The sequence below is a fragment of the Alteraurantiacibacter aestuarii genome, from assembly GCF_009827405.1.
GTDB classification, from domain to species: domain Bacteria; phylum Pseudomonadota; class Alphaproteobacteria; order Sphingomonadales; family Sphingomonadaceae; genus Alteraurantiacibacter; species Alteraurantiacibacter aestuarii.
The window spans coordinates 510901-626243 of record NZ_WTYY01000002.1 but is presented as its reverse complement, the minus strand read 5'-3'; the positions used below and the strand labels follow the sequence as shown (position 1 = coordinate 626243).

Here is a 115343-nt window from a genome sequence, read left to right as displayed (position 1 = left end):
TGCGATGCCTTCCGATCTGGGTGCAGCATTTGTGATCATCCAACATCTCGACCCCCAGCATTCCAGCATGATTGCAGAGATCATGACTCGGCACACCAAGATGCCGGTCGTCCAAATCCAGCACGGAATGCAGGTGGAGCGCGATCATGTTTATGTCATTCCGCCGAATCGCTATGCCACGCTGAACGATCAGAAGTTCGAACTGGGCGAAGCGGTGCTTCAGCACGGTGTGCGGATGCCGATCGACAAGTTCTTCCGTTCTCTGGCGGCACAACCGCATCAGCAGGCCGTCGGCATTATCCTGTCAGGTACCGGCAGTGACGGAAGTCTGGGGTTGCGCGAACTCAAGGCGGCGGGCGGAGTCGTGTTTGTCCAGTCTCCCGAGACTGCGCAGTTCGATGGGATGCCGCGATCGGCAATCGCGACCGGACAGGTCGATGTGATTTGCTCTATTGCGGAAATGGTCCCGAAAATTCGCAATTACCTTAGTCACGATTTTGTTCGGACTTTGGGCAGTGAGGAAAATGAAACCAATCTTTTCGCGGATGAAAGAAAGCTCAATTCGATCATTGCGGTTCTGCAGGCACAGCTTGGAATCGACTTTCACGGCTACAAGACGGGAACATTGGGCCGCCGGATTGCGAGGCGAATGGGTCTTCGAAATATCGACCAAGTGTCCGACTATCTGACTTACCTGCGAGAGGATCCGGACGAATCCAGGAAACTGTATCAAGACCTGCTAATCAGCGTGACCTCCTTCTTTCGTGATCCGGATGTCTTCGAGACGCTTCGCAACGAAGCGATTGTTGATATCGTGCGCGGCAAGGCTGAACATGAGGATATCCGCATCTGGGTACCTGGCTGCGCAAGCGGTGAGGAAGCCTACTCGATCGCGATGCTGATGATCGAAGAGCGGGAACGAACGAAAAAGAGCTGCCCAGTCCAGATTTTCGCCACCGATCTGGACGAGGCCGCTCTCGCAGTAGGGCGGCAGGGTGTCTATTCGGCGAGTCTGGTGGCCGACATTTCACCTGATCGTCTGCAACGGTTCTTTGTGCAGCACGGGAAGGATTACCAGATAGTCAAAGAGCTGCGCGAGACAGTTACGTTCGCGGTGCAAAATGTCATTTCCGACCCACCGTTTTCACGGCTCGATTTGATCAGCTGCCGAAATCTTCTGATCTATCTGAGCGGCAAGCTGCAGGATCGGATCATCGGTTACTTTCATTTCGCTCTGCGCAAAAACGGTTATCTGTTTCTCGGTAGGTCAGAAAGCATAAGCCAGCTCAGTGGGCTGTTCGAACCGGTCGACAAGAATGCGCGGCTTTATCGCAGGCTGGAAAACACCCCAAACCAGGTGGCAAGTTTCCCGATGAGCGGCGTCCTTTCGCGCGCGACCTTGGCCGGTCCGGCACCAAATCTGCGGATGAAGGAGACCGTTCGTTTGCGCGAACTGATGCAGCAACATCTGCTCCGCAACTATGCCCCGGCTTCGGTGCTGACCAATGCCAAGCATCAGGTGCTCTATTTCATGGGGCCAACCGGACGCTATCTCGAGCAGCCATCGGGCTTGCCGACGCAAGACCTCCTCACATTGGCCCAGCCCGAACTCCGCAAGAGCCTGCGCAACGGTATCGAGAAAGCGCTGGATTCATCTGAAACGGTGATAATCGACAATGTCTCGAACAAGCAGGGGCTGTCGCGCAAGAGCATCAGGATTTCGATCCGGCCGCTGGTTGCCCCTGGCCAGTCCGACAGGCTTCTGATTGTAACCTTTGAAGATATTGAACAACCGCAAACCGCTGCACCCGAGAGTGTGTTTGAGGCAGTGACCGAACATTCCACAATCGGCGAACTGGAAAACAAGCTTCGCGATGCGCAGGAAGACCTCCAGATCAATCTGGAGGAACTCGAATCTACGAACGAAGAGCTTCAGGCATCCAATGAAGAGATGATGTCGGTCAATGAAGAGCTTCAATCTGCGAATGAAGAACTGGAAACTTCCAAGGAAGAGCTCCAGGCGATGAACGAAGAGCTGTCGACGGTAAACAATCAGCTCAAGGACAAGGTTGAGCAACTTGCGGAACTGAACGACGACCTAGCCAATTTTGTTTCGAGCACGGGTATTGCAACGCTGATGCTGGATTCACAGCACAAAATCGGCCGCTTCACTCCAGCAGCGAAGCAGTTGTTCAATCTGATCGAGACCGATTTGGGCCGACCAATCGGCGATATCAGGCAAAAGTTTGCCGATGACAAATTCCTTGCGGAAGTTGATGCCGTTTTCCAGACCTTCAAACCCATCGAACGGGAAGTATTGGCCGAAGACGGCGCAACTTACATAATGCGGATAGTGCCGTACCGGGCAGATAAACAGCGATCCGGCGGTGTTGTGGTGACGTTCGTCGATATCACTCAGCGACTGCAAAGCGAACGGGATCTGCGCGAAAGCGAGTTACGGTTCCGCACGCTGGTCGAGAACGCTCCCGACCCGCTAATCATGGTGAATGGCGATGGAGAGATTGTCCTGACCAATTCGGAGGCGCTGCAATTCTTCGGATACAACCGGAACGAATTTGTCGGGATGAATATTGAAAAGCTGCTTCCTCCCGCGCTTCGAAAGCGACACCAGGCTCATCGCAAGAAATTTCTCGTAGACGCCAAGGTCCGGCCTATGGGTTCGGGCCTGCAATTGCGGGCATTGCTGAAAAACGGTGATGAAGTGCCGATAGAAGTCAGCCTTAGTCCGGTGTCGACGGGCGACGATCGAATGATCTGCGCCTCGATCCGGGATATTCGAGCGCATCAGCACGCCATGCACGCCGTTGAGGAAGCGCAGGAGAAGGCGGAATCCGCCCTGGCGGCAAAATCGAGGTTTCTGGCAACCGCGAGCCACGATCTGCGGCAGCCTTTGCAATCACTGACCATGCTGACCGAAGCATTGCAGCTTAAAACCGAAGATCCCGAGCTGGTCGATCTGATTTCCAAACAAGCTGCCTCTCTCGAAAATATGAGAAGCCTGCTTAATTCCCTGCTGGATATTTCCAAACTTGATGCCGATGTCGTGAAGCCGGAAATCGGTGATGTCGACCTACTCAAGATGGTCGAGAAGGTTGTGGCGGATTGTCAGCCGCAAGCGGCGAAGAAGGACCTGAAGTTAATAATCGAGGTGCATGATCGCGTCGTCAGGTCAGACCCTAACCTGCTTCGGCAGATTCTCCAGAATCTGGTCAGCAACGCGGTCAGCTATACGAAGGAGGGCAGCATCACGGTCGCCACCTCGCTGGTCGGTTCCGACATTGCGATTGAGATACGCGACACCGGTATCGGCATCCCCAAGAACCAGCTCAGCAAGATTTTCGATGAATTTTATCAGATTGGCCGTGATCCGCAGCAAGCTAATGCCGGGCTGGGGCTTGGTCTCGCCATTTCCCAACGCATTGCTGAAAAGCTGGGCTTCCAGATAGAAGTGAGATCCAGAGACGGGAAAGGCAGCGTATTCTCATTCAGACTTCCGTTGAGCAACGTTTTGCTGGCGCAGCCCCGAACTGAAAAAGATCACAATGCGGTCAAACTGGACGGCGAAGGTATTATCCTTCTGGTGGATGATGATCCAGCGGTCCTCAGGTCAACCTGCTTTCGGCTGGCGCTTCAGAAGGGTATCGAAGTCCACACAGCTTCATCGCCAAAGGAAGCTTCAAGAGTACTGGATGAAATGTCGCCAAAGGAACCAGATGTCATTGTCACCGACTATCATCTCGGGGACAAGAAAAATGGTCTGGATGTCATCGCCGATACCAGAAACCGCCTGGGGACGGAGATACCTGCCATTCTGATATCTGGTGACACCGGGCTTGATTCTGCAAAGTTGAAGAGCAAAGGTGTCGCACTGATTTTCAAGCCGACCGGTGGCAATGAACTGCGGGACGAGATCCTCAGCTTGCTGTCCCCGAACTAGCAGGGTCGCCAAAGGGCGGTCGCCTGGATGGCATTCCATACTGGAGTGGATCCGTTCGTGACCTTGACGACTTACGGGATCAACACGCAGCTGCGTCAATCAGAGACAGGTTGCGGTTAGACCGACAGCACCGCCACCCACCCCCAGCACCATTCTCTGTTTATAGGGTCTCCGCGCAAGGCCGCGGTGTGCGCGGGTTTGCCCAGGCCAATCCGTCCTTCAGCAGTTGTGGCAGCGTCGTCTCCGCGCCTTTCAGGCCGGGTTTGGAGCCTGCGTCTCTGCGCCAATCGCCATCGGTTGAGTGTCCCTGTTTTATGGGAATTTACAGGGAAAAATGGTCCTGTCAGAGCAAATGCACCGGCTAGCGAAATGCGCGTGATCGGGTAGGGCTGGGTGATGCCCAGACCCAAGAAAGCAGCCAGTCCGTTTCGCTATTTCAACTCTTCACCTGAGGTGATCCGCCTGGTCGTGATGATGTACGTGCGCTTTCCGCTGAGCTTGCGGAACGTGGAAGACCTGCTGTTCGAGCGGGGTATCGACATCTGCCATGAGGCCGTGCGTCACTGGTGGAACCGGTTCGGTCCGCTGTTCGCAGCCGATGTGCAGCGCCAGCGGGCAAGCCGGTGCTGTCAAAGCAAATGCACCCAACCCGATTTGAGCCTCATTGACCTGCTGACACCAGGTTCAGAATCGCAGTCTTGCGCCAATTTCAAAAGTTGGTACCTAGCCGAACGACACCCATTTGCCTTCAAGTGCATTTGCTTTGACAGCACCTTCTGATGCGATACGGATACACTTTCGCGCTTGGCCTCTCCGCTATGCTCTTAGCCTGTTCGGGATCGGGGAATTCTTATTCCTATCGCTCGTATGGCGAGCCGAGCAAATGCTGGATTAGCGAAGAGCAATTCGCTGCTTATGTAGCTGTCTACGATCTAGGTAATGGGGAATACACTTTCGATTTAATTTCCAAGAGGTGCAAACCAAAGGACTTCGAAATCGGCCAACCGCCGACCTTCGTGGTTTCTTTTTCGCCCAGCAAGGATGGTGAGGAGCTAGAAAGCTTGGGAATCACCGGCAAGCTTCTGCCCAACCAAATCTCTCCGCTACCATCGATTGAGCAAATCATCGGTGTCTATTCTGTCGAAGGTTCGGCTAACCTCGATCATTCTCAAAACTGTCAGCTCAGAATTTCTTATTTAACGATCAGAAATTCGACAAGGTTAAATACTTCTCCTATTGAATTTCTACGCGAGCATGTCCTTTAGTTGATCGGAATTAAAGGCGCATACCGTCCGGCCTCCTGCCTTCCCCAACGCCGGTCCTGTCAGAGCAAATGCACCGGCTAGCGAAATGCGCGTGATCGGGTAGGGCAGGGTGATGCCCAGACCTCGCAAACCGGCCGGCCGGTGCTGTCAAAGCAAATGCACCCAACCCGATTTGAGCCTCATTGACCTGCTGACACCAGGTTCAGAATCGCAGTCTTGCGCCAATTTCAAAAGTTGGCACATGGCCAAACGACACCCATTTGCCTTCAAGTGCATTTGCTTTGACAGCACCCGATTGGTGCTATCGTGCCGAGCCCGATCCTGTTGTGGGCCGCCACGCGTCCGCAAAACCAGCCGTTCGTCTGTCCGCTCTGCCGTAATCAGGCCAAAGTCGTGCGCAAAAACTGCCTGCCGATCCAGATCGGCGACGGCGAATTTCAGATGATGGATGGCGTCGATTTGCATTGGCCCTTGTCCCTCTCCGTTGGTCCGCCGAGGTATCTTGCCTCCGGACCCGAAGAATATTTCGCGCTAACAAATTCGAAAAATGAATTGATTAAATATTTAATATAATATTTTGTAATAGACTGATGAAGGAGCGGAGGAGGAATGACGAATGCGCTTTGAGGGGCTTGATCTGAATTTGCTTGCCGCGCTGGAGGTCCTGCTCGAATGCCGCAGCACTACAGAAACGGCGCGGCGGTTGAACCTGAGCCAGCCCACAATCAGCGCTGCGCTTGGCCGGCTGCGCGATTATTTCGAAGATGATCTGCTGATGAATGTCGGGCGCGAGATGGTGCCCACGGCTCTTGGCGAAGAGCTTGCGCCAGCAGTGACGGAACTTCTCAACGTTGCAAGATTTCGGATCATTCAGGGCGAAGGGTTCGATCCGGCCTCGTCGCACCGATGCTTCAAGATATTGGCATCGGATTACGTTTTCGATGTCCTCCTGGCTTCTGCTCTTGCGAAGGCGGCAAGGATCGCACCTGATCTTCGCTTCGAAATTTCGCTGACCGGCCCAACTGGTGGCCGTTTGTTTCAGAAAGGCGAGATTGACCTGATGATTACCGTTCCACAATATTTGGCCCCGGATCACCCTTCCGAGATACTTTTTGAAGACGTGGATTCCGTAGTTTGTTGGTCGGAGGGGCGTTTCAGGGACACTATCGACGAGAAGGGTTTCCTCGAGGCGGATTTTGCAAAGGCTGTTTTTGGAGAGGAGCGCCGGCCGGCCACTGTCGATCTGTACTTTCGCGAACGAAATTTTGATCTCAAGACTGCGATTGAGGTGCCAAGCTTCTCTGCATTGCCTGGTGCGGTGATCGGCACGGACAGGATCGCCCTGATGCACAGGCGGCACGCGAAGTTTTGTCAGCGTCGCTATCCCCTATCGTGCCATCCATTGCCTGTTCCGGGGCCGGGGATCAGCGAATTCGCGCAATGGCATCAATTGCGCCGCAACGATGGGGGGATCGCCTGGTTGCTTGGCCTTCTGCGCGAAGAAGCGGCTGAGATGAGTGAGGCGGATAGGTAGGAAAAGGCCAGTCGATTCCAGGGCGAGAAACCATGCTCCACCTTATCGAATTTGTATTTCAAATAGGATCAATTCAATCAATTCATTATTCAGATACTCCCGATTGTGCTCATAAGTGGGCAATCAAAAAATGGGAGAGGATTAATGAAAACCCAACTTCTGGTCGGATCAGCGGTCGCCCTGGTCATGTTTGCCCAGCCTGCGCTGGCGCAGGACAGCGCAAGCGATACCGAAGCCGAGAACTCCGAACAGCCAAAGTCTGGCGGTCTGGACACCATCACCGTGACGGCGCAGCGGCGTGAAGAATCGCTGCAGGATGCTGCCATCGCCATCAATGCAGCCACGGGAACCGAGCTTGAAAGGCTGGGCGTTGCAGATGCCACAGCGCTGGGCAAGGTTGCTCCTGCACTTTACGTTACATCGGGTGGCGGCGCCAATGCCGGCTATTTCGTGCGCGGCGTGGGTAACTTCACTAACAATGGCTACACCAATCCCGCTGTCGCCTTCAATATTGACGGCGTATATATCGGTCGCCCGTCGTCGACGATTGCATCGTTCCTCGATGTGGGTGTCGTGGAAATCCTGAAAGGCCCTCAGGGCACGCTTTATGGGCGCAACGCGACCGGCGGTGCAATCAACGTCATTCCAAACAAGCCCCGGCTTGGTGAAAACAGCGGTTCCATCTCGGCTGGATATGGCAATTATAATGCGTTCGAACTCACCGGCATATTGAACGCTTCGCTCACTGATAATGTGGCCGTTCGTATGGCTGGCACGATCAGCGACCGTGATGGCTATTATTCGGACGGGACCAATGATGCGCAGGATGTGGCCATGCGAGGTCAGATCTTTGCGGAACTGAGTGACAGTGTCGATGTACGCCTGGCGGTGGACTATTCCACCCAGAAGGGCATTGGTCCTGGTACGACGGTTCTTGGCAATTACGGGTTCGCATCGCCATTCCAGCCGGGAAGGAATGACCTTCCTGTTCCGGGCTGGAATTTCATTGCTGCCCCGGCGGATGTGTCCGCCCCTTTTACCGGCCTGCATGCGCCGCAAACTCTGGCCTTCGCCAGCAGTGTCGCTGGCGCGCCGCTCCATTCACCGTTCGTTGGCTATGCCTATCCCTCACGCGATGACAGCTATTTCGGCGTCAATGCCGAGATGAATTTTGATCTTGGCGCAGTGGATCTGGTGGTCATACCTGCCTATCGCCGATCGGAACTTGATAACCAGTTCAACGGACCGCCTTTCAAGGCTGCGATCAACAAGGACAAGGCCGAGCAATATAGCATCGAAGCGCGGCTGTCTGGTTCAGCTGGTCCGGTCGACTGGATCGCCGGTATGTTCTACTTCGATGAACAGGTGGTGGGTGTAAACTCGTTCAACCAGTTCGCCACGGTCTCGCACAACTCGTTTGATTCCCAGACTGAATCGCTCGCGCTGTTCGGGCGCACGACCTTTCACCTGACCGACAGCCTGCGACTTGTGGGCGGCATCCGCTATACGGATGAAAGCCGCTCACTCGATGCATCGGCGACCGCCACAGCAGGTATTTGCCTGGAAGAGCCGGTGGGCAGGGCACCTTTCTGCCCACAGGTTCCGACCCTGCCTGTTGGCCTGACGCTGCAAGATACCCTGAGCCAGCTCGATCCGTCACTATTCCCGCTCAAGCCGATTGCCGCATTCAATCCCGATGGCCCTGACGGCGTGGGCCAGGTCTTCCCTTACGGTCCGCTGGTCGCACCCTTTACACCGGGCGCACTGCTGATCATCACCCCCAACACGATCAATGCATCGGACGGCGACAGTCAGGTTACCTTTAGGGCGGCCGTTGAGTATGACATCACGCCAGACAGTCTTCTGTATGCCAGCTTTGAGAACGGTTTCCGCGCCGGTGGCTTCAACATTGCTCGTGGTCAGGAAACCTATGACCCCGAGTTTATCGACGCCTTCACGATTGGTTCGAAGAACCGCTTCTTCGATGACCGGCTCGAACTCAATGTCGAGCTGTTCTACTGGAAATATGATGGTCAGCAGCTTGCTGCGCTGGGTCTGGACAGCGATGGCAACAACGCGTTTTACACCCGCAATGTCGGCAAATCGACAATCAAGGGCGTGGATATTGATTTCCAGTTCCTGGCAACGGAGACCACGCTTTTCCATGGCGGTGTCCAGTACCTGGACGCAACCTATGACAGCTTCCTGTATAATCAGGTCGACCTTTCAGACCCTGAAGAAGATCCGCTCAACTTCCTGCGTCCGGTAACGGGCTGTACTTCAACCCAGATTGCCACCGGACCAACAGACCCGAACCGTTCTTTCGATATTGATTGTTCGGGCAAGCAGGCGCTTAATTCGCCCAAATGGTCAGCGAATTTCGGTATCAACCAGACCGTTGAGATCGGCGATTTCCTGCTGATCGGCACCGTTGACGGGCGCTATCGTGGCAGCAGGGAAGTCGGCTTCAACTATATTCCTGCAAGCAGGGTTGGCGGTGATTTCTCGATGGATGCGGCACTGACATTCTCTGACATTGACGAGACGTGGTCGCTAACCGCCTACATTCGCAATTTGACTGATGAAGTGATTACGTCACTCGTGCAGACCGGTGCGGGTAATGTTGTGGCCAGTGTCTATCAACCGCCCAGAACATATGGTCTGCGGGCCCGCGTAACTTTCTGATCGGAATGAATTATGCATATTCGTAATCTCGCACTGGCCAGCGCACTCGCGCTGGCCAGTATGCCCCTCCACGCTGAACATCATGGCGAAGCGGCTGCAGACGAGGCAGTGGTTGCCGATGCCGGCCGCTGGATCACTTTGGGTACAAGAGCCGGCCCGGTGCCCAGTTCCACCCGCTCTCAGCCTGCCAATCTGCTGATTGCCGGCGGCAAGAACATCCTTGTTGATGTGGGTGATGGCAGTGCCGGCCAACTGATCAAAGTGGGCCTTCCAACGAACAGGCTGGATGCCGTTTTCATCACTCACCTGCATTTTGACCATACCGCCGGTCTGGCTGGTATTCTTGGTCTTCGCCTCCAGACGAATGCGCCGGACGGGCTGCTTGTTTACGGCCCCCCTGGGACCGCTGATCTGGTTGACGGGCTGCTTGCCTCCATGGTCCCCGGCAATACCGCTGGCTATGGCGTAGCGGGAGCAGCTACGCGGGACCTTGCGGGCATGGTCGAGGTCGTCGAACTGCGCGATCACGCAAGTCTTCAATATGCCGGCATGACCATAAGCGCCCGCAACAATACCCATTACAGCTTTGCGCCCGATAGCGGACTGGCCGAGCGTTTTGAGTCGCTTTCCTACCGCTTTGACCTGCCTGGGCGTTCCATTGTCTACACTGGGGATACCGGCCCCAGCACAGCGGTGGAAGAATTGGCCCAGGGCGCTGATTTGCTCGTCGCCGAAATGATGGATGTCGACGAGACGATCAGGCTTCTACGGCGTGATGCGCCCAATATGCCGGAACCGGTCTTGATGGGAATGGAGAGTCATCTGCGCGACCATCACCTGCTGCCACGTGATGTCGGGGAAATGGCCGGCAGAGCGGGTGTCGGGGCAGTTGTTGTGACCCATTTTTCCGGCCGCGAACGCGGTGATCCGGTGCACTTCGAATATCTGCGTCAGATTGCCGAGAATTTTGACGGTCCGGTGGTTATCGCCAACGATCTGGACACGTTCTGAGCCATGAAGAAGCTGAAAATCCTCATCATCGGCGGAGGCATCGGGGGCCTGACATCGGCCATCGCGCTGCGGCGTGACGGGCACGATGTGACGGTCATCGAAAAGGACCCCGACTGGGCCGTCTACGGCGTCGGTATCATCCAGCAGGCCAATGTGATCCGAGCGATGAAGCAGCTCGATCTGCTGGAGGACTATGTCGCGTCCGGCGTGCCTTTCGACAAGGTGGCCGTGCATATGCCGGATGGTACGCAGGTGGCGGTTATTCCGATACCGCCGCTGGTCGAGGGATACCCTGCCAGCATGGGCATCGGCCGTCCGGCTCTGCACAAGATCCTGGGCGAACGCACCGTTGCTGATGGTGCCGAGGTCCGGCTGGGGATCACTGCGAAAGAGATCGACGATCGCGACGATCAGGTGCGGGTCCGCTTCTCCGACGATAGCGAAGACAGCTACGACCTCGTGATCGGCGCTGACGGCGTCTATTCCGACACGAGAGGGCAGATCATGCCCGATGCGCCGCGCCCTGAATTTACCGGACAGGCCGTATGGCGTTACAACTTCCCGCGGCCTGCCGATCTCGACGCGCTGCATGCCTATAATGGTCCGATAGGTGCCGGTCTGGTGCCGATCAATGAAGACCTGATGTATATGTACGTGACCACGCCGGAGCCGGATAAACCGCGCTATGACAACGATAAGCTTGCGCAGAGCATGCGCGAGAAGGTTATCGGTCATACGGCACCGCAAATCCGCGAACTGGCGGCACAGATCACCGACAATGACGGCGTGGTCTACCGCCCGCTTGAGGCGATGATGCTCTACGGCGCCTGGCATTCGGGCCGCGTGGTCCTGCTGGGCGATGCTGTCCACGCAACCACGCCTCATCTGGGGCAAGGCGCTGGCATGGCGATCGAGGACAGCATCGTGCTGGCCGAGGAAATTGCCGCGCACGACACGCCCGAAGATGCTTTCATGGCCTATCGTGATCGCCGTTTCGAACGCTGCAAGTACATCGTCGAAAGCTCGCTTGCCATCTGCCACGGGCAGCTGGGCAAGGGGCCGCCGGTCGACAATGCCAAGGCCACTGCGGAAATGTTCGCAGTCACCGCCGAACCCATCTGAAGATACAAGGAATAAGCTATGAGCCGCGTCAGCGAAATTCGTTATGTCGGGTACGGTGTCGAGGACTTCGATGCCGAGCGTAAGTTCTATGCTGATGACTGGGGACTTGTCGAAGTCGCCAGCGAAGATGATATGGCCTGGTTCAAGACCCATGGCCACGACGAGCACCACGTTGTTCGCCTGCACAAGTCATCCACCGACTGCGTAGAAGTGATCGCGCTGGCAGCGGCTAGCCGCGCTGATGTGGAGGATCTGCATCGCAAGGTGGCAAATGCAGGCTGCAAGATCATTCACGCCCCGCGCGACCTGGACGCTCCCGGCGGCGGCTATGGCTTCCGCTTCTTTTCGCCTGACGGCTTGCCGTTCGAAATTTCGGCCGATGTGAAGAAGCTGGAAAAGCGTGCCATGGAGCGCTGGGAAGGCATGCCGGTGAAGATCAGCCATATCGTGCTGCATTCGCCCGATCATCAGGCGATGGTAAAGTTTTTCACCGATGTGTTGGGCTTCAAGGTCAGCGACTGGCTGGGTGATTTCATGTGCTTCCTGCGCTGTAATGAGGCGCATCACCGGCTGGCAATCCTGCCCGGTCCTCCATGCCTCAACCATGTCGCCTATGACATGCTGAGCTTGGATGACATGATGCGCGGTGCTAGCCGCCTCAAAAAGCGCGGCACTGATCTGCGCTGGGGACCCGGGCGCCACACGGCGGGCAACAACACTTTCACATACTTCACTACGCCCGCCGGATTTGCAGTGGAGTACACTTCCGAACTGGAAAACGTCGATTTCGAAAGCCATCAGGGCATCGTGCATGAGCCTGCACCGATGGTCATGGATCAGTGGGGCATTGGCCAGGGCGGTCCGCAGACCATGCCCAAACCCGCGCCCGATCCATGCCTGTTCAAGCCGGCAGAGGTTTGAACGCATGGCCCTGTTTGAATACTTCCCCAACTACATCTGGAACCTCTCGGTCGCCATCGCGCTGGAGAGCGGCGGGCAGATCGGTGAAATCGTCGATATGTGCCAGCCGATCAAGGATGCTGCTGACAGCGGCGCCGATGCAGGCACGCCGCAGTTCATGAAGCAATGGGTCGCCATGGCCGAAAAGCTGATCGAACTAGCAAATGAGGATGAGGCGAAGGGCCGCAATTTTTCCGCTTCAAACAAGCTTGAGCGTGCATCGCTCTACATGTTCGTGGGCGAGCGCATGCAGGGCCATGGCCATCCCGGCCGCGCGGAAACCTTCGCTCGCGCACGGGGTGCATTCGATCGCTCAACCGAACTGGGCAAGCTCAATCGCGAGCGGGTCGAAATCCCCCTTGTGAACGGCACGATGCCAGCCTTGTGGACGCGGGCACCGGGCGGAGGCGCAAAGCCTGCCGTGGTGTTCTGCAATGGCCTCGATAGCAACAAGGAGATGCTCTACTGGACGCGGCTTCCCGAAGAGCTGGCGCGGCGCGGGATTTCCACGCTATGTGTAGACCAGCCGGGCACTGGCGAAGCTTTGCGGCTTCAGGGCCTGCCGGTTGATCCGCATTCAGAGAGCTGGGCTTCCAAGGCGGTCGATTGGCTGGAAACCAGACCAGAAGTAGACAGCGCCAGGATCGGGATGACCGGTATCTCCCTTGGCGGCCATTTCGCTCCTCGCGCTGTCGCCTATGAACCGCGTTTTGCCAGCGGGGCTGTGTGGGGCGCGAACCACAATTGGCGCGAAGTTCAGGACAAGCGCCGGGATCGCGAGGGAGAGAATCCCGTGCCGCATTACTGGGCGCATGTGTTCTGGGCGTTCGGGGCCGAGGATATGGACGACTTCCTCGAAAAGTCTTCGGGCATGAACCTGAACGGCCACATGGACCGCATTACCGTGCCGTTTCTGGTCACGCACGGCGCAAATGATCGGCAGATCAGCCCGTCCTATGCAGATGATCTCTATGACCAGCTGACCAATTCGCCGCGCCGGGAGAAGGTGATTTTCACCGCGCGCGAAGGCGGGGTGGAGCATGTCGGTGCGGATAATATGAGTTATGGGCGCGACCTGATCTCTGACTGGTTTGCCGAGACTTTGGACACTCACACCTCGTGACGGCCGTGGGTTCACCAAGCCTCTATATCGCGCGTGAAACGGTCATCAGCGCAGCCATTAATGCAGCCATCAGTGCCGCCTTCTTCCTTGGCGTGTTCGGCTTTGGGGCTGCCGTGCCAGTCTGGGGTATCGGTAATTATGCCTTCGACTTCCTGCCGCAGAGCTTCGCTGTTGCTCTCTTTGCCAGCCTGGTGCCTGCACTTCTGACGAAAAAGGCGATCCTTGCAGGAAAGGTCACTTCTGCATTGGGACATGTTGCCAGCACCGGCAGCCTGCTTACCCGCGCCATCCTGCTAGGCTTGATCATAATGGTCCTCGGTGCGGGCATATGGGCCGCGATATTGTGGCTGAGTGGTATACAAATCCTTGCCCCCGTTCCTGCATTTGTCCTCAAGGTGCTGTATGGCGGCGTGCTTGGCGCATTGGTGACCCGCAGCCGCATCCAAGCGATGTTGGGTTAAGCAATGGGATTGTTCGAAGCCTCCGTTCCGCACCTCACAGTCGACCCCTTCGACGAAGAGTTTCTGGCAGATCCCTTCGCTCATCACGGCAGGTTGCGTGATGCCGGCCCCGTGGTGTGGCTCGAGAAATACCAGGTCTATGCCATGGCGCGCTTTGAAGAGGTGCAGGCGGCGCTGCGCGACCATGAGACATTCTGCTCAGCGCGCGGAGTGGGTCTTGCCGACTTTGCCAAGGAAGAGCCTTTCCGCGCGCCCTCGCTACTGCTGGAAACCGATCCGCCGCTGCATAGCCAGACACGCAAGCTGATGAGCAGGATCGTTTCGCTCAAAGCGCTCAAGGAGTTGCGGCCGCTATGGCAGGAAAAGGCGCAGGCGCTGGTGGCAAGCCTGGTGGAAAGGGGCCGCTTCGATGCGGCAACCGACCTGGGCGAAGTATTCCCCATGCAGGTGTTTCCCGACACGATCGGATTGATGGATGAAGGCCGCGAAAAACTGATCGAATATGCCACCATCGTGTTCAACGGGTTCGGACCGCGCAACCGTGTTTTCGAGCAGAGCCTGATCGGCAAGGAAGATTCCATCGCCTGGGTGGAAGAGGCCTGCAAGCGCGAGAATCTGAAGCCGGGTGGTTGGGGCATGGCGGTGTATGACGCCGTTACCGAGGCTGGCTTGCCGCCGGATTATGCGCCTCGTCTGGTCCGCTCCTTCCTCAGCGCAGGCGTCGATACGACGGTGAACGGTATTAGCCACCTCATGCTGGCGCTGGGCAAGTATCCGCAAGAATTTTCCAAGCTGTGCGCCGATCCGAAGCTGGCGACGCGCGCCTTTGAGGAAAGCCTGCGCTGGGATTCGACCGTGCAGACTTTCTTCCGCACCGCAACCCGCGATGTGGACGTTGCTGGCACGACTATTCCCGAAGGTGCCAAGGTCTTGCTTTTCCTCGCCTCCGCCAATCGCGATCCCCGCAAATGGGACGGTCCCGATGAATTCCGGATCGAGCGACCCGCAGGCGGGCATGTCGGCTTTGGTTTCGGCATCCACCAGTGCCTGGGCCAGATGGTCGCCCGGCTGGAGGGTGAGCTGATAGCGGCCGAATTTGCCCGGCAAGCCAGTTCCATTCGGATTGCAGGAGAGCCGGTCAGGCGGCTAAACAACACGCTGTGGGCGATTTCCAGCCTGCCGGTAGAAGTGGCTGGGAAATGACTGTGAGCGCTTCGCCCATCCTCCACTTCGCGCCGCAAACCTGCGCCCGCGTGACATTGACCGCGCTGGAGGAGATCGGCTTGCCGTTCGAAACCCGCCTCATCGCTTTCATGGCGGGCGAACACCGCAAGCCGGAATTTCTGGCAGTGAACCCTTCGGGCAAGGTTCCTGCGCTGGAAACCCAGCATGGCGTGATCGTGCAAAATGGCGCGATCCTCAGCTATCTGGCGCAGACTTATCCCGATGCTGGTCTGTTGCCCCAGCCAGATGATGCCGCCGGACGAGCAGGCATACTTACCGAACTTTTCCGTTGCTCCAGCGATCTGCACCCGCTGGTCACCCGCTTCGTGATGTCGCCGATGATATCGACTGACCCTGCAGATGCTCCGCGCATCCGGGCGAAAGCGGAAGAGGGTCTGACAATGCAGCTTGCTCCGCTGGAGCAGCGATTGGCTGGCCAGCCATGGATGCTGGGGGAGGAATGGTCGATCCTTGACGCATATCTTGGGTGGATATGGTTCCGTATAACCGGTGCAGGTTTCGAAGCAGATGATTATCCGGCGCTGCAGCAACATTATGTATGCGCCTCGCAAAGGCCCTGCGCCCAGGCCGCCTTGGCGCGCGAGGAAGAGGCGCAGGCAGAACTCAAAGCGCGCGGTCTCCTCTTCACGCCGCCGCCCGCACCCAAGACATGAAGCCGCTTGCGCGGTAAAAGCACATCGAGAGGATGAAACCATGATGACAGGACCAACCCGGCGCATTGTCACCGGCCATGACGCCAGCGGGCAAGCGATCATCCAGGAGGATGGCCCGGTTCCGCGTTACAAACAGGTTGGCGGTGCAACCGGGCCGGTGTTCCATGAGGTATGGAACACACGCGCCACGCCTGCTCCGATAGACGCTTCATCGGGAGAGCCAGACGAAGACGGCATCCTGCTCGCCGCGCCAAAAAACGGCACGCGCATTCGTGTGCTGGATATTCCGCCGGACGATGACAGCTTCAAGGATATGACGCCCGAGGAAGCCAAGGCGCATTTTGCGGAGATTGGTGCGGCCGATGCATCATCCTTCACCGGCAAGGAATCTCGCCATGCCCATATGCATCGTACGGAGACGATCGATTACGGCATCGTTCTGGAAGGCGAAGTCGTGTTGATCATGGACGAGGGCGAAACCACCGTTCGTCCGGGTGACATCGTGATCCAGCGCGGCACCAACCATGGCTGGGCCAATCGCTCTGACAAGAATTGCCGCATCGCCTTCATCCTGATCGATGGTGAATTCGATCCCGCGCTGAAAGGCTGACGATGATCCTTGCTACATTGCACGACGGGACGCGGGACGGGCGCCTTGTTCTGGTGTCTCCCGCATATGATCGCTTTGCTGCCGCACCTCTGCCAACCCTGCAGCAAGCTATTGAGGACTGGCCGGCTTTCGTAGAGGCCGCCGCCGGAGTCAGTGACTTTCCTCAGCTGCTCGATCCGGCATCGCTTACCGCACCGTTGCCGCGGGCATGGCAATGGCTCGATGGTTCCGTTTTCCCGACCCATGCCGACCTGATGCAGATCGCTCTTGGCCACGATCCGATCGAATCCGATCGGCCCCTGATGTATCAGGGCATGTCCGATCGCTTCTATGGCCCGACCGACGACGTGCCCCTCCCAAGCGAGGATGATGGCATCGATTTCGAAGGCGAGTTCGGCGTGATTGTGGACCATGTCCCGATGGGAACCAGTGCAGACGATGCGCTGAAGCACATCAAGCTGATCGTTCAGATCAACGACTGGTCCTTGCGCGCGATCGCCCCGGTCGAGATGAAGACAGGTTTTGGCTGGGTACAGGCCAAGCCCGCGTGTTCGATGGCGCCCTTTGCGGTCACGCCTGAAGTGCTGGGTTCAGCCTGGCAAGACGGGCGGGTGGGGCTGGATTTGCACATAGAATGGAATGGCAAGGCATTCGGTCACGCCAACGGCAGGGCGATGCAATTCGGCTTTCACGAGCTTGTTGCCCATGCTGCCCTGACCCGCGATCTGGTGGCAGGCACGATCATCGGATCTGGAACAGTGTCCAACGTCAACTATGCCGAAGTCGGGTCAAGCTGCATTTCCGAAGTTCGCGCAATCGAGATGATCGCAGATGGAAAGGCCAAGACCGGCTTCATGCGCTTTGGTGACAAGGTGCGGATGGAAGCGCGCGCAACCTCTGGTGCAGCGCCATTTGGCGCAATCGATCAGCAGGTGGTCGCAATATCGAGCAAGAAGTCTTGAGGCCAAACAGGGTTGAGCACTGATGCCGAAACAGGATGAAGGCCTTGACCCGAAATATCGCATGCCGCGATGCTTCGGGTATGCTCCCGGCCCTCGCAACCTTCCTGTTCACCAGCGCCACCGCCGCTACGAAAAGGAGATTGCGGCCTGCACCATGTCCGCTCGGACCGATCCGGATCAACTGGCGCAATTCCTGCCTGAAGGTCTGGTGCTCGGCGAAGAAGCCCGCCTCGAAGTTTGCGTCATGAGCTTCCACAACATCGGATGGCTTGCGGGGCGTGGATATGACATCCTGATGGTGCGGATACCAGCACGCTGGATGCAGCGTCAGAAACAGCAGTCAGGTTACTTCGTCCCCGTGGTGTGGGAGAACATGGCTGACCCGATCATCACGGGGCGCGAAGAGCTGGGTTGGTCAAAGATATTTGCCGATATTTCGGTATCTGCCGAACGCGATGAGCAATGGCGATGCACGGCATCCTGGGATGGCCACCGCTTCTTCGATTTCCAGGCTGCCGCCTTCGAAGAGGCAGCCTCGGCACCATCGCCAATGCCAATGGTGTTTGAAAAATATGTTCCCACCACGGGTGATCCCCAGGCATCGGATGCACATTACCTCACGATTACAGCATCCGATGGCCCGGATACGGAAATCCGGTCGGTAGAGAGAGGTGAAGGGAAGTTTGAATTCCGCGGTGCAAGCTGGGAACAGATGCCTACCCAATATCCGATCGTAAACGCACTTGCCTCGCTGCCATTGGAGGACTTTGGACCGGTCACGAGGGTAATGTCATCCGGAGGAGGAGACGGCAGCGGGCAAGCAAGGCTGGTGCCGGCGCTGTCAGACCAAACGCACCTGATTGAAAAGTGAGCGGACGAGGGCAGGGCAGTTGTCATGCCCAGAACTCGCAAACCCACCAGCCCGCAACGCCACCTCGTCGACCGACGAACTTGCAAGACCTGCCACTCGCTCGCCCTGGCCGAGTGGCAGAACCTCATGGCCTGAGGTCTGACGCCCTAGCGATAGCTGCGCCGATCGGAGACGATTTGCGATTAGACTGACAGCTCCACCATTTAAGTTGCTGATAAGTAAATGTAATCGAATCTCGCGATCAGGCACACGAACTCCTGACGGGGCGACAGGGGGATTTCTTGCATGCCAATCCCGGCTGTGAAGGTCGCGTGGGCGGAATGCCTCGCGCCGCTCAATCCGCTTCCGCGATGCGCAACTTCAGTCCGTCAAGCTCACTGCTCAACGGGATCTGGCATGACAGGCGGGAGCTTTCCTGCCGATGATCCGATCCATCTAGCAGGCTGTCCTCGTCGGCGGCCATGGCGGGCAATGGAAGAACGGACGCGGGATCGATCACCACATGGCAGGTGGCGCAAGAGCAGCAGCCTCCGCACGCAGCCAGCAAGTCCTCAAAGCCGTTGTCGCGGATGGCCTCCATCAGCGATCCTTCCGGCGATACTGTGATGGCTCGCGTTTCGCCCTTGAGGTCTTCGATGTGCAGGGTGATCATTTGATAGTCTCCGTTCAGCTGGCACTGGCCGCGCTGCAATTGGGGCGGATCCGGGTCCGCGGTTTTCGTGATGGGTGGAAGGGGTGGATCAACTGGGGTGTTGCGCCCCGGTATGCTGGGTGTTCTTCGCATCGCTGAATTCGGGATTGCCGGACAATGCCTTGCTGAAATGCCGCCGCACAAGCCACGGCTCGAGAATGCGGCCTACCACGTAAAGTGCGGCAAAAAGCGCGGCGAAGACATAGGCAGGAGTGGGCGAATGGCCTTTGTCTTCGTCCTCTTCCTCCTCCTTCTTGTCTTCAGGTTTCTCGGGCGCGGGCGCGCCAAGGAACACATCGAGCGGGTGTAGTGGCTTTACTTCGTCCTCTTGCTCATCCTCTTCGGCGGCATCCGCCCTGGCTTCGGTTGCAGGCTTCTCCAGATCGTTGATCAGGATCATGGCCTGGGCAAAGCCGAGGAACAGCAACGGGGCCAGAAAGCACATCAGCAATGCCGGGCTGGACAGCTTGTAGAACAGCTTTGATCTGCCGGATTGCTCGACAAGCTGCAGCGTACCGCGGGTGAAGGTCGCCAGCTTGTCCTGCGCTGCGGGATTTTCCTTGGTGTATGTCAGCGTATCGCCGTCGATCTCAAAGGTCGTGCCGCTCGCCTCCAGCAGCGGGCTGAGCCTGTCGAACGCATCTGCCGCAGACCGGGGCGGATCAAGCTCCAGCGAGCCGTCCACATGCCAGATCCGTTCGATCAGGGGTAGTTTCACTTGGACATTCTCCAGCAGGTTACCGGGCATGCGTCAGCCTGCTTTCCGCGCTCAGGGAGCGGGAAAAGCGGCTGGCAAACGCGTTACAGGGGCTTGGTCGAGGTGCGGCCTGGGCCTATTCGGCAGGAACGGCAGTGGGCTGGGGCAAGCGCTTGCGCAGCCACTTGCGACCGGCCCGGTACCATTCCCTGGGGGTGTAAAGCATCGTCTCGTGGACTGGCATGCGCCGGCCACCTTCCATCCCCAGCAGCTCCGCCTCGCCATCGATGCAGGTGCCGAACATGCGATCGATTATGATCCAGGTGCCGGAATAATTGCTGCGCGTCGCTTCATAGTCCTGCGAGTGATGCACGCTGTGGTGCTCGGTCGTGTTGAACAGGAAGCGCCACCAGGCCGGTGTGTTGAACCGCACGTTGATGTGCTGGTAAATGCTGACAGTCATGCCAAATGCGCCTGCAAGCAGTACGGCCCGCGGCAGGAAATCGAAGAATCCGCCGATGCCCAAACCGATCAGGAACAGCTCTATCGGATTGCCGACTGCGCCTTTGTTGATGTTCAACTGGGTAATGTAGTGATGGGGGGCATGGGTCGCCCACAGCGGATACCAGTTGTGCATGCCGCGATGCATCCAGTACTGGCCGAAATCGAACATGAAAGAGATCAGGATCGCCTGCAGCAGCAGCGGCATGCTGGTGAACCAGTCCAGCTTGCTCCAGTCATAGGAGCTCAGGATTGCATCGATAATCACGCCATCGCCAATGTAGGCATCGACCATGCGCAGGACGGTGTAGCCGAGGCCGACATAGAAGAGGTCGGTAATCAGTTCCTTCCAGGTCAGGGTCCAGCTCTTGTGGCGGGGGTTGACCCATTCGAGCGCCAGCAACAGCACCCTGAAGGCGATGCCAATGCCGATCGCTGTTGATGCCACGGCGATGGAATTGGGCGCGTAATACCAGAACAGGATTGCCGCGAAGAACATGACCGGCTGGAAATAGGTGAAGATAAAGCGCTTCACCGGACCGCCTTCAACGCGCGGAATGTTTTCCCAGCCAATGGTTACCGGAGCCTGTGCCCCGATGATCCTTTTGCCTACCAGAACACCGTCCATCGTCCTTACCCCGCTTTCGAGAGTCTGGAGATCCGAACCGTCGCACGCAGGACGGGGGGCTGACAATTTGCGAGCCTCGTGTCGTCGTTCCGTGCGTAATTCATCGGCGGACTCCGTATGGCCAGACCGACAATCGGCCCGGTCTCCTAAAGAATCTCTCCCGGCAAACGTGTTCTTATGTTTCTGTTGCTGGTCAGGCTATCGATATTAACGAACGCGTCAAGAGTAATAACGAACTTAAAGTGCCAAAATTGCGCCCGGCAGCGTCAGGCACGGCCTCAGCCCCTGTCAATGTAGGCCCGCCACCCGCCAAGATCGGTGATATCCTCTGCACCAACCGTCGCGCGAGGCTCCGCGACGAAGCCTTTCACGCTGCTGCCATCGGCCAGCGTGACCGTTCCAATGGCCAGTGGCGCAGGAACCTCGGCAACGAAACTTCCGAAGGCGGCAACGTCGAGCTCATAGACTTCGACTGCGATACCGGACCCGTCCTCGCTGTGGACAAGCGCCGGTTTGGCCGGCACGCTGTCGGCCATGGCGTAAAGGCGGTAGGTGGGCGCGGTCTGGAACGCACCGATGAAGCGTGCATCGCGCGAAGTCAGCTGCCAGTGCAGCGGCATGTCCTTCAGGTGCGCGCCAACGACAGCAAGTTTCACGCTTTCCATTCTTCCCTCCAAATCGAGTGGGGGCGGAGCGGGCAGGTCCGCCGCCGCAAGGTAGGTTTCGGCTGCCGACATCAGGCCGATGTCGGTACTGGCCGGGCCGATCAGCGTTATGCCAAAGCCGGTGCCGTTGCTGCGGACGCCGGTCGGCACGGCAATTGCGGCCATGTCGAGCAGGTTGACGAAATTTGTATAGCGCCCAAGATTGCTGTTCAGCGCGATCGGGCTGGCCAGCAATTCCGCCACCCGGTACGTGGTACCGGTGGTGGGAAAGGCCAGCATGTCGACCTGCTGCCACATCTCATCCGCATGGCGCTGCAGTTCGGCGAGACGGTAGATGCCGTTGAACAATTCCACCGCCGTGATGTCTGCTCCGGGCGCAACCACGCGGCGGACAGTTTCATCGATGGCATCCGGGTCGCTGCCCAGCAGCTCTGCGATGGCTGCGGTTCGCTCGGCCACCCACGGGCCGCTGTACAGCAGGCTCGCCGCCTCATCCAGCGGCGCGATATCCAGCTCGACGATCTGCGCATCTTTGCCCAGCCGGGTGAGCGCCGCATCGTAGAGATATTCGGACTGGCTGTCGCCAAACCATGCGCGCTGATCGCGGCGCGGCACGCCGATGCGCCGGGGCTGGAGCGGGCGGTCGGATAGCGGCTTCGAGAAGGGATCCGCCGGATCGAAACCGGCGATTACATTGTCCACCAGGCGCGCGTCTGCCACGCTGTCGGCAAATACGGTGATGCAATCCAGCGTCCGGCAGGCGGGGACCAGGCCGCGCGTGCTCCACCGCCCCTTGCTCGGCTTCAGTCCGACCAGGTGGTTGAAGGCAGCAGGCACCCGGCCCGATCCCGCCGTATCGGTTCCCAGCGAGAATGCGACGAGGCCCGCCGCGACGGCGACCGCCGAACCCGAGCTTGATCCGCCGCTGACATAAGCGAGGTTATAGGCATTGCGCGGAATGCCATATGGGCTGCGCACGCCGACAAGTCCGGTGGCAAACTGGTCCAGATTGGTCTTGCCAATGCAGATCGCGCCAGCTTCCACCAGCTTGTGGACCACGCTGGCAGATGCGGCTGGCGTATAGGCGAAGGCCGGGCAGGCTGCAGTCGTCTCGAACCCTTCCGCGTCGATATTGTCCTTGATGGCAAAGGGCACGCCCGCAAGCGGGAGGTGTTCTTTCAGCGCAATACGCGCGTCCACGGCGCGCGCGGCGGCGAGAATGTCCTCTGGCGCGGCGCGGCTGATCCAGATCCGCGGCTGCACCGCATCATAGGCGCAAAGGCGGGCAAGAACTTCTTCCGCCACGGCGAGCGCAGTGGTCTTGCCGCCATTTACCTGTGCCGCGATCGCGCCTGCGCTTTGCCGGTCCAGTGCCGTCATGAGCGCGTCAGCGCCAGCAGCGGAGCGCCCGGTTCTATCGATTGGCGTTCACTGATGTAGAGCGCGGAAATTGTCCCGCTGCCGGGGCTTTCCAGTGGGCATTCCATCTTCATTGCCTCAATTACTGCGATGATCTGGCCCGCCTGGACCTCGTCACCTTCGGCAACCAGCAACTTCCAGACGCTTCCCCCGAAGGGCGCTTCGATCACGTCGGCACCTTCGGGCACCTCGATCGTGGGGGCGGCAAGAGTGCCTGCTGCCGGATCATCGGCGAGTTCCGAAATGCGATCAAATTCGCCGTTGCGCTGCCATTCCGCGCGTTCATCATCGAAAGCGGCCTGACGCTGTTTCTGGAAGGCCGAGATTGAATCGGCGTTTTCGGCCAGGAAGGCGCGATAGTCCGCCAGGCGGAATTCCGAGTGCTCGACCTCTATCGACCGGCGGCCATTGGGAAAGTCCCTGCGCCATTCGACCAGCTCTTCCGCGCTCACCTTGAAAAAACGGATCTGGTCGAAGAAGCGCAGCAGCCACGGCTTGCCCTCCACGAAGGCGTCGGTCTGGCGATAGGTGTTCCACACCTGGATGGTGCGACCGAACAGCTGGTAACCGCCGGGGCCTTCCATGCCGTAGATACACATGTATGCGCCGCCGATCCCCACGACATTGGGCGGGGTCCAGGTGCGGGCGGGATTGTACTTGGTGGTGACCAGCCGGTGACGTGGATCGACCGGAGTGGCCACCGGCGCGCCCAGATAAACGTCACCCAGGCCCATCACCAGATAGCTGGCATCGAAGATCACATCCTCCACCGCATCGGCGTCTGTCAGGCCGTTTATGCGGCGGATGAACTCGATATTATCCGGACACCACGGCGCGTCATCACGCACCGCCGCCATGTACTTCTCTATCGTCTCGATGGTGGCCGGATCGCGCCAGCTGAGTGGAAGATGGACGATCCGCGACGGGATGGTGAAATCCTCCAGATCGCCAAGCTCGTTCTCGGCCTCCATCAGCGCGGCAAGTGCGCCCCGCTGGTCGAGCGCGTCATCGTCGAAATGGAGTTGCAGCGAGCGTATGCCGGGCACGATGTCGATCACTCCCGGCAGGGCCTTGCTTTCCAGCACGGTCATCAGCGCATGCACGCGGATGCGCAGTTCGATGTCGAGCACGATGGGCCCGTATTCAACCAGGATATTGCGGTCGCCCTGCTGGCGATAGACGGTCCGCGGACGCAGTCCCTGCGCCGGTGTGTCGGCAAGGATCGGCGAAAGCGCGGCGATCGCGCGTTCCGGCGCAGCGGCGGCAGGCTCCTGCGTAATCTGCGTCAACGGTGCGCGGTCGGCCGCAATGGCATCATCATATGTGACGGGTACGAAACGCAGGCGGTTGCCGGGGGCGAGCTGCCCGATCTTCCAGCGGTCCGCCGCGATCACCACGAAGGGACAGACGAAACCGCCGAGCGACGGGCCGTCCGGGCCAAGGATGATCGGCATGTCGCCGGTGAAGTCGACCGCGCCGATGGCGTATGGATTGTCGTGGATGTTCGACGGATGCAGGCCAGCTTCGCCGCCGTCGGTGCGCGCCCATTGCGGCTTTGGCCCGACCAGCCGCACACCGGTGCGGTTGCTGTTGTAGTGCACCTGCCATTCTGCCTTGAGGATCGCGTCTATATCCTCCTCAGTGAAGAAGTCCGGCGCGCCGTGCGGGCCGTAGAGGACTCGCAGCGTCCAGCGATTGCCGAAGTCCGGCGCCGCTTCCACGGGTGCGGGCGTGCCAATGTCGTTTGCCGCCAGGTGAAGCGTGTCACCGGCGAGCAGTCGCCGCGCCGCATGGCCGCCGAACTGGCCGAGCTCGAAGGTGCTGCGGCTGCCGAGATAGGGCGGAACCTCAAGCCCGCCTGCAAACAGGATATAACCACGCATGCCGCCGCCAGAAACGCGCCCGAGCGAGAGTGTCTGACCCGCGCCGATGTCAACAGGGATGCCCCGTTCAACTGGCTCGCCGTCCAGTCGGGCACCGAAATCGGCGCCGGCAAGGCATATCCGTGCTGGCGCGTTGAAATACAGGGTCGGTCCGGTGAAGGTAACCTCCAGCCCGGCGGCATCCTCCGGATTGCCGAGCCGCTGATTGCCGATCCGGAAGGAGCGATCATCCATCGGACCGGAGGGGGGCACGCCGATCGCCCACAGGCCCTGCCGGCCGGGCCAGTCCTGCACGGTGGTGGCAGTGCCGCCGGAGACCACCCGGACGCTGCGGGGATTATATTCGATCGTCTCGAGCAGCTTGGTGGAAACCTGCCCTGACGCGAAATCCTCATTGCGCACAACGTCGCGCAGCCAGCGCAGGTTGGTCTCGATACCGTCCAGGTGACTTTCGTCGAGCGCCGCCTGCATCGCCAATTTGGCTGCGTCCCGCGTTTCGCCGTGAACGATCAGCTTGGCGATCATCGGATCGTACCATGCGCTGATCGCACTGCCGGCCTCGCACCAGGTCTCCGCACGGATGGATTCGGGGAAATGGAGTGCGACGAGCGTGCCGGTGGTCGGGCGATAGTCGAGTGCAGGATCTTCGGCATACAGGCGAACCTGCATAGAGTGCCCGCGCGGCTCCGGCGGTTCGCCATTCAGGAACGAATAGTCACCCGTCGCCCCGCGGACCATCCACTCGACCAGATCGATGCGCATCACTTCCTCAGTGACGCCGTGCTCGACCTGAAGCCGTGTGTTCATTTCGAGAAAGAAGAATTCCTGACGTTCGGCATCGAACAGGAACTCGACAGTGCCTGCAGAGCGATACCGGGCAGCCTCGCCAAGGCGGACAGCCGCAGCGATCAGCTCTTCGCGCACTGCCGGGGAGAGTTGCGGGGCGGGGGCTTCCTCGACCACCTTCTGATTGCGTCGCTGCAATGAGCAATCGCGTTCGCCAAGCGGCATTATGCGGCCATCCCCGTCGCCGAAAATCTGCACTTCGATATGGCGCGCGCGGGAAATATACCGTTCGAGGAACACGCCTGCATCGCCGAAATTTCCGGCGCCGAGACGCGCGACACCGGCGAAGCCTTCGCGCACGGCGGCTTCGTCCTCGCAGATCCGCATGCCGATGCCGCCGCCGCCAGCGGTGGCTTTCAGGATTACCGGATAGCCGATTTCATTGGCTGCCTGTGCGGCGTTGTCGGCATCGGTCAACAGTCCCGTGCCGGGTGCGAGTGCCACGCCGTGTTCAGCCGCCAGCGCGCGGGCGCTGTGCTTGAGGCCAAAGGTGCGCATGTTCTCGGGCGTGGGGCCAACGAACACGATGCCGGCGGCTTCGCAGGCCTCGGCAAATTCGGCATTCTCGGCCAGAAAGCCATAGCCGGGGTGGATGAAGCCGGCGCCGGTTTCCCTCGCCGCATTGATGATCGCAGCGACATCAAGATAGCTCTCTGTCGCCGGTGCGGGACCGATGCAAACGGCCACATCCGCCTGCGACACATGCAGCGAACCGGCATCGGCCTCGGAATAAACGGCCACCGAACGCAGGCCCATGCTGCGCAGAGTGCGGATAATCCGGGTGGCGATTGCCCCCCGGTTTGCGACCAGTACCGTCGTTATACTCATGCCGTGACGATCATCCGCACTTTGGTTGGATTGAAGGCGTTGCAGGGATTGTTGATCTGCGGGCAATTCGACACCACGACGATCACATCCATATCGGCGCGCAGATCGACCGTAAGCCCCGGGGCCGAAATGCCATCGACGATCCCCAGCGAACCGTCTTCCATGACCGGCACATTCATGAAGAAATTGATGTTGGAGACAATGTCCCGCTTGCTGCGCCCCTCAGTCAGGTTGGCTTCGAGGAAGTTCTCGACGCAGGCATGTTGCGACTTGGTGTGATGGCCGTAGCGCAGCATATTGGATTCGCAGGAGCAAGCCCCGCCAATTGTGTCGTGATACTCGACCGAAGTGGCGGTGATGGTCATCATCGCGCGCCCTTCGTTCGACCGCAGCACCGATCCCTTGCGCAGGAACAGATTGCCCTGCATCGCAACGGTGTCCTGCGCGCTGTAGCGTTCGGCATCGTCGGCGGCGCAATAGAGCAGGAAGTCGACCGCCTGATTGCCTTCCAGATCGACAATGCGGAGGGATTGACCGGCGGCGATATGATAAAGCCAAGGTGCCCGGGCGGGCACGACCTCGTCATGAATAACAGTGTCTGAAAGCCCTTGTAATCCCGGTGCGGCAGTCATTTCTGGGTCAGTCTTCCTACTTAGCGGCGGAAATAGTCTTCAACGTTCTGGAAGGCACGCAACCCCTCCGGCGTTGCGGTGCGAATGGGATCGTCTTCGCCTGTCACGGCGCCGCGCCAGGCAGAAAGGCGCAGGGGCGTGACGGTCCACGCCTCGCGCGGATCCAGGACGTGCGGGCAATTGGCGATCACGATAATCACGTCCATTTCGGCGCGCAGCAGCACGGTGCGCCCGGCAGCGAAGGGGCCGACAAGCGGAACGATGGTCCCGTCCGCTTCGATCCGCGTGCCTTTGAACAGGTTGACGCAAGGGTGGACATCGCGCCGTTGCAGCCCGTGCTTGGCGGACCCGAGCAGCAGGCGGTCGCGGCCGTTGGGGCAGGCGCCGCTGTTACTGCCTTCGCCATATTTGGCTGCGTTGGTCGCAGCGTTGGAGGTGCCGCAAAAAGTGTCGTGGGTTTGTGCGTCGTCTTCCACGATGCTCAGCAACACGCGGCCCATGTCGGACAGTAACAGCTTGCCCGCGCCGAGATAGGCATTCCACTGGACCTTGACCGTATCCGCGACATTCAGGCGCTCACTCGGCATTTCGGCGTTGAAGACCAGCAGCGAGGCGCATGCATCGCCTGCCAGGTCGATCATCCGCAGCCGGGTGCCGCGCGCCAGCCTGCGCGTGGCATAACCGCCTGCCGCGACAGTCTCTTCCCACAGCAGATCATCGCAATCGACATCGGCGGGAAGGTCGTCGGCCACGGGGGGCAGCGCGGGCATGGCTTCGACGACCGTGCCCCCCATCGCGCGGGCATGATCGCGTGCCGCTTTGGGATCGGCGAGTGCTGTCACGCAGCCATGCCCTTGCGGGATCGGTCCCTGCCCGGGGCCTCGTCATCCTTGCCGGTTGCCTGATCCTGCTCGTGCAGCGGCGGCAGCAGGGCGGTCGTGGTGACGAGTTGCAGCTGATGGACGCCGCGAATTCCGCGCAAGGCATCGCACAGAGCCTCCAGCCGGACAGCCGGACCCTGTACCAGCAGAACTTCGAGTGACTGGTCGTCCTCGAGAAACACGTGCTGCGAGGAGATGACTTCCTTCAGATAGTGAAGCTGGGTTGTGGCGAGTTGCTGCCGCACGCCTGCGCGGTCTCCGCGATAAACCAGCGTAATGGTCCCGGCCAGCGTGCCTTTGGGGCGGGTCAGTGCCTCATGGTCCGCCAGCGCATGACGGATCAGCTCGGCGATCAGCTGCGAACGGGACGGCAGGCCGCGCTCTTCAACCATCACGTCAAGCTGTCGGGAAAGCTCTGCCGGAAGACTCATGCTGAGCCTGGCGAGACTGGTGGGTTCGGTAGCCATATTGTTCCTCCTCTCAATTATTACGAGTTTCGTCAACTGTAATAATGCAGTTGACTTCCGGGCCGTTCTCAGCGCCATTGTCAACGCAAGTTCCGGCCTCGACGGTGGCCTGCTTCTTGAGCGGAAGGTCGTAAACGACGGTGGCACCGTAACGGTGCGGAGCGTGCGGATCATGGCGCGCCTTGTCCAGTGTCAAAACGCGCGTGCCGAGCGAGAATGCCTCGCCGATATCGTGGGTTACCATCACGACGGTCAGCGAATAATCGCTCCACAAGCGCGTTATCAGCGCGTGCATGTCGGCCCTGATGCCGGGATCAAGCGCGCCAAACGGCTCGTCCAGCAGCAGGAGTCTGGGCCGCTTGATCAGCGCTTGGGCAATTGCCAGACGCTGTTGCATACCGCCAGACATCTGGGCCGGGTAAAGATGCAGGTTGTCGCTCAGGCCAACAGCCGCCAGCATCTCTTCCGCCTCTGCTTCGGCAGCCCGGCGGCGCGCGCCGAACAATCGTGCAGTCAGCGGAGCCTGCGCGCATTCGAGACCGAACACGGTGTTGCCCAGAACCGTCAGGTGGGAAAACACCGAATACCGCTGGAACACCACGCCGCGGTCAGGCTCACATTGGGGTTTGAGCGGCTCATCGTTGAGCAGGATGGTCCCCTTGGTCGGCGCTTCCTGCCCCAGCAGCACGCGCAGCAGACTGCTCTTGCCTGCTCCTGACGGGCCAATGATCGAGACAAAGGAGCCCGCCTCGATATTGAGGTTGATCCGCTCCAGGACCACCTTGTCGCCATATTCGACCCAAACGTTCTGGAGGCTGAGCAGCGCGTTCAATGGTTTGCTCCATGAGCCCAGCGGAACAGGCGGCGACTGGACCAGTTCAGAAGAATGTCCGTCGTCGCGGCGAGCAGCGCTATCCACGCCACGTAAGGCAGGATCACGTCCATCGCCAGATAGCGGCGGACCAGGAAGATGCGATATCCAAGCCCGATATCGGAGGCGATCGCCTCTGCCGAGATCAGGAAGACCCACGCCGGACCAAGCGACAGGCGCACTGCCTGGATCAGCCGCGGCATGGCCTGGGGCAGGGCGACCCGCAGGATCAGTTGCCAGGTGCTTGCGCCCAGTGTCTGCGCCTTGACGATCTGCTCTCTGGGCAAGGCGGCCATATGGGCAGCAATGTCGCGGATCATGAAGGGCGCCACGCCGATGACGATCAGCGCCACCTTGGCGGTCTCCCCAAGTCCGAAGGCAATGAACAGTATCGGCAGCAATGCGATTGGCGGGATAACTGCGATGCCGGTCACCAGCGTGGAAAAGGTCGCGCGGACAGGTGGCAGTATGCCCAGCAATATCCCCACGATCAGAGCGGCCAGCGTGGAGATGGCTATCCCCAGGCCAAGACGCTGCAGACTGGCGAACGTGTCTGCCCAGAACAGGAGCCTGCCAGACAGGCGATCCGGTTCAAACACCAGCCCCCACATGGCCTGCACCATGGCGCCGGGAATGGGCAAAATCTTGTCGCTGGGATTGATCGCGTGGCGATCAGCAGAGACCACCAGATAAACCATCAACAGGACCAGGATCGGAATGGCGCCGAGGAGCAGGCTGTTGCGGCGCCCTATGTTACGGTTCACCCAGCGCATAACATTCCGATCAGGATCTTGCTGTCAGCCAGTTTCAGCAGGTCACAAGGCCCCATCTGCGGCCATTTGCATGTAGGTTTCGTCGAAACGCAGGGTGATGTGATCCGGATCGCCCAGGGTCTTGCCTCCCGGAAACGCCATGCCGATCGCATCGGCAGAACTTGCCCCCTGGCCGAACAGTCCCTGCGAGAAGCTGAAGTCGCGCACACGCGTCATCGTCTCGATCAGCGCCGCGTCCGAAGTGGCCGCGACTGCCGCCTGCGGCTCTGTGTAGAGATAAGTGGTTGCAAGCTGGCCCTCGAAATTCTCGAGCGTTGTACCGGCAAGCTCGGCCATCGCCGCACGTGCCGCTCTGCCCTGCTCGTCCTGCCTTTGCATCAATGCGGTCGTCTCGTACCAGATGCCAGCCAGGGCCTTGCCGAGGTTGGGATTGGCCTGGAGCGTCGCCGTGTCGACGACCAGAAGGTCAAGAATCTCGCCCGGGATATCAGCGGAACTGAACACTTCGTTCGCGCCGGGTGTCTGCCTCATCGTCGAGAGCTGCGGGTTCCAGGCGACTGCGGCGGTCACGTCGGGCGAGGTGAAGGCGCTGGCGATATCCGCGTCCGAGGTGTTGACGGTCCTGACATCAGTCATGGACATGCCGACCGATTCGAGCCCGCGGGCGAGCAGATAGTGGGATACCGAAAGCTCGACCAGATAGACCTGTCGCCCCATGATTGCGCTGAGGCTGTCGGAGCCCTTCAGGAGAATACCGTCATTGCCGTTGGAATAGTCGCCGACGATAATTGCGCTGGTGTCCTTCCCGCCCGCTGCGGGGATGGTGAGGGCGTCCATGTTCGCAACGGTCACGCCGTCAAGCTGACCGGCGGTATACTGGTTCACCGACTCGACGTAGTCATTGACCTGCACAATGTTGATCTCAATGCCGTATTTGTCGGCCCACTTCTTCACGATGCCGGCCTGATCGGCATAGGCCCAGGGCATCCAGCCGGCATAGATCGACCAGCCGATGCTGAACTCGGTTCGTGGTGCTGCTGTTTCCTCGGCTGTTGGTGAGCAAGACGCTATGACGAAGGCGCATGCCAGTATCGCTACTGCCCCCGCGCGACGGATCTTGTTGAGCATGGTTGGTTTCCTTTCGCACTTGCAGCATTGCCGCAAACCAACGCATTGTCCATCGGAAATGTATTACCATTGTTATTTTTCGTAATATCCATATGAAGGCAGTTGTTCGCGTGGGCGGCAGCAGTTGCGCCAGCACCACGAATCGCCTGGGAGGGCTTGCATAGAAGGCTTACGCGCGCCGCCGATCTGGTGGCCTTGCTCGGAGTATTCGATGCCTCAGTCGCCCACATCCAGCTACAATCCGGCCCTGTCCGGTAACTCGCAATCCGCGACATCGCGCAGCTATCCCAATGGCAATCCGGTTCTGGGATATAACCCGGTCGGCGCACGCAACACCGATTCCGCCGTGCCGCTGCATGGCGCCGGGCCTGTGGTGCATGACTATGCCTGCGAAGAGGCGGCGGCGGGCAGTCTCTCCTTTCGCTGGACATATGGCTCCAACGTCGCGGCCACAAATCGCGATCCGCGGGTGCAGGTGGTGCAATATAATGAGGACACTTTCGTCATGCGGCAGAACGTCTGCGTGCATTGGGAAGCGCCTTTCACCTATCTGCTGTTCGGCAACGATGGCGCCCTGCTGATCGATACCGGCGCGACCGCGAATGCCAGCCATTATCCGCTGCGTGAGACGGTGGATGCGATCGTCACCCGCTGGGGTCAGGCACGCGGACGCACAAGCGTGCCGTTGACTGTTGCGCTGACATCGGCCGAGGATATCGCGCAGAACCAGGGGCTGGTGCAGTTTGCCGGTCGGCCGGACACCATGATCGTTCCCAAGCCGCTGGAGCTTATGAAGCTGCATTATGGCGTCAGCGCCAGCTGGCCTTCGGGCAGTGGCCATATCGATCTGGGCGACCGCGTGATCGAAGTGATCCCCACACCCGGCTCGCACAAGGACGGGGTGAGCTTCTACGATCCCTATTGTGATTTCCTGTTCACCGGCGACCTGCTGTTTCCGGGCCGGATCAACATCAGCAATGATCGCGACTTTGTGGCGTCGCTGGAACGGCTGACTGCCTTTGCCGCGCGCAATCCGGTCAAATGGCTGCTCGGCGGTCATATCGACATGATGTTCTTGCCGGGCAAGTACTACCCGCGCTTCAGGAACTTCAAACCCTATGAGCGGGTGCTGGAAATGACGCCCGACCTGATTGGAGAGGCACTGCACCACGCGCGTGAGATCGCCGGGAAAGAGACGATGCTGATCCGGCCCGATTTCGTGCTCTTCAATGGTGTCAGCCCCGATCAGAGGTCGCAGGTTTGGCCCGAGGGTGTGCCCAATATTGAAGCGCCCCGACCCTTCTGACGACTGAAAGGACCATCATGGACCGTCGTGCCTTCATTTCATACAACGCGGCGATCGCCGTCACTCAGGTGGCAGGCGTAGCGCTGACGACCCGAAGCGAAGCAGCAATGGCCGCCACGCGCGCCCAGGACATCGATTTCAAGAGCAATCTGCCCGCACCCGGAAGCTTCCCCGACCGGTGGATATGCGGTTCGTCGTCCTGCATGGACAACACCGATCCGCCCGTTCACGTCCATTGGTACAATGCGCACACCGCCATTCTGAGGCAGAACAAGGCCTACAGCTACGAAGCGCCGTTCGCACCGCTCTATTTCGGCAATGACCGGGTACTCCTGCTCGACGAAGGCTTTACCCAGCTGCGCAACGACTGGGATCTGCGCGGCGTCGTCGACGAATGTATCGACGAGTGGTGCGCGCGAAATGGCCGCGACCCTGCCAGCATGGAACTGCTGGTCGCCTTCAGCCACCTTCACGCAGACCACTATGCCGCCACCAACCAGTTCGCGGACCGTCCCCGCACGCGCTATATGGGCCTGACCCATGAGGAGATGGTCGGCTTCTGGGGCATGACCAATTTTCCGGAGGAGCGTGTGACGCTCGACCTGGGCGGGCGCGAGATTCTTATCTGGGGTTCGCCCGGCCACGTGGTCTCGGAATTCGCCTATTACGACAGCTACACCCAGATCCTCTACACCGGCGACATGTTCTATCGCGGGCGCTGCTACATCAGCTTCTGGGAACCGTGGTTCGACAGCATGACGCGGCTGATCGAGTTTGTTGATACCCATCCCGTGACCCATGTCATGGGTTGCCATGTGGAGATCAGCAAAGACGGCGAGGACTACCCCTACGGGGTCACCTATCAGCCCGACGAGGCGCCGGTGCAAATGACCTTGCAGCAACTTCGCGAGGCATATGACTATGCCAAGACGATTACCGAGCCGGGCATCTATTTCACCGGCACCGTGTTCCTCTGCAATCAGACGCGCAGCATGACCACCATCGATGTCAATCCATACCGTTACAGTTGAGCCAAGGCAGGCTCGCCGCAGGAGAACCTTAATGAAACAGATCGTTGCTCTCGCCTTGCTGTGTACGGCAGCGTGCTCTTCGGAAACGCCGGAGGTGCCGGAAGCCACCCCGCTTCCCTTCACCGAAAACGCCATGGCGGTGCCCGGCTTTGCCGATTTCCTGCTGGTTGACGGGGATACGGTGTGGACCACCAACGATGGCCGCATTGAACAATGGTCCACCGACGGCAAGCTGGCCGCGGTGGAGATTGCCCGCCCCTGCGGCACGATGGCGATGGCCGAAGGCTCGCTGTGGGTCGGCAATTGTGAAGGTGGCGAAGTCTACCGGATCGATCCGGTCACGGCGCAGGTGGTCGCAACCATTCCCGCCGGCATCGGGCCGAGCGGGGAGCAGAACGTCGTCGCTGGCGCGGGATCCGTCTGGGCTCCGGATCAGGCGGCGGGCAAGATCTCGCGGATCGATCCCGCAACCAATACGGTGGTCGCCTCAATCGATGTCGCACCCGGTACAACCTATCTCGCATTTGGCTTCGATGTTGTGTGGGCCGTTAGCGGAGAGGGGCAGTCACTTCAGCGGATCGATCCGGCAACCAATACCGTGACAGATACGATATCGCTGGGCGAGATGCCCGGCTTCCTTGCCGCAGGCGAGGGCGCGGTCTGGGTGCAGGAGCAGGGTGCAGGCACGGTTGCCCGGATCGATCCGGCCACTCGCGCAGTGACCGATCGCGTGACCGTCGGCGAAAACCTTAAATGGGGCGATATCGATACTGGCGGCGGCAAGGTCTGGCTGCGCACGACCGATGACCAGACATTCGTGGAGATCGATGCGGAGACGATGGAAATCCTCGCGCGTGTCGGCGCCGCCGAGGGCAGCGGCGCGCTGCGCTACACGCCGGACGGCATCTGGACCAGCGCGCATGATGTTCAAACACTGACCTGGTGGACCAGGAAATGATGCACCCCCGGGGCCAGCTGACAGCGTCTCCTGGCCCCGGGCATGATTCGACAATCATCGCCTGCACTTGTTGCATCTGGATGACGCGGGAGCATGACGGGGATGTCGGAATGGCCGGAATGCAGCGCCAAAGAAGCGCCAAAGAGGACCAAAAATTCAATGATTCCCGCACTTGCGAAGCTTATTCGCAGTTGCAGCAAAAAGCCTGATTAATACTCTTGACGCATTCCGTAATATCTATACATTTTCCCTTGTCGCCACAGAGAACGACAGAAACAGGGGAAGAGGATCTGCAGGATTGGGCCGGCTTTCGGCCTAATATGGAGATTGTCTATGGATCGACCGTCGGCCAGCTATACGTCCCCTGAGGATGCCTGCGCTGCTGAGGTTGTGTCGGCTTCCATCGAGAATTCAGCCAGCGAACTCATGGCCGACAAGGCCAGGGAAAGTCCGTTAAAGCGGACCCTCATCAATCTGGTGCCACCTGCGACGCTTGTGTTTGTCGTCTTGAGCTGGATGCTTCTTCCCAGGTCGATAACCGAAAGCGAATGGTCGCTCGTCGTCGCCAGCGCAGCCATCACCTTCTTCGTGCTGGGCCTGGAGCAGGTTCTCGAACGCCACAAGAGCTGGCGCCTGAACCGCAAGGAATTCGCCACCGACCTTTTCTACGTCATTCTGATGGCCACCGCGATCTCGTGGGCGGCGCAGACCTTCGCCGATCAGCCGCTTGTCTCGCTCAAGGAATCGCTCGGCATTGCCACGCCCTGGGTTTTGGCCATGCCGTTCCTGTTGCAGGTCGCCCTGGTGGTCTTCCTGATTGAGTTCGGTCAGTACTGGATGCACCGGCTGATGCACGACTGGTATCCGGCCTGGCTGACCCACGCGCCGCACCACCACATTACCCAGCTCAATGCGATGAAGGGGGCGGTGGGCAATCCCATCGAACTCTTCCTGATCAGCCTGAGCGTTATTGCGCTGTTCGATTTCGATACGGTCGCCTTGTTCTGCGGCATCAACGTGCTCAGCGTGATTTCCGTCTTCGCGCACGCCAATGTCCGCTCGGACCCGCCAGTGTTTTACTCATACGTCTTCACCACGATCCGGCATCACAGCCTGCATCACACGGCGCTGAGCTATGAGGACACGCGTTGCAACTACGGTAACTCGCTGATCCTGCTCGACCGGATCTTCGGCACCTATCGTGAAGGTGAGTCCGAGATTGTGGGCCAGGATGAGCGCAGGCGGCTGACAATCTACGAGCAGTTCCTGTTCCCGTTTCAGCCGCTGATCCAGAAATACAATGCAAAAAGGAGCAAGTCGGCATCGGCCGATACTTGAGAAGTGCCAGCCATAGGAGTGCAAATTAAAATAATCAGACGGGATCGCGTCAACAGATACATAAACGAGAGCGTAATTCCCGAATAACGGTAAGCGGGCAGCTCAAAGCATCCACAAATAGAATTCGTCAGACTTCGGCATGCGTGCCGAGGTGCGGGGGAATTCAACCTAAATGAGGGACTAACGACAATGAGAAATTGCGCAAAACTAAGACTCGGGATGCTCTCGGCGACTATGTTCACCAGCGCCATCACCGCCATTCCCGCCTTTGCCCAGGAACTGGCGACGACCGAAGCCGTGACCGATGATGCCATCTTCGTCACGGCCACAAGGCGCACCACGACGCTGATGGACACGCCGATCAACATTTCCGCGCTCGGTTCAGAAGAGATGGATCGCCAGCGCATCGATGACCTGCGCGACATTGCCGACTTCACCCCCGGCCTGACGGTGTCGGACACCGGCGCGGGATCGACCGGCACAGTGGTGATGCGCGGCCTGAACGCATCCGACACAGGCGACGGCGGAGCGATTTACGATGACGCGCTGGGCATCTACCTTGGCGAAGTTCCGCTCTATTACGATTTCAAGCTGATCGACATCGCTCGCGTTGAGACACTGCTGGGGCCGCAGGGTACGCTCTATGGCCTGGGTACGCTGGCCGGCGCGATCCGCTATATCCCCAACCGTCCGAACACCGACTATATCGAAGGTGCTGCGCATGGCCGCACCTATTTCATGTCACATAGCGGTGACATCGGCTTTCAGGCTGACGGCATGCTCAACCTGCCGATCGTGCGCGATCACATCGCCTTTCGAACCGCCACCGGCTATTATTCCAATGCGGGGTTCATCGATTATCCGCTGCTGGTCAATGAACCGGGCGTATCGCTGCCCCAGCCGGACGGCCCCACCAGCATTTCGGATGCCGGTTACGCAGCGAACCTGCACCGCGAAGATGATGTGAACTTCGAACACACCTTCACCTCGCGCAACCAGATGCTGCTCCAGACCACCGAAGACCTGCAACTGCTGCTTACCTATGCCTATCAGCGGACTACCACCGATGGCGCGCAGTCGAACAGTGCGGGCGTTCTGGGAACCGGACGATATGAAAACGCCAGCCGCTTTATCGAGCCGGTGGAGCGCAGCGCGCATCTCTTCAGCGCCGAACTCAATGCCAATGTCGCCGACATCTTCGATGTGGTGGCCACCGTCGCCCATACCAAGGTCAAGTTCCACGACAGCGCCGACGTGACCGATCTGCTGCTTGATCTTGATTACGATTATGAGCTGTTCCCGGCTTTCGCCGGCTACACCGACTCCCAGAGAAACCGGGACCAGAACAATGCCGAAATGCGCCTCGTATCGGCGCATGGCGGGCCGGTCAGCTGGGTTCTCGGCGGCTTTTACAACGAGAACAAGTATCAGAGCGACTACGCCGAACGCATCCCGAACCATCCCTGGGTCGATCCCACGACCAACCCGGAAGCTCTGGAATATGTGAGCTACATCACTTCCAAGGTGACCGAGAAGGCGATCTTCGGTGAAAGCACGCTGGAGGTCACGCCGGAATGGCAGGTCACTGCCGGTGCGCGCTATTTCAAATACACCTCGACCATTGCCGGGGCGGCTGCGCTGCCGGTTCTGGGTGACCCGCTCAGCCCGTACGACCTGCCTGCCAACGGTGGCGATGCGGCGAAGGATGGCTGGGTGTGGAAGCTCAACACCTCATATGAATTCTCACCGGATCTGATGGTCTATGGCACGTACAGCAAGGGCTATCGCATCGGCGGCCCGAACCGCGTTGCTCCGTGTCCGGCCGACATCACGCCCGGCCAGCAGATCATTTGCGCTCTGCCGGATGAATTGCAGTATGGCCCGGACACGACCAAGAACATCGAACTGGGTATTCGCGGACAGTTGTTCGACCGGCTGCTGTCATTCAGCTTCAACGTGTTCCACATCGACTGGCAGGGCATCCAGGTCGACTCCTCCACGCTCTACGGTGCCACGGGCATCACGGTGAATGGCGGTTCGGCCAGGTCGAAGGGCTTCGAGACGTCTTTCCAGCTGCGCCCCACGCCCGAGCTGACGATCCAGGGCACCTATTCCTACACGGACGCCATCCTGACCGAGGACGTGCCGGGCATCATCACCATTCGCACGACGCCCAATAATTACGACAACCGCTTCAGCCAGCTTGATGCCTTGTCAGGTGACCGCCTGCCGGGCTCTGCCAAGAATTCCGGCAGTCTGGGCGTGACCTATATGACACCGCTTGCCGATGGCGACCTGATCGCAAACTGGACCACAACCTACCGCGGCAGTGTGGTTTCACGGATCGGCTGGGACCGTGCCTATGGCGACCTGCTGCCCAGCTATGTCACCCACCGCGCATCGCTCACCTATGACATGGATGACTACAGTATCAGCCTGTTCGCCAACAACATCTTCGACAAATATGCGGTCGTGTCGGTCGCCAATGACCGGTCGCGGATCGGCGTGAATGATGGGGTGGCGGTGCGCTACTATCGGCAGGCGGTGCTTACTCCGCGTACCGTTGGCATCGAAGGGCGCGTGAGGTTCTGACAGGCTGACTACCCATTGAGCAGGAACGGGGCGCTTGCCGGACATCGGCAGGCGCCCCATTTCATGTGCAAAATTGGTGCAAACAGCGGCGCAAACAGCGGCTAGTCCAGCGCGATGCCCTGCTCTGTAAACCAGTCCCGGATCGGCGCCAGCGCCTCCTCGTGGATACGCCACTTGCCCACGCCATCGGCATTCAGCGGGCGGCGGACCTGCGCGGCGCTGGGTGTCGCAACCGCAGCGGCGTTCTCATGAAATGCGAGGCAGGCCGCGTCCCATCCAAGGCCGCAATGTTCGATCAGGCGCCGGGTCTGCACTTCCTGATCGGCCACCAATTGTTCGTAGGACAGCTGCAGCACGCGGCCTGGAAACAGCCTCTCCCACATGCCCATCAGGCGGCTAAAGCGCGCATAATATCGGGCCGTATCCATGAGGTCATAGGAATAGGCGTAATAGGCGGACCGGCTGGCGAAGAGGTTCTTGTAGTTGCTCCACACCGTGTCCATCGGATTGCGGCGCAGGCATACGATGCGGGCATTGGGCAGCGCCCGCGCGATGTGTCCTGCGTACAGGAAATTGGCCGGCAACTTGTCGGTAAAGCGTGCGGTGCCCCGGGGCCGGTGATGGTGGGCCTGCGCGAGATAGGCGTCACCGATAGCGGCCGGGTCGATGGCCGCGCTTGCCATGATCGTCTCCCTGTCGATGACAGTGCGCGATGGCGTTCCCGCCAGCTTCTTCACGGCAATCGGCATGGCCTGCAACTCTCCCGCCGACACCACATCGCGGTGAGATGAGAGGATCCGGTCGACGAGCGTCGTGCCTGTTCGGGGCATGCCGATCACGAATATTGGCGCGTCATCGGGATTGCCCCCGCCTTGATGCAAAGCACTGTTGCGCTGCGCAAAAACGGTCTCGATCGCGTCGAAAATCGCGGCGTCCTGGGCAAAATCGTATCGGAGCGAGAGCTTGTGTGCGCTGTTGGCGGCAGACAGGTGCCCGAACGCCTCGGGGTCACCGATGTCCTCCAGTTCCTTTGCCAGCGCATAGCGGATGCGCAGTGCCTCGCCAGGTTCGCGGGCCTCGGCAAGGGCGGTCTTGAGCCTTGTTACGTGGTTCGCATCTGCTGTCTGGCGAGACAGAATGGCGACAGCATAATGCGCCCGCGCATTGCCGGGATCCGCGGCGAGAATGGCCTCATATTGCGCACCGGCTTCGGCCACCCGGCCGGTATAGCTGCTCGCTGCCGCCAGATTATATCGATAATCGAGGTTGTCCGGCTCTGCCGCCACCGCGCATTGAAAGGGCTTGATCGCACCCTCATGGTCACCAAGCCGGGTGAGAACGCAGCCGATCGTATCGAAAGTCCGCGCATCGCCGGGCGCCAGCGCCATTGCCTCGCGTGCAGCATCGGCGGCTTCGCCATCGCGCCGCAAAAGGATCAGCAGCCTGGCCAGCTGGGCCAGATATTCCGCCTTCGGCCCACGCACGGCCGCCGCCTGGACAAGCGGCACCGCTTTGCCAATCTGGCCGGTCTCGGCAGTCGCAATTCCCAACAGGAAATAGCCCTCTGGTTGATCCTTGTCCTGAAGAATCAAAGACTTGGCGGTATCCGCTGCCAGTGAAAAATCGCCTCGCCCAAGTGCAGCCCTCGCTCGCGCTTCAAGCGTCACGAGGCACTTGCCAGCAAGCTGCGCAGATGGTGAATTTTCAGGGTGTGATCTTGGTCCAGCGACCGCGTTCTGGCTGCGAATGGCTCCATTCGCCCAGCATATTTGCGCCTTGCCGGTTAGGCAACGCAATATCCCGCGCGGACCCGCTTATGATGGCGGGCGGCGAGCGGCAAAACCGTCCATAGTCCGGCGGGGTTGCGCCGGACCATGGAAGTTTGAAGAGCCAGTTTTCAACCTCGCTCAAACCTGCAATCGGGCATTTGCCCGGCCGAAGGTCTCAGCGGTTGGAGGCGAACTGTTCGTGCGCGGTGTTCGCTGCCATCCGGGTTTCGATCTGGTCGCGGATGTCTGCGAGAACCTCTGCACGGCACTGGCGCGCGCTCGCGGCCAGGGAAAGGTGCACATTCTCGAGCCGATCGCCGCAAACCGCACGGGCGGCTGCGTCCATACGGATGGCGAGGCTGCGTTGCCCCGCTTGTGTCGCGAGGTCGAGCCCGTCGAGCCGAAGCATCGCGCTTTCCTGAACAAAGGGATCTTGCGTAGTATTTGCCATGGCCGGCGCCGCAATCGCGAACGCAGCCAAGGCCAAAAGACCTGCTTTCATCGTCGTTTTCTCCTGCGTTTTACTTATTACCGCTCTGCGGCGGCTATGGATCACATATGCACGCGCCAGTCGGCTGACAAGGATCAACTACAGGAGAAAAGGGCTTACGGAGACCTGACTTCCAGGAAAGCGAGGCTGGAGATATCGCCCAGAAGGCCGATCGGAAGGCTGGTGCTGGCAGAGGTGACTTGCGCCGTCTCCGGGTCAAGCAGGGAGACTTCGATCGTTCGCGCATTGGGGGCGGACCATTGCCGCACTGTTTCGATCGGCAGGCGAACTTGCCAGTCCTGCCCGCCATCGGCGGTCACGACTTCGCCGTTGAGCCTTACGATCGATGCCGGATCATCGCGATAACCGGAAATCTGCAGGCAGCTCTCTTCACCGCAGCGCACCAGTTTCGTGCTGGGTTCACGTTCTGCCAATGCGGGTGATGCGGCACTGCAGATCGCGACCGCGCCAGCCAGCACTATCCCATGCTTGCGGAGAATAGGGCTTCGCGCCGCTTTGGGCATATGCTGAAGGGTTTGCGAGAGAAGGGATCGGTAGATTGCACTGCGCTGCATCGAGAGTCTCCTCACAACGCGCCTGAAACAGGCGCGCTATTTGCTGACACTCTCCCATTGATATGGTTCTCCAGAACCTGGAGACGAAGCTACAGATAACACTAAATTGGTCAAGCGTAATATTCGGCAGCGGGCATGGCACGCGGATTTCTGGGCGAATTTTCACAAACCGTCGCCCGGTGCTCCTGCCACCCTGTCACCCCATCCCCCCGGCTTGCGCAGGGGCTCTGGTTCCTTCAGCCGCCGAGGCCTTCCTTGCCGACATCGAGGCGGGCACCCACGGGAAGAGCCCGGGCGCCGAAGCCGGGGGGAGCATTGCCCCCGCTTGCAGCCGTCAGGCCGGCATCGTTGTCGACTACGAGCTTGGCCCACAGCGTGTCGCCATCCTTGAACCAGGAGGTTTCGCTGGCCTCCCGCAGCGCCGCCAGGCTGGGCTTTTCCACGCCCCCGGTGGCGGCGTTGAACCCGGGAAACTCGAAAATCACCGACGAGCCGTCATCCATTTCGGTCAGGGTCAGGGACAGCGCATCCCGCGACGTCTCGACCCGTACTTCGGCGTCAGAGCCGATCGTGGTTTCCCCGGTATATTCGAACCGCTTGCCCCTGCGCTGCAGGATGATCGGTTCGGTAATCGGGCCACTCTCGAACCCGCTGAAATTGCCGGCGATGCTGAACCGGCCGATGTCCGCATCGCAGATGGCGGCATTCCAGCTCGCCTTGATTTCGCAAGTTTCCTCATCCGACGCGATGCCGTTGTCGATAACGATGTAGGCACCGGGAATGCCGCCGATCGAGCCATCCAGATCACGGAACGCCGCGCTTCGGTAGGCCGCACTGCGGCCATAGTCGGACGCCCAGCGGCGCTGGATCGGGGGGAAGCTGACCGGCTGGGCGTTGACGAATGTCAGGCCCTCGACCGAGTTATCGGTGCTCATGCCGAAGCTGGTGAACAGCAGGTAGGAAAGCGCACCTGCATCGCGCAGGTCGTTGGATACGTAGTTCACGAAGGTTGTGTTCACCACTTCGTGGTGGAAATCGTAATATTCATAGCCGCGGATCGGGAAGTCCGCCGATGCGGCCGGCAGGCTGCGGCCATAGGCCACTTCCTCGGGCGTGCTTGGGTTTCCGATATTGGCGCTCTCTCCCACGAACAGCGAGTCGACTACCCGTGAGGTGAACGGGGCAATACCCGGAATACCGGACGCATGGGTGAAGCCGATGGCGTTGTCGGCCAGTTTCAGATTGGTGTACAAGTGGTACTCGCCGCGCCCCCAGATGGCGCCGTTGCGGTTCTTGTAGCCGGTGAAATTGTCGAACACCGAAACCACCAGCCCGCTGTTCGTATCGGTTGGATCGGCGTAGCTGGTAAGGTTGGGTCCGGCGATACCGAACCTGCCGTCTGGCCCGGGGCCGCGGTCGAGCAGGAATCCATCGAAATTGGAGTGGGCGACATTGCCGCTGAACTCGCGCACCTTTGTCCGTCCGGGCCAGGTGTTGGCGCTGATCTCCGTGCCTTCGAACTGGCCGGTCGGATGTGTGGGAAAGGCCATCCAGAAGCCGATCTGGTCCGACCCCGCGGCCACGTTGTCGCGGTAGATGTTGTCAGGATTGGTGATCCAGAAAGTGGACACGGTATTGTCCGAAGGGATCAGGATATGCTCGGCAGATTGCCCTTCGGTGGACTGATGCGCCAGGACAAGGTTTGTCGGCTGGCACGGCAGTGTCGGGTGACACTTGGTCTGGATGCCGAGGTTGCGGACGAACTGGTTGCCCGTTTCGATCCCGTCTTCCAGAAAGAAGCAGTGACCCACGGTGTTGAAGGTCACGTTGTTTTCAACCTGCACATTGTTGGTGCCGTGCACCGTCACGCAGCGGCTGAAGGTGTCGTGGATCGCCGCGTTGCGGACATATTGCCCCTGACCCTCTCCGATCAGATGCCAGTGGATCGGGTAGCGCGCCAGGTTCATGTGCTGGCCCATGCGCGTCAGCTCGACCCCATCGACGTACATCTCGGACCCGACCATCGCCATGATGTGCCCGCCGAAGTAATTGCTCTCGGAATCCTCCGATGCCTGAATGCGGATGTTGCGCGTCAGCAGGCCCACTTCGCCGCGCTCGTCCACGCCGAAGGTGATCTCACCGAAGTGCATGTATTCGAGAGGCTGATCCAGCGTCAGCCTGTTGCCGCTGATGGCTGCAATGTGGCGCCTCTCGGCCTGGCGGGGATTGAAGTCGGTTGAGGCAAGGACGATCTCGTCGCCTGCACGCCAGCCACTGGCGTCGAGCACCTCGATTTCGCTGCTGCCGGCCTCGGCAGTGCGGGCGAGCTTGCTCCAGCTGTTTTCACGGTTGCCGTGCAGGTTCAGCGTCCCGCGCATGAGCATGATCCCGCGATCGCCCATGGTGTTGATGTCTTCGCCGGGGACATTGTCGGTCAGCGTGATCGTGGCATTGCGCGTGTGCGGCCTGGCTTCGGTGCCAATCTCAAGTTCGCCGCCGGGTACGTAAATCCACTCGGTTTCAAGGCTGATGTCGAGATCGTCCGAGAAGCGGAGCTTGCCATTTACCGTCAGGCTGCGCAGCGCGGGCGGATTGACGTCGAGCAGAACGTCCATGTCGCGGGCAATCGTGACGGCATCGCCTGCGCCCGGCACCTTGCCGTCCGGCCAGGTGGCGGGATCGGACCAGCGCAAGGACCTGACTGCTGAAGGAGCCGCTGGCTCTTCCATGGCGGCGTGGGCGTGGTTCTCCTGGGCAGCAACTCCGGAGCCTGCGCCCAGCGCAAGTGACACAGGAAGAAGCGACGAAAAAAGGAGCAGGCGAGACTGCTTGGCCATGACGATTATCCCCTCGGTCGGGACTATGTGTCCCGCTCTTTTTATTCAGGCGATCCTGCAACAGATAGGTCTGTTTGCCAAGGTCCCTATCAGCTGTGTTTCGAGGGTTTTTGTAATTGATTGTAACAGGTCCTGTATCCGCCCGTCGGCATGCTCCCGGAAGAGGGGCGAGGCATGCAGGTATAGGGGCGGTCCGGATCACCGTGTTGGATGCGCATGGCAGGCTGATGAAATTCGCCTTCGGTACCGAGCAGATCCAGGCCGAATTCGACAATCTCGCCTAAAGAGCTTTGACCGGGCACTGAACGCAGGAGCGGGAGGCCACCTGCGCCGATGGCGAGACGGTGGTGCTGCTGAAAGTCGACGAAAACGCTGACACGGGCGCGCGATATATGGTCCTGAGCAGGCGACCCGCCACCGCAGATATGGACCAGCGAACATGCTGGAGGTGGCTGCATGCAAACGGGCCCGGTGCGCTCTATGCCTTTACGTTGCCTTTAGGTTGTCGGCACTCGTTCCCCCTGGGGCGGGCGTGCCCGGTTCAGGAATATCCAGCTGACTTTGCGATATAGGCGGACATCGTCGGCAGCATGGTGGAGGTGCCGCCGTTGATTGAGGCGAGGGTGGAGAATGGGCCGCCGGGCAGTGTCAGATCAACATCGGCTGTACCCAGGTTAAAGCCGCACACAACGCGTCTCCCCGCCAGTTCGCGGTGGAAAACCAGCACGTGCTTGGTCGCCCGGACAAGGTCGAAACTGCCCAGCCGCAGCTCCGGCGTATCGCGCCTGATGGCCAGCAGCCGGCGGGTGGTTTCCAGCATCGATTGCGGCTCGCCCACCTGCACGCTGGCGGCGCGCGCGCGATTGGCGTCGCCCAGTGGCAGCCAGGGCACGGCATCAGAGAATCCTCCGCCCGGCTCGTCCGTCCACGGAAAAGGCGTGCGCGCGCCATCGCGCGAAAGGGTCAGCGGCCAGTTGGCGATGGCCTCCGGGTCCTGCAACAGTTCGAAGGGGACCTCGTCCTGCTCCAGCCCCAGTTCCTCGCCCTGATAGATGATCGGGTCGCCGCGCAGGCAAAGCAGCAGGGCCATCTTGACGCGGGCGAAATCCTCCGGCTGTTCCGTCTTGCACCAGCGCGAGACAGCGCGCGGCGCATCGTGGTTTTCGAACGCCCAGCTTGGCCAGCCTTCGCCGCGATCGCCGGGCCATCCCGCCATGGCTTCCGCCACGCGCTTTGGGGTGAGTTCGGGGGAGTAGAGGAAGTCAAAGCCATAGGCGCTGTTCAGCCGGTGATCGCCGGTGGTGAACGCCTTCATTTCTTCCAGCGCCTTGTCCCCGCCGATTTCGGCCATGGTGAAAATGGCGCCATATTCATTGGCCAGTCCGCGAATCCGCTCGGCGAAATAGACCATTTCTGGCTGCGACTGACTGTGCAGCTTGATCTGGAAATCAAACGGCCGGCTGCGCCGTACGCCGGGTTCTTCCGGCACTGGCGGATTGTCGCGCAGCAAGGGGTCATGCATCGCATGGTTCAGCGCATCGAGGCGAAACCCGTCAACCCCGCGTTCAAGCCAGAACCGCGCCACTTCCAGCAGGGCATCCTGAACCTCCACATTGTGCAGGTTCAGCTGCGGCTGCTCCTTCAGGAATGTGTGCATGTAATACTGGCCGCGGCGTGCATCCCAGGTCCAGGCCGGTCCGCCGAACACCGATTGCCAGTTGTTGGGCGGAGTCCCGTCGGGTTTGGGATCGGCCCACACATACCAGTCAGCCTTGTCGCTCTGGGGAGAACTGCGGCTTTCGGCGAACCAGCGATGCTGGTCCGAACTATGCGCATAGACCTGATCGATGATCACTTTCAGGTCCAGCGCATGCGCCTTTGCCACCAGCGCATCGAAATCCTCAATCCTGCCGAAGATCGGATCGACACCGCGGAAATCGGAAATATCATATCCGAAATCCTTCATTGGCGAGGTGAAGAAGGGCGAAATCCAGATGGCATCCACACCCAGCCTGGCGATGTGGTCCAGCCTGCCGGCAATGCCGGGCAGATCGCCCACGCCGTCGCCATCGCTGTCCTGAAAGCTGCGTGGATAAATCTGGTAGATCGAGGCTCCGCGCCACCATGGAGGAGCCGACTTTTCGCGCAGTGACGCCATTCGCGCCTCCTTTGGATCAGGGCAGCAATCAATATCACGAAATTCCGCTGTGAACAGTGTTTTGCTGCAATGCACAATTTGCGTATTGAACGGCGTCAGCAGCGCTTGTCGTTTTGCGAATCCGGCCTTACCAGATGATGGTCGCACCATCCGGCAGGTGCGGCGCGGGCCGGTTGTATAATCAGTTCAGCAACAAGCCGGGAATAGAGCGGAGAGGACTGCAACCTGCACGGGACACGCGCCCCGGGCATTTTTAGGAGCGTGGCGAATGTCCACCAGTCCCGTATCGCTTAGCCCTGAAATTCAGGATCTCATCATCGATGTGCTGCGTCACCGCGTAGGCAAGGACGAACGCGCGGCCAAGCCGCATGACTGGTATACCGCCACGGTTCTGTCGCTGCGTGACAAGATCATCGACAGCTGGATGGAATCGACCCGCCGCACCTATGCCGATGGCGGCAAGCGGGTCTATTACCTCAGTCTGGAATTCCTTATCGGACGGCTGCTGCGCGATGCGCTGAGCAATCTGGACCTGACGCATGAAATGGCACAGGCGCTGAAACAGCACGGGCTGGACCTGGCCGTGCTGGAGGATCTGGAGCCCGATGCCGCGCTGGGCAATGGCGGGCTGGGGCGACTGGCCGCATGCTTTATGGAAAGCCTCGCCAGTCTGGATATCCCGGCATACGGCTATGGCATTCGCTATGTGAACGGCATGTTCCGCCAGCGTATTGACGACGGCTGGCAGGTGGAATTGCCCGAAACATGGCTCAGCCACGGTAACCCCTGGGAATTCGACCGCCGCGAAAGCGCCTATCATATCGGCTTTGGCGGCGAAGTGGTGGAGGCCAATGGCGGGGTCAAATGGCATCCCGATGAAGTGATTGAGGCAAGCGCGGTGGATACGCCCGTGGTCGGCTGGCGCGGCAAGCGGGTGAACACCCTGCGCCTGTGGACCGCCCATGCGCTCGATCCGATCAGGCTCGATGCTTTCAACGCCGGAGACCATGTGGCCGCGCTGGAAAGCGATGCCAGGGCGGACAGTCTGGTGCGCGTGCTCTATCCTGCGGATTCGACACCGGCGGGGCAGGAATTGCGGCTGCGGCAGGAGTATTTCTTCTCCTCCGCATCGATCCAGGACATCGTGCGCCGCCATATCCAGTATGAAAAGAACATCCGCACACTGCCGGACAAGGCCGCGATCCAGCTTAACGATACCCACCCCGCGGTGGCCGTTGCGGAACTGATGCGGCTGCTGGTGGATGACTACGGCCTCGAATTTGACGAGGCGTGGGACGTCACTTCAAGGACAGTCGCCTACACCAATCACACGCTTTTGCCGGAGGCTCTGGAAAGCTGGCCGCTGCCCCTGTTTGAACGGTTGCTGCCGCGCCACATGCAGATCATCTATGCGATCAATTCACGCGTGTTGCGCGATGCCCGCAAGGCGGGGCTGGACGATCTGGCGATCTCCGCCATTTCACTGATCGACGAGGGCGGGGAACGCCGCGTGCGGATGGCCAACCTGGCCTTTGCCGGGGCGCACAGCGTCAATGGCGTGGCCGCGCTGCACACGGAATTGATGAAGGAAACCGTCTTCAGCGATCTGCACAAGCTCTATCCTGGCAAGATCAACAACAAGACCAATGGCGTGACCCCCCGGCGCTGGCTGATGCAGTGCAATCCGGGCCTGACGGGTGTGATCAAGGATGCCATCGGTGATGCATTTCTTGACGATACGGAGAAGCTGCAGGACCTCAACGCTCTGGCAGGCGATGCCCAGCTGGGTGAACGGATTGCTGAGGTCAAGCGCAGCAACAAGCTGGTGCTGGCAGACCATATCAAGGCTTTGACCGGGGTCCGTGTCGATCCCGATGCTTTGTTCGATGTGCAGATCAAGCGCATCCATGAATACAAGCGCCAGCTGCTCAACCTGATCGAGACGGTGGCCTTGTATGACCAGATCCGCAGCCACCCGGAAAAGGACTGGGTGCCGCGGGTCAAGATCTTCGGCGGCAAGGCAGCGCCCACATATCACAATGCCAAGCTGATCATAAAGCTGGCCAATGACATCGCCCGCAGGATCAACAGCGATCCTTCTGTCGGCGGGCTGCTGAAGGTCGTCTTCATTCCCAACTACAATGTCACGCTGGCCGAACGGATCATCCCGGCTGCCGATCTGTCCGAACAGATTTCAACCGCCGGGATGGAGGCATCGGGCACGGGCAACATGAAGTTCGCGCTCAACGGTGCGCTCACCATCGGTACGCTCGACGGCGCCAATATCGAGATCAAGGACAAGGTCGGGGACGACAATATCTTCATCTTCGGCCTGACTGCGGATGAAGTGGCTGCACGCAGGCTGGACAGCTACAATCCGCGCGACGTGATCGAGAACTCCAGCGAATTGTTGCAGGCGGTCGATGCCATTTCCAACGGTGTCTTCTCCCCCGGGGAGCCGGAGCGATATCGTGAACTGATGGATGGCCTGTATGACCATGACTGGTTCATGGTGGCGGCTGACTTCGATGCCTATGCCGGGTGCCAGCGCGCTGTCGATCAGTTGTGGACCGATCAGGCAAGCTGGCGCAAGAAGGCGATACACAATATCGCCAATGTCGGCTGGTTCTCCTCCGACCGGACGATTTCGGAATATGCGCGAGAGATCTGGGGAGTCATGTGAAGCCACCTGAATCGGCAATAGAGGCGCTCTTTTCTGGCACTCATGCCGATCCCTTTTCGCTGTTGGGAACGCATTCCGGACCTGAGGGAACCTTTGCACGGGTCATGCTGCCCGGCGCGCAGGAGGCCAATGCCTTCTCGTTGCGGGGCGGGTTCCTGGGCAAGATGGCGAAGGTTGATGATCGCGGGCTGTTCGAAGGCAGGCTGAAGGGCAAGCCGCAGCCGGTCAAATATCGCTGCAAGGCAGGCGGGCACAATTGGTGGGTCAGCGACCCCTACAGCTTTGGGCCGGTGCTGGGGCCGCTCGACGATTTGCTGATTGCCCAGGGCGCGCATTTTCGCCTGTTCGACAAGATGGGTTCCCACCTGATCGAGCATGAAGGTGCAGCAGGCGTTCATTTCGCTGTCTGGGCCCCCAATGCGCGCCATGTCAGCGTGGTCGGCGATTTCAACGATTGGGACCCGGCGCGCCATCAGATGCGGCGGCGGCTGGATATCGGCGTGTGGGAAACCTTCATTCCCGATATCGGCGAATGGAGCGCCTATAAATACCGCATCACCGGCCCCGATGGCACGGTGTTGCCGCTCAAGGCAGATCCGTTTGCCTTTGCCTCCGAACTGCGGCCCAAGACCGCATCGCTCACCGCGCGCCCGGCAAAGCCCGACTGGGGCGACGCCGCGCACCGGGCCCACTGGGCCAGTGTCGACCCGCGCCGCGAGGCGATTTCCATCTACGAAGTCCACCCCGGATCATGGCAGAGAAACGCCGACGGCTGGTTCCAGACCTGGGACGAGATGGCCGAAACGCTGATCCCCTATGTGGCGGACATGGGCTTTACCCACATCGAATTCATGCCCGTTTCCGAACACCCTTATGATCCCAGCTGGGGGTATCAGACCACCGGACTGTTCGCGCCCAGTGCACGGTTCGGCGCACCGGACGGATTTGCCCGTTTTGTCGACGGCGCACACCGGGCGGGAATTTCCGTGCTGATTGACTGGGTGCCGGCGCATTTCCCCACCGACGAACACGGGCTGGCGCATTTTGATGGCACTGCGCTGTATGAGCATGAGGACCCGAAGCTGGGCTTCCACCCGGACTGGAACACCGCGATCTACAACTTTGGGCGGCGCGAAGTGTCATCCTTCCTCGTCAACAATGCGCTGTTCTGGGCCGAGCAATATCATGTCGACGGGCTGCGCGTGGATGCGGTCGCATCGATGCTTTACCGCGATTATTCGCGCGAGGCGGGGGAATGGATTCCTAATGCCGAAGGTGGCCGTGAGAACTGGGAGGCGGTTGATTTCCTGCGCGCCATGAACCGCGCGGTCTATGGCAGCCACCCGGGTTTCCTGACCGTGGCTGAGGAAAGTACCGCATGGCCCGGCGTTTCGCAGCCGGCCTATGAAGAGGGTCCCAGGGAAAATCTGGGATTCGGCTTCAAATGGAACATGGGCTTCATGCACGATACGCTGCAATATATGGCGCGCGATCCGGTCCACCGCCGCCACCATCATGCGGAAATCACCTTCGGGCTGGTCTATGCGTTTTCGGAGAATTTCGTCCTTCCGCTGAGCCATGACGAGGTGGTCCACGGCAAGGGTTCGCTGTTGACCAAGATGAGCGGTGACGACTGGCAGAAATTCGCCAATCTGCGCGCTTATTACGCGATGATGTGGGCCTATCCCGGCAAGAAGCTGCTGTTCATGGGGCAGGAATTTGCCCAGCGGCGCGAATGGGCAGAGGACCGCGCGCTCGACTGGGACCTGCTGGATGCGCCGACGCATGCGGGCGTGCGCGCTTTGCTGCGCGATCTCAACCATCTGTATCGCGGCAAGCCGGCCCTGCACGCCCGCGATTGCGAGGGTGAGGGCTTCGAATGGCTGATCTCCGACGATAGTGAGAACTCGGTGTTCGCCTGGCTGCGGAAATGTCCCGGCCAGCCGCCCATCGCCATCATCAGCAATATGACGCCGCAGCTGCTCACCGGCTACCACCTGCCGTTGCCGCATGATGGCAGCTGGCGCGAAGTGCTGAACAGCGATGCGCTGGCCTATGGCGGCGGCGGACAAGGCAATCTTGGAGAGGTGAACGCGCAGAATGGCGGGGCGCATGTCACACTTCCGCCATTGGCTACGATCATGCTGGAATTTACAGAATAACAGAACGGGGAAGTGCGATGCGAGATCTATCCGGGCAACCTCTGGCGCGTGACGCCATGGCCTATGTGCTGGCCGGTGGCCGTGGCAGCCGTTTGGTGGAACTGACCGACAACCGGGCCAAGCCTGCGGTCTATTTTGGCGGTGTCTCGCGGATCATCGACTTTGCGCTCTCCAATGCGATCAATTCGGGCATTCGCCGCATCGGCGTGGCTACCCAGTACAAGGCGCATTCGCTGATCCGCCACATGCAGCGTGCGTGGAACTTCATGCGGCCAGAGCGCAATGAGAGTTTCGATATCCTGCCCGCCTCGCAGCGTGTGTCCGAAAGCCAGTGGTATGAAGGCACGGCCGATGCGGTGTTCCAGAACATCGATATCATCGCCGCCCACGCGCCCAAATACATGGTCATCCTGGCAGGCGATCACGTCTACAAGATGGATTACGAAATGATGCTGCGCCAGCATGTGGAAAGCGGTGCCAACGTCACCGTCGGCTGCCTGGTGGTGCCGCGCATGGAGGCGACCGGCTTTGGCGTGATGCACGTGGACAAGCAGGACAACATCACCGCCTTTGTCGAAAAGCCCGCCGATCCTCCCGGCATTCCGGGGGAGCCGGACATGGCGCTGGCAAGCATGGGCATCTATGTCTTCGATACCGAATTCCTGTTCGACGAACTGCGCCGCGATGCCGCCGATCCGGGATCGGGCCGCGACTTTGGCGGCGACATCATCCCGCACATCGTCAAGCACGGCAAGGCGGTGGCGCATCGCTTCACCACCTCCTGTATCCGCGCGGCGGACGAGATTGAGGAATACTGGCGCGACGTGGGCACGCTGGACGCCTATTTCGAGGCCAATCTCGACCTCACCGACGTGGTGCCCAAGCTCAATCTCTATGACAGGGAATGGCCAATCTGGACCGATCAGATCGTCGCCGCCCCGGCCAAGTTCGTGCATGATGAGGAAGGCCGGCGCGGCATGGCTATTTCCTCGCTGATCTCGCAGGACTGCATCGTCTCGGGCGCGCTGGCACGGCAGAGTCTGTTGTACACCGGCGTCAAGATGGGCAGTTTTTCCAGCGTGGAACGGGCGGTGATCCTGCCCTATTGCAACATCGGCCGGAACGCGCAGCTCAAGAATGTGGTGCTCGATTCAGGCGTGCGCATTCCTGAAGGGCTGGTGGTGGGTGAGGATCCGGTGCTGGATGCCAAGCGCTTCCGCCGCAGCGACAAGGGCGTATGCCTGATCACCAAGGACATGATCGCGAGGCTGGGTTGACGCTCAAAGTCCTGTCCGTCGCGTCCGAAGCCGTGCCGCTGGTCAAGACCGGCGGGCTGGCCGATGTGGTCGGCGCCCTGCCTGCGGCCCTGGCCAGCCATGATGTGGAAGTGACCACTCTGCTGCCCGGTTTCCCGGCGGTGATGAAATCCATTCGCAAGGGCCGCAAGATTGCCGAGTTCGAGAGCCTGCTGGGAGAGCCGGCGCGCGTGGTATCGGCCAGACTGGATGACGGGCGCAAGCTGCTGGTGCTCGACGCGCCAGCCTATTTCACCCGCGAAGGCGGTCCTTACGGCGATGGTTCGGGCGCGGACTGGAATGACAACTGGCGGCGCTTTGCCGCGCTGGGCAATGCGGCGGCGCGGCTGGCGGGCGTCGGCGGCAAGAAGGGCAAGTTCGATCTTGTCCACGCGCACGACTGGCAGGCCGCGATGGCGCCTGTCTACCTGCGCTTTGGCGGTCATCCGGTCCCCAGCGTGCTGACCATCCACAACATGGCCTTCCAGGGCTATTTCGGGGCGGAGGTATTCCCCCGCCTGGGCCTGCCGGACAGCGCATGGACGATGCAGGGGGTGGAATTTCACGGCGGTGTGGGCATGCTCAAAGGTGGCATGGTCTGCGCCGATGCCATCACCACCGTCAGCCCCACCTATGCCCGCGAAATTCACACGCCCGCCTTCGGCATGGGGCTGGACGGCGTGATCAGGGCGCGCACAAACCTGGTTCAAGGCATATTGAACGGCATCGACACGGCCGAATGGAACCCTGAGACTGACCAGCACCTGGCCGCGCACTTCAGTCCGCAGAAACTGGGCAAGCGCAAGGCCAACAAGAGCGCGGTCGAGAAGGCGTTTGGTCTGGAAACCGGCGATGGACCGCTGTTCATCGTCGTCAGCCGGCTGACCTGGCAAAAGGGCATCGATGTGCTGCTGGAGGTGATCGATCACCTTGTCGGGCTGGGCGGTCGCCTGGCGTTGCTGGGATCGGGTGAGCCGGAGCTGGAACAGGGGCTGAAGGAAGCGGCAGAGCGCCATCCGGGAAAAGTCGGGCTGAAATTCGCCTATGACGAACCGCTTTCGCATCTGATGCAGGGCGGCGGCGATGCCATTCTGGTGCCTTCCCGCTTTGAGCCTTGCGGGCTGACGCAGCTGTACGGTCTGGCCTATGGCTGCATCCCCGTGGTGGCGCGCACGGGTGGGCTGGCTGACACGGTGATTGATGCCAATCCTGCGGCCATGGCGGAGAAAAGCGCAACCGGTGTGGTGTTTGCGCAAGCCAGCTATGACGAGCTGGCGCTGGCCATCAGCCGCACCATCCGCCTGTTCGACGATCCCCCTGCATGGCGCCGCCTGCAACGCTGCGCCATGCGCGCCGATTTTGGCTGGAGCGCCAGCGCGGCGCAATATGCAGGCCTGTATCGGCGGCTGGTGGAGGCTGCCAAGTGGGCCTGAAAGAGGGGGTTACGCTGACCCCATCGGGCACACAATTCGTCGTTCGCTCCCCACTGGCTACCGGCCTCACGCTTTGCCTTGCGGGGCCATCCGGGCAGGACGAAACGCTCATCCCCATGACGCGTGAGGGCGATCTGTGGGTTGCCAATATGGCGCGGGATTGCACCGGTGATCTCTATGGCTACCGCGCACATGGCGAGTGGGCGCCCGGGCATGGGCACTGGTTCGATCCGGCCAAGATGCTGGTCGATCCCTATGCGCTGGAGCTTGACCGGCGCTTCACCCAGCATCCCTCTCTGGCGCAACTGGGCGCGGATACCGGCGCCATCGTGCCGCGCGCCGTGGTGACCGGCCCGCTGCCTGAAGTTGCCCAAACGCCACCGCGCTTCACCGCCGGGGGCCTGATTTACGAGGTCAACGTCAGGGGCTTCAGCAAGCTGCATCCCGGCATTCCCGATGCACTGCGCGGCACGGTGGCAGCGCTCGCCCATCCGCTGGTGATTGCCCATCTGCAAAAGCTCCATGTAACCGCCGTGGAACTGATGCCGATCACGGCCTGGATCGATGAGAGGCACCTGCCGCCGCTCGGGCTGTCCAACGCATGGGGTTATAATCCGGTTGCCATGATGGCGCTGGACCCGGGCCTGTGCCCCGGCGGCATTGCAGAACTGCGCCAGACCGTGGAGCAGCTGCACGAAGCGGGCATAGGTGTCATCCTCGATCTGGTGCTCAACCATACCGGCGAGAGCGATATTTTCGGCGGGGTCATATCGCTGCGGGGGCTGGACGACAGTGCCTATGCCAAGCGGCCCGACGGACAATTGATCAACGATACCGGCTGCGGCAACACGCTGGATTTCGCCCGGCCGCATGTCCGCCAGCTGGCCATCGATACGCTGCGCCACTTTGTGCGCCACTGCGGCGTGGATGGATTCCGCTTCGATCTCGCGCCGATCATGGCGCGCGGGCCGGGGTTCGATCCGCACGCGCCCATATTCGCGCAGATTGCCGCCGACCCGCTGCTGGCGGACCGGATCATGATTGCCGAGCCGTGGGACATTGGCCCCGGCGGATATCAACTGGGGCATTTCCCCGCCGACTGGCTGGAATGGAATGACCGCTACCGCGATGACGTGCGCCGGTTCTGGCGCGGCGATGCGCCGATTGGCGAACTGGCGACCCGGCTGGCGGGATCGGCGGATATTTTCGGCCAGCCCCCTCCCGGCCAAACCTGCCGCAGCGTCAATTTCCTTGCCGCGCATGATGGCTTCACGCTGGCCGATACGGTCGCCTTCGAGCAGCGCCACAACCTCGCCAATGGCGAGGGCAACCGCGACGGTCATGGCGAGAATTTCAGCTGGAACAACGGCGTGGAAGGCGCCAGCGTCGATCCCGCCATTTGCGCGCACCGTGCCCGCGATCTGCGCGCCTTGCTGGGCACGCTGTTCGCATCGACCGGCACGATCATGCTGACCGCCGGGGACGAGATGGGTCGCAGCCAGCAAGGCAACAACAACGCCTATGCGCAGGACAATGCGATCAGCTGGATTGACTGGGAAGGGCGTGACCGGGAGCTGGAGGAATTCACCGCGGGCCTTTCGCGCATGCGGGCGGAGCGGATCGCCCTGTTCCGGCGGTTTCCCGAAGATGGCCACTGGCGCTCTGTCGATGGCGGCGAACTACACCCGCAGGACTGGAATTCGCCCGCTTCCCCGGGCTTCATCTTTACACTGGGCGAAGGCGGCGATGTGCTGGACATCTGCGTTGACCGGGAACGGCGCGCGGTCAGCTGGAAGGTCTAGAACAGGGCAAGAGAGCAGGGCAAGCTGCTCCCTGAGCTTACGGCAGCTCGCCTGCCGGACCGGGCTTCAGGCGCAGGCGGGCGATCAGGCCCGGTGATCCGGCTTCCAGCACAATCTCGCCATTCATGCTTTGGGCAAACTCGCTTGCCATCGCCAGCCCCAGACCCGACCCCGGCATCTGCGCATCGAAGCGAGAGCCAATATCGAAGGCGCGCGCGATCTCCCCCTCATTCATGCCAGGACCATCATCGCGAATGGTGACGATCACGGTCCCGTCCTGCGCGCGCGCGATGGTGATGGCGATCTTGTCGCGCGCCCACTTGCCGGCATTGTCGAGCAGGATGGACAGAACTTCCGAAAGATTGACGGGATCGACCGGCAGCGAAATCTCCTGATCCGGCGGCTCGAGGTCAAAGCGCTTGCCAGGATGCAGCCGGGTCATCGCGTTGAGGATGGGAACGAGCAATTGCGGCAGTCTGGCACGGGTGGCGGGGAGCCTTGAGGCGACGGTCAGCCGCGCGCGGGCAAGCTGGTAATCGATCTGCTGCTGCATCATCTCCGTATGCGTCAGCAGGACCTGCGCCGAGGCGGCGCATTCCTCGCGCAGGGCGAGCTGTTCGGCCTCATCGGTCAGCACCGCCAGCGGCGTGCGCAGCGAATGGGCAAGATTGCCGGCCTGCACGCGGGCGCGGCTGACCATCTCCGAATTCTGCCGGATATACTCGTTCAGATCCTGCACCAGCGGCGCAATTTCGGTGGGATAGCGCCCTTCCAGACTGGCGGATTTGCCCTCGCGCAGCCGCGTGATCGCTTTGCCCAGGCGGCTCATCGGGCGAAGGCCAAAGCTGATGATGGCGACGCCCGTTGCCAGCAGCAATGCGCCAAGGCTGGCCAGCCAGACGGTCAGCTCCACGGTGAAGGAATTGATCGCGTCGTCCAGCTCGCTCTGGTCGGTGGCGATCACCACATGGATTTCCTCACCGCCGGGACCAGGAACGATCATGCCATAGGTGATCGCCGGCCCGGTCGGCCCATCCAGAATGCGGTGCATGATGTTGGGCGAATGGGCCACTCTCTGGTCCAGCTGACCACGGGTCATGGATTCGGATCGCAGCATGGTCTGGTGCGGGATGCTCACCTGCCAGTAAAAGCCGGACAGCGGCACTTCATAACGCGGATCGGACAGCGGGCGTGACAGTTCGGGCATGCCGTCGGCGCCGATCTGTACCAGCCGACCCAGCTCGCGAACATGGACTTCCAGTTCCTCATGATAGCTCTGTTCGATATGGCGGGAAAATACCTGCGTGGCGGTGAACCAGATACCGAATATGCCCAGGCTGACCCACAGCAGGATCGCCAGCAGGAAGCGCAGCCGCAAGCTCCCGAACGACAACTGGCTCAGCTTCATGCTGCGGTCCCGTTCTTCTCGAAGCGATAGCCCATGCCGCGCAGTGTGGTGATCCGATCGCGCCCGATCTTGCGCCTCAGGCGGGCGATGAGGACTTCGATGGTGTTGAGCTCCCGCTCGTCCGCCAGTTCATACAGATGATCGAGGATGTCGGATTGCGGCAAGATCTGTCCGGCGTGGCGCATGAAGAGGTGGAGCAGGGAGAATTCCCGGCGGCTGAGCGAGAGTGGCTCACCATTGTCCTCCACCATATGGGTCAGCGGATCGAGCGTCAGGCCGCCAATGGAGATGGTGCTTTCGCGCTTGCCCATGTGGCGGCGGAACAGGGCGTTGAGCCGTGCCTGCAATTCCTCGAAACGAACGGGTTTGACCACGAAATCGTCGGCGCCTGCGTTCAGCCCCTCGACCTTGTCCTGCCAGCTGCCGCGCGCCGTCAGGATCAGGATCGGGCAGGCAACACCCGCCGCGCGCCAGTGCCTGAGCAGGTCCACCCCGTCGCCATCGGGCAATCCCAGATCGAGGATGATGGCTGCCATCTTGTCCAGATCGGGCCAGTCTTCGGCCAGGTCCGCTGTTGGCGCCAGGTCGACCGCATAGTCCGCACCGCGCAGCCGTTCCCCCAGCCTGCGGCCCAGCTCGGGATCGTCTTCAACCAGCAGCAGGCGCATTCTCTCCCTTTCCGGCCTTACGCCTGTGAATGCTTATCCTTACGCCTTATGCGCACTGAAACTGACAAAAAGCTGCCAATCTGACAAGTTGTTGTCAGTTTGGCGCGGCAAGGTCGCCTTCATGACCAGGCCCACTCTCCCTTCACTCGCATGCTGTCTGATGCTTGCATCGCTGGGAGCTTGCTCCGGCGGTGAGGCGGATGAGCAGTCCGCCACCACAGCCCAGCAGGCAGATGCAGCTCCTGCACCGTCGGAGGCGATCTCCACGGCCAAGGCCCGTCTGGCAACGAATGTGCCGCTGGGCACGGTTCCGGGCCAGATCACCCTGCCGCCAGAAGCGCGGGTGGCGGTGACATCGCCGTTCCCCGGCGCTGCTGTGCGCGTATACGTGATCGAAGGTCAGGCCGTGGCGCGCGGTGCGCCGCTGGCGATTGTCAGGGCGGCAGAGCCGGTCAGCATTTCCGCCGATCTGGCCCGCGCCCGGTCCGAGGCAGCGCTGGCCGAAGCGCAATCCGCCCGGCTGGAGCAGCTGGCGAGCGAGGGCATCATTGCCCAGGCCCGCGCGGACGAGGCTGCGGCCCGTCTGGCGCAGGCGCGCACGACCGTGGTCGAAACCCAGCGGCTCAATTCCTATTCCGGCGTGGGTCCTGACGGGATGATGACCCTGCGCTCGCCCATTTCGGGGCGTGTGGCGCATGTCGGCGTTGAAACCGGCGGTCCGGTCGATGGCATGGTGGCGCCGTTCGTGATCGAGGCGTCCGGCTCCTATCAGATAGACCTGCAACTGCCCGAACGGCTGGCCGGTCAGGTTCGGCCCGGAATGGGCGTGGAGCTGCAATTGCCGGCCGGTGACGGGCAGACGATGCAGGTCGGCGGAAGAATCCTGTCGGTCGCGCCGTCGATCGATCCGGTCACGCGCTCGGTGATGGCCAAGGCCAGCATTGGCGCGGCGCCGGGACTGGTGCCGGGCGGCAATGTGATGGTGGTGATCACCGGTTCGGGCGATGGCGAGGGCGTTGCCATTCCATCATCGGCAGTCACGCGGATCGGCGGGACGGAGCATGTCTTCGTGCGCACAGGCGATGGTTTTGTGCCGCGCCCGGTCACGCTGGTCTCCGCCGTTGGCGGGGAAGCGATCATCTCTGCCGGGCTTGAGCCGGGTGAGACTGTCGCCACCAGCGGCATTACCGAACTCAAAGCCGCTGCGGCGGAATAGCGGTCATGTTGCGTCATCTGATCGAACAAGCGCTCAAGCTACGCTTTGCCGTGCTTGGCCTGGCTGTCCTGCTGGCGGGTATTGGCGGGTGGTCCTTTGCCAACCTGCCGATCGACGCCTTCCCTGACATCAGCTCCACCCAGGTGAAGATCATCCTGCGCGCGCCGGGGATGACCCCCGAAGAGGTTGAAAGCCGGGTGATCACGCCGATCGAGATGGAAATGCTCGGCATTCCCGATCAGGCCGTGCTCCGCTCAGTGGCCAAATATGCCATTGCCGACATCACCATCGATTTTGAGGACGGGACCGACATCTACTGGGCCCGCAGCCAGGTGGCAGAGCGGCTGAACGCGGCCATGGGCGACCTGCCCGATACGGTGGATGGCGGCATGGCGCCGATCTCCACGCCGCTGTCGGACATGTACATGTTCACGCTGGAAGGCCCCCAGAGCCTGTCCGAAAAGCGCCGCGTGCTGGACTGGATCATCCGCCCGGCACTGCGCACCGTGCCCGGTGTGGCGGACGTCAATGCGCTGGGCGGCTTTGTCGAAACCTTCGAAGTCGCGCCTGACAATCTGGCACTCGCCGCCGCCGGCCTCAGCACCGCCGATATTGCGGCCGCCATTGAGGCAGGCAATCGCAACGATGGTGCCGGACGGCTGGTTACCGGGGAAGAGGCGCTGATCGTGCGCGCAACCGGTGCAATCCAGACGCTGGACGATCTTGCCAGCACCGTGGTGCGCGCCGATGGCGGGGCGGTGATCCGGCTTGGCGATGTGGCCGATATCCGTACCGGCAGTCTCACCCGCTATGGCGCGGTCACGCGCAACGGCACGGGCGAGGCGGTCGAGGGACTGGTGATCGGGCTGCGCGGCGCCGATGCCTCCATGGTTGTCAGCGGGATTGAGGAACGTCTGGCCGAAGTGACCGCAAGCCTGCCCGAGGGCATGAGCGTGGAGGTCTTCTACGACCGTTCCAACCTGATCAATCGCGCTGTCGGCACGGTGGAAAAGGCGCTGCTTGAAGCGACCATACTGGTGGTCATCCTGCTGCTGCTGTTCCTTGGCGATCTGCGCGCTTCGGTGATTGTGGCGCTGGCCTTGCCGATGGCTGCCCTGCTGACATTCATCTTCATGCGTTCCATCGGCCTCACGGCCAATCTGATGAGCCTTGGCGGGCTGGCAATTGCCGTCGGCATGCTGGTGGATGGCGCCGTGGTGGTGGTGGAAAATGTCGTCGAGCGGCTTACCGACCCGCGCCACGCCTCCAGCAGCAAGCTGCACAACATCTTTGTCGCCACCGCGGAAGTCGCCAAACCCGTGGTTTCGGGCCTTGCGATCATTGCCATCGTGTTCCTGCCGCTGCTGACGCTGGAAGGGCTGGAAGGCAAACTGTTCTCACCCGTGGCGCTGACCATCGTGCTGTCGCTGGCATCGGCGCTGGTGCTGTCGCTCACGCTGATACCGGTGCTGTCCTATTTCCTGCTGAAGCTGAAGACCGGCGGGCATGAGCCGTGGCTGATGCGCAAGATCTCGCCGGTCTATTCGCGCATGCTCAATGGCTCCTTTGCCCGCAAGAAGCTGGTGTTCGGCATAGCGGGCATTTCGCTGGTGCTCACCGGCATTGCCTATTCCGTTACCGGCAAGACCTTCCTGCCGATCATGGATGAAGGATCGGTGGTGATGCAGCTGGCCAAGCTGCCGTCCGTCTCGCTGGAACATTCGCTGGCGGGCGATCTGGCGATCGAGCGGGCGATCATGGAAGAAGTGCCCGAGGTTGAAGCGATCATCGCCCGCGTCGGATCGGACGAGATCGGGCTCGATCCCATGGGCCTGAACGAAAGCGATGCCTTCCTGCAACTGCACCCGCGCGAGGAATGGCGCGTGCAGGACAAGGAATGGCTGGTGGACCAGCTGCGCGCCGTGCTGGACCGTTTCCCCGGTATCGAACCCAGCTTCACCCAGCCTATCGACATGCGCACATCCGAAATGCTGACCGGCGCGCGCGGCGATCTGGCGCTCAAACTGTTCGGCCCCGATCTGGCGGAGCTTTCGCGCCTGTCGGGTGAGATTCAGGCCCGGCTGGAAACCATTGAAGGTACCAGCGAGGCGATGACCGTTGCCAATGACGAGGTCGATTACCTCCAGATCGACATTGACCGCGTTGCCGCAGGCCGCCTGGGCATGCCGGTGACCGATTTGCAGGACATGATGCGCGCACAGGTCGAAGGCATGCGCGCGGGCGTGGTGGCGCAGGAAAATCGCCGCGTGCCCATCGTGATAAAGGCCGGTACAGCGAACGCAGATTCGCCCCAGGCCTTCGCGGACCAGCTGTACCGCTCCCCCACCGGACAGCTGGTCCGCGCCAGCGATGTTGCCAGCGTCGAAAGGACAGAGGGTCCGGTCAAGCTGGAGCATGAAAACGGCTCGCGCTTCGCCATGGTTCAGGCCTTCGTCTCGGGCCGCGATCTGGTCGGCTATGTCGAGGAAGCGCGCGCGGATATCGCCCAGAACGTGCCCCTGCCGCCCGGATACCGCCTTGTCTGGGGCGGCCAGTTCGAAAACCAGCAGCGTGCCAGCGCCCGGCTTGCCATCGTCCTGCCGATCTCGGTGCTGATGATCTTTGGCATCCTGTTCTTCACGCTCAATTCGCTGCGCGCGTCGATCCTGATCCTGCTCAACATTCCCTTTGCCATGGTAGGCGGGATGATCGCGCTGGCGCTGTCCGGGGAGTATCTGTCTGTCCCGGCGTCGGTTGGCTTCATCGCATTGTTCGGCATTGCCGTGCTCAACGGGCTGGTGATGGTCAGCTATTTCCGCCAGCTGCGCGCCGAAGGCCATTCGCTGGCAGAGGCCGTGCGGCGCGGTGCGGAACGGCGGCTGCGTCCGGTGCTGATGACCGCTGCCATCGCCGCGTTCGGGCTTGTGCCCCTGCTTTATGCCACCGGCCCCGGTTCGGAAATCCAGAAGCCGCTGGCCATCGTGGTGGTGGGCGGACTGGTATCGGCGACCATGCTGACCTTGTTCCTGCTGCCCATGCTGTACGAGCGTTTTGGCGAGGGTGCGGCCGACAGGCTGGACGAGGTTCCCAATGCCGCAGGCGGGGAGGGCTGAGATGAAACGGCTGGTATTCCTTCTTCCGGCGCTGGTGATCGCGGCCCCGCTCCACGCAGAGCCGGGCCTGCCGGATGAGGCATCCGTGCTCAGCGCGCTGGACGATCATCCCTCCGTCATCGCCGCGAATGAGCGCGTGACCGCAGCGCGTGCAGGCGCCGATGCGCGCGCAATCGGCCCGCATGAGCTGACGTTTTCCGGCAGCTATACCCAGCGCCGGATTGACCGCGAAGGCTCGTTTGACGAATTCGATACCCAGCTGAGCAGGGCCATTCGCCTGCCCGGCAAGGCGCGGCTGGATCGTGAGATCGGGACGCATCAGGTCGATGCTGCGCAGAACATGGCCGAAGATGTGCGCCATCAGGCCGCCCTCATGCTGGCCGGCTATTGGTGGGACTGGCTGGGCGCGGCGGCGCAATCTACCGTGGATGCGCGCGCGGTGACCAATCTGGAAACGGCCCGCAACGGCGTGAGACGGCGGATGGAACTGGGCGATGCCTCGCTGCTGGAGCTTGATCAGGCTGAAGCTGCGCTGGGCGCGGCGCGGATATTGGCGGATCAGTCCGCGGGCGAAGCGCGGCTTGCGCGCGTGCGTCTGGCGGCGCAGTTTCCCGCTCTGGCCCTGCCGGTGGACGCTCCGGAGATACCGCAGCCGGAAATCGCCCCCGATATGCTGATGGACCTGCACGATCTGGTGCTGTCCAACAGCCATGAAATCGCCGCCGCCGATGCGCAGGCCCGCAGCGTCTCCGCCTATGCCGAGCGTACACGGCTGGACCGGATAGCGGACCCGACCATCGGCGTGCGCCTGTTCTCTGAACGCAGCGGCGCAGAACGCGGCGCGGGCGTGGTGTTTTCCATTCCGCTTGGCGGTGGCCACCGTGCCGCCCTGGCAGATCAGGCGCAGGCGGAAGCCAGCGCTGCCTTGTCGGAGGCCCGGCTCGCCCGCTTCGATGTGCAGGAAACCGCCGATGCCGACCTGACCGAAGCGCAGTTTCGCATCGATGCCTGGCAACGGGCGCGCGCAGGGCTGGATTCGCAGGTCTCGGCACTGGTCAGGTTGCGGCGCGGTCATGAACTTGGCGAGATCGACCTTGCCGAACTTTTGCTGGGCGAACGCATGGTCCACGATGCCTTCCGCGCCGAGGGCGCAGCCCGGGCGGCGGCTGGCCGGGCGATCACCAAACTGCGGATCGACAGCCATGCGCTGTGGCTGTCGGATTAGGCCGGGTCGCACGCGCAGCAGCCGGTATTTGCTGCCATCCAGACAGTTCGAGGCTTTTCATTCGCCGGTGCAAACTGCATAGCCACCAGTAATTGCGCGGCATTGAGAGGAACGCGAACACATGACCCAATTTTCCCGATTGAACCCGGTGACCGGCGCGGTTGCCTCCAGTGCGGAGGCGATGCAGGCATCTGACATTCCTGCGATTGCCGAGCGCGCGCAGGCTGGCTTTGCTGTCTGGTCGAAGATGGGTCCCAATGCGCGGCGCGCGGTGCTGATGAAGGCGGCCGATGCGCTGATGGGCAAGAAGGACGATTTCGTCGCCGCCATGATGGGCGAGATCGGCGCAACTGCCGGCTGGGCGATGTTCAACCTTGGCCTGGCCGCCGGAATGGTGCGCGAAGCGGCTGCCATCACCACGCAGATTGCGGGCGAGGTCATTCCGTCCGATCATGAAGGCACAATCGCCATGGCCCTGCGTGAGCCGGTGGGCGTGATGCTTGGCATTGCCCCGTGGAACGCGCCGATCATCCTTGGCGTGCGCGCGATTGCGGTGCCGCTGGCCTGCGGCAATTCGGTGATCCTGAAGGCGAGCGAGAACTGCCCGCGCACCCATGCGCTGATTATCGAGGCCTTTGCCGAAGCGGGCTTCCCCGATGGCGTGGTCAACGTCGTCACCAATGCGCCCGAGGATGCAGCGGAGGTAGTTGGCGCGCTGATCGATGCGCCGCAGGTCAAGCGGATCAACTTCACCGGCTCCACCGGCGTGGGCAAGATCATCGCCATGCGCGCCGCTCAGCACTTGAAGCCCTGCCTGCTGGAACTGGGCGGCAAGGCGCCGATGATCGTGCTGGAAGATGCCGATCTGGATGAGGCGGTGAAGGCCGCGGCCTTTGGCGCGTTCATGAACCAGGGCCAGATCTGCATGTCGACCGAGCGCATTATCGTGGTGGACAGCGTGGCCGATGCGTTTGCGCAGAAGTTTACCGCCAAGGTGAACACCATGCCCGTTGGCGATCCTGCCGAGGGCAAGACGCCGCTTGGCGCTGTGGTCGATCGCAAGACGGTGGATCACTGCTATGCGCTGATCGAGGATGCGTTGGGCAAGGGCGCACAGCTGCTGACGGGCGGAGAGACGACGCACAACGTGCTGATGCCCGCGCACCTGGTGGACAAGGTGACGCCGGACATGAAGCTGTTCCGCGATGAGAGCTTTGGCCCGGTTGTGGGCATCGCCCGCGCCCGCGATGAGGCGCATGCGATCGAGCTGGCGAATGACACCGAATATGGCCTGTCTTCCGCCGTGTTCACCCGCGATACCGCGCGCGGCCTGAAGGTCGCCCGGCAGATCCAGGCGGGCATCTGCCACGTCAACGCCTCGACCGTGTCGGACGAACCGCAAATGCCGTTCGGCGGGATGAAGGCCTCCGGCTATGGCCGGTTCGGCGGCAAGGCCGGGATCGACGCCTTCACCGAACTGCGCTGGGTCACCTTCGAGACCGAGCCGGGTCACTACCCGATCTGATGCTCCGCGCGGCTCCCGGCGGTGCAGCAGCAACCGCCGGGAGCCGCCGCATCAGTCCAGCGGCGGAAGCGGAAAGCCTTCGATATAGAATTCGCCGGGGTCTTGCCCCTGCAGGGCCGGATCGAAGCGATAGCTGATCTTTCCTTCGGCGGAATAGCCGGTGGAGCCGACCGATGTGACGGCCGCAACCGAATCGAACTGATCGGTGATGGTGGTCACCTGCGCCCGGTCACCGTCGATTGCGATCAGGGCTATGCGGCCCGATCCGCCTTCAGCCTGGAGGAAGCGATGCCCGCCAATCGGGCGCAAGCCATCGGGTCCGGCAACCGGCTGTGACAGCTCCAGCGTGGTCAGCCCGGCATAGCTGCCATCAGCTCGGCGATTGACCCGCTGGACCAGATTCTGGCGCACGTTGTTGATGTACATCGTGCCGTCATCGGCAAAGGCGATGCCGTCCACGCCGACAAGGTCTTCTCCCTCGGCGAACAACTCCAGCGCATCGCTGCCCCACGTCAGTCTGAACAGCCGGCCAGAGGTGATCTCGGTTGCGAACGCGGTTCCGTCGGCGGCGATGGCGATGTCATTGCAGGTGGCGGGCTTGCCCGACGGGAAGTCCCAGCTGCCGAACAGTTCACCCGACGACAGGCTGAAGGCCTTGACCGCGGCGGGCGCGGCATTGGGGTCTGGCGGGCCGCCAAAGGCCGGGTTGGAGCAGGTCCAGAGCAGATCATGCACATCGTCTGCCAGCACGCCGAACAGCGATTGCAGGCCGTTGTGTGCGTCAGGGACGATCCACGCCGCCGCCTGCGATGCGCCCGGCACAGCGCGGTAAATCGTTCCGCCATTGCTGCCGACATAGATGTTGCCGCGCACATCGGAGGTGAGGCTTTCGGGGTAAATCTCGGTCCCGGCGATAAGAATCCTGGCCGGGGTTTCTGTCGATGAAGAACTGGCCACGCCAACGCATCCGCCCAGTGCAATTGATGCCAGTATCGTGCCCGCAAGAAAGCGCTTCATTCATCCCTCCCAGTGATTTGCCTGCGGATCATAGACGTCCCGCACCTCTTTGAAAGAGCGCACATGTCCCCTTCACATTGCCGCCGCGCTGGGCGATAGGGTGGTGCAAGAACATTCGGGGGGATGAAGTCGGGATGCAGTGGTCTAAACGCTCAGTGCCTGGAATCGGGGTGCTTGCGGCTTGTCTGGCTTTGCTGGGCTGCGTGGCGGCGGATGCGCCGGTTGGCAGCACCGCGGGCATGGTGGGCGCGTCAACCGCCGTCGACGGGCCAACCGTGGTGAACGGCCAGTCTCTGCGCAATATCAATGCCCCGGCCAATATCGGCGACTGGATGAGCCACGGGCGCGGCTGGTCAGAGGACCGGTTCAGCCCACTCACCCAGATCAACGATGGCAATGTCAGCCAGCTGGGCCTGGCATGGTTCGATGACCTTGCGACCATGCGCGGCGTGCAGGCGACCCCGCTGGTGGTCGATGGCGTGCTTTACAATGAGAGCATCTACAACATCGTCACCGCCTATAATGCGGCGACGGGTGAGAAATTGTGGACCTATGATCCCGAAGTCGGCCCCGAATGGGCGCGGCTGGCATGCTGCGGGCCTTCCTCGCGCGGGATCGCGGCGTGGAACGGCAAGCTCTATATCGGCGCGCTCGATGGCCGGCTGATCGCTGTGGATGCGGCCACAGGATCAGAAGTGTGGTCTGCCCAGACATTCGAAACCGAAGGCGAGTTGAACGCCTATTCCATCACCGGTGCGCCGCGCGTCTATGATGGCAAGGTGGTGATCGGCAATGGCGGCGCGGATTACGGCGTGCGCGGCTTCGTGGTCGCCTATGATGCCGAGACGGGCGAGCAATTGTGGAAGTTCTACACCGTGCCCGGCAATCCGGCGGATGGCCCTGACGGTGAAGCGTCGGACAGCGCCATGGACATCGCCTTGCCCACATGGGCGGGCGAATGGTGGCGCTATGGCGGCGGCGGCACGGCGTGGGACAGCTTCGCCTACGATCCTGAACTGAACCTGGTCTATATCGGCACCGGCAATGGCAGCCCGCACATGTGGTATTTCCGCAGCAATGATGAGGGGGACAACCTGTTCCTGTGCTCCATCGTCGCGGTCGATGCCGATACGGGCGAGTACAAGTGGCACTATCAGATGGTGCCCGAGGAGGAGTGGGATTACACCTGCACCCAGCCGATGATCCTGACCGATCTGGAGATCGGCGGGCGTGAACGCCAGGTCATCATGCAGGCACCCAAGAACGGCTTTTTCTATGTGATTGACGGCGCCAGCGGGGAACTGATCAGCGCGGAAACCTATGTCTCTGAAAACACCTGGGCCAGCCGCATCGATCTGGAAACAGGCCGTCCGGTGCTTCAGCCCGGCGCACATAACACCACCACGCCGCATCTGATGAGTCCCAGCTGGCTGGCGGCGCACAGCTGGCATCCGATGGCGTTCAGCCCTGACACCGGGCTGGTCTATCTCAGCGCGCAGGAGCAGCCCTCCACCTATGCCCGCGCCGAGGATGGCGGCTTCAACTTCGTCCATCACCGGTCCAACAGCGGCCAGTCGCGCGGCAATATGCCCGAACTGCGGGCCGCGCTTCAGGCCGAGGCGAATGAGAAGGAAAAGGGCTATCTGCTCGCCTGGGACCCGGTGACGCAGAGCGAGGCGTGGCGCGTGCCCTATGCGCACCCCGGCTCTGGCGGCGTGCTGGCCACGGCGGGCAATCTGCTGGTGCAGGGCACGATCGACAAGACGCTGGCCATCTACCGCGCCGACACTGGCGCCAAGTTGTGGGAGATGGATATTGACCAGGCTCCGGTGGCCGGACCCATCACCTATATGGTGGACGGGGTCCAATATATCGCCATCAACGCCGGCTGGGGAGGCTCGCCCGTCTATAACCTTGGCCCATTCCAGACATCGACCGCAAAGCTGCTGGTGTTCCGTCTGGGCGCGACAGGCGTAACCCTGCCGCCTCCGCCGCCACCAACCAGCCTGCCGCGTCCGCCATACCTGTCCGCCAATGAGGCGCAGGTATCGCATGGCCGCCAGCTTTACGGTGACACATGCGTGCGCTGCCACGGTGAGAATGCCGTGGGCGGGGTGAAGGACCTGCGCTGGATGACACAGGAAACCCGCGCGCAGTTCAACGACATCGTGCTGCACGGCCTGTTCATCGATCGCGGAATGGCGGGCTTCTCCGACATTCTGAGCGAGGAAGACGCCGCCGACATCCATGCCTTCCTCATCGCCCGCGCCAATGAGGATTACACAGACGCTGCGGCGGGAGGACACCCATGATGCGAGCCTTGAAAACCACGATTTCCGCCATCGCGCTGGCGGGCGCAGTTTCGTTTGCCGCACCGGCCCTTGCGCAGGCTCCCGGAGAGGCAAGCGCGGTTCCGGACACCTCCTGCCAGTATGACTGCCTGATCGCCATGGTCCGCCAGCATATGCAGGCACTGGGCGCGCGCGATGCCAGCGGCCTGCCGCTTGCCGGCGATGTGATGTTCACAGAGAACAATGTGATCCTGCCGGTCGGCCATGGCCTTTGGCGCACCGCCGATGATGTGGATGCAGATGGGCTGGCGGTGGCGGACGAGACCACCGGCCATGCCGCATGGTTTGGCTCCGTGCGGGAGAATGGCACGCCCGTTTTCTACGCCGTGCGCATCCATGTGGAAGGCGGCCTGATCGATGAGATCGAGAGCGTGGTCCACCGCCGCACATCGCTGCCTGCTCCCTTTGGCGACTGGGAGAACATGGAGCATTTCAGCGAATTCTACGAAATCCTGCCAGAGGAAGAACGCCGCCCGCGCGAGCGCATGCTGGCCATTGCCGATGCCTATTTCGATACGGTGGAGCTGAACGACGGGCAGGTCTTCGCGCCTTTTGCGGAGGACTGCTCGCGGCTGGAAAACGGCATTTCCACCACTGCCCCGCGCCCCGGCGCACAGGCCAGTGCTGCCAATATTGCCAGCGGCTGCCGCGCTCAGTTCGAGCTGGGGCTGTACCGCATCAACAAGCGTATCAGGCGCGAACTGCCGCTGGTCGATGTGCAGCGCGGCGTGGTGGTCGGATCGGGTTTCTTCGATCATGCCAATGAGTTCGATCGCTATCTGCTGACCAATGGGCGCGAGATGATGACCGCGCTCAAATGGCCCAATTCGATTTCGCTGATTGAAGCCTTCCGCATTCGCGATGCCGAGATCCAGCGGATCGAAGCGACGTTCACCTATGTTCCCTATTTCATGCATAACCCCTTCTGGGGCGATGATGCGGACTTCCCTGAATATGCCCCGCAGCCCGATCTGTGCGATGATGCCTGCCTTGCCGCCAATGCGCGCTTGGTCGCCTCTGGCATGGTCGGCAACAACTGGCAGGGCCTGAACTGGGGTGAGCGCGTCGGCTATGCCGAAAACAGCGTGGGCATCCGCGTGGGCGAGGGCATCTGGGCGACCGTCACCGCCATCGATGCAGACCCTCTGGTGATTGCCGATGCGCAGACCGGCAAGGCGGTGTGGATCGGCCGGATCGAGGAACATGGCCAGCCGGGATGGGCGGCCTTTACCGTCGCTGCCGATGGCGATGCGATCGGCAGCGTGGACGCGCTGATCCGCCGCAGCCAGTATGGCCCGCCCTATGCCGAGCCTGTGTCCGCCAGCGATTATGGCGTACTGCCCGCCAGCCGCCGCACATCGCGCGCGGACATGCTGGCCGCCGCGCCGCAGTTCATGCACGCGCTTGGCTCCAACGGGGCTGCTCCCGATATTTTCGGCGCTGAATGTCACTGGTCGGTCAACGGGCAGGATGTGGGCGAATGTGCCGCACCGTTCGGCTCGCCCGTACTGGCGCGGATCGAGGAAGTGCGCGACCGGCAATTGCTGGCCGTGGATGAGGAGCGCGGCCTGGCCGTCTATCGCTTCTTCGAGGATCTTCCGGCTGCTGGAGGCGAGGGCTATCCGCTCACCTATCAGGTGGTGGAGCTCTATCATTTTGATGCAGGCCGGGTGATCAGGGTGGAGGCTTTCACCTCCGAATTGCCCTACGCCATGCAGCCGCTGAGCCAGCGATGAACAGGGCGATCAGGCGGCGTCTTTCCCGCATCTGAAGCCGATGTGCGAGGTCGACGTGTCGACCGTCTGCGGATAGCGGGCGGCGGGGCGGTAGCGCTGGCAGTAATTCTCGGCGCACAGATGTGATCCGCCCTTGATCACCATGACCGGGAAATCCTCCCCGGAACCAGCTCCCTTGCCGCCGGACGCGCAGCATTTCTTCACCGGCTCGCTGGCCAGCCGGTAGGGGTCGCTGGTCCATTCCCAGGCGTTGCCGATCATGTCGTACAGGCCATAGCTATTGGCCGGGAACGCCCCGATGGGGGACGTGCGATCATAGCCATCGAGACACATATTGGTCTTGGGGAAGGGCCCTTGCCAGTAATTGGCCAGCATGGCGCCGCCCGGCGCCAGCTCGTCGCCCCAGGCAAAGGCCAGGCCTTCTTGCCCGCCGCGCGCGGCAAATTCCCATTCCGCCTCGCTCAGCAGGCGCTTGTCCGCCCACGCGCAATAAGCCTGCGCGTCTTCGTGGGCGATATGTACGACCGGGTGGTCCTCCAGCCCTGCGGTGGAGCTGCCGGGACCTTGCGGGCGGTGCCAGCACGCGCCGGGAACATAAGCCCACCAGTTCATCGGGTCGGGCGTGATCGGATATTTGACCGGCGGCACGAACACCGATGATCCCGGCACCAGCAGGCCGGGGTCTGCGCCGGGATATTTCGCCGCGTCTGGGGGCCGCTCGGCCAATGTCACATAGCCTGTTTCCTGCACGAACTGCGCGAACCGGGCATTGGTGACTGGCGACGGGTCGATCAGGAAGGGCTCGACAGTAACCATGCGCGCAGGCGCTTCCTCGGGATAGTGATCGTCCGATCCCATCCGAAAGCTGCCGCCTTCGATGCGCTTCATGTCCTCACCTGCCGCCGCGCTTCACAGGATCGATCGTTTGGCGACCACATCCAGCAAGAAGCAGTAATGCCAGAACGGATCGGCAGTGGTCCAGTCCTCCGATGCGGCGCAGCTGCCGGGTTCGGGGAGCGGATATTCCTCCAGCGGATCGCTGGTCAGATTGTAGAAGTCGCAATCTTCGGTGCTGTCGGTGCACACCAGCTTGAAAGTGGCATTGCGCGCGCCGATCACCTTGGTTCCGCCAGTCATCAGATTGGACGATTCTGTCAGGATGAAATCGTGATCGGGATCGCGCACCCTGTCCGCTCCGCCGCGCAGAATGGGGTCGAGCGAGACCGAATCCAGCGCAATCTGTGCATCGCCCGCGCTGTTCGAAACAGTCTCCGGCACTTCCAGACCGGCAAGCGAGAGGATGGTGGCGAACAGATCGGCCACGTGGACAAACTCGCCGTTCTGGCTGCCCGCCTCAATGCCGGGTCCGCGAATGACCATCGGCACGTGCGCGCCGCTTTCAAACGCGCTGCCTTTGCCGCGTCCGGTGCGGGTGATGTACATGTTGTCGATGAAATCGAGGTTGGGCCGCCCGTACATCGGCGTGCCATTGTCGCCGATATAGATGACGTAGGTATTGGGGTCGATATCGTCCACCGCCGCCAGCACCTGCCCGATGATCGTGTCCATCGAATTGGTCATGGCGCGCATCAGGGCCTCGCCCGAACAATTGCCCACTTCATTGGTGCCGAACGTGCCGCCGCATGCTTCCATCTCGGCCCGGCTGACATCGTCCAGCGTATCGGCATTGGGCACCATCATCGCGCTTGGCTGCTGGATCGCGGTGGCATGGGAGAGGTTGAAGGCCAGCCAGGTGAACCACGGCCTGTCCGGATCGGCTTCTTCCTGCGCCCTGATCCAGTCGATCGTGTCCGACCCCTTGGCCACTGCGGCATAGGTGCTGGGCGCGATGCCGGGCAGCGATGCGACCGGCGCTTCTTCGGTGCGCCACTGTCCCGCAGGCGTGCCCGCATCCTGCACATGCAGCGGATAATCCCAGAACGACGGGAGCGCGGCATGCATATTGCCGCGGAACAGCTGGAACCCGGCCTCCTTCGGCTTCATGCCGGGATAATCGCCGCCTTCAGCAGGCAGGCCCGCCATGTGCCACTTGCCGAATACCGCCGTGCTGTATCCGCCCCTGTCGGCCAGCGTGCGGACGAAGGAATCGTGGTTCTGGCTCAGCGCGTCGGCATAGGTCTGCACATGGGTACGCCCGGCGAACAGGCCGGTCAGCAGGGATGCCCGCGTGGGAGAGCAGAAGGGCTGCGCCCAGGCATCGGTGAAGACCATGCCGTCATCGGCCAGCTGATCGAGCACCGGCGTGGAGGCGGGATGGCCATTGATGGCCTGGTAATCGGGATGATCGTGGCCTTCGGGGCCATATTGGGCGATCAGCTGTTCCATCAGTCCGGGCACCATGCCGGGTGTGACGTCGAGGCCGACATCATCGGAAATGATCAGCAGGATATTGGGCCTGCGCGGTGTATCCTCATCGGCAGCATTGGCCGGAACCGCCGTGAGGCCCAAGCAAAGCGCACAGGCCATCGCAATTTTCGATGTGGTTTCCAGCATCCCTCTCAGCCCTCCCAGACTTTGAGGCAAAGCTACATCGAATATGGCTTCGGTGATAGTGGAGATTGAGCGGTTGCGGTGCCGGTCATGCAGCGCGCCAGCGCATCAGTGCATAGACGGGCAGCGACACCAGCAGCAGCCCCACGCCCCACGCCACGGCCTCTCCGCCTGCGCCATAGATGGTCCAAGCGGAATAGAGCGTGGCGAGCGCGGCCACCCACGGCAGATATCTGCGCGAAGCCATGCCGCCGCCAAACCGAAGCCGCAGTGCACTGGCCATGCACACAAGGTACATGAACAGGCTGCAGGCGGTGGAAATCAGCAGCAGGAAGCCGAATATCTCCGCCGCCGAGCTATCGTAATTGAGCAAGACCACCACCGTCATCAGGGCGCTGGAAACCACCAGCGCGCGGGCGGGTGACCCTGCCGCGTTTTCCTTTGCAAACCAGCGCGGAAAGGCGCCGGCGCGGGCCATCGCATAGGGCAGTTCGGCCTGCACCATGATCCAGCCATTGAGCGCGCCAAAGCAGCTGATGGCGGCGAAACCGGCAATCAGCAGGGCGGGGCCGGGCGCCCAGAAACGCTCGACAAAATCGGCAAAGGGCGCTCCCGAACTGGCGATGATATCCTCTGGCATCAGCAGGATGATGGCCGAACAGGTGACCAGGTAGAGCAGTCCGGTCAGCGCCGTGCCGACCAGCGTGGCAAAGGGAATGGTGCGCTCCGGATCGCGGATCTTGCCCGCCGGAACGGTCGCCGATTCCAGGCCGAGCAAGGCCCACAGGGTCAGCGTGGCGGCGGCGGTCACGATGCCGGGCTGGATGCCGCCCGGCTCCATCGGCCGCAGCTCTGCCTCGCCCGTGCCCATCGCAACTGCGGCAAGTACAATCACCAGCAGAAGCGGCAGCACCTTGATGACGGTGGTGACCAGCTGGAACCCCCCGGCCGATCGCGATCCTGTCAGGTTGAGGAAGGTCAGCGCCCAGATCAGCACCACTGCCGCCAGTGCATCGCCGCCGGTGGTGGCAGACATGCCGGGCACGAACACGCCCAGATAGCTGATACCGGCCACGGCAATGGCCGCATTGCCGATCCACAACGATATCCAGTAGCTCCATGTCACCATGAAGGCGGGCAGGGGGCCGAACGCGGCGTTGGTATAGGCGTAAGGCCCGCCCTCAACGGGCATCTGCCGCGCCAGCCAGGCGAAGGTCGCGGCAAGGCACAGGCCGCCCGCTATGGTGAACAGCCAGCCGACAATCGAATTCCAGCCCAGCGGGGCCAGCGTGGCGGGCAGCAGGAATATGCCGGAACCGATCATGTTGCCCATGACCAGCGATATCGTCATCCAGCGGCCCAGCTTGCCGCCTTTGGCAGGCTCGTCCCCTGCCGCGATCCGGGCGGCGCTCACGCTATCCGCCCGGTCCGCTGCAGGTCATCCTGACCAGGCTTAATAGCTGTATCCAAACCGCAGGCCGAACGTCCTCGGCTGGTTGGGAACCTGATAGACATTGCCGCCGATGCCCGGGACATCATTGGCGCAGACCGAAGAACCGCACTGCGCGTAGAGATAGGCCTGGCCACGCTCATCAAACACGTTGGTGACGTAGAATTCGGCATTCCAGCCGCCCAGATCCTTCTTCACGCCGACAGCGAGATCGACCGTGCCGTAGCCATCCTGCGTGCCAACCAGACGGTTGTCTTCAAGCAGCAGGTTGGAACGGATATCGGACTGGAGAACCCCGGCAAATTGCACGTGGGCCAGCAGGTCGCGGTTCAGGAACCATTCGTAGCGCGCGGTGACATTGCCCTTGAACTTGGGCGATGCGGGAAGCCGCGTGCCAGCCGGTGCGGGCGGATTGGCGCAGACCGTCACCGGATCGCCATTGGCATCGGTGAAGCCGCAATAATTATCCGTCAGCTTGGCATCGAGATAGGTCATCCCGGCGGCCAGTGTCAGGCCGTCTGCCGGCTGCAGCGTGACATCCGTTTCAAACCCGCGAATGCGCGCCTGTGCGGCGTTGCGGATTTCGGTCAGCCCGTTGGGACCAAGGATGGCGAACTGGAACTTGTCCCAGTCCAGCTGGAAGATGGCCGCGTTCCAGCGCACAAGTCCATCGGCAAAGCTGGTCTTCAGGCCCAGCTCGTAATTGGTCAGGAAGTCCGCCTGATAGCCGAACAGACCGCCACGCCGGTTGGTGCCGCCAGGACGGAAACCGCGCGACCATGTGGCATAGGCCATCACATCGGGGGTGAAGTTGTAGGTGACGTTCAGGCGATGGATCAGGCCGTCGTTCTTGGACCGGCGCGGACTGACCGTGCCATCGGGATTGACGATCACATTGCCGTCGGCATCGGTGACCGCAAGGTTGGTACACGGCGCGCCATCGGTTGACGGGGGCGAAAGCGAATCGTCGATCGGAGAACGACACGCAGCAACGCCGGTCGATCCGCTGAAGTTTTCGGAATATCCGAAGAAGCCGATCAGCGTGTTGTTATATTCGAAATAGCGCAGGCCGCCGGTCACTGTCAGCTGATCGGTCAGATCAATGGCCACTTCGCCAAACGCGGCATAGTCGCGGTCAATACGCGTCTGCTTGGTCAGCCAGATCGTGTCGGACCAGCCGGGCACTTCGATGAAGCTGGCGATATTGTCGATCTGGTAACGCTGCTGGATGTCGTGTTCCTGGCGCTGGTAGAACAGGCCTGCCTGGAAGCGCACGCTCTCATCCTGCGGTGAGGACAGGCGCAGTTCCTGGCTCACCTTGTTGAAGCGGTCACGGCTGGAGAAATACTGCGAGGGATTGACCAGCGGGCAGCTGAAATCCTGCGCCGGGCAATCGGCCACGAAGTAATAGCCATAGCCGTACAGCACGTCATAGAAATAGGCGTAGTCCGAATAATCGGCCAGGCCATCGATGCCGCGTTCCAGATAGGCGCCCGAATAGACCAGATCGAAATTGCCGATGCGGCCTTCGACGGTCATCGCCGCCTGCACCCACTCATCGTCCTGGAAATTGTCGCGATAGGTCTGGACGTTCAGATCGCCGAGGCTGGGCAGGAAGGCGAACGTGCCGGAGGTGTTCTGCTTCTGCGCCATGATGGACGGCGTGACGGTCCAGTTGTCATCCAGCTCAATGCCCAGCGCGAGGCGGGCACCATAGGTCTCGACGTCGTTGAAGTCGTCCTCGACCAGCGCCAGATTGTCGTCAGTTTCACCCGAACTGGGGAATGTGCGCACGCCGCGGATGTTGTCGATATAGCCGCCATCCTTGACGTACCAGCCCACCAGGCGAGCAGCGATGGTATCGCTGATCGGCATGTTCACGAAGCCTTCGAGGGCGCCGCCGAATTCGCCGTGATCGACATAATTGCCTTCGACATCAAAGCCCATGTCGAAGCCGCTCGCATCGGGCTGGTTGGTGATGATGCGGATGGTGCCGGCCTGGCTGGATGCGCCGAACAGCGTGCCCTGCGGGCCTGCCAGAGCCTCCACGCGGGCGACGTCATACAGATGGACGTTGAGGTTGCCCTGCGCCGTGGTGATCGGCTGTTCATCGAGATAGGTGCCCACGCTGGGCAGCGGGCCGGAGTGGTTGCCGTCACCGCCGCTGGCCACGCCGCGCATGTAGACGAGCTGGTAGAACGGGCCACCGTAATTCTGCGTCGAGACGCTGGGCAGGAACTTCACATAGTCCTCAAGCCCGTCAACCTGCAGGTTCTCCAGCCGCTCCGTATTGAGCACCTGGACGCTGATCGGAACGTCCTGAAGATCTTCGACCCGCCGCTGCGAGGTCACGAGGATGGTGTTGTTCTGGGAACTGGACGCGGTCGGGGCGGCACTGTCATCCACGGCTTCCTGGGCGAATGCCGCACCGCTTGCCAATATGCTGGAACCAAGAAGCAGGCCTGTGACGGCCCGCAAGGCCCGGCCCGAACGACGATCGCGTGATTCCATACCCATTGTAAAACCCTCATGTTGCGAGCGGATCAGATCTGCGCAGCTAGTGCTGTCGGTGACCAATCGGGCGCTCAGATCCGTCTGCGGTATTCCCCCTAGAAATGGTGCCATAAATGGCGGAAATGCTTGCGTTCCAGCCACTTTGACAGGTGTAAAAGAACTGTAATTTACCTATGTGTCAAGAGGTGCTCGTCGGACGGCTTCCCAAGGTCGGTCTAAAGCCGGGCCGCTATGGCAAACTGACAACAGTCGGCAAAATTACAATTTGCACGGATAATCGGTCAGGGCCGGACCCAGCGCCTGTTCGAGCGGGCCCAGCCATTGTTCGAAATTCTTCCACTGGGCCAGCCCGTCGGAAAAGATCGGCTGGCGCACCTGTTCGGAACTTGCAGTGCGCACGGCGCGGTCGCTTTCGTAAAAGCGCAGGCAGGATTCCTCAAACGGCAGGTTCAGGTAATCCAGCAGCGCGCGCGTTTCACCCTCCACGTCGGCCACCACCTGTTCATAGAAAACACGGTGCACGGCGCCGGGCCGCACATCGTCGAAATGCGCCATCAGCTCGGTATAGGTGCGGTAGTAATGGCCCAGCTCGGCCAGGTCATAGGTGAACGCCTGACCACGGGCGAAATGCTGCTTGAAATTGGAGAAGCAGCAAGACAGCGGATGGCGCCGCGCATCGATGATCCGGGCATTGGGCAGGATCAGTTTGATCATCCCCACATGCATGAAATTATTGGGCATCTTGTCGAGGAAGAACGGTGCGTCGGTCTTTCTCTGCACGCGTGTGCGGGTCAGAAATTCCTCACCCATTGCGGTCAGCTGATCGGGCGAGAGATCGGCCAGCGCCTCTGGATAATCAGTCTCCTGCGAACGCAATTTGCGCCCGCCGATCTGCGCGGCCATCTGCGGGATGTCGGGCAGTTCCATCGTCCCTTCCACCTGCGAGTGGCTGGACAGGATCTGTTCGATAAGGGTGGAGCCGGCGCGCGGCATGCCAAGGATGAATATGGGGTCTGGCGCGCTGCAACCAGCGTCTGCCCGGTCTGTGAAGAATTGCGGTGTGAACAGCGCGCGGGACCGGACGAGGTGATCGGCAATGTCCGCTGAATCATAGCGCACCATGTCCCGGCGCAGGCGGTTACCCTGCGCATAATGGGTGAAGGATGCCTGATAATTGCCAGCATCCTCCTCTGCCTTTCCCAGCGCGAAGTGGAGGTGGAACAGGTCTTCGGGCTCCAGATCGTCTGACAGAGCGCCGCGCATGGTGGCCCGGTCTGCATCTGCGAAAGTCACCCGCTTGAGATTGGCGAGGCTCCACCATGCTTCGCCAAGGCCCGGCTGTAGCGCGATGCTCTTGCGATAGGCGTCAATACTGTCCTGCTGGCGGCCCACGGTCTTGAGCGCGTGGCCATAGCTCATCCACACCTTGGGCTGGTCCGGATGGCGATCCAGCACATCGTCATACAGGGCAATGGCGTCCTCGAACTCGCCGATCCGGCCCAGCGCCGCGGCCTTGAGATTGGCAAGGCCGGCATTGTGCGGATCATCCGCCAGCAGCATGTCGATCTGTTCCAGCGCTTCTGCCGCGCGGTTCTGCCGGTGCAGCACCAGCGCATAATTGTGCCGCGCCGGGCGGAAGCCAGGTGCCAGCTCCAGCGCGCGCGACAGCAGCTTTTCCGCATCGCCATAGCGGCCCAGCCGCGATGCCAGCTCTGCCAGCATGCGAATGGCGGCGATATCGGTGGGCGCGCGTTTCAGCCTGTCACGCAGGATCGGCTCGGCCACGGCAAGCTCGCCGGAAACCAGCGCATCGGCCGCGCGCATCAGTTCCGGATCGTTGACGGATGCGCGGATCGCCTGCGCATAGGCGGTATCGGCTGATCCGCTGTCGCCGCGCGCGGTATGCTGGTCCCCCAGCGCGCGCCATGCGGCAGACAGGCCGGGGTTGCGCGTGACGGCCATTTCCAGCTGCTCGATCGCATCATCGCTGCGTCCCAGCGATGCCCACGCCAGACCCAGTTCCTGATGCACGTCGGCGCGGCCCTTTCCGCTCTGCGCCAGCGGGCTGAGCAAGTGCGCGGCGCGCGCCGGATCGCCCTGACGGCGGGCGGCGGCAGCCATCAACAACACCGCGTCCGGGTTTTCGGGAGCCTTTGCCAGTATCGCCTGTGCCTGGCTTTCCGCCGCTGCCGGGTTGGTGGAGAGCAGCTTGCTGGTGTGGCGCAACTGCGCCTGAAGGTCTTCGCTCACCTGCGCGCCTCCGGTTGCCAATCCGGGCGATTGCGGCCAATCATGCCTTTGCCCTGCGACCTGACGGGATCAATTCCATGAATTCTCAATCTGAACCCCAATTTCTCGCTGGACCCCTGCATCCTGGCCCCCTGCATCTTGGTATTGTGCAGCCTTGGGACTGCGATGTCATGGGTCATTTTACCGTCCGCCGCTATGCCGCTGCGTTTGACGATGCGAGCTATCAGCTGCTGTTCCGCCTGAGCGGGACGAGCCCTGTTTCGCAGGCCGATGGCCTTGGTTGGGCCGATGTGCGGCAGGTCTATGAATATCATGCGGAGATGCTGCCCGGCACGATGTTCTCTATTTCCGGCGCACCGGTGCGGCTGGGTACCAAATCCATCGATGTCGAATATCGCATGGTGCGAACGCAGGACGGGTCTGCGGTGGCGACGATGCGCTCCACACTTGTCCGGCTCGATCTCAAGGCGCGCGAAGGCGTTGCGGTGGAAGCGGCCATGCGCGCGCGGATCGGGCAGATGATCGATGCCTCAACCTCCGTGACCGGCGGTGAAGGCGCTTAGGAAAGCGGAAAGATTGTCGCCCAGCGCGTCACACAGATAGCCGCCCTCCTGCACGATGACCGCAGGCATTGGCAGGCGCTTGGCGATGGCATTGCCGATCTTGCCATAACCCGGCGTGGTCACGGCCAGTCCGCCAAACGGATCGCCTTCAAAGGCATCGAGACCCAGCGCGATCACCAGCGCATCGGGCGCGAAAGCGGCGGTGCGGTCCAGCGCCTGATCCAGCGCCGACAGGAACTCGGCATCGCCCGATCCGCGTTGCAGCGGCAGGTTGTAATTGAACCCCAGTCCGTCTCCCTCGCCGCGCTCACACGCGCTGCCCCAGAAGAAAGGATAGAAACGCACCGGATCGGCATGGATGGAGACGGTCAGCACGCTGGCATCGCGGTAGAATATCTCCTGCGTGCCATTGCCGTGGTGCAGGTCCACATCCAGCACCGCCACGCGCGGATATTGCCGCTGCAACCGGCGCGCGGCGATGGCGCTGTTGCTCAGGTAGCAGAAACCACCGGCCAGCTCTGCCGACGCATGGTGGCCGGGCGGCCTGCACAGGGCATAGCTATGGCGCTCGCCTGCCAGCACCGCATCGGCGGCACCGATCGCGGCCTGCGCGCTCCAGTATGCAGCGTCCCAGGTTTCGGCCCCAATCGGGCAGGAGGCATCAGACATATGCCAGCCCGCCTGCGCCACAACGGACGCCGGATAGGTGCCATTGCGGCGGCTTGGATGGATATTGGGCGTGACCGATTCAGAAGCGCCCGCGATGTAGCTCCAGCGTTTGTGGGCATGGCGCAGGAACTGCAGATATTCGGGCGTGTGCACCGCCGAAATGGCCGACATTCCGCTGTCCGCGGGTTGCTCGATCCGGCACCCGGCAGCCTCGGCCCCCTGGCGCAGGCGGGCGATCCGGTCAGGGTGTTCGGGATTGTCCTGCATCACCCCGTTGACCAGGAAGGTGCGCGGGAAATGCGCGGACTGGGCCTGTTGGGCAAGAAATGTCCTCATGCCGCCACGCTCAGGTTCAATTGCGCCTCCAGCACTTGCAGGCTTTCTGTCAGCTTGCCCAGAATTTCATCGACGTGGTTTTCATCGCTGATCATCGGCGGGCAGACCATGAAGTGATCCCCCTCTCGCCCGCCGCGCGTGCGCCGGGAATAGATGATCAGGCCGCGCTCATAGGCGATATCGACCAGTCGCACATAGGCATCCAGATGCGCGGGCAGGGGGGCCATTGTCTGCCGGTCTGCCACCAGTTCGAAGGCCAGCAACAGGCCCTTGCCGCGGACATCGCCGATGAACGGGAAACGCGCCATCAGCCCTTCCATCCCGGCTTTGAGCAGATCGCCGATACGCGCGGTATTGCCCATCAGGTCATGCGCCACGATTTCGCGCGTTACCGCCAGGCCGGCGGCGCAGGCGAGCGGGTTGCCGGCATAGGTGAATCCATGCGCAAAACCGCCCGCATCCAGCACCGGTTCAATGATGCGCTGCGGGGCCACAACGGCACCTAAAGGCGCATAACCGGCCCCGAAACCTTTCGCCAGCGCGACAATGTCGGGCATGGCGTCCCAGTGCTCGGCTGCCAGGAAGCGGCCGGTGCGGCCCACGCCTGTCATCACCTCATCATAGATCAGCAATATGCCAAATTCGTCGCAGATTTCGCGCGTGCGGCGATAATAGGAATCGGGCGCGACCAATGCGCCGGTGGTGGCTCCTCCGACAGGTTCCATCATGAAGGCCAGCACGCTTTCGGGGCCTTCCGCCAGAATCCTGTCACGCAGCATTTCGGCATAGCGCAGCCCGGCCTGTTCGGGATCGAGGCCGTCGCGGTCCAGATAGCAGCGCGGCGCGGGGACTTTGGGCATCTCGCGCATCATCGGCGCAAACGGCTCTGTCAGCGGATCGTAGGAGCTGACCGCCAGCGCGCCCAGAGTGCAGCCGTGGTATGACGGTGCGCGCGAGATCACTTTCCAGCGGGTGGTCTCGCCCACCGCCAGCTTGTGCGAGCGGGCCAGCTTGATCGCAGTTTCGGTCGCTTCCGACCCCCCCGATACGAAGAACACCCGGTCGAGGTCTCCGGGGCACAGATCGGCGATGACCGAGGCCAGCTGCTCTGCCGGTTCATTCTCGAAATGCAGGCGATAGCCGAAGGTCGCGCGGTTCATCTGTTCGCGCATGGCTTCGAGCACGCGCGGGTTGGAATGGCCGATGTTGGAGACCATCGCCCCGCTCGACCCGTCCAGATAGCGGCGTCCCTCGACATCCCAGATATACACGCCCTCGGCCCGGGCGATTGTCGGGCGGCGCAGGCGCGATTGATAGAACAGGTGCGATGGCACCAGACCGGCGGTCATGCGGGCTCCTCCACGGCGGCAAAGGCAAGGCAGTCATCGGCGGCAAATGTCAGCGCGACATCGGTGCCGGCAGGCAGTGGTGCGCCCTCCAGAAAGGTCTGCACGTAAAGCGATTGGCCAGCCGCATCGACCAGATAGCGCACGGCCTGCCCCTGATAGTCGACGGCTTCGATCCGGCCCGCGAAGGCTGCGCCGCTGGCATCGCCGGGTTCGCTGCCAGCAACGGACAGGCGCAGCTTTTCCGCGCGCACCACCAGATCCACCGGCATACCGGGAGAGAGCGCATCACCGCCCGTCACCGCATGAACAGCGCCGATATTGTCCACCTCTGCGGTCACTTTGTCTCCGTTGGCTTGCTGAACGGTGCCGCGCAGGATGTTGCACTGGCCCAGGAAATTGCCGACGAAGGGCGATGCGGGGCGGTTGTATATCTCTGCCGGGCTGCCGACCTGTTGCAGCCGCCCGCTGCGCAGCACGGCAATCGCGTCCGACATGGCCAGCGCTTCACCCTGATCGTGGGTGACGAAGATGGTGGTCACCCCCAGCCGTTCCTGAATTGCGCGCAGTTCAATGCGCATTTCGTCACGCAAATTGGCATCGAGCGCGGACAATGGCTCGTCCAGCAGCAGCACGTCCGGTTCGATCACCAGCGCCCGGGCCAGAGCCACGCGCTGGCGCTGTCCGCCAGAAAGCATGCCGGGGCGCGCATCGCCGCGTCCGGGCAGGCGCACCAGATCCAGCATGGCCAGCACGCGGTCCTGCTCTTCTCCCTTGTCGATCCCGTGATAGCGCAGGCCGAAGGCTATGTTCTCGTGCACGGAAAGATGCGGGAACAGCGCGTAATTCTGGAACACCAGCCCGATCTTGCGCTTGTGCAGCGGCACGCCCGCCATCGACCGTCCGCCGATCAATATCTCGCCCTCATCCGGCTGTTCCAGCCCGGCGATCAGGCGCAGCAGCGTGGTCTTGCCGCAGCCGCTGGGGCCCAGTAATGTGGTGAAGCTGCCCTGCTTTGCAGTCAGCGAAACATGGTCTGCCGCCAGCGTGGGGCCATAGCGCTTGACCACGCCGCGAAGTTCCACTGCCTTTACCATCCCTTTTGCACCCGGCTGAACATCGGCGCCCAGTCGCGCTCATGCCCGTTCCAGTAGGCGGGATCGAAAAAGCGATATCCCGACAGGTCGCCATCGGCCACGAAGCCGGGCAGCGAGCGGATCGAGGCGGGCAGGTCGACCTTGGTCGGATCGAGCGAGGGCGGGTAATATTGCGCCTCTGCCACCATGATCGCCACTTCGGGTTCGAGCATGAAGTTGAGCAGTTTTTCGCATTCGCGCATCGGCGATCCTCTCAGTACGAAGATACATTCCTGCCAGGCCACGCCATCGGCAGGCTGGTGAAAGCCCATCTCCACGCCGGCATTGCGCAGCGCGGCAATGCGACCGGACCAGGCATCGGTGACGAACAGTTCCTCCTGCGCCAGCAGGTTCATCAGTTCCGCGCCGGAGGACCAGTATTTGACCGTCAGGTCGCGGTGGCGGCGGATCATCGCCCAGACCGCGTCCATATCGGTGATGGCATTGGGGTTCTGGCCAGCGGCGGCGGCGGCATACCAGATGCGCGTGCGCCATTCGTCCCAACCGCCGATGCGGTGGCGAAATTGCGGATCGATCAATATGCGCGATCCCGCCCGCGCCACATGTTCGGCGGACACGCGCCTTGGATTGAAGGCGATCCCGGTGGTCCCGTAATCATAGGGAATGGCGGACAGTGATCCGCCGGTCACAGCACGCAGCGGCGCGGCGAGCTGCGGGATGGTGAGCGCCAGATTGGGGATGTTGCTTTCATCCAGCGCCGAGGTCAGCCCCTGATCGTGAAAGCGGGCGTAATCGAACACGCCGGAAAGATGCGCGACATTATATTCGCCGGGCCGGTTGGCGATCACCCGGGCAAGGAATTCATCGCTGCCGCCAAAGGTTCCGCTCACCACCTCGACACCGGTCTCCCGCTCGAACGGGGCGAAGGCGTAATCCTCGAAGGCCTGCGATACCACGCCGCCCCAGCCATCAAAGCGGACCTGGCGCACCGGCTGGCGTTGTGGTCGGTTTTGCGGCCGGCTTTGCGTCTGGGCCTGCGTTTGAGCGAGCGCGGCCATGCCCAGCGGGCCGCCAACCACACCCGCCGCCGCGCCAAGCTTTGCCATTGCGCGCAGGAAATCTCGCCTGCCGCGCGGATCATCGCGCAAGGTGGCAAACAGGCGGTAGGCGTGATTTTCAAAGCTCATGCGCTGCTGGCCACGCTGCTGGCCACCAGGCTGCGGCCATCCAGCCCATAGGTGCGCTGATCGCGCGGAGTTTCCTCTATCCGCTTCGACAGCAGGGTCCAGAAAGCCTGTTCGGCGCGGCTCAGCCGGTTGGCAGGGTGGCGCACGACGGAAACATCCACGGCGGGCGGATCATCATAGGGCGGCAGGCGCCAGAGCAGGCCGTCTGCCACGTCGCGGGTCACCACGTGGATCGGCAGCGGGCCGATGCCCATTCCGGCAATCACCATCCGGCGCACCTCTTCCAGATTGTTCGATACGCCCACCGGCTGACCGGCAAAGCTGGCGCGCGCGCGGAGCATGGCGACGGGGCGCAGCACATCGTTGAGCTGGTCGGTATCGAAGGAGACGCTGCGCTCCTCACGCATATCCGCCAGCGTCAGGTCGCTCTTGCCGAACAGCGGATGGGCAGGACCGCAGAAGAAGCCGAAATGCTCGGTATAGAGATGGGTGTATTCCAGATCCGCATCACGCTCACGCACAAGGCAGATGCCCAGCGAGCATTTCTTGCCCAGCACATCTTCGATCACGTCGAGCGACGGGCGCACGCGGATCGCCAGCCGGGCGCGCGGATGATGCTGCTGGAAATCGGCCAGCGTGGCATCCACCAGCGGGCTGACCACGTGGCTGGCCATGGAAAGTACCACTTCGCCCGAAACCTCCTCGTCAATATCGCCAAGGATCAGCGGCAGCCGGTCCAGCGATCCGAAGATGTCGAGCGCCTGTGCAAACAATGCCTCGCCGTGGGTGGTGGGGGCAAACTTGCGCGGCCCGCGATCGATCAACCGGTGGCCCAGCGTATCCTCCAGCCGGCGCAACGCATTGCTGACGGTGGGCTGCTTGAGATCGAGCCGCTGGGCAGCGCCGGTAATGGAGCCTTCCTGGACGATGACAAGGAAGGTGCGCACCAGATTCCAGTCCAGCCGCCAGGCAAGTTCGCCTTTGTCTTCTGACATCATACCATTCCCTCAAGCTATGATTGACGGGAAGCCTATCAGAAGAGAGAATGCCATGCAGCAGGTGGATATGGCAATATGAAAATGCCGGGTACAGATTCGAAAGGTGCAGATTCGAAAAGAGCGTTGGCCCATCGCTGGCTGCTGGCGCCCGCCATCATCGCCATCACCCTGTTGCTGCTGGTGCCGCTGCTGTTCACCGTGCTGCTGTCGCTGGGCATATTGAACGTCGGCAATTCCGAAAACACCGCCGGAACGGGCGCGTGGCAGTCCGTTCTGGGCGATGGCTTCTACTGGTGGTTTCTGGTCAAGACCCTGCTGGTTGCCGGCGTTTCCACGCTGGTGGCCGCACTGCTGGGCTATCCGCCAGCCTATTTCCTGGCCACGTCGCGCTCGCGCTGGCGGCCCCTGCTGCTGCTGCTGATCGTGCTGCCGTTCTGGATCAGCTATATCATCCGCACGATGAGCTGGATCAACGTGCTGGGTGCCAGCGGCGCGATCAACGAGGCGGCGATGGGGCTGGGGCTGATCGATACGCCGTGGCCGCTGCTGTATAATCAGGTTTCGGTGATCGTCGGGCTGGTCCATTTCATCCTGCCGTTCATGATCCTCAACATCTATGTCGCGCTCGATGGGCTGGATGAGAGCCTGCCCGGTGCCGCAAAATCGCTGGGGGCGAGCAGCTGGCAGGCATTCTGCCGCGTCACATTGCCTCTGTCCGTGCCCGGCCTTGCCGCCGGATCGCTGATCTGTTTCCTGCTGGCGGCGGGCAGTTATGTCACGCCGATCATCCTGGGTGGCCCGAAGGACGCGATGTTCGCCAATCTTATCTATGAGGCGATGATCATCCAGCTCGACTGGCGCACCGGCGCGGTGCTGGCGCTGTTGCTGCTGGGCGCGCTGGGCATGGTCACCGCCATTGCCGCCCGCTTCCTGGGGCTGGAACGGATCGGGAGGGCGGCAGCATGACCTCGCGCACGGTTCTGGGTCTGGCCACCGGGGCGATCTATGCCTTTCTGTTCCTGCCGCTGGCGGCGGTGATCCTGCTGGCCTTTGCCACCAACCAGTTCGGCGGTTTCCCGATTGAGGGCGTGACGCTGCAATGGTTCGCCGATCTGTGGGCCAATGATGCAATTCTTGCCGCGGTGCGCACCTCGCTGGTGCTGGGGCTGGCCACGGCGCTGATCTCCACCGCCATCGGCGTGCTGGCCGCGCTGGCGATGGTGCGCCATGATTTCCCCGGCAAGGCGTGGGTGGCGGGCGTGCTGCTGGCCCCGCTGCTGGTGCCCGAAGTGGTGCTGGCGGCGGCACTGCTGTTGTTCCTGTCATGGATGGGCGTGCCGCGCAGCTTTCCGCTGCTGCTGGCGGGCCATGTGATCTTTGCCCTGCCGTTCGTGATCCTGGTGATTCAGGCGCGGCTGACCGGGCTCGATCCGGCCTATGAGGATGCGGCCAAAAGCCTTGGCGCCAGCCCGGTGCAGGCCTTTTTCCGCACCACATTGCCGCTGCTGACTCCGGCGCTGCTGGCAGGCGCCCTGTTCGCCTTCACCATCAGTTTCGACAACATCACCGGCACCTTGTTCTGGAAGCCGGGCGGCACGGAGACTGTGCCGACGCAGATTTACGCCATGCTGCGCGATTCCGTCAGCCCGGAAGTCAACGCGCTGGGCGCGGTGATGGTGGTGGGCACGGTGCTGGTTTTTCTTGTCGGCCTTTCGGCCATGCGGGTGAGTTATCATGAACGTACAGACTGATCGCATCTCCAAGGCCCGTCCTGCGCGTAAGGTTATCGTCACCTGCGCCGTGACCGGATCGATCCACACGCCCACGATGAGCCCGCATCTGCCCATCACCGCGCGCCAGATCGCCGATGCCTCTGTCGAGGCGGCGCAGGCGGGCGCGGCGATCATCCATCTGCACGCGCGCGATCCGGACAGCGGCTATCCCAGCGCCGATCCTGAGCATTTCCGCCCGTTTCTGGAGGATATCGCCGGTCGCTGCGATGCCGTGCTCAACATTTCCACCGGCGGATCGTCACTGATGCCGCTGGAAACGCGGCTGGCCCCGGCGCGCGCCGCGCAGCCTGAAATGTGCTCGCTAAACATGGGATCGATGAACTTCGGCACCTTCCCGCTGGCTGATCGCTATTCCGACTGGCAGCACAATTGGGAGCCTGAATTGCTGCTCAAGACGCGCGATGCGATCTTCAAGAACAGCTTTGCCGATATTGAGGAAATCCTCGAAATGGGCGTGGCGACCGGCGCCCGGTTCGAGTTCGAATGCTATGATCTGGGCCACGTCGAAACACTCGGATACTATTACCGCAAGGGGCTGGTGAAAGGCCCGATCTATCTGCAATTCGTGCTCGGCGTGCTGGGCGGGGCCGGCGCCACGGTGGACAATCTGGTGCACCTGAAGAACACCGCGGACCGGCTGCTGGGCGATGATTATCGCTTCTCCGTGCTGGCGGCGGGCAAGCAGCAATTGCCGCTGGCCACGGTGGGCGCGGTGATGGGCGGCAATGTGCGCGTCGGGCTGGAGGATTCGCTCAGCCTTCCCGGCGGCGCACTGGCCCCCAGCAATGCCGCGCAGGTTGCGGCCATGCGACGGATTCTGGAAGAGCTCGGCCTTGAAGTGGCGACAGCCGGGGAAACCCGCGAAATGCTGGCGCTCAAGGGCCATGACAAGGTGGCGTTCTGACGATGACAGACCAGGTAACATTGCGCCTTGCCCGCGCCGAGGATGCCGGGCTGATCCAGGCGATGCTGGAAGCGCTGGCGGCAGAAACCGGCTATCCCGGTGCCATCAAGGGCGGTGAAACGGCCATTCTGGCGCATGGATTTGGACCGCGCCCGCTGTTCACCGCGCACCTTGCCATGTGCGATGGCAAGGCCGTGGGCATGGCGCTGTGCTTCCCCGAATATTCAAGCTGGCGCGGCCTGCCCGGCATCTATGTGCAGGATCTCTATGTCGCGCCCGATCACCGCGGTGCCGGCGTGGCGCTTGCCTTGCTGGCGCGCGCGGCGCGCGGCGCGCAATATCTGCGATTGTCGGTTGCCGCATCCAATGAGGCCGGTGCCCGCTTCTATGAGGCGGCCGGTTTTTCCGAAGCCAGTGCCGAGCGGATATTCGTGCTGGAGGGCGAGGGGCTGAAGGCCCTGCGTGACAAGGTTTGAGAGGAATGACCATGCTGAAGATCGCTGCCGCCATTGCCCTCACCGCGCTGAGCAGCGCGCCCGTTCTTGCCCAGACCGCACCCACCCATGAACCGCGCGCGCGCGATCTGGGCGTGCCTTTCGATGGCGAAACAGGTCCGCTCAACGCCATTACCGATGTGGCCGGGGTGACCGTGGGCTTTGCCACCATTGTTGAGGACGACGATGTGCGCACCGGTGTAACCGCCGTGCTGCCGCGCGGGGCGGACACGATGCACAGGCCCGCCTTTGCCGGCTGGTTCTCCCTCAATGGCAATGGCGAGATGACCGGGACGGCATGGATCGACGAATCCGGCTTTCTGGAAGGCCCGGTGATGATCACCAACACCCATTCCGTGGGCGTGGTGCGCGATGCGGTGATCCAGTGGCGCGTGGCGCAGGGCGGGGCCGATGCCACCGGCTACTGGTGGTCGCTGCCCGTTGTTGCCGAGACATGGGACGGCCATCTCAATGATATCAACGGCTTCCACGTGAAGCCCGAACATGTCTTCGAAGCGATTGAAGGCGCGCATGGCGGCTCTGTCGAGGAAGGCAATGTCGGCGGCGGCACGGGCATGATCTGCTACGAGCTCAAATGCGGCACCGGCACCGCCTCTCGCGTGCTGACGGCTGAGGAGGGCGGTTTTACCGTGGGCGTATTGGTGCAGGCCAATCACGGACTGCGCGATCAGGCGACCATCGCCGGTGTGCCGATCGGGCGCGAGCTTGATACGCCGCGTGTGTGGAATGAGGAAACCGGATCGATCATCATCGTGGTCGCCACCGACGCGCCGCTGCTGCCCACGCAATTGCAGCGGCTGGCCCGCCGCGCATCGCTGGGGCTGGCACGCACGGGCGCGGTCAGCGGCAATGGATCGGGCGATATCTTCATTGCCTTTTCCACCGCCAATCCCGATGCCGCTTCGGAAAATCCGCCACCGGTCGAAATGATCGCCAATGGCAATATGGACCCGTTGTTCACCGCCACGGTACAGGCGGTGGAGGAAGCCATCGTCAACGCGATGGTTGCGGGCCAGCCGATGACCGGGGCCGAGGGGCACCACGTTCCCGCGCTCGACCATGACCAGTTGCGCCAGATACTCGCCCGCCACGGAAGGCTTGCCCAATGATCCGCTCGTTCGCCGCCGCAATCCTCCTCGCCTTTGCGCTGGCCATTCCTGTTAATGCCCAGGATCAGGCTCAAAGCGAACCTCAACCGGGCCGCGAACCGGTGCTGCGACAGGTGGACGTGCCGCATAATTACTACTGGCGCGAAATGTATATTCCCCAGCTTACCAGCGGAGCCAGTTCGCTCAGCTGGTCGCCCGATGGCAGCGCGCTGGTCTATTCGATGCAGGGCAGCCTGTGGCGGCAGGACATCGCCAGCGGTGAGGCGTTCCAGCTGACCGCGGGGCCGGGCTATGACTATCAGCCGGACTGGTCGCCCGACGGCAGCACGATCATCTTTTCACGCTATGATGAGGACGCGATCGAGCTGTGGACGCTGGATGTCGCCAGCGGCGCTGCAAGGCGGCTCACCAGCAATGGCGGCGTCAATCTGGAGGCGCGCTGGTCGCCCTCCGGGGACCGCATCGCCTTTGTCTCCACCTTTGCCACCGGCCGTTTCCGCATCTTCACCGCGGCAATGGATGGCGGCGCATTTGAACCGGTGCAGTTCTCTCCCGAACGCGAGAGCGCGATTTCGCGCTATTATTATTCCACCTTCGATCATGAGCTGAGCCCCAGCTGGTCCCCCGATGGCAGCGAGATCATCTATGTCACCAATCCGGAGACCGGATATGGTACAGGATCGCTGTGGCGCCGCGCGGTTGCAGGCGGAGAGCCGCAGCTTGTGCGCGAGGAGGAAACCAGCTGGCGCGCGCGGCCCGATTGGGGTCCGGGCGGCAGCCGCATAATCTGGTCTTCCTATGCCGGGCGGCAATGGCACCAGTTGTGGATCGTGAATGCGGCGGGCGGCCTGCCGATTCCGCTGACCTATGGCGATTTCGATATCTTCTCGCCGCGCTGGTCACCCGATGGCCGCCACATCGCCTTCGTCTCCAACGAAAGCGGCGACGGGCGTATCGAGATACTGGACCTGCCGGGCGGCGCGCGCCGCGAACTGGCGATCAGTGCCCCTGTCTACCTGCACGATGTGGGCACGCTGGCGCTGACCTTGACCGATGAGGACGGCAGGCCCGTTGCCGCGCGCATATCGGTCACCGGCAGCGATGGCCGAAGCTATGCGCCCGAAACCGCGATGATCCATGCGGATGACAATTTCGACCGTGCCGACCGTGCGCAGGAACAGCGCTATTTCCACGCAAACGGCCATGCCGGGATCACCCTGCCCGTGGGGCCAGCCGAAGTAACCGTGTGGCGCGGGCTGGAACATGCAGTCGAACATCGCACTGTCGATATCCGCCCGGGTCCCGCAACGCGCCTGACCGTGCAGATGCAGCCGATCACACTGCCCGGTTTTGACGCATGGCAGAGCGCCGATGTGCATGTGCATATGAACTATGGCGGGTCCTACCGCATGACGCCCGAACGCATGGTGGCGCAGGCGGCAGCGGAAGACCTCGACATCGTGTTCAACACGCTGGTCAACAAGGAGCAGCGCATTCCCGATATCGAATATGCCGGGACGCAGCCTGACCCAGCCTCCACCGCCGATACGCTGCTGGTGCCTGCGCAGGAATTCCACACCAGCGTTTGGGGCCATCTGGGCCTGCTGGGGCTGACCAGCCATTTCCTGCTGCCCGATTATTCGTCCTATCCCGGCACCGGATTGTTCAGCCTGTTCCCGGACAATCCCACCATCGCCGATCTGGCGCACCAGCAGGGCGCGGTCGTTGGCTATGTCCATCCGTTCGATCCCGGCGCTGAGGCGAACACCTATTCCACGCACCAGGTCCCCGTGGATGCGGCGCTGGGCAACATGGATTATTACGAGACCGTGGGCTTTGCCGATTTCCACACATCGGCGGATATCTGGTACCGATTGCTCAATCTGGGCTTCCGCATTTCTGCCGCAGGCGGGACCGATGCGATGGCCAATTACGCCTCCCTGCGCGGCCCGGTGGGCCTCAACCGCACATATGTTCTGCCCGGTGAACTGGCGGAAGGCCCAAGCCCCGTAGAGCGCCGCGATGCGTGGATTGCCGGCCTGCGCGCGGGCCGCTCGATCGCCACCAATGCGCCGCTGCTGGTCTTTGATCTGAATGGCGAAGGACCGGGCGGTGACATTTCTCTGCCTGCCGAAGGTGGCGAACTGGAATGGACGGCGGCAATGATATCGCTGGCCAGGGTGGATCATGTGGAGATCATCCACAATGGTCAGGTTGCGGCCACGCTGACTTTGGATGCGGATGGCAAATTTGCAGCGGCGAGGGGCACTATCCCGATTTCTGAAAGCGGGTGGATATTGCTGCGCGCGTGGAGCTCCGAAGATCAACCCGAAGTGCTCGACCTCTATCCCTATGGCACCACCAGCCCGGTCTATGTCAGCGTCGACGGAAAGCCCGCCCGGTCCGAGGAAGACCGCCAGTACATGCTCACCTGGATCGACCTGATCGAACAGCACGCGCGGACGAGCGAGGACTATAACGATGCCGCTGAACGCGAGACGGTGCTGGGCAATATCGCCCGCGCCCGCGCCGTGTATGAGGCGATGCGCTAGGCCTCCAGCGCTGCTTCCAGCCGTTCACGCGAGGGGCGCTGCGGCTCCCGCGATATCGGGATTGTGTCGCGCATCCGGTTGGCGAAACTGCGCAGGCAGATCTCGTTCCTGCCCAGCGGCCCGACGGAGAAGCTGGACGAGCCCATGCCGTCCTGCACGCGCTCTATCAGCCCCTTGTCCTCGGTATTCACATCGCGGTTGAGGCGCTGGTTGAGATAGCGCGTCAGGTGCATTTCGCGCCGGTCATCGGGCAGGGCATAGGCCCCGTCGCGCAGGATGCAGGTGGTGGCATCGACGGGGATGAACTGCATGAAATCGATCTGGTCGGGATAGACATCGAACATCAGCGCGGGGAACATGCGGTAATATGTCCACATGCGCTTGCGATCTTCGGGCAGGTGATCGACATCGGGCAGCAGATCGCGGTAGGCCTGAACCGAGAGGCCGGGGGAATGGACCGCGCCAACATCGGCAAAGATCTTGTCCACGCCCTGATCCACCTCCAGCCGGTAGCTGTCACGCACAAGGCTGCTCAGCCCCGGATGCGCCACGCGGATATGCAGCGCATCGACATAATTATCGCAGGCGTTCTTCCAGTTGACCTTGCGGATGCGGCTGCGGATCGGGCCGATTGGCTGCATCTCGTCAAAGCGGTAAATGCCCATTTCCTGCGTGATCGGAGCCAGATATTCGGCCAGCGAAGGCCCGCCCGGCTGGAAACGGATATAGACAAAGCCGCCGCTGATATCCTGTTCGATGGGGAACAGGCCGAAGTCTCCCTTGGCGAAGTTCTCGTATTCCTCGATGAACGGCACGCCCAGCAACTTGCCGTCCAGCGCAAAGCTCCACGCGTGATAGGGGCAGGTGATGCGCCCGCCGCAATTGCCTTCGCTGCCATCCAGCAGGCGCGCGGCGCGGTGGCGGCAGACATTGTGGAAGGCGCGGACCTGCCCGTCCTTGCCGCGCACCACGATGGCGCGCTCGCCCATCATGGCAAAGGCGCGGTAATCGCCCGGATTGGGTATGTCGCTGACGTGGCACACCAGATGCCAGGCAGGCATGAAGATCTGCTGCCGCTCCAGCGCCAGGAAGCTCTCGTCATTATAGGTCCATGCGGGCAGGCTCCACGATGCCTGATCGGATACCAGGCGCGGGCTGCCTTGCGTTTGACTTGCAGAGCCAGTCATCAATCGTCTCCTTCCGGCGCCGGTGTCACATCGACGCGCAATATTGTTCCATTGGCAAAGCCGCGTGCGGCGCGGGCGAGGTCTTCACTACCGATTGCGGCGAGTTGGCGGGAAAGGGCCGCATTGTCCGACAGGCCCCCGCTGGTGAGGAAGTGGCGGGCCAGCGATGTGGCGATTTCCTGATTGTCCATCGCCGCGCTCGCCTCCCGGCCAAGGATATGTGCGCGGGCGGCGGCGATCTCCGCCGCGCCGGGCGGCTGGGTCGAAAGCTGGGCGATATGATCGCGCAGCATCGCTTCAAACGCATCGATCTTGCCCGGATCGACACCGGCGGTGATCTCGATCCGGCCCTGCGCGGCGTCGCCAATGTAATCGCTGCCGATATAGTAGACGAGGCCGCGCTCGCTGATCGCCGCGTCACCCAGCCTGCCGCCATAATCATGCGTCAGCACATACAGCAGCATCCGCCAAGCCAGTCCTTCGCGGCTGGCCGGTGCAGGGGCGGCCACGCTGTAACCGATGGCGGATTGCGCCAGCGGCAACGGGATCAGTGCCTTTTCCATCCCCATTCCGTTCCGGCCCGGCCTGAAACGCGCTGGGCTTGGCAGAGCGGCGGGGCTTGCGGTGCCCAGTTCGCTAGCCAGCGCAGCATAGGCGCTGTCTGTATCGACCGCTCCGCTGACCACGGCAAAGGCAATGCCGCCTGTTGGGCCAGCTGAACTGCTGCTTCCATCGCGCTGTGCGGCCAGCATCTGGCCAAGCCTTGTGGAGGGGTCGTTGCTCGGCTCCTCGGCACTCGGTGGAGAAGCTTCGCGCAGCGCGGCGGCGGCCTGTGCCACCAGACGCGGCAGATCGGCGGCAAGGCCCGATGCCTGCGCCACGCCGATGCCATCGGGTGATCCCTCCAGCCCCAGCCGCGCGCCGCTCTGCACCAGCATCACGCTGGCCAAGGGAGATTGCGAAACGGGGCGCAGTATCACCGGCAGACCGGACGGCAGGTGCCGCAATTGGGCCGGTGAGGCGGCGGTGCCCACATCGCGCACAGCGGGGCGCTGGGCTGACGGGGAAAGGTTGCCAGACGCTGTGGCCAGAGCGCCCGGCGCGCTGCCCGGTCCATACCAGCCAATCGTGCGGCGGGCGGGGTCCAGATATGCCTGCGCCGCGCGCCTTATGTCGTTAGGCATGGTCCGCGCCAGCGCATCATCGAGCGCGAGCAGTTGCTCCAGCGCGCCAATCCCTTCGAAAAAAGCCAGCTGGTGCGCGGCGTCCTCGGTCGTCTCCAGATCGAAGGCGAGTTGCGCGCGCACCGCCGCCCGCGCCGCGTCCAGCGCGGCAACAGAGGGCGCGGCGCTGCGAAAAGCAGCGATCCGGCTTTCCAGTTCGCGCTCCAGCTCTGATCGGTCAGAAGCGGTATCGAGCGAGGCCGAGAGCATGAACAGGTAAGGGTCTGCGGTGGGGATGAACCAGCTCGCCATGTCATCCACGGCGCCTGCCAGCACGGAACCATCGGCAGCTGGGGTGCCCCAGTCATTCTGGCGGAAATTGACGCCCGATCCGCCCGACAGCAATTGCTGCATCAGCAGGAAGGGCGCGAAATCGGCGCTCGATGCCGCCGGTGCGGGATAGGCGATGCGCAGATATTGCCGCTCCACCGGCCCCGCCAGATTGACGCGCCGCAGCCCGGCCTGCGGGGGTTCCACCGATACTACGCGCGGGGCCGCTTCGCGCGCCGCCAGTTCATCAAAATACGCGCGCGCCTGCGCCAGTGCGGCCTGCGGATCGACATTGCCGACAATCGCCAGCACTGCGTTTTCCGGGGCATAGTGGCGCGCGTAATAATCCTCCGCATCCTGCGCAGTCAGCGCGGCGACATCGCTTTCATAGCCGATGGTGTTGTTGCGATAGGGGTGTGCCTGGATGGCGCTGGCGACCACGGCATCGAACAGTACGGTGGATGGATCGTTCTGATAGCCGCGCATCTCTGTGATGACGGCCCCGGCTTCGGCCTCCATCGCCGCAGGATCGATGGTGACGCGCGCCATGCGGTCCGCCTCTATCGCCAGCAACAGGTCCAGCTTTTCAGCGGGCGCGGTGGCGAAATAGGTCGTCTGGTCGATCCAGGTGTAGCCGTGCCATTCGCCGCCCGCATCATAGACGGTATCGGTGGCCGAGCCATCGGGGAAGTTCTCGCTGGCGCGGAAAGCGAGGTGTTCCAGCATGTGGGCAAGGCCGGTCTTGCCCGAAGTCTCATCACGCGACCCGCTTTTGTAGAGCACCTGCACGGAGACGACCGGCAGGCTGTTTTCCTCCAGCACGATGACCGTCAGCCCATTATCCAGCCTGGTGATGCCGGCGCGCGCCAGGTCCAGCTGCGCCTGCGCCGGAACGGCGGGCAGCAGCAGGGCTGGCGCAATCAGCAGGGCCAAGGCGGAGCGCAGTGTCATGCGGCTTTATGCCGCCGCTTTGGCAACCTGTTCTTGCGCAGGTCACGCAGCATTTCACGCGCCGCATTATAGCCGGGAATTCCGGTCACTCCGCCGCCGGGATGCGCGCCCGATCCGCATATATACAGCCCGTCCAGCGGCATCCGGTAATCGGCATAGCCCAGCATCGGGCGGGCGCTGAACAGCTGGTCCAGCCGCAGCTGGCCGTGGAAGATATCCCCGCCGGTGAGGCCCAGCTTGTTCTCCAGATCCATCGGCGTCAGCACCATCTTGCCGACAATCGCGTCGCGGAAATTCGGGGCATAGCGGGTGATGGTGTCGATCACCGTGTCTGCTGCCTGTTCCCGGTGATCGTCCCAGCTTTTGCCATCGGGCAGTTCGGGCGCGAAATGCTGGCAGAACAGGCTGGCCACATGCTGGCCCGCAGGTGCCAGACTGTCATCGATGCAGCTGGGGATGTGCATTTCAATGGCCGGCTGGCTGGCCCAGCCATGCGCGCGGGCCTCGTCGTAAGCTGTCTCGATATACTTCAGCGACGGGGTGATCAGGATGCTGGCCTTGTGGTGGCGGCCGATGCCGTCTGACGGCAGGCAGGTGAACTGCGGCAATTCCTTCAGCGCCACATTCATGCGCAAGGTGCCGCTGGCGCATTTCCAGTCACGCATGCGGCGGGCGAAGGCGGGCGGGACCGCCTCTTCCTCCACCATTTTGCCGAACAGCAGCTTGGGATTGAGGTTGGATGTGATCGCGCGGGCGGTGATGGTTTCGCCGCTTTCCAGCTTCACGCCAACCGCGCGATTGCCGTCTGTCAGCACCTTGGCCACCGGACATTCGGTGCGGATTTCCACGCCCTGCTCAATACAGGCCGCGGCCATCGCCTGGGTGATCGAACCCATGCCGCCCATCGCATGGCCCCATGCGCCTTCCACCCCGTTCACTTCCCCAAACACGTGGTGCAGCAGCACGTAGGCGGATCCGGGCGTATAGGGGGTGGCGTAATTGCCGGTCATCGCATCGAAGGCGAGCACGCCCTTGAGGACATCGGTCTCAAACCAGCTGTCGAGGGTTTCGCCCGCGCTCTTGCCGAACAGGTCGAGCAGGTCGCGCTGGCCTTCGATCCCGACCTTGCGCAGCTTGTTGCCAAGGCCCGCCGCGCCCAGCAGCTCGCCCAGGCCGCCGCCGACATTGGGCGGGGTCACATGCAGCGTTTCGCGCAGCAGGTGCATCAGCTGGTCCAGCCTGCGGTTGTATTCAGGGAAGGCCGCCGCGTCCTTTTCAGAGAAGCGGGCGATCTCTGCCAGCTTGCGGTCCTCATCCTTGCCCATCAGGAAATAATCATCGTCGCCCAGCGGCACGAAATAGCCTTCGGAACGGATCTTCACTTCCAGACCGTGGCGCGCCAGATCCATGTCCGCGATCACCGTGGGGCTGAGCAGGCTGACCGAATAGCTGGCCACCGAATTGCGAAAGCCGGGATGGAATTCCTCGGTCACCGCCGCGCCGCCGACGATTTCCCGCCGCTCCAGCACGCAGACCTTGTGGCCCGCGCGGGCGAGATAGAAGGCGCAGGTCAGCCCGTTGTGGCCGCCACCGATCACGATTGCGTCATATTGCGGTGCTGCGGCCATGAACTTCCTCTCGCTGTCAGACGTCTTGTTTAACAGACGTAAAACAGTGTTTCAATCGGGCCGTGGCGCCGATCTGCAATTGCTCAGTCTATGGTGGCTACATCCCTGGTCAGATCGTACCAGAAGCCCAGTGCATCGGCGAAGGCATCGATGCCGATCCGCTCATCCATGCCATGCGCGCGGATATCGTCCGGGTCCTCGGCAATGGCGCCCACGCCGTAGACCGGAATGCCGACCTTGCGCACGAAAGCGCCATCGGTCGCGCCGGTGCTGAGTTCGGGAATGATCGGCACGTCGCCCCAGTATCGGTGCGCCGTTGCGGTCACAGGTCCCAGCACATCATCGCGCAAGGGCGATGGCGGGCTGGGGTTGGCTGGAAAAATGAGTTCCACATTCACCCCGAACGGCGCCACCATTGCGCGGATCGAAGCCTCGATATCGTCGGTCGATTCCTGCGGCAGCACGCGGCAGTTCACCACCGCGCGGGCGGTCTGCGGCAGGGCGTTCTCTGCATGACCGCCCGATAGCTGGGTGGCGACGCAGGTCGTGCGCGCCAGCGAGTTGTAATAGGGGTTGTCACCGATCCCTTCCGGCCCGTCCGTGCCGTTTTGCGCCGCTGCCAGCGCTTCCAGCAGCGGGCGGTCCTCATCGGGCGCAACCACGCTCCAGTTGGCGAAGAAGCCGCGCGATGTCTCATTCAGGTTGATCGGGAAATGATGGTCCTCCAGCGCCACCAGCGCGCGCGCCAGCTGCGAGATCGGACTGTTGGTCTTGGGCACGGAAGAATGGCCGCCGGGATCGGACGCGCTCAGCGCATAGGTGACGTACACCTTCTCCGCCGTCTGGATCACGAATGCGCGCGGCTGCTGGTCATCGCCCACGATCACCAGCCCGCCATCGGTGTTGAGCGCGAAATCGGCATCGATCAGGTCGCGCCTTTGCGTGGCGAGGAAATCGGCGGCGAAACCGTCCGTCTCCTCATCGGCGGTCAGCATCACGATCAGGTCACGGTCCGGCACAAAGCCTTCGCGCTTCATGGCGATGAGATTGGCCACCAGTATCGCCGCACCGGCCTTGTTGTCGGTGGCACCGCGGCCATAGATATAGCCATCCTGCTCGGTCGCCTCATAGGGCGGGACCGACCAGTCCGACGCCAGACCTTCCACCACATCCAGATGGGCCATCATCAGCACGGCCCCGGCCTGCGGATCGGGCGAGCGCAGCCGCACTACCAGATTGGGCAGCTTTTCCGTCAGGCCCACCACGGTGATTTCATCATCGCCAAAGCCACCATCGCGCAGGGCTGCCTCCAGCAGCGCCACCGCGCCGCGCGTGTCGCTGCCGCCGCTGGGTGCGGTGTTGGTTTCGATCAGGCGTTCCAGCAGGTCACGCGCCAGCGGCATATCGGCCTGCGCCATTGCCGGGGCCGAACAGGCCAGCGCTGATGTGATCAGCAATGCTGTGAGGGTGCGATACAAGGCGCGTTCCTTTCGTTTCAATGCTGCATTCAATTCGGGGCGAGCCCCCGGGCCGTCAGCCATTCCAGAGCGTCATCCAGCGCGGCGCGCACGCGGGCGAACATTTCATCCAGTTCCGCCTCACTGATCACCAGCGGCGGAGCGAAGCACAGCGTATCGAAAGTGGCGCGGAACAGCACGCCGTGTCGTATTCCGGCCGTATCCGCACACCATGCCCCCACGCCGTCGGCCGGATCGTACAACGCCCTGGTTTTGCGGTCGCGCACGATCTGCAGCGCGCCGATCATGCCGACAGAGCGCGCCTCGCCAATCAGCGGGTGATCGGCCAGCGCCTGCAGGTGCCGCGCGAACACCGGGGCCATGCGCTGCGCCTGCCCGAAAATGTCACGTTCGCGGTAGATGTCGAGCGTCTTGAGCGCGATGGCGGTGGCCAGCGGATGGCCCGAATAGGTATAGCCATGCGCGAACACGCCCAGCGTGGCGCTGGCATCCTCGAACGCCTGATAAATCTGCTGCGGCAACAGCACCGCGCTGATCGGCACATATCCGGAGGACAGCGCCTTCGCCAAGGTCATCGTATCGGGCCTGAGGCCCATCGTCTGACTGCCGAAGGCCTCTCCGGTGCGGCCAAACCCGGTGATCACCTCGTCCGCGATCAGCAATATGTCGTGCCGGTCCAGCACCTGCCGCACCTGCGCGAAATAGCCGCGCGGCGGGATTACCACTCCGCCTGCGCCCAGCACAGGCTCGGCGATCATGGCGGCGATGGTTTCGGGGCCTTCGGCAACGATCATCGCCTCCAGTTCGGCAACCAGCCGTGCGGTGAAGGCATCTTCATCCTCGCCCGCGTGCGCCTCCAGATAGGCATAGGGACAGCGCGCGCGCAAAATGCCGGGGATCGGCAGGTCCCACTCGCGGTGGAAGCCCGCAAGCCCGGTCAGGCTGGCCGCGCCGATGGTGACGCCGTGATAGCCGCGATCGAGCGCGATGATCTTCTTCTTGCCCGGTCGCCCGATCAGATTGTTGTAATGGCGGACCAGCTTGATCTGCGTGTCATTGGCATCGCTGCCCGACTGGCCGAAGAACACGCGCGCGGCATCGAACGGTGCCATCGCCACCAGCCTGTCCGCCAGGTCCAGCGCGCCCTCATGCGCCTTGCCGGCAAACAGGGTGGCATAGGAAAGGTCGCGCAGCTGGCGGGCGGCGGCCTCTGCCAGCTCCTCGTCACCATGACCCAGCGCGGTGCACCACAGGCCCGAAAGCCCCTCGATAAAATCGCGGCCCTCGCGATCGAAGATGCGCACGCCCTTGCCATGGGCAAACACCAGCGGGCCGGACTGCGCAGCCGACCGCAGATTGGTGGTTGGGTGGAGCAGCGCACTTGCGATTGTCGTCATCAGCCGACCCTTTATCTGGCAGGTTATCTGGCAGGCCTGCGATCCTAGGCCCGCTTGTTTCGGCAAGAAACCATTTAGATCGCGAATGGCCGCATTCGCTACTGCAGCGCTTGAAACTATCCCGGGAATGGCGCAGCAATGGCGAAAGTTTCAATTGCAAGGACAGCAGCCATGCAGGTCGGTCGTTTCGGAATCTTGATTGCAGCGCTGGTTGTGGCTCCCGCTTCACCGCTGCTGGCACAGTCGCAGGCCTTCACCACCGATGACATGCTACAGGTCGAGTGGGTCAGTGAGCCCGCGTTCACCCCCGATGGCAACCACATCACCTATGTCGTCACCAGTCCGGGTGACGGCGAGACCACGCAGAGCGATCTGTGGACCGTCAGCTGGCAGGGCGGGGATGCCCATGCGGTGCAGGCCACGCTGGACCGTGATGAAAGCGCGCCGACCTATAACGCCGATGGCACCGTGCTGGCTTTCCTGCGCAGCGGCAAGGACGATGAGCCGACCCAGCTGTGGATCAGTGAAGCAGGCGCGGCTGCACGCAAGGTAACCACCCTGCCGGGCGGCGTGGACAGCTACACGCTGTCTCCCGATGGGCGCAGTGCCGTGGTGGTATCCGAAGTGGGCGTGCACGTGGGCCAGAACCCCGATGTTCCGCCGCCGGTGGTGATTGACCGTTTCATCATCCGGCAGGACGGACGTGGCTGGCTGGATGATCGGCGCGCACAGATGTTCCGGGTCGACCTGGCCAGCGGAGACGCCGTGCAGATCACCAGCGGCGATTATGACAACGCCTCTCCCGCCTGGTCACCCGATGGCCAGTGGATCGCCTTTGTTTCCAAGCGCTGCGAGGATGCGGACCGCCATTACTGCACCGATATCTATGTGATGTCCCCGCAAGGCGGAGAGCCGCGCCGGATCAGCACCTTCAAGGATGCCGATTCGGATATGTCGGGCGAATTTGGCAGGCCGCAATGGTCGCCCGATTCCAGCCAGCTGGTGTGGACGCGGGCAGGGGATGAAAGCTTCAACTGGTACACCCCCTACCAGCTCGTCACCGCCGATCTGGCGACGGGGACCGAGCGCAACGTGGCGTGGATTGACCGCTGGGTTTATTTCCCGCGCTGGTCGGCTGACGGAAAGACCATTCTGGCTCTGGTGGAGCAGGACCGCGATACCTGGCTGGCCCGGATCGATCCTGCCAGTGACCGGATCACCTATCTGACCAGCGGCAGCCGCTTCGCGTATGGCTTCGCAGCATCGCCAAATGGCCGCATCGCCGTGCTGGATGGGGACAGCAACACGCCCACCGCCCTGATGAGCGTGGAGCAGCGCCCGCGCACGCTCAGCCCGCAAAATGCGTGGGTGGCCGGTCGCCGCCTTTCCGCGACGCAGGACGTTTCGTTCATGAGCGGCGATACCGAAATTCATGGCCAGCTGCTGTTGCCGCCGGATCACCAGCCCGGACAGCGCCATCCGCTGGTGGTGCGCCTGCACGGCGGGCCGGTGTATCAGTTCAGCCATGAATTCATGGGCGACTGGCAGGTTTTCGCCGCCAATGGCTATGCCGTGCTGGGCATTAATCCGCGCGGATCTTCTGGCCGCGGCGCAGCTTTCGCGCAGGAGCAGATGGCCGCATGGGGCAGCGTGGATGTGGAGGATATCAGCGCCGGGATCAGCCATGTGCTGGACATGGGCGTGGCCGATCCGGACGCGATTGGCGTTGGCGGCTGGAGCTATGGCGGGATCTTGACCGATTACATGATCGCCCGCGAGCCGCGCATCAAGGCCGCCGTCAGCGGTGCCGGCATGGCCAATTTCTTCGGCGGCTACGGGGTTGATCAGTACAGCCGCGATTATGAGCTGGAGCTGGGCCGCCCGTGGGAGAACGTCGATCGCTGGATGGAGCTGAGCTACCCGTTCTTCAAACCGGAAACGATCACCGCGCCAACGCTGTTCCTGTGTTCGGAAGTGGACTGGAACGTGCCGTGCACCGGCTCACAACAGCTGTATCAGGTGCTCCATTCGCTGGATGTGCCCACCAGGCTGGTGGTCTACCCGGGGCAGACGCACTCGCTCTCCGTGCCAAGCTACATTCGCGACCGGATGGAGCGCGAACTGGGCTGGTATGATTTCTACCTGAAGGGCGAAGGTGAGGGCGGCGCGCGTTAACGCACCAGCTCGCCGCCCTTCATCACATGGTCAACATTCTCCAGCGCGGTGATGTCTGACAGGGGATCGCTGGCGACGGCGATCATGTCGGCAAAGCGGCCCGGGGCGATGGCGCCGATATTGGCATCTTCGTCCATCATCTGCGCCACGCTGATGGTAGCGGCCTGGATCGCCTGCATCGGGGTCATGCCATAGCGCACCATATAGGCGAACTGGCGGGCGTTATCGCCATGCGGATAGACGCCGGCATCGGTGCCATAGGCAATGCGCACACCCGCGGCCACGGCGCGGGTAAAGCCTTCGCGCTGGGCGTCGGTGGTTTCTTCGTTCTTGCGCAGCATATCGGCGGGCCAGCCATCGCGCGTGCCCACTTCCTCGATGAAATCACCGTTGTAGATATCCATCGACAGCCACACGCCTGCATCGCGGGCCATGCGGATGCCCTCATCATCGATCAGGGATGCATGTTCGATCGAGCGGACGCCCGCGCGAATTGCGGCCTTGATGCCTTCTGCGCCGTGGGCATGGGCGGTGGCATAGCTGCCAAAGCTGTCCGCCACTTCCACGGCGGCGCGCATTTCCTCTTCGGTCAGTTCAAGCGCGCCCGGCTCGGTTCCTTCTGCCAGCACTGCGCCAGTGGCGATCAGTTTGAGGAAATCGACGCCCTGCTGGAACAGGTAACGCGACTTCTCGCGCATTTCCCCGGCATTGCGCACCACGCCCACGCGCATGTCGGCGGGGATCACGGCGTCAGGGGAAAGGCCGGTCACTTCGCCGCCGCCGCCCGGTACGGTGAGATAGGCACCTGCCACCCACATGCGCGGGCCGGGCACCCAGCCGCGGTTGATCGCATTGCGCAAGGCAACTTCGCCATTGGCGCGAAAGGCACCGACATCGCGCACGCTGGTGAAGCCCGCCTCAAGCGTCTCACGCGCATTCAGCGCGCCGATCAGCGCAATTTCTTCCGCCGAATGGAGCAGCGGCTCGGCCACATTGTTGGACTGGCCCCAGTCGGACAGGTGCGTGTGCGCATCGATCAGGCCGGGCAGGACGGTATAGGCGGACCAGTCGAGCACCTGCGATCCGGCAGGCGGGGGCGTGAACGGCTCCACCGCAACAACCCGCTCCCCGTCCAGCGTAATCAGCTGGTCTTCCAGCACCTTGCCTTCGATCGTGTCGACCAGCCGGCCCGCATGGACATAGCTGGTCTGCGCCGATGCGGACGTTGCGGCCAGCACGGCAAAGGCCAGCAGGCCGGGGATTATTCCACGAAGATGGCCGAACATATTGATCCCCTTTTGATGCCTGTCACTTGCTTGTGTTGCAGCGCTGAACCTATAGGTTTACACTTGTAAAGCAAGCGAGGTGATATGACGAAATCCTATGATGCAGTGATTGTCGGCGGCGGCCATAACGGGCTGGTCTGTGCATTCTACCTCGCCCGGGCGGGCCTGTCTGTACGCGTGCTGGAACGGCGCGACGTGATCGGCGGGGCTGCGGTGACGGAGGAATTCCACCCCGGCTTCCGCAATTCCACCGCCAGCTATACTGTCAGCCTGCTGCAACCCAAAGTGATCGCCGACATGAAGCTGGCCGATTATGGCTACCGCGTGATCGAACGGCCGGTTTCCAACTTCCTGCCGCAGGAAGATGGCGGCTATCTGATGCTCGGCGGCGGTCTGGAGCGCACGCAGGCGCAGTTCGCCAAGTTCTCGCAGGCGGATGCCGATGCGCTGCCGCAATATTACGAGGCGCTGGAGAATATCGCCGATATCCTGCGCGATCTTGCCCTCAAGGCTCCGCCCAATGTGGGGGAGGGCCTGCTCACGCTGATTTCCGCCGCTGCACAGGGGCGCAGCCTGGCCACGCTGCCGCTGGAACAGAAGCGTGACCTGCTCGACATGTTTGCCAAGAGCGCCCGTGCCATGCTCGACAGCTGGTTTGAAAGCGAAGCCGTTAAGGCCGCCTTCGGCTTCGATGCGGTGGTCGGCAATTATGCCAGCCCTGACACGCCCGGATCGGCCTATGTCCTGCTGCACCACGTGTTTGGCGAGGTGAACGGCAAGAAGGGTGCATGGGGCCACGCAATCGGCGGCATGGGCGCAATCACGCAAGGCATGGCGCAGGCCTGCCGCGACGCTGGGGTGGAAATCACCCTGGAAGCGCCTGTGGCACAGGTGCTGGTGGACAATGGCAAGGCCACCGGCGTGCGCCTGGAATCGGGCGAGGAAATCGCCGCCAGCGTGATCGCCGCCAATGTCGGGCCAAAGCTGCTATACGACCGGCTGATCGCGCCATCCGATCTGGACGCCGATTTCCGCCGCCGGATGCGCGGGTTCAAGGCCGGATCGGGCACGTTCCGCATGAACATCGCGCTGTCCGAATTGCCGCGCTTTTCCGCGCTGCCGGAACCGGGCGAGCATCTGCAATCGGGCATCATCATCGCCCCCACGCTGGATTACATGGACGAGGCTTTCCTCGACGCCAAACGCTATGGCTGGTCAAAGAAGCCGATCGTGGAAATGCTGATCCCGTCCATCGTGGATGACAGTCTTGCGCCCGAAGGGCAGCATGTCGCCAGCCTGTTCTGCCAGCAATTCGCGCCCGAACTACCCGATGGCCGCAGCTGGGATGATGAGCGCGAGGCTGCCGCCGATACCATCTTCGATACGGTCGAAGCGCATGCCCCCGGTTTCAAGGCCAGCGTTATCGCCCGCCAGATCCACTCCCCGCTCGATCTTGAGCGCAAGTTCGGACTGATCGGCGGGGACATCATGCATGGCAACATGACCATCGACCAGCTGTGGTCTGCGCGTCCGGTGCTGGGCAATGGCAGCTACCGTGCGCCGATTTCGGGCCTTTACATGTGCGGCGCGGGCACCCATCCGGGCGGCGGTGTTACCGGTGCTCCTGGCCATAATGCGGCGCAGGCGATCATCAGCGACAGATCGCTATTGGGGCGTATCCTGCGCCGGTGAGCGGGCGGGCGCGGGTCCGCGCGCCAGCAGTGAACCCAGCGATTCCAGCACGATTGCGCGGGCCTCGTCGGCGCTGAAAGGCCCGCGCTCGTCCAGGCACAGCTCCAGCCATAGTCCGTCCACCAGCGCATTGATGGCAATCGCCGCCAGCCGCACGGCGTTGGCATCGGCATCTTCGCCCCAGCAATCGCGCAGCAGCTGTTCCAGCCCGCTCCTGAACGCGGCGTAAATCTCCTCGTGCACGGCGGCGATCTGCGGGTCCGACTTCACCAGACTCCAGAAGGCGAGCCAGGTGGACAGCAACGCCGGATCGAGCACGGGTGGACGGAAACTGGCGGTGACATAGGCTTCCAGCCGGGCGCGCGGATCATCGCCTGCCTGGCTCACCGCCTGCTCCACGGCGTTGGCGACCCTGGCGCCTGTATCGCGGTAGGTTTCGATGATCAGGTCATCTATGCCGTCGAAATAATGGGTCAACAGGCCGGCGGAAACGCCCGCGCGGCGGCAGATCGTGCGCACCGAAATGCCCTTCGCGCCGTCCTCTGCAAGGCAGGCGGCCGCCGCCGCGATCAGGCTCTGGCGGCGGAAATCAGCATCTCCACGGACGAAATTGGCTCTCCCCATGCGCAGGTGTTTATGGGCCGGTGATGCAATTGGGAACCCGTTTCATGGTGGTCGCAAGAATTTCGGGCCGCTCTGAATGAGCTGGAGAAACACCTTGTCAAACAGCTGCAAGTAACCGACTCTGTTCTTGAATTCAGATTCGGATCGCCAAGAAAATATCGGCATTTGCAATGCCTCCCTGGGGACAACGTTCGTGACGGCCAAAGGCTGAACGGGCGCAGGGGAAAGTATTCGCCGCAATGTCGGCGACTTGGGGGAGAGAGCTGAATGACTGCGCCATTCCTGACCGTCTGGACCTTGTCGAGCGGAAGCGCCGATACACTCAAATATGGGCTGTTTGACAATGGCGGTCTGATTGAGGTGTGCCAGTGGGATGAGGGTTCGGGAGGTTGGTCGACCGCCTTGGCGTTCGATACTGAAAATGGAACAGGTCATTCCCCGCCAATCAATGCGATCAACCTGCCCGGTGTGGTGGGCTTTCAGTTCAATTCCGGGATCAACGGCATGCCCAATCTGGGCGGATCAACTTTCCCGCAAGTCCCCGATCCCGGCCTTCCGCATGGCTATAATGGCCCCTATGATTTTGACGAAGATGATGGCGCCAAGTCATGGGCATTTTCGCGCCTGATCCAGGCCTGCGGCTATCCGGCAAGCTTCGTAAGGGTCACAAAGAAAATCGGGGACGCTGGCAACTGCTGCGCCTATTTTCGCTTTCCCTTCCGGGTGCCGCTGCTGGGCAATGAAACTGGCCAGAGCAATTATCGCCATGGCGCGCAAAGCCTGCCCGCAACGATCTTTGATCCCGATCTGCTGTTCGAAGTGGCGACATGCGGCACTGTCGGCCTGTCTCAAAGCGGCGTCAGGCGGCGGCTGGCAAGTGCCGCAGCCCGTGCCGAGCTGGCAACGCCAGCAATGCGCCAGCTTCCCTATATTGCGGGCACATTCCGCCATCAGAACAACAAGCTCGATCTGGATGGCTTCGCCTGCAATGCTGGCGGCGTTGCCATGCTGGATGGGTTTGCGTCGGAAACCGGCGCCTCTGATGGTCATGCCCTGAATGACGAGTGGATTCCTTCCAAGAGCATTCGCGAAAGGCAGGCGGTCAGTCTTGCTGACGGCTTGTGGTGGGCGCAGAAAAACAAGTCATTCGATCACGGCGATTTCCCCGATCTGGATGACATGATTGCCGGTCTGGCGGCCAATCCAGCCAGCAATTCGCGCCCGGTGCTTGCCGCGCTTGCGCCTGCAAGTCCGCATCAGAACCCTGTCCCCGATGTTGATCCGGTTATCGGCCTGCTGGAACTGGCGGGCCTGAAGACCGCAAAAGTGGACGTGCCGATCGCCAGCGATGCGCTGGATGGCAAGGCCAGACCCTTCCATTACATGCACACGCGAATGGTCAGCGACGGCGGCTGGACGGGCCTTGAATGGCGCCGCTGGGTCATGCTGGAATGTACCCCCGACGTTAGAAGTCCGGCGCTGATCCGCGTACGGCAGGGGGAATGGGACAGGCAGGGCAATGCTTCCAACCATGATGCGTCCCGAACCTGCCAGCACAGCACGATCTGGATCGAGGGCTTAACCGATTATCACGCGGCCGATCTGTGGTCGCGGCGTGTGGCCGAAGCCCTGCGTGAGGGCAATCGCCAGTTTGCGGACCGTTCGGATTTCAGCCTGCTGCCCGATCTGGTCGGCTTTGTGGAGCCTGATGCGGAGGGGCTTGTCGCACCGGGCAAATGGGTGCTCCAGCTCAATGCCAGTGAAGACTGGAGCGATCCGGTCACATTGGGGCCGGCGCAGTGCCAGCCGCAGTTCGCACCCGGCTTTGTGAACACGGCATGCCTGTTCAAGGCCAGCGATGCGGTGGACAGGAATGGATATTTCTCCAGCCCCTTGCCGGTGGCGGGCGCGCAGAAGCTTGAACTGGCGCAGCTGAAGTTCCTGTCGCTCGGCAATCATCGCGGCAAAACACTTGCGGTCGATGCCATTGGCAGCATCGATGCCGGAGAAAAATACCTCGCCAGTTGGAAGCTGGGGACCGGCTGGCAACTGGATGAGGCCACGGACCTTTCCTTTCTGTCATCCAGCAGAACGACTGCCAAACAGCAGGCTGACACCACGTCCGACGCCATTCGTATCGGCGGCCTCGAAATCGTGCAGCCAGTGCTCGATGGCGATCAGTCGAAATTCACCATCAGCCCCGCCAGGATCGCCCAGCGCGATCGGTGGAGCTATGAAATTGACGGTGCAATCCGCCTGAGCGCATTGGCGGTGAATGTGGTCGGGCAGGATGGCTATGCCGTCCCGCTGGAACTGCAACCGCTGGTGTTTGCATCGCCCTTGCTGGGGCAAGCCTCCATCGTCCTGCGTGACAGGATTGCCTCGGATCAGGCAAGCCGACTGATCGAGATTGCGCTGGAGCCGCACGCCGGACCCCTGACCGAACAGGCCGGACCCCTGACTGAACAGGCGCTGCCGGACGAGATCGATGTAACGGTGATCGACGCCTCGCCCATGAGTATCGCCACCGTGGTCACTTCGCGTCCCGGGCGTGCGAGCGATACCAACGCCATTGTCGCCCGATGGAATCCGGGGGAGGACCGCTGGCGGCTGATCTGGGCAGGCGCCACGCAAATGCCGGAAATCCTGCTGCATTTGCCGCCGCAAGGCGTGGCAGAGGCGTGGGAACGCAGCGCCGGTTACCTTCCGCCCGATCAGATTGGCCATGACAGCCGTGTCCCGGCCCGCCTGCCGCCGCCAACGCGGCTGAGGATAGAGAGCGAGGAGCGCGCCCGGCAGCCTCTGGCGCCGTGGAACATTCGCCAGATCCTGAGTGAGACCGACAGCGATCTGCCCGGTGCGCGGATGATCGAGATCGTCCAGCTGGAAGCGCTGTACGGTCTGGAAATAAGCCGCACCCTGACCAGCGGCATCCGCATTGCCGAACTGGGCGGGTGGCGGGGGAATCCGCGCGAACCGCAGCTATCCAATGAACGCGGGCGAGACATGGCGTGGCGCAAATCCGTCCTCGCCGCGTCCACCAGGCTGGCCATTTATGACGCGCGGCACGAACAGGACGTGCAGGCCGGCCTTGTCATCGAAGATGTGAATTACGGTCTGCGATCAAAGGATCGCGGTGGCCGCTATGTCCAACCCACCAAGTCCGATTGGCCGCAGCCCAACTGGTGGACCGCTGGCGAGCAGGGCGGCATACTGGGCGGCGCGCTGGCCGGTTTCGAGATCGACGAAATGATCCGCGCCTTGCTGCGCGATTCCCGCAACGGCCATGGCGAAGTCGAGCGGCTGATGCTGTCGGCACTGGGAGCCTGGACGCGGCAGAAAGCCCGGTTCAACAATGACCTGACGCTGATCACTCCGGAACTGGAAATGGGCCGCGTCAGCGAAGTGCGCTTTGAGCGCAAGGGCCGCATCGGCGCGCTCCATCACCGGGCCAAACACGTGATCGTCTATCGCCGTTCGATGCTGCCTGGCCTGCAGTTCGCCGGAAAGGGGCAGCAACATCACCTTGGCCGCCCGATTGTTCGCAAGGTCGAGGAATATATCGAGATCGAACAGCCGCTGCGCACCTATCCAGATACGGTAGGCGCGACATCGCTCAACAGCGGGCCGATCCTGGGTGCACGGTTCCGATCGAAGCGGATTCCGGTCGAGGGAAGCTGGGCGCAGGCGCTGCCCCGCCCGAAGGGTAGCGGGCCAAAGGGGTATTCGATCCCCTTGTGGAAGCGCGGGCTGGAGGCGGATATCTACCCGCGGCCAGTAGCCGAAATCCTCATCGCCACAGATCCCGAGCGTGCCGAGCCTGAACCGGCCGGGCGGCGGATCGAGGACCCTGAGCGGCTGAATTTCTACACCATAACCACGGTTTTCGGTGCCGATGGAACGCCCGGCGACCCCAGTGGGAATATTGACGAGTGGCCGCTGGTCTATGGCCTCGACTTCGTCGACCGGTCGCTCGATGATCCGCTGTCGGGTGGCAAACTGCGCAACTGCAATTTCAGCAATCCAGCGCGGCCCGGTGCCATGTTGCCTCCGGCGCAGGTCACCGCTCCGGGGTTGGAGCGGTTTACCCTTCGGCTGGAACCCGGCCCGGGCGTCAACCTGACATATGGGCGCGGCGAAAAGCCGATGATGGCCGATCTCAACACCGTCACCATCATGCGCGCGGAAAAGGCGCCCGGCGCGGTGCCCGATGATACGATTGCCAAGGTCGAAGAAGTTCCGCACCTGGCAAATACCATCGCCGAGCTGGCGCGGGATCCGTCGCAGAATGACCCGGATGCCCTCAAAGGAAAGCTCAAGGCGGAAGTCCTGAAGCTGAAAAACCTGCTTCCCGGGAAAGAACAATTTACCCAGATGTGCGCCTGGGTGCACCGGCCATCGGAGGAGTTGGCGCAGGCGGAGTCCTGGCTGAAGAACCGCACCGGGCAGCTGCCGACAAAGGCGCAGTGGGATGCGCGTGCCGACAAGACCATCAGGCCGGTACAGGAACTGAGGCGCAAGATCGCGGCGCTGACGCCGTTCGATTCCTTCGTTCGGCGCAAGCTCAGCCCGATTGCTGACGAAGCCAGGGAGCAGGTGGACGCGCTTCTGGGTCAGTTTGACAGGCTGAAAGCCGAAATCGAAACGCAGATCAATGCGGCCAGAAACGTCCTGGAATCAGAGGCGGCGGAACTGCGCGGCAAGGCGAAAATCCTGCGGACGGAAATTGCCGTACAAGGGGCCGATATTCAGGCCTTCCTGCCGCGGCTGCGCGACGAGTTCGGCACACGCTCTGTGGACCTGCGGGCCCGGTTTGAAGCGGCACTGGCGTCAGCCGATGCCGGGCTGCTGCGCGCTGGATCGCAGCTGGAAGCAAATGCGAAGAAGATTGCGAAATCAGTTCCCAAGGCATCCTTGCTGCTGCGCGGCGTCGCTGAACAAATCGGTCAACAGCGTGTTGCCATGCTGGACAATGGCCGCGTTCTTTCCGACCGGATCAGCCAGACCACTTCGCAGATGGACTTGCTGCTGGCTGATATTGCCAGCGCAAGCGGCGACGGGATTGAAGACCTGAAGGCGGAGGCGCTGGTGATCCTGGATCAGGCGGACAGCCTGCTCGATTTGGGCAAGGAGCCGCTGAAACTGGTTGTTGATCGTCTTGATGCTCTGCAGGAAGAAATCGACCGACAGGGCGAGGAAATCAGGACCAAAGTCCTCAGTGATTGTGAAGGTGCTGCAACCGCAATTACCGATCAGCTCGATATTGCCCTGGCGGCAATCTCGCCGCCGCTGGACGAGGCGACGGGCAAGGTTCTTACCCAGCTGGATCAGATCGAGAGCCAGTATGAAGACGCGACTGCCTATCCCCAAGACCTGATCGGCGAAGTGACGGGCAAGCTTGGGGAGCTCAAGGCAGAACTGGCCAGCGCCAGGACGCAGGTCGATACGGTCAGCACCGAAATCTGCGCGGCTCTGGCTTCGGCCAATGAATTCCTCGATGCGTTGCTGGCGCTGGGCAAGGATGCGGTTGCCGATATCTGCGCCAAGATCGATGCGATTACCGATCCTGTCGAGCTGAAGGAGAAGGCAGAAAAGCTGGTCCTGGCCCTGCGCACAGGTACAGACCAGATCCGCCAGGGCGTTGAGGACCTGATCGACGGGGAATTCGATCCCGCAAAGCCGCAAACTCTTGGCGAGGCGGTGTCGCTCAACCTGCTGCGCGCTGCCGGCGCACCGCCGATTGTCGAGCAACTGGTCTTCAACCGCGAGAAGATCGCCTATCATTTTGAGCGGCAATACAAGGAAGTGGTGGTCACGCCGGTCACTGCCTTTGTCGATCAGGCAGACCGGGCCTTGCGCGGCGTTGGCCTGGCCTTGCCGACACTGGCGATTGGGGACCGCCTGCTGGCTCCGGCTGACAAGATCGTCAAGAATCTGGCCAGAGAGTCCCAGGACCTGCTGGATGAAGTCAAGTTCAAGGCCAAGGATGTCCTGAAGGACTTTGCCGGGATCAAGAGCATGCTTCCGCATGTGGAGCTGGACGAGAAGTTCGCCAAGGCGGTCAAGATTTCGCACGGCTATGACCAGAAGCGCAATTCCGCATGGATGCAGGCCAGCATCGAATACAAGTCCAGCCGCGCCGACCTTTTCCGGCAGGAGGCCTTTGCCCTGACGGCGGAGAAGCTGCGGCTGGATGCTGTCGCACGATACGAGCGCGGCCTGAACGGCGGCGAGGATCGGCAGGTGAAGGCCAGCCTGGTGTCCGACTGGGTGCTGGAAATGGGCGGAATTCGCGTGGTGCGCATTCGCGACGCTGCCATTCGCTACACGCCGGAAAGCGGCACCAGCTTCGATATCGATCCCGGCAAGATCGAATTTCCCGGCGCGATGAAGCTGATGACGGACCTTGTGTCCACGATGAATGGCGGCGAGGACGATCCGCTCAAGATCATGATCGCACAGGATGAAAACGGCCGCCCCATCGGCCTGCGGTCAACCTATGACCTGCCGCCCACAATCATCACCATCGGCGCTGCCACCGCGCTGAATGTGGGCATGGGGGTCCATCTGGACCTGCTCATTCGCGATGATTTCGAGATACGCACCTTCGCCTATTTCGGTCGCAAGGCCAGCCCGTTTGCGCTGATCATCACCTGGCTTGGCGGCGGTGGCTATCTGGAGGCTGAGGCGACCCATCGTCCTGACACGGGCAAGACGACGCTGGCGGTGACTGTCAGCATCGGCGTGACGGCGGGTGCCGGCTTCTCGCTTGGTCCACTGCGCGGATCGGTGATCGTCTATGCCGGTTTTGAAGCGCATTATGTCTCCCGCGGATCGGCTGCCCGGCTCAACATCAGCGCGCTGATCGTGATCAACGGCTCTGTCACCGCATGGGGCTTTGTCACTGTCAGCCTGACCGTGCGCATGCAGATCACCTATAACGGCAGCAAGATGCTCGGCCATGGCTACGTCAAGGTGCAGGTCAAGATCAGCCGCTTCTACAAGAAGAAGTTCTCCCGCTCATTCACCTACAAGCTCACTTGAGGGAGGATCCAGACCGATGACCTTCACTTTGACCGTCCAGATGGAAACTGCCCCGTGTTCGACCGATCCTGCGGGCGTGGGCCACAGTTACATGGGGCTGACGCTGTTCCCGGTGCTCACCAGCGATGATCCGGCTGGCGATGAGGCAGATTATGCCGATGTGCGCGATGCCATGCTCAAGCCGTGGAAATGGCTGTGCACGTGGTCGGGTGCGTCCCCTGTCAACACCATTGGCCATGTCGCTGATTGTCCCCCGCTTGACGCGCTGCTCACCGCAATCGACTGGGAACGCAGGCACCTGCTGACATTGGATATGTCTGCCACCGGCGCGCAGATGGACGATGAAGAGATGGCCACGGAGGATGAGGAAGATCCGCGCTGGCCTGGAGTTTTGATCCAGCTGTCGAGGGCTGCACCGCAAATATCCCACGGCCTGGGACTGGCCTATCTGTTCTCCTTTGGCGAGGATGAGCCGGCACTCCCGAATCTGGATTCCATTGAGATTGGCGGAACCCGTTTCACCAGCGACCAGACAGGCGATCTTCACGTCGATGGCCGAACGATTCGGGTCAAGGTCATCATAGAGCGCGATACCGATATCCCGGTTGCTGAGCTGAAATCCTGGAAGGAACCGATCAACGGCATAACCCGGCTGGTCAAATATCCCGCAGATTGGCAGACCAAGAATAACTGGCTGGCGCAGCTGGCGGTCAGACTGGGCCGGGCGCTCGATCCCGTCGGGCGGTTTCTGGACATGCATGACGATCACGCGCCTGCTCCGCTGACCAGAGACAATCTGGAAAGTGCGGTCATGTCCCTTCTTGCTGGCCTGACCGATGAAACACTGGTGCGCGCGTGCCAGTCCGGTGCCGTCTTCTTCAACCTGAAATCTGAGGAGATGAAATTCGCCGATGAATGGGCGAGCAGGCTGGCGGTGATGCACGACGGACTTGCCAAGGCTATCGTCCTTGAAATTTCCGGGCCTGCAAGCTCGTCGCTGCCGACAGCAGGAGAAATCCGTGAACGCTACGAAGCGGACGGGCTTCTCTCCATGTTTGCTGCCACGATGCGTTCTGTCCTCCCTCCCCCTAAGCCAGAGACGAAGGCGATTTTCGATCTGGCATCGAACTGGCTCAACAACAGCGAGAATATTCTCGCCCTGCGCGACAGTGGCATGTGCACTGCGATTGCCACGCACAAGGGCGGACTGCTGGAAGTGATCGTGACAGAATGCGCTGCAGCCGGCGATGACCGGAAGCAGGCGATGGATGCTTTCCGCAAGAATTTTGGGCCGCAGGTCCAGGCGGCGCTTGGTCTGGATGCCGCGTGGCTACCGCGCCTCAACACCATGGCAGAAGGGCTTGTGAAGAGCGTCTTTGATGCTGCTCCCGGCGTCGACAGGGTCGCAGAAACCGGGATTGTGCACATGGCCGATGCGATCTTTGCAGATGAGGCCGCCGGCCAGATACACGAGATCGTCGATGGCTATTGCCTTGCCGTGCGCGATATCTCCAAGGGCGATCAGGGTCCTTTCATCCTTGCCAACAAGGCCAGCGTCACCTTGCAGAAGGGTCAGGACGGGGTGTCCCTGCCGTTCGGCGATTGCACCGTTCCGATCCCGGTCAGTTTCGATCTGACGGTCGATGTGGCGGGGAAAGAGACGCGCCAGGCCATCGCCCATTATCGCGGGGAAAGCATGATCCCGTTCGCCGATCGCGGCAATCCGGTTGAACAGGATGAGGCGGAGCCGTTCGAGCCGCAGTTCACCTTTCTGTGCCAGCCACCTGCGGGCTCCGGGGATGCGCTGCCGGAAATTGCCTATGGCCGCACCTATCAGACCGTGATCGGATATCAGGGGCTGGGCGGTGCCATGCCGGCGGCATTCTGCGATCCGGAACAGCCGCTGGTATTCTCTGGCGAGATGCTGGCGCAATTTGCCGCCGCGCAGGGTGTTGAAAGGACCATCATCAAGCAGAACACCCCGCTGCGAACGCTGGAGCCGGGTGCGCCGCGGCTGCTCAACCATCGGGCGGATATGCAGGACAGGCCGCTGACTCTGGGCCGCCGCGAAGACAAATTGGTGCGCCCGCTGTGGAAGGAATATCTCTCCCACTGTCCGGATCAGGCAGCACAGGACCTTGCCCGGGAAGCTGCCACGGTGTTCCTCGATCCGTTGGCATTGCCGGGGCGGGAGGCAGAACGAAGCTCGGTCAGTTTTACCATTGCCCCCGCTTCGCTCGCGCTCGGCCAGCAAGGCACGCAAGGCTACGTCAGCGATCCGCTGGTCTGGCAGTACTGGGTGCGGCGCGACGGCGATTTTACCGCAAGCCTCATGGAGGAACGCCCGCAAAGTGAAGAAGTCGATGACCCGGCCGTGGTTTCGGGCGTGGCCGGTGCGGCCAGCGGTAACGGCGGCGTGGTTGTGCGTCTTTGGGCGATCAAGCCCGACCGGATCAGCAAAAGCGCCAGGCTGGAGATCGCAGATACCAAACATATCGCGCTGGCGGCCGGTGAGCGGATAGAGGCCACAAGCACG

At 61.9% G+C, this 115343-nt stretch carries 78 protein-coding genes and 1 pseudogene (2 of these 79 only partly in view); 43 read left to right on the top strand and 36 right to left on the bottom strand.

All coding sequences use genetic code 11. The annotated features are described in order from the left end of the window. From GRI32_RS05440 to GRI32_RS05365, 16 genes and pseudogenes are all read left to right on the top strand, one after another. On the top strand, positions 1–3958 hold the 3' portion of the coding sequence (locus GRI32_RS05440) for a chemotaxis protein CheB (RefSeq protein ID WP_160590188.1). 74 nt of this gene lie to the left of the window's left edge; 3958 of the gene's 4032 nt are visible here — the last part of the coding sequence; its start codon lies off the left edge, out of view; the stop codon is at positions 3956–3958. Between the two features lie 396 nt (positions 3959–4354). Next, positions 4355–4582: pseudogene (locus GRI32_RS10915) on the top strand (IS6 family transposase); the annotation flags it as partial. Positions 4583–4737: 155 nt separating this feature from the next. Then, a complete protein-coding gene (locus GRI32_RS05430; RefSeq protein ID WP_160590186.1) occupies positions 4738–5223 on the top strand; it encodes a hypothetical protein in 486 nt (161 codons plus the stop codon). A 306-nt stretch (positions 5224–5529) separates the two neighbouring features. Beyond that, complete coding sequence (locus GRI32_RS05425) at positions 5530–5796, top strand: hypothetical protein (protein WP_160590184.1); 267 nt, start codon at positions 5530–5532, stop codon at positions 5794–5796. A gap of 43 nt (positions 5797–5839) precedes the next feature. Continuing rightward, on the top strand, positions 5840–6757 hold the full coding sequence (locus GRI32_RS05420) for a LysR family transcriptional regulator (protein WP_160590182.1): 918 nt from the start codon (positions 5840–5842) through the stop codon (positions 6755–6757). A 105-nt stretch (positions 6758–6862) separates the two neighbouring features. Beyond that, positions 6863–9442, top strand: a complete 2580-nt coding sequence (locus tag GRI32_RS05415) for a TonB-dependent receptor domain-containing protein (protein WP_160590180.1) — start codon at positions 6863–6865, stop codon at positions 9440–9442. Between the two features lie 12 nt (positions 9443–9454). Then, positions 9455–10453 (top strand): MBL fold metallo-hydrolase, encoded by a 999-nt coding sequence (locus GRI32_RS05410; protein WP_160590178.1) that lies wholly within the window; start codon positions 9455–9457, stop codon positions 10451–10453. Positions 10454–10456: 3 nt separating this feature from the next. Beyond that, a complete protein-coding gene (locus tag GRI32_RS05405; protein ID WP_160590176.1) occupies positions 10457–11575 on the top strand; it encodes an FAD-dependent oxidoreductase in 1119 nt (372 codons plus the stop codon). 18 nt (positions 11576–11593) lie between these two features. Next, a complete protein-coding gene (locus GRI32_RS05400) occupies positions 11594–12496 on the top strand; it encodes a VOC family protein (protein WP_160590175.1) in 903 nt (300 codons plus the stop codon). Positions 12497–12500: 4 nt separating this feature from the next. Further along, complete coding sequence (locus tag GRI32_RS05395) at positions 12501–13658, top strand: alpha/beta hydrolase family protein (protein WP_160590173.1); 1158 nt, start codon at positions 12501–12503, stop codon at positions 13656–13658. 5 nt (positions 13659–13663) lie between these two features. After that, positions 13664–14119, top strand: coding sequence for a hypothetical protein (locus tag GRI32_RS05390; protein ID WP_160590171.1), 456 nt, complete (start codon positions 13664–13666; stop codon positions 14117–14119). 3 nt (positions 14120–14122) lie between these two features. Then, the gene (locus tag GRI32_RS05385) at positions 14123–15322 is read left to right on the top strand and encodes a cytochrome P450 (RefSeq protein ID WP_160590169.1); all 1200 of its coding nucleotides are present in this window, start codon (positions 14123–14125) and stop codon (positions 15320–15322) included. Positions 15323–15324: 2 nt separating this feature from the next. Further along, positions 15325–16017, top strand: a complete 693-nt coding sequence (locus GRI32_RS05380; RefSeq protein WP_160590167.1) for a glutathione S-transferase N-terminal domain-containing protein — start codon at positions 15325–15327, stop codon at positions 16015–16017. Between the two features lie 40 nt (positions 16018–16057). Beyond that, a complete protein-coding gene (locus GRI32_RS05375) occupies positions 16058–16627 on the top strand; it encodes a cupin domain-containing protein (RefSeq protein WP_337190160.1) in 570 nt (189 codons plus the stop codon). A 2-nt stretch (positions 16628–16629) separates the two neighbouring features. Next, entirely contained in the window at positions 16630–17589 is a 960-nt protein-coding gene (locus GRI32_RS05370; RefSeq protein WP_160590166.1) for a fumarylacetoacetate hydrolase family protein, read from the top strand. Positions 17590–17611: 22 nt separating this feature from the next. Continuing rightward, positions 17612–18460 carry an acetoacetate decarboxylase family protein gene (locus GRI32_RS05365; RefSeq protein WP_160590164.1) on the top strand — a complete coding sequence of 283 codons (849 nt, stop codon included), beginning with the start codon at positions 17612–17614 and terminating at the stop codon, positions 18458–18460. A 334-nt stretch (positions 18461–18794) separates the two neighbouring features. Here the strand turns inward: GRI32_RS05365 and GRI32_RS05360 are convergent, their stop codons facing one another. The 11 genes from GRI32_RS05360 to GRI32_RS05310 form a co-directional block, all read right to left on the bottom strand. Next, positions 18795–19112, bottom strand: a complete 318-nt coding sequence (locus GRI32_RS05360) for a 2Fe-2S iron-sulfur cluster-binding protein (RefSeq protein ID WP_160590162.1) — start codon at positions 19110–19112, stop codon at positions 18795–18797. 88 nt (positions 19113–19200) lie between these two features. Then, a complete protein-coding gene (locus GRI32_RS05355; RefSeq protein ID WP_160590160.1) occupies positions 19201–19899 on the bottom strand; it encodes a hypothetical protein in 699 nt (232 codons plus the stop codon). An 85-nt stretch (positions 19900–19984) separates the two neighbouring features. Further along, positions 19985–20977 (bottom strand): sterol desaturase family protein, encoded by a 993-nt coding sequence (locus GRI32_RS05350; RefSeq protein WP_160590158.1) that lies wholly within the window; start codon positions 20975–20977, stop codon positions 19985–19987. A 278-nt stretch (positions 20978–21255) separates the two neighbouring features. Next, positions 21256–23022 (bottom strand): allophanate hydrolase, encoded by a 1767-nt coding sequence (atzF, locus tag GRI32_RS05345; RefSeq protein WP_160590156.1) that lies wholly within the window; start codon positions 23020–23022, stop codon positions 21256–21258. After that, positions 23019–26618: an urea carboxylase gene (uca, locus tag GRI32_RS05340; protein ID WP_160590154.1), complete on the bottom strand. Its 3600-nt coding sequence runs from the start codon at positions 26616–26618 to the stop codon at positions 23019–23021. The genes atzF and uca overlap by 4 nt, the downstream gene beginning before the upstream one ends. Then, positions 26615–27250 (bottom strand): urea amidolyase associated protein UAAP2, encoded by a 636-nt coding sequence (locus GRI32_RS05335; protein ID WP_160590152.1) that lies wholly within the window; start codon positions 27248–27250, stop codon positions 26615–26617. Before GRI32_RS05335 ends, uca begins: the two co-directional genes overlap by 4 nt. Positions 27251–27270: 20 nt before the next feature. Further along, on the bottom strand, positions 27271–28044 hold the full coding sequence (locus GRI32_RS05330) for an urea amidolyase associated protein UAAP1 (RefSeq protein WP_160590289.1): 774 nt from the start codon (positions 28042–28044) through the stop codon (positions 27271–27273). A gap of 44 nt (positions 28045–28088) precedes the next feature. Beyond that, a complete protein-coding gene (locus tag GRI32_RS05325) occupies positions 28089–28598 on the bottom strand; it encodes a CopG family ribbon-helix-helix protein (RefSeq protein ID WP_160590150.1) in 510 nt (169 codons plus the stop codon). A 13-nt stretch (positions 28599–28611) separates the two neighbouring features. After that, a complete protein-coding gene (locus tag GRI32_RS05320; protein ID WP_160590148.1) occupies positions 28612–29430 on the bottom strand; it encodes an ATP-binding cassette domain-containing protein in 819 nt (272 codons plus the stop codon). Further along, positions 29427–30242, bottom strand: a complete 816-nt coding sequence (locus tag GRI32_RS05315; protein WP_160590146.1) for an ABC transporter permease — start codon at positions 30240–30242, stop codon at positions 29427–29429. Before GRI32_RS05315 ends, GRI32_RS05320 begins: the two co-directional genes overlap by 4 nt. A gap of 42 nt (positions 30243–30284) precedes the next feature. Continuing rightward, positions 30285–31370: a putative urea ABC transporter substrate-binding protein gene (locus tag GRI32_RS05310; protein WP_160590144.1), complete on the bottom strand. Its 1086-nt coding sequence runs from the start codon at positions 31368–31370 to the stop codon at positions 30285–30287. Positions 31371–31581: 211 nt separating this feature from the next. Between GRI32_RS05310 and GRI32_RS05305 the strand changes: the two genes are divergently transcribed. The 5 genes from GRI32_RS05305 (at position 31582) to GRI32_RS05285 (ending at position 38595) form a co-directional block, all read left to right on the top strand. Then, the gene (locus tag GRI32_RS05305) at positions 31582–32676 is read left to right on the top strand and encodes an MBL fold metallo-hydrolase (protein ID WP_160590142.1); all 1095 of its coding nucleotides are present in this window, start codon (positions 31582–31584) and stop codon (positions 32674–32676) included. 17 nt (positions 32677–32693) lie between these two features. Beyond that, positions 32694–33707 (top strand): MBL fold metallo-hydrolase, encoded by a 1014-nt coding sequence (locus tag GRI32_RS05300; protein ID WP_160590140.1) that lies wholly within the window; start codon positions 32694–32696, stop codon positions 33705–33707. A gap of 31 nt (positions 33708–33738) precedes the next feature. Continuing rightward, positions 33739–34665 (top strand): Vgb family protein, encoded by a 927-nt coding sequence (locus GRI32_RS05295; RefSeq protein WP_160590138.1) that lies wholly within the window; start codon positions 33739–33741, stop codon positions 34663–34665. Positions 34666–34998: 333 nt separating this feature from the next. Continuing rightward, a complete protein-coding gene (locus GRI32_RS05290; protein ID WP_419866759.1) occupies positions 34999–36003 on the top strand; it encodes a sterol desaturase family protein in 1005 nt (334 codons plus the stop codon). Positions 36004–36237: 234 nt separating this feature from the next. Then, a complete protein-coding gene (locus tag GRI32_RS05285) occupies positions 36238–38595 on the top strand; it encodes a TonB-dependent receptor (RefSeq protein ID WP_237437384.1) in 2358 nt (785 codons plus the stop codon). A gap of 101 nt (positions 38596–38696) precedes the next feature. Here the strand turns inward: GRI32_RS05285 and GRI32_RS05280 are convergent, their stop codons facing one another. The 5 genes from GRI32_RS05280 to GRI32_RS05260 form a co-directional block, all read right to left on the bottom strand. Next, on the bottom strand, positions 38697–40262 hold the full coding sequence (locus GRI32_RS05280) for a sulfotransferase (RefSeq protein ID WP_160590132.1): 1566 nt from the start codon (positions 40260–40262) through the stop codon (positions 38697–38699). A gap of 277 nt (positions 40263–40539) precedes the next feature. After that, positions 40540–40866 (bottom strand): UrcA family protein, encoded by a 327-nt coding sequence (locus tag GRI32_RS05275; protein WP_160590130.1) that lies wholly within the window; start codon positions 40864–40866, stop codon positions 40540–40542. A 104-nt stretch (positions 40867–40970) separates the two neighbouring features. After that, a complete protein-coding gene (locus tag GRI32_RS05270; RefSeq protein WP_237437383.1) occupies positions 40971–41288 on the bottom strand; it encodes a hypothetical protein in 318 nt (105 codons plus the stop codon). Positions 41289–41665: 377 nt separating this feature from the next. Beyond that, positions 41666–44122: a G8 domain-containing protein gene (locus GRI32_RS05265; RefSeq protein WP_160590128.1), complete on the bottom strand. Its 2457-nt coding sequence runs from the start codon at positions 44120–44122 to the stop codon at positions 41666–41668. A gap of 685 nt (positions 44123–44807) precedes the next feature. Further along, positions 44808–46424 (bottom strand): alpha-amylase family glycosyl hydrolase, encoded by a 1617-nt coding sequence (locus GRI32_RS05260; protein WP_160590126.1) that lies wholly within the window; start codon positions 46422–46424, stop codon positions 44808–44810. A gap of 268 nt (positions 46425–46692) precedes the next feature. Between GRI32_RS05260 and GRI32_RS05255 the strand changes: the two genes are divergently transcribed. The 5 genes from GRI32_RS05255 to glgX are packed head-to-tail and all read left to right on the top strand — an operon-like array spanning position 46693 to position 55799. Continuing rightward, positions 46693–49107: a glycogen/starch/alpha-glucan phosphorylase gene (locus tag GRI32_RS05255; protein WP_160590124.1), complete on the top strand. Its 2415-nt coding sequence runs from the start codon at positions 46693–46695 to the stop codon at positions 49105–49107. Continuing rightward, positions 49104–51269, top strand: coding sequence for a 1,4-alpha-glucan branching protein GlgB (gene glgB / locus GRI32_RS05250; protein WP_160590122.1), 2166 nt, complete (start codon positions 49104–49106; stop codon positions 51267–51269). Before GRI32_RS05255 ends, glgB begins: the two co-directional genes overlap by 4 nt. 17 nt (positions 51270–51286) lie before the next feature. Continuing rightward, on the top strand, positions 51287–52546 hold the full coding sequence (glgC, locus tag GRI32_RS05245; RefSeq protein ID WP_160590120.1) for a glucose-1-phosphate adenylyltransferase: 1260 nt from the start codon (positions 51287–51289) through the stop codon (positions 52544–52546). Beyond that, complete coding sequence (gene glgA / locus GRI32_RS05240; protein WP_160590118.1) at positions 52543–53997, top strand: glycogen synthase GlgA; 1455 nt, start codon at positions 52543–52545, stop codon at positions 53995–53997. Before glgC ends, glgA begins: the two co-directional genes overlap by 4 nt. Beyond that, complete coding sequence (gene glgX, locus GRI32_RS05235; RefSeq protein WP_337190159.1) at positions 53988–55799, top strand: glycogen debranching protein GlgX; 1812 nt, start codon at positions 53988–53990, stop codon at positions 55797–55799. The genes glgA and glgX overlap by 10 nt, the downstream gene beginning before the upstream one ends. 37 nt (positions 55800–55836) lie before the next feature. Here the strand turns inward: glgX and GRI32_RS05230 are convergent, their stop codons facing one another. Together GRI32_RS05230 and GRI32_RS05225 are read right to left on the bottom strand one after the other, a co-directional pair. Further along, the gene (locus tag GRI32_RS05230; protein WP_160590114.1) at positions 55837–57207 is read right to left on the bottom strand and encodes a HAMP domain-containing sensor histidine kinase; all 1371 of its coding nucleotides are present in this window, start codon (positions 57205–57207) and stop codon (positions 55837–55839) included. Then, complete coding sequence (locus GRI32_RS05225) at positions 57204–57875, bottom strand: winged helix-turn-helix domain-containing protein (RefSeq protein WP_160590112.1); 672 nt, start codon at positions 57873–57875, stop codon at positions 57204–57206. Before GRI32_RS05225 ends, GRI32_RS05230 begins: the two co-directional genes overlap by 4 nt. Before the next feature lie 160 nt (positions 57876–58035). Between GRI32_RS05225 and GRI32_RS05220 the strand changes: the two genes are divergently transcribed. From GRI32_RS05220 to GRI32_RS05205, 4 genes are all read left to right on the top strand, one after another. Beyond that, the gene (locus GRI32_RS05220; RefSeq protein WP_160590110.1) at positions 58036–59091 is read left to right on the top strand and encodes an efflux RND transporter periplasmic adaptor subunit; all 1056 of its coding nucleotides are present in this window, start codon (positions 58036–58038) and stop codon (positions 59089–59091) included. A 5-nt stretch (positions 59092–59096) separates the two neighbouring features. Then, the gene (locus tag GRI32_RS05215) at positions 59097–62204 is read left to right on the top strand and encodes an efflux RND transporter permease subunit (protein WP_160590108.1); all 3108 of its coding nucleotides are present in this window, start codon (positions 59097–59099) and stop codon (positions 62202–62204) included. Position 62205: 1 nt separating this feature from the next. Then, a complete protein-coding gene (locus tag GRI32_RS05210) occupies positions 62206–63429 on the top strand; it encodes a TolC family protein (protein WP_160590106.1) in 1224 nt (407 codons plus the stop codon). Between the two features lie 121 nt (positions 63430–63550). After that, a complete protein-coding gene (locus GRI32_RS05205; protein ID WP_160590104.1) occupies positions 63551–64954 on the top strand; it encodes an aldehyde dehydrogenase in 1404 nt (467 codons plus the stop codon). Between the two features lie 51 nt (positions 64955–65005). On the opposite strand, the gene GRI32_RS05200 is transcribed toward GRI32_RS05205, so the two are convergent. Next, positions 65006–65971, bottom strand: a complete 966-nt coding sequence (locus tag GRI32_RS05200) for an SMP-30/gluconolactonase/LRE family protein (protein ID WP_160590102.1) — start codon at positions 65969–65971, stop codon at positions 65006–65008. A 170-nt stretch (positions 65972–66141) separates the two neighbouring features. On the opposite strand from GRI32_RS05200, the gene GRI32_RS05195 reads away from it, so the two are divergent. Then, complete coding sequence (locus GRI32_RS05195; protein ID WP_337190158.1) at positions 66142–68283, top strand: PQQ-dependent dehydrogenase, methanol/ethanol family; 2142 nt, start codon at positions 66142–66144, stop codon at positions 68281–68283. Then, positions 68280–70058 (top strand): DUF8021 domain-containing protein, encoded by a 1779-nt coding sequence (locus GRI32_RS05190; protein ID WP_160590098.1) that lies wholly within the window; start codon positions 68280–68282, stop codon positions 70056–70058. Before GRI32_RS05195 ends, GRI32_RS05190 begins: the two co-directional genes overlap by 4 nt. Before the next feature lie 9 nt (positions 70059–70067). On the opposite strand, the gene GRI32_RS05185 is transcribed toward GRI32_RS05190, so the two are convergent. The 5 genes from GRI32_RS05185 to GRI32_RS05165 form a co-directional block, all read right to left on the bottom strand. After that, the gene (locus tag GRI32_RS05185) at positions 70068–70946 is read right to left on the bottom strand and encodes a formylglycine-generating enzyme family protein (RefSeq protein ID WP_160590096.1); all 879 of its coding nucleotides are present in this window, start codon (positions 70944–70946) and stop codon (positions 70068–70070) included. Positions 70947–70967: 21 nt separating this feature from the next. Further along, positions 70968–72527 (bottom strand): sulfatase-like hydrolase/transferase, encoded by a 1560-nt coding sequence (locus GRI32_RS05180; RefSeq protein ID WP_160590094.1) that lies wholly within the window; start codon positions 72525–72527, stop codon positions 70968–70970. A 130-nt stretch (positions 72528–72657) separates the two neighbouring features. Then, positions 72658–73983: an APC family permease gene (locus GRI32_RS05175; protein ID WP_337190157.1), complete on the bottom strand. Its 1326-nt coding sequence runs from the start codon at positions 73981–73983 to the stop codon at positions 72658–72660. A gap of 39 nt (positions 73984–74022) precedes the next feature. After that, on the bottom strand, positions 74023–76536 hold the full coding sequence (locus GRI32_RS05170) for a TonB-dependent receptor (protein ID WP_202385939.1): 2514 nt from the start codon (positions 76534–76536) through the stop codon (positions 74023–74025). A 255-nt stretch (positions 76537–76791) separates the two neighbouring features. Then, positions 76792–78783: a tetratricopeptide repeat-containing sulfotransferase family protein gene (locus tag GRI32_RS05165; RefSeq protein ID WP_337190156.1), complete on the bottom strand. Its 1992-nt coding sequence runs from the start codon at positions 78781–78783 to the stop codon at positions 76792–76794. A 77-nt stretch (positions 78784–78860) separates the two neighbouring features. On the opposite strand from GRI32_RS05165, the gene GRI32_RS05160 reads away from it, so the two are divergent. Continuing rightward, complete coding sequence (locus tag GRI32_RS05160; protein WP_272916779.1) at positions 78861–79346, top strand: acyl-CoA thioesterase; 486 nt, start codon at positions 78861–78863, stop codon at positions 79344–79346. Here the strand turns inward: GRI32_RS05160 and GRI32_RS05155 are convergent. Genes GRI32_RS05155 through GRI32_RS05135 form a run of 5 tightly spaced genes read right to left on the bottom strand, consistent with a single transcriptional unit; the run spans position 79314 to position 84976 of the window. Further along, a complete protein-coding gene (locus tag GRI32_RS05155; protein WP_160590090.1) occupies positions 79314–80351 on the bottom strand; it encodes a histone deacetylase family protein in 1038 nt (345 codons plus the stop codon). The two genes, GRI32_RS05160 and GRI32_RS05155, sit on opposite strands and share 33 nt — an antisense overlap. Further along, positions 80348–81700, bottom strand: a complete 1353-nt coding sequence (locus tag GRI32_RS05150; protein ID WP_160590088.1) for an aminotransferase family protein — start codon at positions 81698–81700, stop codon at positions 80348–80350. Before GRI32_RS05150 ends, GRI32_RS05155 begins: the two co-directional genes overlap by 4 nt. Continuing rightward, on the bottom strand, positions 81697–82794 hold the full coding sequence (locus tag GRI32_RS05145; RefSeq protein ID WP_160590086.1) for an ABC transporter ATP-binding protein: 1098 nt from the start codon (positions 82792–82794) through the stop codon (positions 81697–81699). Before GRI32_RS05145 ends, GRI32_RS05150 begins: the two co-directional genes overlap by 4 nt. Then, a complete protein-coding gene (locus tag GRI32_RS05140) occupies positions 82788–83981 on the bottom strand; it encodes an ABC transporter substrate-binding protein (RefSeq protein ID WP_202385938.1) in 1194 nt (397 codons plus the stop codon). The genes GRI32_RS05145 and GRI32_RS05140 overlap by 7 nt, the downstream gene beginning before the upstream one ends. Next, positions 83978–84976 (bottom strand): LysR family transcriptional regulator, encoded by a 999-nt coding sequence (locus tag GRI32_RS05135; RefSeq protein WP_202385937.1) that lies wholly within the window; start codon positions 84974–84976, stop codon positions 83978–83980. The genes GRI32_RS05140 and GRI32_RS05135 overlap by 4 nt, the downstream gene beginning before the upstream one ends. Before the next feature lie 126 nt (positions 84977–85102). Here GRI32_RS05135 and GRI32_RS05130 point away from each other — a divergent pair, with 126 nt between their 5' ends. From GRI32_RS05130 to GRI32_RS05105, 6 genes are read left to right on the top strand one after another with little or no spacing between them, the layout of a single operon-like run. After that, positions 85103–85945, top strand: coding sequence for an ABC transporter permease (locus tag GRI32_RS05130; RefSeq protein ID WP_202385936.1), 843 nt, complete (start codon positions 85103–85105; stop codon positions 85943–85945). Then, a complete protein-coding gene (locus GRI32_RS05125; protein ID WP_160590081.1) occupies positions 85942–86730 on the top strand; it encodes an ABC transporter permease in 789 nt (262 codons plus the stop codon). Before GRI32_RS05130 ends, GRI32_RS05125 begins: the two co-directional genes overlap by 4 nt. Next, positions 86714–87676, top strand: a complete 963-nt coding sequence (kce, locus tag GRI32_RS05120) for a 3,5-dioxohexanoate:acetyl-CoA acetone transferase (RefSeq protein ID WP_160590080.1) — start codon at positions 86714–86716, stop codon at positions 87674–87676. The genes GRI32_RS05125 and kce overlap by 17 nt, the downstream gene beginning before the upstream one ends. Before the next feature lie 2 nt (positions 87677–87678). Next, entirely contained in the window at positions 87679–88152 is a 474-nt protein-coding gene (locus tag GRI32_RS05115; RefSeq protein WP_160590078.1) for a GNAT family N-acetyltransferase, read from the top strand. A gap of 11 nt (positions 88153–88163) precedes the next feature. Further along, positions 88164–89300: a DmpA family aminopeptidase gene (locus tag GRI32_RS05110; protein ID WP_160590077.1), complete on the top strand. Its 1137-nt coding sequence runs from the start codon at positions 88164–88166 to the stop codon at positions 89298–89300. Then, complete coding sequence (locus tag GRI32_RS05105) at positions 89297–91852, top strand: CehA/McbA family metallohydrolase (RefSeq protein ID WP_160590076.1); 2556 nt, start codon at positions 89297–89299, stop codon at positions 91850–91852. Before GRI32_RS05110 ends, GRI32_RS05105 begins: the two co-directional genes overlap by 4 nt. Here the strand turns inward: GRI32_RS05105 and GRI32_RS05100 are convergent. The 5 genes from GRI32_RS05100 to GRI32_RS05080 all read right to left on the bottom strand — a co-directional run bounded on the left by GRI32_RS05100 (position 91849) and on the right by GRI32_RS05080 (position 99986). Beyond that, entirely contained in the window at positions 91849–93039 is a 1191-nt protein-coding gene (locus GRI32_RS05100; RefSeq protein WP_160590074.1) for an aromatic ring-hydroxylating oxygenase subunit alpha, read from the bottom strand. The genes GRI32_RS05105 and GRI32_RS05100 overlap by 4 nt on opposite strands. Beyond that, a complete protein-coding gene (locus tag GRI32_RS05095) occupies positions 93039–95483 on the bottom strand; it encodes a M16 family metallopeptidase (RefSeq protein WP_160590072.1) in 2445 nt (814 codons plus the stop codon). Before GRI32_RS05095 ends, GRI32_RS05100 begins: the two co-directional genes overlap by 1 nt. Further along, positions 95480–97111, bottom strand: coding sequence for a phytoene desaturase family protein (locus GRI32_RS05090; RefSeq protein ID WP_160590071.1), 1632 nt, complete (start codon positions 97109–97111; stop codon positions 95480–95482). Before GRI32_RS05090 ends, GRI32_RS05095 begins: the two co-directional genes overlap by 4 nt. Positions 97112–97194: 83 nt before the next feature. Next, positions 97195–98589 carry a M20/M25/M40 family metallo-hydrolase gene (locus tag GRI32_RS05085; protein ID WP_160590069.1) on the bottom strand — a complete coding sequence of 465 codons (1395 nt, stop codon included), beginning with the start codon at positions 98587–98589 and terminating at the stop codon, positions 97195–97197. A 29-nt stretch (positions 98590–98618) separates the two neighbouring features. After that, positions 98619–99986, bottom strand: a complete 1368-nt coding sequence (locus GRI32_RS05080) for an aminotransferase (protein ID WP_160590068.1) — start codon at positions 99984–99986, stop codon at positions 98619–98621. A gap of 213 nt (positions 99987–100199) precedes the next feature. Between GRI32_RS05080 and GRI32_RS10895 the strand changes: the two genes are divergently transcribed. Beyond that, positions 100200–102161 carry a prolyl oligopeptidase family serine peptidase gene (locus tag GRI32_RS10895; RefSeq protein WP_160590066.1) on the top strand — a complete coding sequence of 654 codons (1962 nt, stop codon included), beginning with the start codon at positions 100200–100202 and terminating at the stop codon, positions 102159–102161. Here the strand turns inward: GRI32_RS10895 and GRI32_RS05070 are convergent. Continuing rightward, a complete protein-coding gene (locus tag GRI32_RS05070) occupies positions 102158–103447 on the bottom strand; it encodes a Xaa-Pro dipeptidase (RefSeq protein WP_160590065.1) in 1290 nt (429 codons plus the stop codon). The two genes, GRI32_RS10895 and GRI32_RS05070, sit on opposite strands and share 4 nt — an antisense overlap. Before the next feature lie 84 nt (positions 103448–103531). On the opposite strand from GRI32_RS05070, the gene GRI32_RS05065 reads away from it, so the two are divergent. After that, complete coding sequence (locus GRI32_RS05065) at positions 103532–105139, top strand: phytoene desaturase family protein (protein ID WP_160590063.1); 1608 nt, start codon at positions 103532–103534, stop codon at positions 105137–105139. Here the strand turns inward: GRI32_RS05065 and GRI32_RS05060 are convergent. Further along, on the bottom strand, positions 105113–105763 hold the full coding sequence (locus GRI32_RS05060) for a TetR family transcriptional regulator C-terminal domain-containing protein (RefSeq protein ID WP_160590062.1): 651 nt from the start codon (positions 105761–105763) through the stop codon (positions 105113–105115). The two genes, GRI32_RS05065 and GRI32_RS05060, sit on opposite strands and share 27 nt — an antisense overlap. Positions 105764–106030: 267 nt before the next feature. Between GRI32_RS05060 and GRI32_RS05055 the strand changes: the two genes are divergently transcribed. Further along, the gene (locus tag GRI32_RS05055) at positions 106031–112807 is read left to right on the top strand and encodes an AAA family ATPase (protein WP_160590060.1); all 6777 of its coding nucleotides are present in this window, start codon (positions 106031–106033) and stop codon (positions 112805–112807) included. 16 nt (positions 112808–112823) lie between these two features. Then, on the top strand, positions 112824–115343 hold the 5' portion of the coding sequence (locus GRI32_RS05050; RefSeq protein ID WP_160590059.1) for a hypothetical protein. It continues 1902 nt past the right edge of the window; only the first 2520 of its 4422 coding nucleotides appear in the window; the start codon lies at positions 112824–112826; the stop codon falls past the right edge of the window.

Bases quoted from the DNA above. Each gene is read 5' to 3' on its own strand.
- GRI32_RS05430 (WP_160590186.1), top strand. From the start codon at position 4,738: ATGCGATACGGATACACTTTCGCGCTTGGCCTCTCCGCTATGCTCTTA.
- GRI32_RS05420 (WP_160590182.1), top strand. From the start codon at position 5,840: ATGCGCTTTGAGGGGCTTGATCTGAATTTGCTTGCCGCGCTGGAGGTC.
- GRI32_RS05410 (WP_160590178.1), top strand. From the start codon at position 9,455: ATGCATATTCGTAATCTCGCACTGGCCAGCGCACTCGCGCTGGCCAGT.
- GRI32_RS05405 (WP_160590176.1), top strand. From the start codon at position 10,457: ATGAAGAAGCTGAAAATCCTCATCATCGGCGGAGGCATCGGGGGCCTG.
- GRI32_RS05400 (WP_160590175.1), top strand. From the start codon at position 11,594: ATGAGCCGCGTCAGCGAAATTCGTTATGTCGGGTACGGTGTCGAGGAC.
- GRI32_RS05395 (WP_160590173.1), top strand. From the start codon at position 12,501: ATGGCCCTGTTTGAATACTTCCCCAACTACATCTGGAACCTCTCGGTC.
- GRI32_RS05385 (WP_160590169.1), top strand. From the start codon at position 14,123: ATGGGATTGTTCGAAGCCTCCGTTCCGCACCTCACAGTCGACCCCTTC.
- GRI32_RS05375 (WP_337190160.1), top strand. From the start codon at position 16,058: ATGATGACAGGACCAACCCGGCGCATTGTCACCGGCCATGACGCCAGC.
- GRI32_RS05370 (WP_160590166.1), top strand. From the start codon at position 16,630: ATGATCCTTGCTACATTGCACGACGGGACGCGGGACGGGCGCCTTGTT.
- GRI32_RS05365 (WP_160590164.1), top strand. From the start codon at position 17,612: ATGCCGAAACAGGATGAAGGCCTTGACCCGAAATATCGCATGCCGCGA.
- GRI32_RS05360 (WP_160590162.1), bottom strand. From the start codon at position 19,112: ATGATCACCCTGCACATCGAAGACCTCAAGGGCGAAACGCGAGCCATC.
- GRI32_RS05355 (WP_160590160.1), bottom strand. From the start codon at position 19,899: ATGCCCGGTAACCTGCTGGAGAATGTCCAAGTGAAACTACCCCTGATC.
- GRI32_RS05350 (WP_160590158.1), bottom strand. From the start codon at position 20,977: ATGGACGGTGTTCTGGTAGGCAAAAGGATCATCGGGGCACAGGCTCCG.
- atzF (WP_160590156.1), bottom strand. From the start codon at position 23,022: ATGACGGCACTGGACCGGCAAAGCGCAGGCGCGATCGCGGCACAGGTA.
- uca (WP_160590154.1), bottom strand. From the start codon at position 26,618: ATGAGTATAACGACGGTACTGGTCGCAAACCGGGGGGCAATCGCCACC.
- GRI32_RS05335 (WP_160590152.1), bottom strand. From the start codon at position 27,250: ATGACTGCCGCACCGGGATTACAAGGGCTTTCAGACACTGTTATTCAT.
- GRI32_RS05330 (WP_160590289.1), bottom strand. From the start codon at position 28,044: ATGGGGGGCACGGTCGTCGAAGCCATGCCCGCGCTGCCCCCCGTGGCC.
- GRI32_RS05325 (WP_160590150.1), bottom strand. From the start codon at position 28,598: ATGGCTACCGAACCCACCAGTCTCGCCAGGCTCAGCATGAGTCTTCCG.
- GRI32_RS05315 (WP_160590146.1), bottom strand. From the start codon at position 30,242: ATGCGCTGGGTGAACCGTAACATAGGGCGCCGCAACAGCCTGCTCCTC.
- GRI32_RS05310 (WP_160590144.1), bottom strand. From the start codon at position 31,370: ATGCTCAACAAGATCCGTCGCGCGGGGGCAGTAGCGATACTGGCATGC.
- GRI32_RS05305 (WP_160590142.1), top strand. From the start codon at position 31,582: ATGCCTCAGTCGCCCACATCCAGCTACAATCCGGCCCTGTCCGGTAAC.
- GRI32_RS05300 (WP_160590140.1), top strand. From the start codon at position 32,694: ATGGACCGTCGTGCCTTCATTTCATACAACGCGGCGATCGCCGTCACT.
- GRI32_RS05295 (WP_160590138.1), top strand. From the start codon at position 33,739: ATGAAACAGATCGTTGCTCTCGCCTTGCTGTGTACGGCAGCGTGCTCT.
- GRI32_RS05290 (WP_419866759.1), top strand. From the start codon at position 34,999: ATGGATCGACCGTCGGCCAGCTATACGTCCCCTGAGGATGCCTGCGCT.
- GRI32_RS05285 (WP_237437384.1), top strand. From the start codon at position 36,238: ATGTTCACCAGCGCCATCACCGCCATTCCCGCCTTTGCCCAGGAACTG.
- GRI32_RS05275 (WP_160590130.1), bottom strand. From the start codon at position 40,866: ATGAAAGCAGGTCTTTTGGCCTTGGCTGCGTTCGCGATTGCGGCGCCG.
- GRI32_RS05260 (WP_160590126.1), bottom strand. From the start codon at position 46,424: ATGGCGTCACTGCGCGAAAAGTCGGCTCCTCCATGGTGGCGCGGAGCC.
- GRI32_RS05255 (WP_160590124.1), top strand. From the start codon at position 46,693: ATGTCCACCAGTCCCGTATCGCTTAGCCCTGAAATTCAGGATCTCATC.
- glgC (WP_160590120.1), top strand. From the start codon at position 51,287: ATGCGAGATCTATCCGGGCAACCTCTGGCGCGTGACGCCATGGCCTAT.
- GRI32_RS05230 (WP_160590114.1), bottom strand. From the start codon at position 57,207: ATGAAGCTGAGCCAGTTGTCGTTCGGGAGCTTGCGGCTGCGCTTCCTG.
- GRI32_RS05225 (WP_160590112.1), bottom strand. From the start codon at position 57,875: ATGCGCCTGCTGCTGGTTGAAGACGATCCCGAGCTGGGCCGCAGGCTG.
- GRI32_RS05220 (WP_160590110.1), top strand. From the start codon at position 58,036: ATGCTTGCATCGCTGGGAGCTTGCTCCGGCGGTGAGGCGGATGAGCAG.
- GRI32_RS05215 (WP_160590108.1), top strand. From the start codon at position 59,097: ATGTTGCGTCATCTGATCGAACAAGCGCTCAAGCTACGCTTTGCCGTG.
- GRI32_RS05210 (WP_160590106.1), top strand. From the start codon at position 62,206: ATGAAACGGCTGGTATTCCTTCTTCCGGCGCTGGTGATCGCGGCCCCG.
- GRI32_RS05205 (WP_160590104.1), top strand. From the start codon at position 63,551: ATGACCCAATTTTCCCGATTGAACCCGGTGACCGGCGCGGTTGCCTCC.
- GRI32_RS05200 (WP_160590102.1), bottom strand. From the start codon at position 65,971: ATGAAGCGCTTTCTTGCGGGCACGATACTGGCATCAATTGCACTGGGC.
- GRI32_RS05190 (WP_160590098.1), top strand. From the start codon at position 68,280: ATGATGCGAGCCTTGAAAACCACGATTTCCGCCATCGCGCTGGCGGGC.
- GRI32_RS05185 (WP_160590096.1), bottom strand. From the start codon at position 70,946: ATGAAGCGCATCGAAGGCGGCAGCTTTCGGATGGGATCGGACGATCAC.
- GRI32_RS05170 (WP_202385939.1), bottom strand. From the start codon at position 76,536: ATGGGTATGGAATCACGCGATCGTCGTTCGGGCCGGGCCTTGCGGGCC.
- GRI32_RS05160 (WP_272916779.1), top strand. From the start codon at position 78,861: ATGAATTCTCAATCTGAACCCCAATTTCTCGCTGGACCCCTGCATCCT.
- GRI32_RS05155 (WP_160590090.1), bottom strand. From the start codon at position 80,351: ATGAGGACATTTCTTGCCCAACAGGCCCAGTCCGCGCATTTCCCGCGC.
- GRI32_RS05150 (WP_160590088.1), bottom strand. From the start codon at position 81,700: ATGACCGCCGGTCTGGTGCCATCGCACCTGTTCTATCAATCGCGCCTG.
- GRI32_RS05145 (WP_160590086.1), bottom strand. From the start codon at position 82,794: ATGGTAAAGGCAGTGGAACTTCGCGGCGTGGTCAAGCGCTATGGCCCC.
- GRI32_RS05140 (WP_202385938.1), bottom strand. From the start codon at position 83,981: ATGAGCTTTGAAAATCACGCCTACCGCCTGTTTGCCACCTTGCGCGAT.
- GRI32_RS05135 (WP_202385937.1), bottom strand. From the start codon at position 84,976: ATGTCAGAAGACAAAGGCGAACTTGCCTGGCGGCTGGACTGGAATCTG.
- GRI32_RS05125 (WP_160590081.1), top strand. From the start codon at position 85,942: ATGACCTCGCGCACGGTTCTGGGTCTGGCCACCGGGGCGATCTATGCC.
- kce (WP_160590080.1), top strand. From the start codon at position 86,714: ATGAACGTACAGACTGATCGCATCTCCAAGGCCCGTCCTGCGCGTAAG.
- GRI32_RS05115 (WP_160590078.1), top strand. From the start codon at position 87,679: ATGACAGACCAGGTAACATTGCGCCTTGCCCGCGCCGAGGATGCCGGG.
- GRI32_RS05110 (WP_160590077.1), top strand. From the start codon at position 88,164: ATGCTGAAGATCGCTGCCGCCATTGCCCTCACCGCGCTGAGCAGCGCG.
- GRI32_RS05105 (WP_160590076.1), top strand. From the start codon at position 89,297: ATGATCCGCTCGTTCGCCGCCGCAATCCTCCTCGCCTTTGCGCTGGCC.
- GRI32_RS05100 (WP_160590074.1), bottom strand. From the start codon at position 93,039: ATGACTGGCTCTGCAAGTCAAACGCAAGGCAGCCCGCGCCTGGTATCC.
- GRI32_RS05095 (WP_160590072.1), bottom strand. From the start codon at position 95,483: ATGACACTGCGCTCCGCCTTGGCCCTGCTGATTGCGCCAGCCCTGCTG.
- GRI32_RS05090 (WP_160590071.1), bottom strand. From the start codon at position 97,111: ATGGCCGCAGCACCGCAATATGACGCAATCGTGATCGGTGGCGGCCAC.
- GRI32_RS05080 (WP_160590068.1), bottom strand. From the start codon at position 99,986: ATGACGACAATCGCAAGTGCGCTGCTCCACCCAACCACCAATCTGCGG.
- GRI32_RS05070 (WP_160590065.1), bottom strand. From the start codon at position 103,447: ATGTTCGGCCATCTTCGTGGAATAATCCCCGGCCTGCTGGCCTTTGCC.
- GRI32_RS05065 (WP_160590063.1), top strand. From the start codon at position 103,532: ATGACGAAATCCTATGATGCAGTGATTGTCGGCGGCGGCCATAACGGG.
- GRI32_RS05060 (WP_160590062.1), bottom strand. From the start codon at position 105,763: ATGGGGAGAGCCAATTTCGTCCGTGGAGATGCTGATTTCCGCCGCCAG.
- GRI32_RS05055 (WP_160590060.1), top strand. From the start codon at position 106,031: ATGACTGCGCCATTCCTGACCGTCTGGACCTTGTCGAGCGGAAGCGCC.